The organism is Sphingobium sp. GW456-12-10-14-TSB1 (genome assembly GCF_059424385.1).
This window is the reverse complement of the sequence record NZ_JBWKZI010000001.1, coordinates 2769547-2880945: the sequence shown is the minus strand read 5'-3', so window position 1 is coordinate 2880945 and position 111399 is coordinate 2769547. Positions and strand designations below refer to the sequence as shown.

Annotated in this window: 112 protein-coding genes, 1 tRNA gene and 2 pseudogenes (2 of these 115 cut by a window edge); 54 read left to right on the top strand and 61 right to left on the bottom strand. The window is 65.4% G+C overall.

What is annotated here, in order from left to right:
- The 8 genes from AC07X9_RS14050 to AC07X9_RS14015 all read right to left on the bottom strand — a co-directional run.
- A protein-coding gene (locus AC07X9_RS14050) for a DUF7146 domain-containing protein (protein ID WP_086485838.1) crosses the window boundary here: on the bottom strand, nt 1-571 show its 5' portion. Its footprint begins 476 nt before the window's first position; only the first 571 of its 1047 coding nucleotides appear in the window; the start codon lies at nt 569-571; its stop codon lies beyond the left edge, outside the window.
- Nucleotides 572-582: 11 nt separating this feature from the next.
- Nucleotides 583-4932 (bottom strand): strawberry notch-like NTP hydrolase domain-containing protein, encoded by a 4350-nt coding sequence (locus AC07X9_RS14045; RefSeq protein WP_086485837.1) that lies wholly within the window; start codon nt 4930-4932, stop codon nt 583-585.
- 164 nt (nt 4933-5096) lie between these two features.
- A complete protein-coding gene (locus tag AC07X9_RS14040; protein WP_086485836.1) occupies nt 5097-5312 on the bottom strand; it encodes a DUF6117 family protein in 216 nt (71 codons plus the stop codon).
- Nucleotides 5299-5817, bottom strand: coding sequence for a hypothetical protein (locus AC07X9_RS14035; protein WP_086485835.1), 519 nt, complete (start codon nt 5815-5817; stop codon nt 5299-5301). Before AC07X9_RS14035 ends, AC07X9_RS14040 begins: the two co-directional genes overlap by 14 nt.
- An 82-nt stretch (nt 5818-5899) precedes the next feature.
- Complete coding sequence (locus AC07X9_RS14030) at nt 5900-6265, bottom strand: DUF6915 family protein (RefSeq protein WP_086485974.1); 366 nt, start codon at nt 6263-6265, stop codon at nt 5900-5902.
- Nucleotides 6266-6275: 10 nt separating this feature from the next.
- Nucleotides 6276-6743 carry a DUF6878 family protein gene (locus tag AC07X9_RS14025; protein ID WP_086485834.1) on the bottom strand — a complete coding sequence of 156 codons (468 nt, stop codon included), beginning with the start codon at nt 6741-6743 and terminating at the stop codon, nt 6276-6278.
- An 84-nt stretch (nt 6744-6827) separates the two neighbouring features.
- Nucleotides 6828-7025, bottom strand: a complete 198-nt coding sequence (locus tag AC07X9_RS14020; RefSeq protein ID WP_254908076.1) for a hypothetical protein — start codon at nt 7023-7025, stop codon at nt 6828-6830.
- A gap of 97 nt (nt 7026-7122) precedes the next feature.
- The gene (locus AC07X9_RS14015; protein ID WP_086485833.1) at nt 7123-9264 is read right to left on the bottom strand and encodes a ParB/RepB/Spo0J family partition protein; all 2142 of its coding nucleotides are present in this window, start codon (nt 9262-9264) and stop codon (nt 7123-7125) included.
- 151 nt (nt 9265-9415) lie between these two features.
- Here AC07X9_RS14015 and AC07X9_RS14010 point away from each other — a divergent pair, with 151 nt between their 5' ends.
- Entirely contained in the window at nt 9416-9610 is a 195-nt protein-coding gene (locus tag AC07X9_RS14010; RefSeq protein ID WP_086485832.1) for a hypothetical protein, read from the top strand.
- 5 nt (nt 9611-9615) lie between these two features.
- Here the strand turns inward: AC07X9_RS14010 and AC07X9_RS14005 are convergent, their stop codons facing one another.
- The 4 genes from AC07X9_RS14005 to AC07X9_RS13990 form a co-directional block, all read right to left on the bottom strand.
- Nucleotides 9616-10464, bottom strand: coding sequence for a hypothetical protein (locus AC07X9_RS14005; protein WP_140159594.1), 849 nt, complete (start codon nt 10462-10464; stop codon nt 9616-9618).
- Between the two features lie 112 nt (nt 10465-10576).
- Nucleotides 10577-10978, bottom strand: coding sequence for a DUF2958 domain-containing protein (locus tag AC07X9_RS14000; RefSeq protein WP_086485830.1), 402 nt, complete (start codon nt 10976-10978; stop codon nt 10577-10579).
- A complete protein-coding gene (locus AC07X9_RS13995; protein ID WP_086485829.1) occupies nt 10975-11877 on the bottom strand; it encodes an ArdC family protein in 903 nt (300 codons plus the stop codon). The genes AC07X9_RS14000 and AC07X9_RS13995 overlap by 4 nt, the downstream gene beginning before the upstream one ends.
- A gap of 391 nt (nt 11878-12268) precedes the next feature.
- A tRNA-Gly gene (locus AC07X9_RS13990) sits at nt 12269-12343 on the bottom strand.
- Between the two features lie 364 nt (nt 12344-12707).
- On the opposite strand from AC07X9_RS13990, the gene paoA reads away from it, so the two are divergent.
- From paoA to AC07X9_RS13970, 4 genes are all read left to right on the top strand, one after another.
- Nucleotides 12708-13343, top strand: coding sequence for an aldehyde dehydrogenase iron-sulfur subunit PaoA (paoA, locus tag AC07X9_RS13985; protein ID WP_026002497.1), 636 nt, complete (start codon nt 12708-12710; stop codon nt 13341-13343).
- Nucleotides 13340-14296 (top strand): FAD binding domain-containing protein, encoded by a 957-nt coding sequence (locus AC07X9_RS13980; protein WP_017183701.1) that lies wholly within the window; start codon nt 13340-13342, stop codon nt 14294-14296. Before paoA ends, AC07X9_RS13980 begins: the two co-directional genes overlap by 4 nt.
- The gene (gene paoC / locus AC07X9_RS13975; protein ID WP_017183702.1) at nt 14293-16500 is read left to right on the top strand and encodes an aldehyde oxidoreductase molybdenum-binding subunit PaoC; all 2208 of its coding nucleotides are present in this window, start codon (nt 14293-14295) and stop codon (nt 16498-16500) included. The genes AC07X9_RS13980 and paoC overlap by 4 nt, the downstream gene beginning before the upstream one ends.
- A gap of 80 nt (nt 16501-16580) precedes the next feature.
- Nucleotides 16581-18890: a TonB-dependent receptor gene (locus AC07X9_RS13970; protein ID WP_017183703.1), complete on the top strand. Its 2310-nt coding sequence runs from the start codon at nt 16581-16583 to the stop codon at nt 18888-18890.
- Here AC07X9_RS13970 and AC07X9_RS13965 read toward each other — a convergent pair.
- Together AC07X9_RS13965 and AC07X9_RS13960 are read right to left on the bottom strand one after the other, a co-directional pair.
- Nucleotides 18874-19824, bottom strand: a complete 951-nt coding sequence (locus tag AC07X9_RS13965) for a quinoprotein relay system zinc metallohydrolase 1 (protein WP_017183704.1) — start codon at nt 19822-19824, stop codon at nt 18874-18876. The two genes, AC07X9_RS13970 and AC07X9_RS13965, sit on opposite strands and share 17 nt — an antisense overlap.
- On the bottom strand, nt 19821-20618 hold the full coding sequence (locus AC07X9_RS13960) for a quinoprotein dehydrogenase-associated SoxYZ-like carrier (RefSeq protein WP_017183705.1): 798 nt from the start codon (nt 20616-20618) through the stop codon (nt 19821-19823). The genes AC07X9_RS13965 and AC07X9_RS13960 overlap by 4 nt, the downstream gene beginning before the upstream one ends.
- Before the next feature lie 82 nt (nt 20619-20700).
- Between AC07X9_RS13960 and AC07X9_RS13955 the strand changes: the two genes are divergently transcribed.
- The 6 genes from AC07X9_RS13955 (at nt 20701) to AC07X9_RS13930 (ending at nt 27305) form a co-directional block, all read left to right on the top strand.
- Nucleotides 20701-21243, top strand: a complete 543-nt coding sequence (locus AC07X9_RS13955) for a rhodanese-like domain-containing protein (protein ID WP_086485828.1) — start codon at nt 20701-20703, stop codon at nt 21241-21243.
- Nucleotides 21244-21333: 90 nt separating this feature from the next.
- Nucleotides 21334-21777, top strand: coding sequence for a pseudoazurin (locus tag AC07X9_RS13950; RefSeq protein ID WP_017183707.1), 444 nt, complete (start codon nt 21334-21336; stop codon nt 21775-21777).
- A gap of 75 nt (nt 21778-21852) precedes the next feature.
- On the top strand, nt 21853-23373 hold the full coding sequence (adh, locus tag AC07X9_RS13945; RefSeq protein WP_017183708.1) for an aldehyde dehydrogenase: 1521 nt from the start codon (nt 21853-21855) through the stop codon (nt 23371-23373).
- Between the two features lie 102 nt (nt 23374-23475).
- Nucleotides 23476-23880 carry a DUF779 domain-containing protein gene (locus tag AC07X9_RS13940; RefSeq protein WP_017183709.1) on the top strand — a complete coding sequence of 135 codons (405 nt, stop codon included), beginning with the start codon at nt 23476-23478 and terminating at the stop codon, nt 23878-23880.
- A 66-nt stretch (nt 23881-23946) separates the two neighbouring features.
- Complete coding sequence (locus tag AC07X9_RS13935) at nt 23947-25089, top strand: FIST N-terminal domain-containing protein (protein ID WP_017183710.1); 1143 nt, start codon at nt 23947-23949, stop codon at nt 25087-25089.
- Nucleotides 25086-27305 (top strand): hybrid sensor histidine kinase/response regulator, encoded by a 2220-nt coding sequence (locus tag AC07X9_RS13930; protein ID WP_086485827.1) that lies wholly within the window; start codon nt 25086-25088, stop codon nt 27303-27305. Before AC07X9_RS13935 ends, AC07X9_RS13930 begins: the two co-directional genes overlap by 4 nt.
- Before the next feature lie 18 nt (nt 27306-27323).
- Here the strand turns inward: AC07X9_RS13930 and AC07X9_RS13925 are convergent, their stop codons facing one another.
- The 4 genes from AC07X9_RS13925 to pedF all read right to left on the bottom strand — a co-directional run bounded on the left by AC07X9_RS13925 (nt 27324) and on the right by pedF (nt 31263).
- Nucleotides 27324-28106 carry a response regulator gene (locus tag AC07X9_RS13925; RefSeq protein ID WP_017183712.1) on the bottom strand — a complete coding sequence of 261 codons (783 nt, stop codon included), beginning with the start codon at nt 28104-28106 and terminating at the stop codon, nt 27324-27326.
- Nucleotides 28107-28119: 13 nt separating this feature from the next.
- Entirely contained in the window at nt 28120-29865 is a 1746-nt protein-coding gene (locus tag AC07X9_RS13920; RefSeq protein WP_026002499.1) for a methanol/ethanol family PQQ-dependent dehydrogenase, read from the bottom strand.
- Between the two features lie 113 nt (nt 29866-29978).
- A complete protein-coding gene (locus tag AC07X9_RS13915) occupies nt 29979-30833 on the bottom strand; it encodes a substrate-binding periplasmic protein (protein WP_017183714.1) in 855 nt (284 codons plus the stop codon).
- A gap of 4 nt (nt 30834-30837) precedes the next feature.
- Nucleotides 30838-31263: a cytochrome c-550 PedF gene (pedF, locus tag AC07X9_RS13910; protein WP_026002500.1), complete on the bottom strand. Its 426-nt coding sequence runs from the start codon at nt 31261-31263 to the stop codon at nt 30838-30840.
- A gap of 139 nt (nt 31264-31402) precedes the next feature.
- Here pedF and AC07X9_RS13905 point away from each other — a divergent pair, with 139 nt between their 5' ends.
- The 10 genes from AC07X9_RS13905 (at nt 31403) to AC07X9_RS13860 (ending at nt 38869) form a co-directional block, all read left to right on the top strand.
- Nucleotides 31403-32368, top strand: a complete 966-nt coding sequence (locus AC07X9_RS13905; RefSeq protein ID WP_017183716.1) for a PQQ-dependent catabolism-associated beta-propeller protein — start codon at nt 31403-31405, stop codon at nt 32366-32368.
- A gap of 51 nt (nt 32369-32419) precedes the next feature.
- A complete protein-coding gene (locus AC07X9_RS13900; protein ID WP_017183717.1) occupies nt 32420-33049 on the top strand; it encodes a nicotinate-nucleotide adenylyltransferase in 630 nt (209 codons plus the stop codon).
- Between the two features lie 12 nt (nt 33050-33061).
- Nucleotides 33062-33451, top strand: a complete 390-nt coding sequence (gene rsfS / locus AC07X9_RS13895) for a ribosome silencing factor (RefSeq protein WP_017183718.1) — start codon at nt 33062-33064, stop codon at nt 33449-33451.
- Nucleotides 33452-33568: 117 nt separating this feature from the next.
- Complete coding sequence (locus AC07X9_RS13890) at nt 33569-33991, top strand: 23S rRNA (pseudouridine(1915)-N(3))-methyltransferase RlmH (RefSeq protein WP_017183719.1); 423 nt, start codon at nt 33569-33571, stop codon at nt 33989-33991.
- 22 nt (nt 33992-34013) lie between these two features.
- Nucleotides 34014-35231 (top strand): murein hydrolase activator EnvC family protein, encoded by a 1218-nt coding sequence (locus AC07X9_RS13885; protein ID WP_086485826.1) that lies wholly within the window; start codon nt 34014-34016, stop codon nt 35229-35231.
- Nucleotides 35232-35352: 121 nt separating this feature from the next.
- Nucleotides 35353-36699 carry a S41 family peptidase gene (locus AC07X9_RS13880; protein ID WP_017183577.1) on the top strand — a complete coding sequence of 449 codons (1347 nt, stop codon included), beginning with the start codon at nt 35353-35355 and terminating at the stop codon, nt 36697-36699.
- Between the two features lie 96 nt (nt 36700-36795).
- Nucleotides 36796-37281, top strand: coding sequence for a disulfide bond formation protein B (locus tag AC07X9_RS13875; RefSeq protein WP_026002472.1), 486 nt, complete (start codon nt 36796-36798; stop codon nt 37279-37281).
- Complete coding sequence (locus AC07X9_RS13870) at nt 37278-37832, top strand: demethoxyubiquinone hydroxylase family protein (protein ID WP_017183579.1); 555 nt, start codon at nt 37278-37280, stop codon at nt 37830-37832. Before AC07X9_RS13875 ends, AC07X9_RS13870 begins: the two co-directional genes overlap by 4 nt.
- A gap of 13 nt (nt 37833-37845) precedes the next feature.
- Nucleotides 37846-38379: a hypothetical protein gene (locus AC07X9_RS13865; protein WP_026002473.1), complete on the top strand. Its 534-nt coding sequence runs from the start codon at nt 37846-37848 to the stop codon at nt 38377-38379.
- 73 nt (nt 38380-38452) lie between these two features.
- Nucleotides 38453-38869 (top strand): hypothetical protein, encoded by a 417-nt coding sequence (locus tag AC07X9_RS13860; RefSeq protein ID WP_017183581.1) that lies wholly within the window; start codon nt 38453-38455, stop codon nt 38867-38869.
- A gap of 4 nt (nt 38870-38873) precedes the next feature.
- Here the strand turns inward: AC07X9_RS13860 and AC07X9_RS13855 are convergent, their stop codons facing one another.
- From AC07X9_RS13855 to AC07X9_RS13800, 12 genes are all read right to left on the bottom strand, one after another.
- On the bottom strand, nt 38874-39029 hold the full coding sequence (locus AC07X9_RS13855) for a hypothetical protein (protein ID WP_017183582.1): 156 nt from the start codon (nt 39027-39029) through the stop codon (nt 38874-38876).
- A gap of 87 nt (nt 39030-39116) precedes the next feature.
- Nucleotides 39117-39923, bottom strand: coding sequence for a Rossmann-fold NAD(P)-binding domain-containing protein (locus AC07X9_RS13850; protein WP_026002475.1), 807 nt, complete (start codon nt 39921-39923; stop codon nt 39117-39119).
- A gap of 123 nt (nt 39924-40046) precedes the next feature.
- Nucleotides 40047-40406: a HesB/IscA family protein gene (locus tag AC07X9_RS13845; protein WP_017183584.1), complete on the bottom strand. Its 360-nt coding sequence runs from the start codon at nt 40404-40406 to the stop codon at nt 40047-40049.
- Complete coding sequence (locus tag AC07X9_RS13840; protein ID WP_017183585.1) at nt 40406-40858, bottom strand: SUF system Fe-S cluster assembly protein; 453 nt, start codon at nt 40856-40858, stop codon at nt 40406-40408. The genes AC07X9_RS13845 and AC07X9_RS13840 overlap by 1 nt, the downstream gene beginning before the upstream one ends.
- Nucleotides 40855-42063, bottom strand: a complete 1209-nt coding sequence (locus AC07X9_RS13835) for a cysteine desulfurase (RefSeq protein WP_017183586.1) — start codon at nt 42061-42063, stop codon at nt 40855-40857. Before AC07X9_RS13835 ends, AC07X9_RS13840 begins: the two co-directional genes overlap by 4 nt.
- Before the next feature lie 118 nt (nt 42064-42181).
- Nucleotides 42182-42934: a SufD family Fe-S cluster assembly protein gene (locus AC07X9_RS13830; protein ID WP_026002476.1), complete on the bottom strand. Its 753-nt coding sequence runs from the start codon at nt 42932-42934 to the stop codon at nt 42182-42184.
- A 128-nt stretch (nt 42935-43062) separates the two neighbouring features.
- A complete protein-coding gene (gene sufC / locus AC07X9_RS13825) occupies nt 43063-43821 on the bottom strand; it encodes a Fe-S cluster assembly ATPase SufC (RefSeq protein WP_026002477.1) in 759 nt (252 codons plus the stop codon).
- Nucleotides 43822-43824: 3 nt separating this feature from the next.
- Nucleotides 43825-44280 (bottom strand): hypothetical protein, encoded by a 456-nt coding sequence (locus AC07X9_RS13820; protein ID WP_017183589.1) that lies wholly within the window; start codon nt 44278-44280, stop codon nt 43825-43827.
- On the bottom strand, nt 44277-44678 hold the full coding sequence (locus tag AC07X9_RS13815) for an endonuclease domain-containing protein (protein ID WP_081490937.1): 402 nt from the start codon (nt 44676-44678) through the stop codon (nt 44277-44279). The genes AC07X9_RS13820 and AC07X9_RS13815 overlap by 4 nt, the downstream gene beginning before the upstream one ends.
- Nucleotides 44679-44782: 104 nt before the next feature.
- Entirely contained in the window at nt 44783-46270 is a 1488-nt protein-coding gene (gene sufB, locus AC07X9_RS13810; protein WP_017183591.1) for a Fe-S cluster assembly protein SufB, read from the bottom strand.
- Nucleotides 46267-46677 (bottom strand): RrF2 family transcriptional regulator, encoded by a 411-nt coding sequence (locus AC07X9_RS13805; protein WP_017183592.1) that lies wholly within the window; start codon nt 46675-46677, stop codon nt 46267-46269. The genes sufB and AC07X9_RS13805 overlap by 4 nt, the downstream gene beginning before the upstream one ends.
- A gap of 100 nt (nt 46678-46777) precedes the next feature.
- Nucleotides 46778-47722: a helix-turn-helix transcriptional regulator gene (locus AC07X9_RS13800; RefSeq protein WP_017183593.1), complete on the bottom strand. Its 945-nt coding sequence runs from the start codon at nt 47720-47722 to the stop codon at nt 46778-46780.
- Between the two features lie 350 nt (nt 47723-48072).
- Between AC07X9_RS13800 and AC07X9_RS13795 the strand changes: the two genes are divergently transcribed.
- Complete coding sequence (locus tag AC07X9_RS13795) at nt 48073-49116, top strand: quinone-dependent dihydroorotate dehydrogenase (RefSeq protein ID WP_026002478.1); 1044 nt, start codon at nt 48073-48075, stop codon at nt 49114-49116.
- Nucleotides 49117-49129: 13 nt separating this feature from the next.
- Here AC07X9_RS13795 and yczR read toward each other — a convergent pair whose 3' ends face one another.
- On the bottom strand, nt 49130-50593 hold the full coding sequence (gene yczR, locus AC07X9_RS13790) for a MocR-like transcription factor YczR (RefSeq protein WP_026002479.1): 1464 nt from the start codon (nt 50591-50593) through the stop codon (nt 49130-49132).
- Nucleotides 50594-50683: 90 nt separating this feature from the next.
- Between yczR and yczE the strand changes: the two genes are divergently transcribed.
- The 3 genes from yczE to AC07X9_RS13775 all read left to right on the top strand — a co-directional run bounded on the left by yczE (nt 50684) and on the right by AC07X9_RS13775 (nt 53060).
- Nucleotides 50684-51286, top strand: a complete 603-nt coding sequence (gene yczE / locus AC07X9_RS13785; RefSeq protein WP_017183596.1) for a membrane protein YczE — start codon at nt 50684-50686, stop codon at nt 51284-51286.
- A 68-nt stretch (nt 51287-51354) separates the two neighbouring features.
- Complete coding sequence (locus tag AC07X9_RS13780) at nt 51355-52539, top strand: NHL repeat-containing protein (RefSeq protein WP_017183597.1); 1185 nt, start codon at nt 51355-51357, stop codon at nt 52537-52539.
- Nucleotides 52540-52553: 14 nt separating this feature from the next.
- Nucleotides 52554-53060: a DUF1993 domain-containing protein gene (locus AC07X9_RS13775; RefSeq protein ID WP_017183598.1), complete on the top strand. Its 507-nt coding sequence runs from the start codon at nt 52554-52556 to the stop codon at nt 53058-53060.
- 14 nt (nt 53061-53074) lie between these two features.
- On the opposite strand, the gene AC07X9_RS13770 is transcribed toward AC07X9_RS13775, so the two are convergent.
- Nucleotides 53075-53557 carry a hypothetical protein gene (locus AC07X9_RS13770; RefSeq protein WP_017183599.1) on the bottom strand — a complete coding sequence of 161 codons (483 nt, stop codon included), beginning with the start codon at nt 53555-53557 and terminating at the stop codon, nt 53075-53077.
- A gap of 86 nt (nt 53558-53643) precedes the next feature.
- Here AC07X9_RS13770 and gyrB point away from each other — a divergent pair, with 86 nt between their 5' ends.
- Nucleotides 53644-56133, top strand: coding sequence for a DNA topoisomerase (ATP-hydrolyzing) subunit B (gyrB, locus tag AC07X9_RS13765; protein WP_026002480.1), 2490 nt, complete (start codon nt 53644-53646; stop codon nt 56131-56133).
- 306 nt (nt 56134-56439) lie between these two features.
- Here gyrB and AC07X9_RS13760 read toward each other — a convergent pair whose 3' ends face one another.
- The 8 genes from AC07X9_RS13760 to AC07X9_RS13725 form a co-directional block, all read right to left on the bottom strand.
- Entirely contained in the window at nt 56440-57048 is a 609-nt protein-coding gene (locus tag AC07X9_RS13760; protein WP_017183601.1) for a hypothetical protein, read from the bottom strand.
- A gap of 235 nt (nt 57049-57283) precedes the next feature.
- Nucleotides 57284-57643, bottom strand: a complete 360-nt coding sequence (locus tag AC07X9_RS13755) for a hypothetical protein (RefSeq protein ID WP_017183603.1) — start codon at nt 57641-57643, stop codon at nt 57284-57286.
- A 34-nt stretch (nt 57644-57677) separates the two neighbouring features.
- Nucleotides 57678-58130 carry a hypothetical protein gene (locus tag AC07X9_RS13750; RefSeq protein ID WP_026002481.1) on the bottom strand — a complete coding sequence of 151 codons (453 nt, stop codon included), beginning with the start codon at nt 58128-58130 and terminating at the stop codon, nt 57678-57680.
- Between the two features lie 7 nt (nt 58131-58137).
- Entirely contained in the window at nt 58138-58575 is a 438-nt protein-coding gene (locus AC07X9_RS13745; RefSeq protein ID WP_411778945.1) for a DUF411 domain-containing protein, read from the bottom strand.
- Nucleotides 58576-58605: 30 nt separating this feature from the next.
- Nucleotides 58606-59013 (bottom strand): DUF305 domain-containing protein, encoded by a 408-nt coding sequence (locus AC07X9_RS13740; protein ID WP_017183605.1) that lies wholly within the window; start codon nt 59011-59013, stop codon nt 58606-58608.
- Between the two features lie 101 nt (nt 59014-59114).
- A complete protein-coding gene (locus tag AC07X9_RS13735; RefSeq protein WP_017183606.1) occupies nt 59115-59585 on the bottom strand; it encodes a DUF305 domain-containing protein in 471 nt (156 codons plus the stop codon).
- Between the two features lie 32 nt (nt 59586-59617).
- On the bottom strand, nt 59618-60823 hold the full coding sequence (locus AC07X9_RS13730; RefSeq protein ID WP_086485824.1) for a copper resistance protein B: 1206 nt from the start codon (nt 60821-60823) through the stop codon (nt 59618-59620).
- Nucleotides 60820-62685, bottom strand: coding sequence for a copper resistance system multicopper oxidase (locus tag AC07X9_RS13725; RefSeq protein ID WP_017184146.1), 1866 nt, complete (start codon nt 62683-62685; stop codon nt 60820-60822). The genes AC07X9_RS13730 and AC07X9_RS13725 overlap by 4 nt, the downstream gene beginning before the upstream one ends.
- Before the next feature lie 241 nt (nt 62686-62926).
- Between AC07X9_RS13725 and AC07X9_RS13720 the strand changes: the two genes are divergently transcribed.
- The 4 genes from AC07X9_RS13720 (at nt 62927) to qatD (ending at nt 67499) form a co-directional block, all read left to right on the top strand.
- Entirely contained in the window at nt 62927-64690 is a 1764-nt protein-coding gene (locus AC07X9_RS13720) for a KAP family P-loop NTPase fold protein (RefSeq protein ID WP_176342123.1), read from the top strand.
- Nucleotides 64691-64891: 201 nt separating this feature from the next.
- A complete protein-coding gene (locus tag AC07X9_RS13715) occupies nt 64892-65461 on the top strand; it encodes a Qat anti-phage system associated protein QatB (RefSeq protein WP_086485897.1) in 570 nt (189 codons plus the stop codon).
- On the top strand, nt 65455-66714 hold the full coding sequence (gene qatC / locus AC07X9_RS13710) for a Qat anti-phage system QueC-like protein QatC (RefSeq protein ID WP_086485821.1): 1260 nt from the start codon (nt 65455-65457) through the stop codon (nt 66712-66714). The genes AC07X9_RS13715 and qatC overlap by 7 nt, the downstream gene beginning before the upstream one ends.
- Nucleotides 66705-67499, top strand: coding sequence for a Qat anti-phage system TatD family nuclease QatD (gene qatD / locus AC07X9_RS13705; RefSeq protein ID WP_217884250.1), 795 nt, complete (start codon nt 66705-66707; stop codon nt 67497-67499). The genes qatC and qatD overlap by 10 nt, the downstream gene beginning before the upstream one ends.
- Here qatD and AC07X9_RS13700 read toward each other — a convergent pair.
- From AC07X9_RS13700 to AC07X9_RS13690, 3 genes are read right to left on the bottom strand one after another with little or no spacing between them, the layout of a single operon-like run.
- On the bottom strand, nt 67468-68034 hold the full coding sequence (locus tag AC07X9_RS13700; protein WP_254908075.1) for an RNA polymerase sigma factor: 567 nt from the start codon (nt 68032-68034) through the stop codon (nt 67468-67470). The genes qatD and AC07X9_RS13700 overlap by 32 nt on opposite strands.
- Nucleotides 68031-68471, bottom strand: coding sequence for a periplasmic heavy metal sensor (locus tag AC07X9_RS13695; RefSeq protein WP_086485820.1), 441 nt, complete (start codon nt 68469-68471; stop codon nt 68031-68033). Before AC07X9_RS13695 ends, AC07X9_RS13700 begins: the two co-directional genes overlap by 4 nt.
- Nucleotides 68468-68746: a hypothetical protein gene (locus tag AC07X9_RS13690; protein WP_086485819.1), complete on the bottom strand. Its 279-nt coding sequence runs from the start codon at nt 68744-68746 to the stop codon at nt 68468-68470. The genes AC07X9_RS13695 and AC07X9_RS13690 overlap by 4 nt, the downstream gene beginning before the upstream one ends.
- 131 nt (nt 68747-68877) lie before the next feature.
- Between AC07X9_RS13690 and copC the strand changes: the two genes are divergently transcribed.
- The 5 genes and pseudogenes from copC to cueR all read left to right on the top strand — a co-directional run bounded on the left by copC (nt 68878) and on the right by cueR (nt 73223).
- Nucleotides 68878-69255: a copper homeostasis periplasmic binding protein CopC gene (copC, locus tag AC07X9_RS13685; protein ID WP_086485818.1), complete on the top strand. Its 378-nt coding sequence runs from the start codon at nt 68878-68880 to the stop codon at nt 69253-69255.
- Entirely contained in the window at nt 69255-70172 is a 918-nt protein-coding gene (gene copD, locus AC07X9_RS13680; RefSeq protein ID WP_086485817.1) for a copper homeostasis membrane protein CopD, read from the top strand. The genes copC and copD overlap by 1 nt, the downstream gene beginning before the upstream one ends.
- A 94-nt stretch (nt 70173-70266) precedes the next feature.
- Nucleotides 70267-70479: pseudogene (locus AC07X9_RS13675) on the top strand (YHS domain-containing protein); the annotation flags it as partial.
- Between the two features lie 21 nt (nt 70480-70500).
- On the top strand, nt 70501-72840 hold the full coding sequence (locus AC07X9_RS13670) for a heavy metal translocating P-type ATPase (RefSeq protein WP_254908103.1): 2340 nt from the start codon (nt 70501-70503) through the stop codon (nt 72838-72840).
- A complete protein-coding gene (gene cueR / locus AC07X9_RS13665) occupies nt 72837-73223 on the top strand; it encodes a Cu(I)-responsive transcriptional regulator (RefSeq protein ID WP_086485815.1) in 387 nt (128 codons plus the stop codon). Before AC07X9_RS13670 ends, cueR begins: the two co-directional genes overlap by 4 nt.
- Before the next feature lie 279 nt (nt 73224-73502).
- Here cueR and AC07X9_RS13660 read toward each other — a convergent pair whose 3' ends face one another.
- The 7 genes from AC07X9_RS13660 to AC07X9_RS13630 all read right to left on the bottom strand — a co-directional run bounded on the left by AC07X9_RS13660 (nt 73503) and on the right by AC07X9_RS13630 (nt 81466).
- Complete coding sequence (locus AC07X9_RS13660) at nt 73503-74054, bottom strand: manganese efflux pump MntP (RefSeq protein ID WP_086485814.1); 552 nt, start codon at nt 74052-74054, stop codon at nt 73503-73505.
- Nucleotides 74055-74114: 60 nt separating this feature from the next.
- Nucleotides 74115-74723: a cation efflux transmembrane domain-containing protein gene (locus AC07X9_RS13655; protein WP_086485813.1), complete on the bottom strand. Its 609-nt coding sequence runs from the start codon at nt 74721-74723 to the stop codon at nt 74115-74117.
- On the bottom strand, nt 74720-77935 hold the full coding sequence (locus AC07X9_RS13650) for an efflux RND transporter permease subunit (protein ID WP_086485812.1): 3216 nt from the start codon (nt 77933-77935) through the stop codon (nt 74720-74722). The genes AC07X9_RS13655 and AC07X9_RS13650 overlap by 4 nt, the downstream gene beginning before the upstream one ends.
- 3 nt (nt 77936-77938) lie before the next feature.
- Nucleotides 77939-79087, bottom strand: a complete 1149-nt coding sequence (locus tag AC07X9_RS13645) for an efflux RND transporter periplasmic adaptor subunit (protein ID WP_086485898.1) — start codon at nt 79085-79087, stop codon at nt 77939-77941.
- On the bottom strand, nt 79084-80241 hold the full coding sequence (locus tag AC07X9_RS13640; RefSeq protein ID WP_369596856.1) for a TolC family protein: 1158 nt from the start codon (nt 80239-80241) through the stop codon (nt 79084-79086). Before AC07X9_RS13640 ends, AC07X9_RS13645 begins: the two co-directional genes overlap by 4 nt.
- A 152-nt stretch (nt 80242-80393) precedes the next feature.
- Nucleotides 80394-80723, bottom strand: coding sequence for a hypothetical protein (locus AC07X9_RS13635; RefSeq protein WP_140159593.1), 330 nt, complete (start codon nt 80721-80723; stop codon nt 80394-80396).
- 92 nt (nt 80724-80815) lie between these two features.
- The gene (locus tag AC07X9_RS13630; protein ID WP_086485810.1) at nt 80816-81466 is read right to left on the bottom strand and encodes a cation efflux transmembrane domain-containing protein; all 651 of its coding nucleotides are present in this window, start codon (nt 81464-81466) and stop codon (nt 80816-80818) included.
- 73 nt (nt 81467-81539) lie between these two features.
- Here AC07X9_RS13630 and AC07X9_RS13625 point away from each other — a divergent pair, with 73 nt between their 5' ends.
- The 5 genes from AC07X9_RS13625 (at nt 81540) to AC07X9_RS13605 (ending at nt 84870) form a co-directional block, all read left to right on the top strand.
- Entirely contained in the window at nt 81540-81791 is a 252-nt protein-coding gene (locus tag AC07X9_RS13625; RefSeq protein WP_369596838.1) for a MerR family DNA-binding transcriptional regulator, read from the top strand.
- Nucleotides 81716-81970 carry a MerR family DNA-binding protein gene (locus tag AC07X9_RS13620; protein WP_369596837.1) on the top strand — a complete coding sequence of 85 codons (255 nt, stop codon included), beginning with the start codon at nt 81716-81718 and terminating at the stop codon, nt 81968-81970. The genes AC07X9_RS13625 and AC07X9_RS13620 overlap by 76 nt, the downstream gene beginning before the upstream one ends.
- A 6-nt stretch (nt 81971-81976) precedes the next feature.
- Nucleotides 81977-83290, top strand: coding sequence for a hypothetical protein (locus AC07X9_RS13615; RefSeq protein ID WP_086485809.1), 1314 nt, complete (start codon nt 81977-81979; stop codon nt 83288-83290).
- An 88-nt stretch (nt 83291-83378) separates the two neighbouring features.
- Nucleotides 83379-83936, top strand: a complete 558-nt coding sequence (locus tag AC07X9_RS13610; RefSeq protein ID WP_086485808.1) for a hypothetical protein — start codon at nt 83379-83381, stop codon at nt 83934-83936.
- 55 nt (nt 83937-83991) lie between these two features.
- On the top strand, nt 83992-84870 hold the full coding sequence (locus tag AC07X9_RS13605) for a DNA/RNA non-specific endonuclease (protein WP_086485807.1): 879 nt from the start codon (nt 83992-83994) through the stop codon (nt 84868-84870).
- Here the strand turns inward: AC07X9_RS13605 and AC07X9_RS13600 are convergent, their stop codons facing one another.
- The 6 genes from AC07X9_RS13600 to AC07X9_RS13575 form a co-directional block, all read right to left on the bottom strand.
- Nucleotides 84871-86238 (bottom strand): phospholipase effector Tle1 domain-containing protein, encoded by a 1368-nt coding sequence (locus tag AC07X9_RS13600; protein ID WP_086485806.1) that lies wholly within the window; start codon nt 86236-86238, stop codon nt 84871-84873.
- 73 nt (nt 86239-86311) lie between these two features.
- On the bottom strand, nt 86312-87061 hold the full coding sequence (gene arsH, locus AC07X9_RS13595) for an arsenical resistance protein ArsH (protein ID WP_086485805.1): 750 nt from the start codon (nt 87059-87061) through the stop codon (nt 86312-86314).
- Nucleotides 87058-87381, bottom strand: a complete 324-nt coding sequence (locus tag AC07X9_RS13590; RefSeq protein WP_086485804.1) for a YnfA family protein — start codon at nt 87379-87381, stop codon at nt 87058-87060. The genes arsH and AC07X9_RS13590 overlap by 4 nt, the downstream gene beginning before the upstream one ends.
- Entirely contained in the window at nt 87378-88457 is a 1080-nt protein-coding gene (gene arsB / locus AC07X9_RS13585) for an ACR3 family arsenite efflux transporter (protein WP_411778949.1), read from the bottom strand. The genes AC07X9_RS13590 and arsB overlap by 4 nt, the downstream gene beginning before the upstream one ends.
- Nucleotides 88441-88857, bottom strand: coding sequence for an arsenate reductase (glutaredoxin) (gene arsC, locus AC07X9_RS13580; protein WP_086485899.1), 417 nt, complete (start codon nt 88855-88857; stop codon nt 88441-88443). The genes arsB and arsC overlap by 17 nt, the downstream gene beginning before the upstream one ends.
- Nucleotides 88854-89204, bottom strand: coding sequence for an ArsR/SmtB family transcription factor (locus tag AC07X9_RS13575; RefSeq protein ID WP_086485802.1), 351 nt, complete (start codon nt 89202-89204; stop codon nt 88854-88856). The genes arsC and AC07X9_RS13575 overlap by 4 nt, the downstream gene beginning before the upstream one ends.
- A 118-nt stretch (nt 89205-89322) precedes the next feature.
- On the opposite strand from AC07X9_RS13575, the gene AC07X9_RS13570 reads away from it, so the two are divergent.
- The 3 genes from AC07X9_RS13570 to AC07X9_RS13560 all read left to right on the top strand — a co-directional run bounded on the left by AC07X9_RS13570 (nt 89323) and on the right by AC07X9_RS13560 (nt 92356).
- Entirely contained in the window at nt 89323-90624 is a 1302-nt protein-coding gene (locus AC07X9_RS13570) for a hypothetical protein (RefSeq protein WP_086485801.1), read from the top strand.
- 191 nt (nt 90625-90815) lie between these two features.
- On the top strand, nt 90816-91445 hold the full coding sequence (locus AC07X9_RS13565) for an antitoxin Xre/MbcA/ParS toxin-binding domain-containing protein (protein ID WP_176342121.1): 630 nt from the start codon (nt 90816-90818) through the stop codon (nt 91443-91445).
- Nucleotides 91445-92356, top strand: a complete 912-nt coding sequence (locus tag AC07X9_RS13560) for a 3'-5' exonuclease (RefSeq protein WP_086485799.1) — start codon at nt 91445-91447, stop codon at nt 92354-92356. Before AC07X9_RS13565 ends, AC07X9_RS13560 begins: the two co-directional genes overlap by 1 nt.
- Here the strand turns inward: AC07X9_RS13560 and AC07X9_RS13555 are convergent.
- The 3 genes from AC07X9_RS13555 to AC07X9_RS13545 form a co-directional block, all read right to left on the bottom strand.
- A complete protein-coding gene (locus AC07X9_RS13555; RefSeq protein ID WP_086485798.1) occupies nt 92353-93378 on the bottom strand; it encodes a hypothetical protein in 1026 nt (341 codons plus the stop codon). The two genes, AC07X9_RS13560 and AC07X9_RS13555, sit on opposite strands and share 4 nt — an antisense overlap.
- A 223-nt stretch (nt 93379-93601) precedes the next feature.
- Nucleotides 93602-94489, bottom strand: a complete 888-nt coding sequence (locus AC07X9_RS13550) for a hypothetical protein (protein WP_086485797.1) — start codon at nt 94487-94489, stop codon at nt 93602-93604.
- 21 nt (nt 94490-94510) lie between these two features.
- On the bottom strand, nt 94511-95014 hold the full coding sequence (locus tag AC07X9_RS13545; RefSeq protein WP_017183234.1) for a hypothetical protein: 504 nt from the start codon (nt 95012-95014) through the stop codon (nt 94511-94513).
- 134 nt (nt 95015-95148) lie between these two features.
- On the opposite strand from AC07X9_RS13545, the gene AC07X9_RS13540 reads away from it, so the two are divergent.
- The 7 genes and pseudogenes from AC07X9_RS13540 (at nt 95149) to AC07X9_RS13510 (ending at nt 103367) form a co-directional block, all read left to right on the top strand.
- The gene (locus tag AC07X9_RS13540; protein WP_017183233.1) at nt 95149-95868 is read left to right on the top strand and encodes a hypothetical protein; all 720 of its coding nucleotides are present in this window, start codon (nt 95149-95151) and stop codon (nt 95866-95868) included.
- Nucleotides 95865-98081 (top strand): TnsB C-terminal domain-containing protein, encoded by a 2217-nt coding sequence (locus AC07X9_RS13535; protein ID WP_017183232.1) that lies wholly within the window; start codon nt 95865-95867, stop codon nt 98079-98081. The genes AC07X9_RS13540 and AC07X9_RS13535 overlap by 4 nt, the downstream gene beginning before the upstream one ends.
- On the top strand, nt 98078-99169 hold the full coding sequence (locus AC07X9_RS13530) for an ATP-binding protein (protein ID WP_017183231.1): 1092 nt from the start codon (nt 98078-98080) through the stop codon (nt 99167-99169). The genes AC07X9_RS13535 and AC07X9_RS13530 overlap by 4 nt, the downstream gene beginning before the upstream one ends.
- Nucleotides 99170-99176: 7 nt before the next feature.
- Nucleotides 99177-99593, top strand: a pseudogene (locus tag AC07X9_RS13525) (TniQ family protein); the annotation flags it as partial.
- A 12-nt stretch (nt 99594-99605) separates the two neighbouring features.
- Nucleotides 99606-100925, top strand: coding sequence for a hypothetical protein (locus AC07X9_RS13520; RefSeq protein WP_241763645.1), 1320 nt, complete (start codon nt 99606-99608; stop codon nt 100923-100925).
- Nucleotides 100925-102727 carry a TniQ family protein gene (locus AC07X9_RS13515; RefSeq protein ID WP_017183229.1) on the top strand — a complete coding sequence of 601 codons (1803 nt, stop codon included), beginning with the start codon at nt 100925-100927 and terminating at the stop codon, nt 102725-102727. The genes AC07X9_RS13520 and AC07X9_RS13515 overlap by 1 nt, the downstream gene beginning before the upstream one ends.
- Before the next feature lie 103 nt (nt 102728-102830).
- Entirely contained in the window at nt 102831-103367 is a 537-nt protein-coding gene (locus AC07X9_RS13510) for a COG3650 family protein (RefSeq protein WP_017183228.1), read from the top strand.
- Here the strand turns inward: AC07X9_RS13510 and AC07X9_RS13505 are convergent.
- Nucleotides 103364-105772, bottom strand: a complete 2409-nt coding sequence (locus AC07X9_RS13505; protein ID WP_051034304.1) for a ligase-associated DNA damage response DEXH box helicase — start codon at nt 105770-105772, stop codon at nt 103364-103366. The genes AC07X9_RS13510 and AC07X9_RS13505 overlap by 4 nt on opposite strands.
- 185 nt (nt 105773-105957) lie before the next feature.
- On the opposite strand from AC07X9_RS13505, the gene AC07X9_RS13500 reads away from it, so the two are divergent.
- The 3 genes from AC07X9_RS13500 to AC07X9_RS13490 all read left to right on the top strand — a co-directional run bounded on the left by AC07X9_RS13500 (nt 105958) and on the right by AC07X9_RS13490 (nt 110139).
- A complete protein-coding gene (locus tag AC07X9_RS13500) occupies nt 105958-107277 on the top strand; it encodes a cystathionine gamma-synthase family protein (RefSeq protein ID WP_017183226.1) in 1320 nt (439 codons plus the stop codon).
- Nucleotide 107278: 1 nt separating this feature from the next.
- The gene (locus AC07X9_RS13495) at nt 107279-108220 is read left to right on the top strand and encodes a 2-hydroxyacid dehydrogenase (protein WP_017183225.1); all 942 of its coding nucleotides are present in this window, start codon (nt 107279-107281) and stop codon (nt 108218-108220) included.
- 71 nt (nt 108221-108291) lie between these two features.
- Nucleotides 108292-110139, top strand: a complete 1848-nt coding sequence (locus tag AC07X9_RS13490; RefSeq protein ID WP_017183224.1) for an AsmA family protein — start codon at nt 108292-108294, stop codon at nt 110137-110139.
- Nucleotides 110140-110175: 36 nt separating this feature from the next.
- Here AC07X9_RS13490 and AC07X9_RS13485 read toward each other — a convergent pair whose 3' ends face one another.
- A complete protein-coding gene (locus AC07X9_RS13485; RefSeq protein WP_026002403.1) occupies nt 110176-110850 on the bottom strand; it encodes an HAD family hydrolase in 675 nt (224 codons plus the stop codon).
- 98 nt (nt 110851-110948) lie between these two features.
- Here AC07X9_RS13485 and AC07X9_RS13480 point away from each other — a divergent pair, with 98 nt between their 5' ends.
- Nucleotides 110949-111399 carry the 5' portion of an MlaE family ABC transporter permease gene (locus AC07X9_RS13480; protein WP_017183222.1) on the top strand. Its footprint extends 659 nt past the window's final position, so only the first 451 of its 1110 coding nucleotides appear in the window; it begins with the start codon at nt 110949-110951; its stop codon lies off the right edge, out of view.

Genomic DNA, 111399 nt, shown 5'->3' with positions numbered 1-111399 from the left:
CGAGATCGGTGACTGCCGCGATTATTGCCGGCCATGCCGGACGCGTATCGGGCGCATTATCCTTTGACGCGCGATACCAGCAGTTGCCGTGAAACCGCAGCGCCTCGCAGCCGGTGAGATCAGTGATCTGCCGGGATGCGAGATAGGCCGCTGCAGTACTGTTCGCGACCGGCTTCGATGCCACCCAGAGCCGCCGCGCCGCTTCCGGCGTGCCGGTCGGCACCTTGCTGCGTCGGACGGGCCTGTCCTCAGACGGTGGCGGGATCGGCATGCTGAGGAAGTGCCGAGCTTCATCGAGCGTCTCGCGCATGCTCCGGCAATTCCGCGCGATGGCGATGATATCGAGCAGATCGCCATGGTCGCCGCTCTGCGCATCGGTCCATTTGCCGGCCTGGCCGCGCCCATCGGGGGACGCGGCCAAGCGCACATAGAGGCTTCGCCCCGGCGTGTTGTGAACGTCGCCGACCAGCCAGTAGCGGCCTTCCCGGTGCCCTTTGGACAGGTAGCGGCGACAGACGCCCTCCGCATTCTCGGCGAGACGTTCGGCAATGATCGTTGCAGGGCTTTGCATGGCGGGGCTCCTCAGGCGGCCTTGCGCGTGGAGAGCCTGTCGATCGGATATCGCTCGAGCAGCCGGTCCAGCACATCGGCGCCGACAGCCCCTGCCGGCACATAGAGCCTGAGTTTCCACGAGACGATCTCCGAGATCAAGCCCATGGCCTTGAGGCGTTCGACGCCCAGATCGTTGAAACCGGTCAGTTCGATGCGCCAGTCGTGCATGGCGCGGACACGCTGGAGCTTCTGGTCCTGCGCCAGATGCATCACGGCTTCGCCGGACATCAGCATCGACAAGGCTTCCTCGCCGGAAAGCCGCACCGGGCCATCGTCATTGGTGACGCTTGCCGCCCAGGCCGGAGACACGCGGCGGCCGATGACCCGCTCGCCGTCATCGCTCTGGAGCCGATAAACGCGTGTCGACTCGTCGGGCAGTCGCTTCCAGATCGGGAGCAGCAGGCCGGAGACCATGTGCAGGGTCGAAGTCTCATGCGTGGGTAGTCCTACAAGTTCCGCCTTCCACGCCGCGCTGAACCTGTCGTGGTCGGCTTCCTCCCATTGGCTTGCCAGCAGCGTTTCCGCTGGAACGACGCTGGCGGTCAGCGGCCAGATCAGGCGCACGCGCGGATGAACGGCGCCGTCGTCATCGGTCACGCTGCGCGCCCGGCGCTGGACGGCGCCGCGGCCCGTCTTGCTGTTGACCAGCAGCTTTGCGCCCTTGCTACCAACCATAGCCAGCGCGTCCTCCAGAGACAGCGGCGTCAGCCGGTCCTTGCGCTCGATGGTCAGAAGCTGCGTCTGCGCGCCCGTGCCCGGATGGGTATAGATCGGCGTGCGTCCGACGATGCGGAAGCTCTCGGCCTGCAAGGTCTCCAAACCGATTTCATAGCTGCCCGACGCCCGCGCCTGTTCGATCCGGGCGGTGAGCAGGCCTTCGAATGCCTCGAACAGCAGGTTCTGCATCGCGACGGCGAGCGCGAGCATGCGGTTGAGGAAGGTGTTGATGCCGGGCAGTTCGTCCTTGAGGCCGCCGTCGCCGTCGAGAAGCGAGAGTCCAGTCGCCGTTTCGAAGCGGGCGAGCGAGCAGCCTTCGACCTTGCCGCGCGCGAGAAGGACATAGAGCTGGCGCAGCGCATCGCGGGCATACCAGCTTTCGAGATTATCCTCGGGCCGGAACATATTCTGGCCGCCGGTCTGGCGCTGGCCGCGGGTGATCGCGCCCAAAGAATCCAGACGCCGGGCGATGGTCGAGATGAAGCGTTTCTGCGCCTTTACATCGGTCGAGACCGGCCGGAACAGCGGCGGCTGCTTCTGATTGGTCCGGTTGGTGCGGCCGAACCCCTGGATCGCCGCGTCGGCCTTCCAGCCTGCTTCGAGCAGATAATGGACGCGGCGGCGCTGGTTCGCGGCGCCAAGATCGGCATGATAGGATCGGCCGGTGCCGCCGGCTTCGGAGAAGACGAGGATGCGCTTGGCGTCATTCTGGAAGGCGTCGGTCTCGTGCAGAGCTGCCGAAGAGGGGCGGTTCTCAACCGCAAAGCGGATTGAGCCGTCATCGTTGCACCGGGGAACGATGCGGCGCGAACGCCCGGTTACCTCGGCGACCATGTCCGTCCCGAAATGCTGGACAATCTGGTCGAGCGCGCCGGGAACGGGCGGGAGTGCGGCGAGCCGTTCGATCATCGCATCTCGCCGACGCACGGCCTCGCGGTTGACGACCGGGTTGCCGTCGTCGTCATGGACCGGACGGGAGGAGAGATTGCCTTCCCCATCGGTGAACGGCTCGTAGAGCTGCACCGGAAAGCTGTGCTGGAGGTAGGACAGGACGCCGTCGCGCGGCGTGATGTCCACCGAGACGTCATTCCATTCGTCGGCGGGGATTTCGGCGAGGCGGCGCTCCTGCAAGGCCTCGCCGGTCGAGACGATCTGCACCACGGCCGCGTGCCCTGCTTCCAGATCGCGTTCGATGCTGGCGATGACGCTCGGCGTCTGCATGCTGGTGATGAGGTGATTGAAGAAGCGCTGGAGCATCCCCTGATAGGCGGATTTCGCGGCGGCTTTGGCCTGCCGGTTCAGAGTGCCATGGATGGCGCTGGTGACGCCGGCGGCTTCGAGCGCGGCATCAAGGTTGTTGTGGATCACCTCGAACGCAGAAGCGAAACTATCATAGATGCGGACCTGCTCAGACGTGAGCTTGTGCTCGAGCATCTCATATTCGACGCCATCGAAGGACAGCGAGCGGGCGGCATAGAGACCGAGGGCCTTCAAATCGCGGGCCAGAACTTCCATCGCAGCGACCCCGCCATTCTCGATCGCGCTGACGAATTCACCGCGCGTCGCGAACGGAAAATCTTCGCTGCCCCAAAGGCCCAGCCTTTGCGCATAAGCGAGGTTCTGGACGGTGGTCGCGCCGGTCGCCGAGACATAGACGATTCGGGCATCGGGCAGCGCATGCTGGAGACGTAGGCCGGCGCGGCCTTGCTGTGAGGGCGCGACATCCCCGCGCTCCCCCTTGCCGCCCGCCGCATTGGCCATGGCATGGGCTTCGTCGAACACAATCACGCCGTCGAAGTCCGGCCCTAGCCATTCGACGATCTGCTCGACCCGCGACTTCTTGCCACCGCGCTCCTGCGAGCGCAGCGTCGCATAGGTGGTGAACAGCACGCCCTCGTCGAGTCGGATACCGGCGCCTTGACGGAAGCGCGAGAGCGGCGTCACTAGGAGCCGCTCCTGGCCAAGCGCCGACCAGTCGCGTTGGGCGTCCTCAAGCAGCCGGTCCGATACGGAAATCCACACCGCGCGGCGGCGCCCCTTCAGCCAATTGTCGAGAATGATACCCGCGACCTGGCGGCCCTTGCCCGCGCCGGTGCCGTCGCCCAGAAACCATCCGCGCCGGAACGTCACGGCGTCTTCGGTATCCTCCGGCGCGGCGGAGACGACATCGAAGGTCGCATCGGCCTTCCATGCGCCCGACAGATGCCCCGAATGCGCTTCTCCTGCAAAGATGACGGATTCGAGCTGGGCGTCGGACAATATGCCAAGCGTCACGAGTTGCGGCGGCAGATGCGGGCGGTAGGAGGGCTTGGGCGGCGCGACCGAAGCCATCGCCGCAGACTGGACCATTGGTGTCGGATGCGTGGCTGAGCCGGAGATCGCGATCGACTGGAGCACATAGGGCTCATAAATGCTGTCCCCCAAGCGTTCCGCCGGCGGTGTCCAGTCCATAGTGTCATAGGCCAGCTCGACCGCCTCCGGTTCGGGCTCTGAAGGCGCCGAGACTGCCACCGCAGCCCACGCGTTCGTTCGGACAGGCGAAGCCGATGCCGTGACCGGCAGGACCGCGACTGGTGGCGGTGTGATAGGTGAGCGCGGCGGAACCTGTGCCTGAACCCAGGCGAGCAGGATCGCGGTATCCGGGGCGACGCCCGCGCTCGGCGGGAAGCTACAAGGATCTTCGGCCGGCAGCTTGTCGATGACGGTCAGGCGGGTGTCGATCGTCGTGCCATGCTTCGCATAGACTTTGCCGTCGATCGCGGCGGTGAATACGACGCGGCCCGTCTCCTGCAACCGCGCGAAGGTGTCGCGCCAGGCTGGCGCATCGGGCGCACAATTCGCACCCGTGATCGCGACCAGGCGGCCGCCGGGCTCCAGGCGCACCAGCGCTGAGGCGATATGGCGCAGAGCCGCGTCCTTCATGGTGCGGTCGACATGCGCGACCGCTGAGAACGGCGGATTCATCAGCACGATGCTCGGGCGGATGGCGGCAGGCAGCCGGTCGTCGATCGAAGCGGCATCATGACCCGAGACCGGCACGTCCGGGAACAGCAGCCTCAGCATCTCGGCGCGGGTCTCGCCCAGTTCGTTGAGCGTGAGCCCCGCCCGCGCCAGCGGGGCATGGACGGCGAGCATGCCGGTGCCGGCGGATGGCTCCAGCACATGATCGCCGGGATGGATCGACGCCGCCACGCTTGCGACGAAGGCAAGGCCGGGCGGCGTGCTGAACTGCTGGAGTGCCTGCGAGGTTTCCGAACGGCGGGTGTGCGTGGGCATCAAGGCGGCGATGCGCTCGATCAGCGCCAGTGCGTTCGGCGCCGCGCGGCCGACAATCGCCTGGCCATAACGCCGCAGGAACAGGATTTCGGCGGCCTCACAGGCGTCGTAGGCGCTTTTCCAATCCCAGGCGCCTTCGGAATCGCTCGCGCCGAAAGCATCTGTCATCGCCGAGTGGAGCAGGGTTGCGTCAATAGCGCGGCCTGCCTCGAGCGCTGGCAATAGGCTGCGCGCGGCTGCTAGCAGAGCTTGCGCCCGCGCCTCAAAGTCGAACGCAGCGGTAAGGGACGCGGCGCGAAGCGCCGCGTCGGACAGGATCTGGATCATTGGTGGAGGCCTCCGGGAGAGCGGGAACAGGTGAAGCCCGCCGGATGCTCTCCCTTTTGAGGCCCGGCCGGGTTCCCCCTCCCGGTCAGGACTCTTCCTCTCAACTGGAGTGGATGGCGCCAGCGTATCCGGATTACTACATGAGCGGCCGCACTGCGGCGCACTCAAGCAGGCGGAGTGTAGGCCTCGTAGGGATTGCCAGGAGCGAGATGGCCGAACGGCGTCATCACATAATCGCCTTCGTCGCGGTGGACGGCGCAGAGGACATAGCGGGTCTTACCACTCACGACTTCGGTGCATTCCATCAGCGCCAGATCGCCTGCCTTGGCGGCCTTCACCAGCGTCTCGAAATTGGCGCGGGCGTAATCAGGGATTGCCATGACCGATTTCCTCGTTGGCCTGAGCTTCCTTGTAGAAGCGGTCGAACAGCGTGTTGGTCGATTCCGAACGGATGGTCTCGGCGGTGATCAGCATGGCGAGCCCGCCAAAGCCGTCGGATCGCATCTTCGAGCAGGTGAAAGCCATAGTCACGGTCAGATGATCGAGGGCTGGCGAGCGGCGCACGATGTCCTGCAACACGTCGGTCCAGAGATCGCCGCACATATCGAGTTCGATGTCATCCTCGCCAAGGATCGCATCGGGCTGTTCATCAATCAGCTTCTGTGCAAGACGGCTGGTGCCGGGCTTGGCCGCGTCAAGGGCCGCCCGGACGTCGCCAGCGGGCATGAAGATAAGATCGTTGGCGCCCTCCTCGCTGTAGTAATAGGCAGCCTCGTCAGCGATTTCCTCTTCGAACACCTGTGCGAGGAACAGGCGTTCGATCGGCAGCATAGCGCTGAGCGGAATAAACGGTTCGACCACGGTCGGGGTGTAATAATCGGCCATCGTCTGGCTCCTTGATATGCTTTGGCCCCGGCGATCGGCGCCGAGGGCAGCGGCTTGATTGAAAATGCGTGAGTGCCGTTAGTCAGGCGGCAAGGGCTTCGAACGGATCGACATCGCGGTGAATCGGCTGTGCGCGACCCATCCAGGGCTCGGGCCGGATGCATCGCACCCAGTCTGCGAAGCTCGGGATAAACCCCAGATCCTCGCAAACGTGCTGCTCCCCGACAAGGCGAACGGGAACGACGCGCCCCGTCGAGACAGTGATCGTCGCGCCGAAGAAGCGCTCGAGCATGAAGATGCCCTCGGCATGATGACGCAAAGCGCGGTGCCGGAAATCCGCCGTGATCGCCTTGGATTCATCGAACCACTGGTGAAGTGGCAGATAGTCTTCCGGCTCGCCTCCCCATTTGCGGACCGAGGACAGCGCATGGTGATAACAATGTCCCATCATCGCCTCCTCACCATTCGTGCGCATAGTTTTCGGACGAGGTGAACCGCTCATTATAGTCGAGCGTGATCGTCCCGGCGGTCACGTCGAACGTGAATTCGCCATATGCGCCGTCATTATTCTCCCACCCGCAATGCGTCTGGCGGAGCAGGTCATAGGTAAGGTTCTCGATCGCTTCGCTTGCCGAGTGGCAATTGGCGACGGGCTGGTCGGCGCCATGGTGCAGCGTCTTCATTTCAACGGCGCCGCCGGGCAGATCGGCTGGCTGATCGCCGATGAAGGCCGTGATATCCTCGATTTGGCCGCTATCGCCATAGCCGTCGAAGGTGACGGTTACGAGCGTGATGCCCATCGAAGCGAGGCAGGTGAACAGCTTTGCCTTGTTTTCGGGAACGAGGTTCGCGGCATCGGCTTCCCATTGAGAAAAGCGCTGCATGATCGCCGCCATGTCGATGGCAGGCCGGTTTGCGTCCGTCATTGGAGGTCTCCTGAAAGGCAAAAGCCCGGCGTGGAGACCGGGCTTGCGAGAATGATTGGAAACAGGGTGGATGGCGCCGCCGGGTCATTCCCGAAGGCCGCCAGAGGCGATGTCCGCGATCCATTCGGCCGCTTCATCGAAATCGGCGTCATCATCCTCGACCCGCCGCGCGAGTGCGATGGCGCCGGGGCGGCCAAGCTGCCCGAGCCGCTGAAGGGCGAGCAGCAACACGGGCGCCAGTTCATCGGGTGTCGCGGTGTCGATCTGGGTGGTTCGCATCATATGTCTCCTGAAAATGCGAAAGCCCGACGCGGTTACGCCGGGCTCGAATGATGGACGGGGAGATAGGCGGGACGGTCGAAATCGCCCCGCTGGAAGGTCAGGCCGCTGCCGCGATGCCGTCACCATCGTCATCGACCGGCTGCGCCTCGTCGTCGAGAAAAGCCGGCAGATCGGTAGCTTCGGCATCCGCCGCCGGGCCGTTGGCAGGCACGTCGAGCAGTTCGGGCGTCCGCATCGGCTCGGGAAGCCATCCGGCGTCCTCAAGCAGCCGCTCGGCCTCGTTCGCCATGTCGCCCTTCTTCAGATGGTCGATCATTTCGGCGAACTTCGATCCCTTGGCCTCGGCGACGTCGGCAAGGATGCGTGGTTTGGTCACGCTGCGGAAATAGCCATCGACCGTCGGACGCCAGCCCGCGCCGACCAGATCGAGGCCAACGGTCCGCGCCAGGACATGGCTGTGCGCAATGCGCCGCTCGACGCTGTGCTTCGAGATGCGGCCATTGTCATACTTCGGCACCACCTCGGCTTGCGCGTTCAATGCCTGCGAAGCGCAATGCGCGAACAGCGCGGCCTGTTCGGCACCGTCGAACTGGAGCAGCGCGTCCCACAGATCCTTGTCGCTGTCCGGCAGCCGGTCGGCCCAGCGCTTGTGGCGCTCAGCAATCGCCTTGGCCGGCGTGCTGTCGCGCAAACCTGAAGGCGCGAACCCGAACGACACCTTGCAGAGCGACAGTTCCAGGCAGGATTCGCGGCTGTAGGTGTAGAAGGTGCTGAGCACGAAAGTGTGCAGCACCGCCGCGAAGGCCGTGGATGGGTTCTGCGCGAGGGCATCCTGCAGCGCGAGCGTGCGCCATGCTGTCAGTTCGGCGACCAGGCGGTCGGGAAGGGGCTTGAGAATTTCGCCACCTTCCTCATCGTCTGCGGCGGATACCGTGTCGATCGGCACGACATTGGTCCCGGCCGCACCGTTCGCCATCTCGCTGCCCTCATCGGCAGAATGCCTCTCGGCGCTGGAATCCGAATCCGCTTCGTCGTCTTCGTTCTCGGCGACTGGCTCATCCTCCGGGCGGATATAGCCGCGTTCGATGCAGAGCGATCCATCGCCCTCGATTGAAAGGAATACGCCAGACCGCGGCATCTCTTGCGCGTTGAAGGTCAGTGGACGCTCGACCAGAGCGCCGATCTCGGCATCGATGGCGGCGATGCGTTCATGCACCTCTTCCGGGACATTCGGGTCGTCGGACCACTCCGCCTCGATCTCTTCGGCCTCGGCCTCCAACTTCGCGAGCCGTGCATCCTCTTCGGCAGTCCGCAGGACCGGCACGCCGTCGATCTGGCGCAAGCCATTGGTCACGCCCCAGGGCAAATCGACGGCGGTCGCGACCCACTTCCAGCCTTCGGCGCCGATTTTCTCCCCTTCGGCTTCGAGCTTTGCAGCGACGAGCCGGTCGAGCAGCGCGGGATCGGTCAGCCAGCCGCCGTCGTCATCCTCGAAGAGGTCGCGCATTACGCCACCACCCGCTTCGAAATAGGCGTCAGTCCCGACGAACCGCACCCGCTTGTCCGAAACACGCACGCTGTTCTCGGTCAGCTTCTGCCGGATGTAGGCGCCCGACCGGTTGTAGCTATGGGCAAGCAGTTCCCAGACCTGCTCCTGACGTTCATGATCGTCGGAGACCGAGAAGGCGATGAGCTGCTCCAGCGTCATGCCGTCTTCGGCATAGACCTCGTGCAGCTTGGGTGAAACTCTCGCGAGCTTCAGCCGCTGGTTCACGACGGCCGGCGTCACGAGGAAGTGCGCGGCGATCGATTCGACATCTTGTCCCTTGTCGACCATCGCTTGCATGGCCCGGAACTGGTCAAGTGGGTGAAGCTGCTCGCGAAAGGTGTTTTCCGCGTAGCTGTCTTCTTCGGCGGAGATCACGTCGTCGGCCGCCTTGACGACACAGGGGACGGCTGCGTCCTTCGCGAGCCGCCTCTGCTTCACCAGTAGCTCCAGCGCGCGAAACCGCCGGCCACCGGCCGGCACCTCGAACTGGCCGGTCTCATGGCCCTCGCTATCCAGGATGGGCCGCACGTTGAGGCTCTGGAGCAGAGTGCGGCGGACGATGTCCTCTGCCAGCTCGCCGATCGATACGCCGGCCTTCACCCGGCGGACATTGGACTGGGATAGATGCAAGCGGTCGAACGGAATATCGCGCGAGCCGCTAAGGGTGATTTTCTGGGGCGCTTTGGCCATGGGACTTCTCCATGACGGGCCGCCGCGAGACTCTCTCCCGGCTCCCAGCCCGTCACAAAGGCCTCCGGCCTTCCTCTTCCTCTCCCGCCCGCCTCAGGCGGGCGGGCACCGGTCGTTGGTGCGCTAAGCCGCGCCGGGCTATTGATGCGCCATGGGCAATGATCTCGACGACATCAGGGCACAGGCCGATTGCCCGGTCTGCGGACGCGAATTCAGCGTCAGCTATCGGACGCTGCGACTCGATCGCACGGTCGAGTGCCCAGGCTGCGGCGAGACCATCCGGCCGATCGACGACACGTCGATCGGCATGGTCCAGCGCCTGATCGACGAGACTGATGGGAAATAGTTCAATCAGGGATCGGGCCAGTCCCGGCGCATTTCCAGCAGATTGAGGATCTTCTGATAGCTGTGGTCCGGCCGTATCTCGCCGGTATAGCCCGCGTCGCGTATCTCGGCCTCCCGCTCCTTCGTTTCGAAGGAAATGAGCCGGGGATCGAAGCTGATGCTGTGGAAGAGCGTGTTCGGCTCTACCCGGACATTGCGAACCTGAGGCACGGCCTGATCCTTCGGCCAGGAACGTGCGATCAGCATCAGTCGCACTTCCTGCTCATGTGCAAAATAATTCCGCTTCCAAAGGAGTGATTCGGCGCGTCCCTGCACGGTGCGGAAGAAGGCGGGGCCATACCCGTCGGTGTTGCACGCATTGACGATGCGCTGGCCGATTTCGTTGTCTTCGACATAATCGACGCAGCCGATCACGAAATGACTGTCGGCGCCGTCAGCATGCCAGCCTTCCGCCGCCGCCAGCAGGTGCCGGACGGTCGTTGTGACGGTAACGCCTTCCGCATCACGATCGCTGTTCCGCCGGCTTTGTGGATCGATCCGCACGCGCGAATAGGCGCGAAGCAAGGTGTCCGAACCAGGATTGAGCGACCAGCATTGCGCCCAGACCGGCGCCAGATAGGCAGAGAGTGGTTGTTGTCCTTTCGGCGGAGAGAGCTTGCTTCCCTCCAGCATGCACAAGGCTGCCGGATCCTCGCGCGGATCTTCCCAGAAATGAGGTGCGACCAGCCCCATATCTTTCGACCGAAGGATGTCGAGGAAACGGCCGAGCGGGAATATCCTTCGAACCGCTGCATCCAGATCGGGCAGCCGCGCAACATGACGGCATGGATCGGCACTGATTTGCATGAGGTCCACCCGTCACTCCTCCTCTGACAAACGCAGCTATGGTAACCGGGGTCAGTGAACAATTTGTCGAGAGATCCTGCCGTTGGACCAGGTCCAGCGATATTCGTCTGACGGATTCACCTCATTCCCCTCCGTCGCTATCCGTCGCCACCCGCCGAAGGATGCATTCACCCTCAACCAGCGATCCGGCGCGGGAAGCGGCCTCGGCATAAACCGAGAGCGGAAACTCGCCCTCGAAGAGGACATCGCGCTCGATGCCGAGACCGAAGGGAAGCTGGATAGATTCCAGTTCCTCCAGCGCAAAGCTCCCCAGTTCCGGACAGCCGAAGCCGAGATCGGCGAGGCCAAAGAGAATCCCGTCTTCATCCAACTCCGTGGCGAGCCAGGTGGCGGGGCCAAGGGGATTGAAGAAGCGAACCACTGGCATCGGGTCCGGCGCGGGTTCGCCGCGGCGAAGCGCCTCGCAGCGGGCGCGGTGATTGGCGCGCAGTTGGTCGCGCAATTCTGGTGTGACGAGGATCATGCCGCCAACTCCTTGGCTTGGGGCTGCTGTGCCCACATCCAGTCGGCCGCTTGCTGAGCCTTGCTGGCAGCAGTGAAAATCGCGCGCGGATCATCTTTCAGCGCTCGCAACCACGAGGCAACGTAAGCGGCATGATCGGGTCGCGGATGGTGCGCGATGCCGAGGTCAGCCAGTACGAACGACGCGGTGAGTTCGGCGCAGGCTTCTTCGATAGGCAGCCAATTGCGCTTGAACCGATCGCCGAAATTGCGATCGAGACGATGCTTTGCCCCTGTAGCGTGCGCGCACTCGTGGAGGATCGTCCCCATCTGGGCGACTGCATCGCGGAACGCCGAGAAAGGCGGCATGAAGATCTGATCGAGGTCGATCCGGTAATGGGCGTCATAGGCGCCTTCGGTGATCGGTATCTTTAATGCCGCGACGAATGTCTCGGCATGGGCGATGCGCTCACACTCGGGCAGCAAGGTCGCCGGTTCCGGTTCATATCCCTCGACCTGGGCAATGTTGAACACGGTGAACGCGCGGGCGAACATTCGGCCTGGGCGCGGATCGCCGTCATCGTGATCGTCATCGGCTCGGCAAGCCGCCTGCTTCCAGAGCACGACGGTGGTGCCGCGCTCACCCTTGCGAACCTGCGCGCCAACGGCCTGCCACTGGCGATAGGTTCCCCAGATGCCACTGGGATAGCCGGACGCCTGTGCGGCAATCCAAAGCGCCAGAACATTCACGCCGCGGTAGCGCCTTGATGAAGCGATGTTCTCGGGACGGGTGACGGCGGCGCCGTCGTGATGCCAGGGCATGCGCCAATCGCCGGCGCCGGCTTCGATCGCGGAAATAATCTCGGCGGTGATGCGCGAATAGACGTCGGCGCGCTCGGCCGATCCGTTGGTTCGGTTCATGGGAGGTCTCCATGACGGGCCGACGGCGAGCCTCTCTCGCCGTGCTAAACCCGTCACGGCCAACCGGCCGCACTCTCCCTCTGGCAGGGCGTTATGGGGCGGCAGCCCCGTTCGAAGGGGTCCGGGGAGACGAGGAACGCGGCTCACGGGGAGGGGAAGGCTTCCCCACCACCCGATCTCGTTGCGGACACGTCTCGATGAGAATCGGCAATGGCGAGGACATGATCGACGGATCGTCGTCGCGGCACCGCTCAAAAAACGAGCGGAGCGGAACGGATCAACGCGAGCTCATTACCGCAAAATCGGTGGACACCAAGTGGACACCAATGAAATTTGGCATCTACCCGCCAATGGCGGTGATCGCAGAACTAATTGATTTTCTTAGGAAAACTGGAGCGGGCGAAGGGATTCGAACCCTCGACCCCAACCTTGGCAAGGTTGTGCTCTACCCCTGAGCTACGCCCGCTCGACGCTTGATGGAGACGCTGTCCCCGTCGGGTGAGGCGGGCAACTAGCAGCGCTTTTCGGGATGGGCAAGGGGAGAATTGCCAAGATCGTGAAATTCCTGCTCCGACTGGCAAAGTGGGCGACTTTGCAGGGCTTTGCGCCCGTGTCACCCGAAGCGAAAGGCGTGCGCGGCAATGCCAGGGCCGCCGCTGCTGCCCATGATTGATTCGCTCTGTCCGAAAAATCAACGTGGGTGGCATTTCGCAACTTTGCCTGGGTGGTCATTCTGTTAATCTGGGGATCAAACTCCATATTTATGTCCAGCGGCGGATCATTTGTCGCGTCCCTTCGTATGACAGTCCAAGCAAGAGGAAGCACCCGCGATGCCATCCGATCATCTCACGCGCCGTTCCCTGTTGCAGGGAAGTGCGGCGGTTGCCGCAGCGGCCCCCACGCTGGCGTCTGCCGGTGCGGCCACTGCACGACCCACAGCCAAGGGAGAAACCGGGATGATTCCCGTGGAATTGACCGTGAACGGGCGCGAGGTGCATCTGCAAGTCGATCCGCGCACCACCCTGCTCGACGCGCTGCGTGAGCATCTGCATCTGACCGGGACGAAGAAGGGTTGCGATCAGGGGCAGTGCGGTGCGTGCACCGTCATCGTCGAAGGCAGGCGTATCAACAGCTGCCTGACGCTGGCGGTCATGCATGATGGCGACACGGTGACGACGATCGAGGGGTTGGGAACTCCCGACAAGCTCCATCCGATGCAGCGCGCCTTCATCACGCATGACGGTTATCAATGCGGCTATTGCACACCGGGACAGATATGCTCGGCTGTCGCGGTGCTGGAAGAAATTGCGGCGGGCGTCCCCAGCCATGTGACCGATGATCTGGACCGGGTTGCGCTATCCGACCGAGAATTGCGCGAAAGGATGAGCGGCAATATCTGCCGCTGCGCCGCCTATCCCAACATCATAGCCGCCATGAATGAAGTGGCCGGGGAGAAGAAGGCATGAAGCCTTTTACCTATAGCCGCGCGACCAGCGTTGCGGATGCCGCCAAGACCGCAGCCGCAATGCAGGGCGCGCGCTTCATTGCCGGCGGCACCAATCTGCTCGACCTGATGAAGCTCCAGATCGAAACGCCGACCCACCTGATCGACGTCAATCATCTGGGCCTCGACCGGATCGAACCGACGCCAGAGGGTGGATTGCGCATCGGCGCGCTGGTCCGCAATACCGACCTGGCGGCCGACAAGACGGTGCGCCGCGACTATGGCGTGCTGAGCCGCGCGCTGCTGGCGGGCGCTTCGGGACAATTGCGCAACAAGGCGACAACGGCAGGCAACCTGCTTCAGCGGACCCGATGCCCTTATTTTTACGACACCAACATGCCTTGCAACAAGCGCAAGCCCGGCAGCGGTTGCGGCGCGATCGGCGGGATCAGCCGTAGCCTTGTCATATTGGGAGTAAGCGACGCCTGTATCGCCCAGCATCCCAGCGACATGGCAGTGGCGATGCGATTGCTCGACGCGCAGGTCGAGACGGTCGGGGCGGACGGCGCGGCGCGCGCCATACCCATAGCCGATTTCCACACGCTGCCCGGTGACACGCCCCATATCGAATCCGCGCTCAAGAATGGCGAGATCATCACATCGGTGACCTTGCCCAAGCCAATCGGCGGCACCCATGTCTATCGCAAGGTGCGCGACCGGGCGTCCTACGCCTTTGCACTGGTGTCGGTCGCCGCTGTGTTCGGCAAGGACGGCGCAGGCCGCTTCGCCTTTGGCGGCATCGGCGCAAAACCATGGCGAACGCCAGCGGCAGACGCTGCCGCCTCAGCCGGGGCGAAGGCGGTGGCGGAAGCAGCACTGAGCGGCGCGCGCACGACCCATCACAATGCATTCAAGAAAACGCTGGTCGAACGGACGCTGGCGTCGCTCTATCGGCAGAAGGAGGCCCGGTCGTGAAATTCGATACGCCCGCCACCACCAACCCCATCGACAAGGGCCGCGTCGTCGGCGTCGCACAGGACCGTATCGACGGCCCTGCCAAGGTTACCGGCAGTGCGCCCTATGCCTATGAACGGCATGATGCTGCGCCCAACGCCGTCTATGGCTGGATCGTCGGGTCCGCGATCGCCAAGGGAAGGATCGCGGCCATGGACCTGCGCGCGGCTGAAGCAGCGCCCGGCGTGCTGGGGATAGTGACCCACGCCAATGCCGGTAAGCTGGGCAAGGGAAATTATAATACCGCTCCGCTGCTGGGCGGCCCGGCGATCATGCATTATGATCAGGCGGTGGCGCTGGTGATCGCCGACACATTTGAAAATGCGCGCGCAGCCGCCAAGCTGGTGCGGATCGATTATACGCCGCAGGATGGCAAGTTCGATCTGAACACCGAACTGGACAATGCCGTCAAACCGCCAGACAGCGGCTTTGGCGGGGCCGCCGATACCGCCGTTGGCGATTTTGAGGGAGCCTTTGCCAAGGCAGCGGTCAGGATCGACCAGCGCTACACCACCCCAGATCATAGCCATGCCATGATGGAACCCCATGCGACCACCGCCGCGTGGAACGGCGACAAGCTGACGCTGTGGACGGCAAATCAGATGATTGCCTGGAGCGTGGGGGAAGTCGCCAAGACGCTGGGCATTCCCAAAGACAATGTCCGTCTCGTTTCGCCCTATATTGGCGGAGGTTTTGGCGCCAAGCTGTTCCTGCGCGCCGACGCTTTGCTCGCGGCATTGGGGGCCAGGGAAGTCGGACGTCCGGTCAAGGTCATGATCGCCCGCAACCAGATACCCAACAATACCACCCATCGTCCCGCGACGGTCCAGCGCATCCGCATAGGCGCCGACAAGAATGGGGTGATCGATGCCATCGGCCATGAAGTATGGTCGGGTGACCTGCCCGGCGGCGGCCCGGAGACGGCGGCGATGCAGACGCGGCTGCTCTATGGTGGCGCGAACCGCCTGACCGCGCATCGCCTCGCCACGCTCGACCTGCCCGAAGGCAATGCGATGCGCGCGCCCGGCGAAGCCGTCGGTTTGCTGGCGCTGGAAATCGCGATGGACGAATTGGCGGAAGCATGTGGCGTCGATCCGGTCGAACTGCGCATCCGTAACGATGTGCAATATGATCCCGAAGCGGGGCCGCAACGCCCCTTTTCCAGCCGCAAGCTGGTCGAATGTTTGCGCGCCGGGGCTGACCGGTTTGGATGGAGCAAGCGCAATCCCACACCTGGCAAGGTGCGCGATGGCCGCTGGCTGGTCGGCATGGGGGTGGCCGCCGCATTCCGTAACAATATGGTCGGCAAATCGGGTGCGCGGATCGGCGTGGATGGCACCGGCAAGGTCATAGTCGAAACCGACATGACGGACATCGGCACCGGCAGCTATACCATTATCGGCCAGACCGCGGCGGAGATGCTGGGCGTATCGCTGGATGACGTCATTGTGCGGCTGGGCGACAGCCGCTTCCCCGCATCCGCCGGGTCTGGCGGTCAATGGGGGGCGAACAGTTCTACAGCCGGCGTCTATGCCGCCGCCATGGCGCTGCGGGCAAAGCTTGCGGAAAAGGCGGGCTATCCGGCCGACCAGGCGCAGTTTGAAGATGGTCTGGTGAAATTGGGCAATCAGTCGCAAACGCTGGCTGCGCTCGCCGGTCGCGAGGGTCTATGGGCGCAGGACAGTATCGAATTTGGCGATCTGGACAAACGCTATGCCCAGGCCACGTTCGGCGCGCATTTCTGCGAAGTCGGGGTGGACATCGACACCGCCGAAGTGCGCATCCGCCGCATGGGCGGGGCGTTTGCGGCCGGGCGCATTCTCAATCCCAAATCCGCGCGCAGCCAGGTGATCGGCGCGATGACCATGGGCGCCGGTGCGGCATTGATGGAGGCGTTGGAGGTCGACACCCGCTTTGGCCTGTTCATCAATCATGACATGGCCGAATATGCCGTGCCGGTCCATGCCGACATACCCGAACAAGATGTGCTGTTCATCGACGAACTGGACGACAAAAGTTCACCGATGAAAGCCAAGGGCGTGGGCGAGCTGGGCATTTGCGGCGCGGGCGCAGCGGTTGCCAATGCAGTCTACAACGCTACTGGCCTGCGGCTGCGCGACTATCCGCTTACCATCGACAAGCTGTTGAAAGCGCAGATGATCTGAGGATGGACCGACCCAAGGTCTAATGGAGCGCCGTCACCTGCCCCCCTAGCCTTCCTCCCATAGACATAATGGAGGATGGCATGAGGGGTGTGACGGCGCTGTTGGCAACAAGCGCGATGGTGCTGTGCGGCGGCATCGCGCGGGCGGATGAGGCAGATGCCGGTCGCCAGCCCATCATCGTGACGGCGCCGGGCGGCGGCATCGACAGCGACGACGGCCTGTCGCTGTCCGCGGCCGACATCGCCAAAGGCGGCAGTCCCGATCTGCTGGGCGCGCTGGTCCGTAACTTCGCCGGTGTCACCTTGCAGGACGCGCAAAACAACCCGTGGCAGCCCAATCTGGTCTATCGCGGCTTTGTCGCTTCGCCGCTTCAGGGACAGGCGCAGGGGATCGCCACCTATCTGGACGGCGCGCGCTTCAACCAGCCGTTCGGCGACACCATGCAGTTCGACCTGTTGCCCGAAGCCGCCATTGCGCGGATTAGCCTGCTCGACAAAAGCGCGGTTTATGGCCTCAACGCTCTGGGCGGGGCGTTGCTGATCGACACCAAGACCGGGCTGAGCGATCCCGGACTGGAGGCCAGCGTTTCACAGGGCCGGTTCGGCATGACCGAAGCGAGCATCGCGGCGGGCGGGGCACGGGGCGATTTCAGCGCCTTCGCGGCGTTTCAATACACACGGGACGATGGCTGGCGCGCCTTTTCGCCCTCGACATTATACAATGGCTATCTCGACCTTGGCTTCGACGCGCCTGGTGGTGGCCTGCACATCAAGCTGGTCGGGGCGGACACCGACCTGACCGGCAATGGCGTTTCGCCGGTCGAACTGCTCGCGGTCGATCGGCGTGCGGTATTCACCTGGCCCGACAATAGCGCCAGCCGCTATGGCCGGGTCAGCCTGCATCCCTGGGTCGCGCTATCGGATACGACCCGGATCGAAGGGACGCTCTACGCGCAAAAACTGACGCTGCGCAGCGTCAATGGCGACGCTGCCGATATCGAGGGTTGCGAGGAAGAGGATGAGGCTGGCCTGCTATGCCTGGAAACGGTGGGGGATACCGAAGATGAGGAGGAACAGGCGGTCCTGACGGACGCCAATGGCGATCCGATCGCCGATAGCCTGGGGGGTGAAGGCTATGGCGTCCTCAATCGCGGGCGCACCGCGACGCGGGCGATGGGGGCGCTGGTGCAACTGATCGACCAGCGGGCTTTGGGCGCGGGGGACAATCATCTGGCGCTGGGGCTGAGTTACGACACAAGCCGCACCCGGTTCGACACATCGACCGAACTCGGCGCGATGACCGAGGAGCGAAGCGTCGAAGGGCTGGGACCGATCATCATCCAGCCAGACGGCGCCATCGCGCCGGTGGGATTGGTCGCCCATACCGATTATTGGGGGGTATTCGCCCAGGATCGGTTGCCTATCACCCCGCGCCTGTCAGCCGAAATCGCACTGCGATATAATTGGGCGCGGGTGGTGTTGCAGGACCAGATCGGCACCGCGCTCAATGGTCGGCATCATTTTTCCCGGCTGAATCCCGGCATCGAGTTCGACTATGAGTTGTCCGACGCTTTGGCGCTGCGCGCGGGCTATGCGGAAAGCAACCGCGTGCCGACTCCGGCCGAACTGTCCTGCGCCGATGAAAATGCGCCATGCAGCCTGACCAATTTCTTCATCGCCGATCCGCCGTTGAAGCAGGTGGTCGCCAAAAGCTGGGAAGCGGGTGCGAAGGGCAAGGCGCAGCTTGGCGGCTTTGCGGTTGATTGGCTGTTGTCGGCCTGGCGGACAGACAATCGCAACGACATTCAATATGTCGCATCGGAAATTCGGGGCCGCGCCTATTTCCGCAATATCGGCAGCACCAGGCGGCAGGGCGTGGAAGCGACGATCCGCGCACAGCGGGGCGGGCTGCAAGCGGGCCTCAGCTATGCCTTTACCGACGCCACCTATCGCGCGCCGCTCAGCCTATCCAGCCCGGCCAATCCGACAGCGGACGAGGACGGCCTGATCGCCGTCGAGCGCGGGGATCGCCTGCCCGGTATAGCCCGGCATAGCGCGACGCTGAACCTGGACTATGCCGGTCAGGGCTGGAGCATTGGCGGCGATGTGATCGCGCGATCGGGCCAATATCTGGTCGGCGACGAAGGGAATGATACGCCCAGGCTGGGCGGCTACGCCATCGTCAATCTGCGCGCGAGCGTGGATGTGGTGCGCGGCGTCAGCCTGTTTGGCGAGGTGCGCAATGCGCTGGGCAGGCGCTACGCGACCTTTGGCACGTTCAGCGAGGTCGATGAGATCGAACTGGAGGAAGCGCCGGGCGCATCCAATCCCCGTGCCTATGGACCGGGCGCGCCGCGCCGCTGGCAGGTGGGGATCAGGGCGCGCTTTTGACGTCGATACGCGGCAGCAATGCCGCTTCGATGCCAGGATAGAGATGCGACACGCTGCGCTGCACTTCGTAGCGGGCGGCGGCCATCCGGGCAAAGCGGGCGGGGATAGGCAGGTCGCCCGCCTCCACCATGTCGAGACCATCGCGCACCGCCTGCGTCAGTGCGCCTTCCAGCCAGTCGATCCAGTCGCGCGTCTGGGCAATGGCCGCCGTTCCTGTCGGGTCGAGCGGCCCATGGCCAGGCAGGACGCCGCCATGGGGCAAGGCCTTCAGCTGCTCCAGACTGGCGCGCCAGGCCGCAAGATCGGCGGTCGGGGTGCTGGGCGCGCGATCATGAAAAACCAGATCACCCGCCAACAGCAGGCCGCTTCTTTCGTCCAGCAGCGCCAGATCCGCACTGCTATGGCCGGAAAGCGCAAGCAGGCGCAGCACCCGCCCGCCAAAATCCTCCTGCGCCGCCATGATGGTCCGGCCCGGCAGGATCAGGTCCGTGCCGCGCATCCAGTCGCCCAGCAGCCTGTACATGCCATCGGCATAGCCCTGCCCCTGCGCCGTCAACGCCGCGATCGTGCCCGGCAGCGCGGCGACGATGGCAGGATCGAAGGCGGCCAGCCCCAGGCCATGATCGGGATGGAGATGGCTGACATAGACCCGTATTATGCGCTGGCCCGTCAATTGCTCGGCCACCTGGCGCAGGGCGCGGCCATAGCGAAGCGAAGGGCCGCATTCCCATAGCACCGTCCCGGCGGGCGTCGCGATGATGGCGATATTGGCGATGGCCCCGCCATTATGCTCTTCGATCGGCTCGTCCGCGCCGCGCACCATCCAGATGCCATCGCCGACCGGCACCGCCGTGATGCTATAGTCGGCCGCACGAGCCGGCATCGTCGCCAGGCCCGCTATCCCGCCCAGCATGGCGCGTCGCGACAGCTTCATCGTCCGCCCGGCATCGGCGACTGACGCGCCAAAATGAGGTTGGCCCGATAGTCGCGCCCGTTGGTATCACGCGCCGCGACCCGCAGCGCCGCATCCGGGCTGCCGTCCACCATCAGCGTGATCGCCGGGTCTTCCGCCACCGATGCCCAGATATCCATGTCACCCAGCACACGCCCCTCCCCGTCGGTCACCGCCAGCGCCTCCAGATGATAAGTGGCGATATTTTCGACAAGGCCGGTGTCCATCGGATGCCGGAAGCTCAGCCGCACTCGATTATAGCCCTGCGCCATCGGCCAGACTTCGCCACGTATCTCGCCCAGATGGTCAGCCCAGTCGCCCTTGACCCGGCTGACGGGTGGCGCGGAACAGCCGCCGCCCGCGGCATCGATCCAGCCGCCCGACACCAGCCATTGCCCGCTGTCCAGTTGCACCGCGCCGCGTATCGGAGTGCGCTGATCCAGTTTGATCCGAGTCGCGACATAGGGCGCGGCATGCAGGGGGCGATAGTCGATCGCGACCGGAATGGGATTAAGGTCCGCGAGCAGGATCATGCGCCTGACCCCCGCTATTCCGCGCGCATCGATAACCACCGGAAAGGCGCGCTGGTTTTCCGCAATCATCGGGAAGGACACATGGACTCGGGGGTCGAACCGCACCGGATCATCACCGAACAATGTGCGCGCATGGGCTATCCACATCGGTGAGCCGAGCGGATCGGCAGGCGGAGCGGCCCCGGCACCGGCCGGCGCCAGCGTCAGCATGATCGCGACCCATAGGCTCTTTGCCCTGCGCATATCCTTCTCCCTTATGACAGGGTCTAATAGAGGGCGCGACGCGCTACCATTGGCCCTTGGGTCATAAGCCGGGGAGAGGATCATGCGGCGCTTCATCATGACGGCGATGCTGGTTGCGTCGTCCGCGCTGGCGCAGGAGCCATTGTTCGACGCCGATGGCTATCGCGTCGCGCATTATCGCGCGCCAGTGCGCCAGCCGCCCGCCGGCGTCGGCCGAATCGCCTTGGCAGCAGCGGCGCAGCTTGTGCCGGACAGGGATGCCATCTTCATCGATGTCCTGCCGGCCGAAGGTGGTCATCGTGAACCGGACGGGCGCTGGCGGCTGGCGTCATCGCATGACTCCATCCCTGGCGCGCACTGGTTTCCCGATGCCGGGCGTGGCCAGCCCGATCCCGCCATTGCCGGGGATTTTGCCACGGGCGTTGTCCGGTTGACGGGGCGCGCGCGCGGCAGGATGCTGATCCTGTTCTGCCGCTCCGACTGCTGGATGGGCTGGAACGCTGCCAAAAGGTTGCGATCGATGGGCTTTGCCAATGTCTGGTGGCTGGCGGAGGGGACGGATGGCTGGCGCGACCTTGGCCTGCCACTCGCGCCGGTCCAACCCGAAGGCGGCACGGCCACATAGGACCAAAGACCCATTGTGCGCAGGCGCGCTCCGGTCGCACTCTTGGCGCAATCTGGCGGCCATTAGCCGCGTGCATCTTTGGAGAGTGATGTGATCCATCTGCGCCTGTCAGCTGGCCTTGCCGCTGCCCTGCTCCTTTCGCCGCTGCCCGCTGCGGCAAAGGACATTGTGGTCCATATGAAAAATCAGGGCGCGGACGGGGCGATGGTGTTTGAACCATCCTTCGTGAAGGTTGCGCCGGGCGATACCATCCATTTCAAGCCGACCGACGCCAGCCACAATGCCGAAACGATGGCGAACATGCTGCCCGCGGGCGCAACGCCGGTGAAGGGCGCGATGAACAAGGAGATGGTGCTGACCGTCGCCAAGCCTGGCCTCTACGGCATAAAATGCATGCCCCATTATTCGATGGGCATGGTCGCGCTGGTCCAGGTGGGCAAGGTGTCCGCCGCCGACCTGGCAGCGGCCAAGGCGGTCAAGCTGCCCCCCTTTGCCGCCAAGCGCATGACGGCGGCGCTCGCAAAAGTGAAATAGACCCAAGGTGCAATGGCCCGGCACAGGTCGCCGCGCCATGTTTTCAGCCAATTTCGACAGGACAGGAGTAGGACGATGCTGCAGCAGGCGATGGAGCGGTTCACCGGCAAGACGCTGATCCGCAACCAGTATGACAATTATATCGACGGCCAGTGGGTCGCCCCGGTCAAGGGCGGCTATTTCGAAAATATTTCCCCCGTGACGGGCCAGGTCGTCGGGACCATAGCACGCGGAACGGCCGAGGATATCGAGCTGGCGCTCGACGCGGCGCACAAGGCGAAGGATGCCTGGGGCAAGACCTCCACGACGGAACGCTCGAACATCCTGCTCAAGATTGCCGACCGGATGGAAGCCAATCTGGACCTGATCGCGATGGCCGAGACGATCGACAATGGCAAGCCGATCCGCGAAACGACCCATGCCGACATTCCGCTGGCCATCGACCATTTCCGCTACTTTGCAGGCTGCGTTCGCGCCCAGGAAGGGTCGATCAGCGAGATCGATCATGACACTATCGCCTACCATTTCCACGAACCGCTGGGCGTGGTCGGCCAGATCATTCCCTGGAACTTCCCGATCCTGATGGCGGTGTGGAAGCTGGCCCCGGCACTGGCGGCTGGCAATTGCATCGTGCTGAAGCCCGCCGAACAGACGCCCATGTCGGTTCTGGTGCTGCTGGACATTATCGGCGACCTGCTGCCGCCCGGCGTGCTGAACGTCGTCAACGGCTTTGGCGTCGAAGCGGGCAAGCCGCTGGCCAGCAACAAGCGGATCAGCAAGATCGCCTTCACCGGCGAAACGACGACCGGCCGCCTGATCATGCAATATGCGTCGGAAAATCTGATTCCCGTCACGCTGGAACTGGGCGGCAAGTCGCCCAACATCTTCTTTGCTGACGTGATGGATGCAGACGACGATTATTTCGACAAGTGCCTGGAAGGCTTTGCGATGTTCGCCCTCAATCAGGGCGAAGTGTGCACCTGCCCCAGCCGGGCGCTGATCCAGGAATCGATCTACGAAAAGTTCATCGAACGCGCGATTGCGCGCGTGAAGGCGATCAAGCAGGGTAGCCCGCTCGACCCGGCGACCATGATCGGCGCGCAGGCGTCGAATGACCAGCTGGAAAAGATCCTCTCCTATATCGAGATTGGTCTGGCCGAAGGCGCGGAACTGCTGACCGGCGGCGCGCGCGCGCAGCTGGATGGCGAACTGAGCGAAGGCTATTATGTCACCCCGACGGTGTTGAAGGGGCATAACAGGATGCGGATATTCCAGGAGGAGATTTTCGGTCCGGTTCTGGCCGTCACCACCTTCAAGGATGAGGCCGAAGCGCTCGCCATCGCCAACGACACGCTCTATGGTCTGGGCGCAGGCGTGTGGACGCGCGATGGAAGCCGCGCCTATCGCATGGGCCGTGGCATCCAGGCCGGTCGGGTGTGGACCAACTGCTATCATGCCTATCCGGCCCATGCCGCCTTTGGTGGTTTCAAACAGTCGGGCATCGGCCGCGAAAACCACAAGATGATGCTGGACCATTATCAGCAGACGAAGAATTTGCTGGTCAGCTACAGCCCCAAGGCGCTGGGCTTCTTCTAAAGGGTCGCAACGAAGGCGCTTGCCTTTCCCCTGTAAGCGCCTTCGTCCCAGGCGGGCGTCCCTAACGGACGTCCGCCCCTTTTTGTAAAGGAAAGCCTGGCTGTGACGAACCCGCTTCCGCCCCGCATATTGGCGACAGATGCAGCGCTGGCGCTGATCGCGCAGCTGACCGACAGGCATGGGCCGCTGATGTTTCACCAGTCGGGCGGCTGTTGCGACGGGTCCGCGCCAATGTGCTTTCCGCGCGGCGAATTCAAGGTGGGCGCGCAGGACGTGCTGCTGGGCCATGTCGGGGGCGAAGTGCCGGTATGGATCGGCGCGGCCCAGTTCGAATATTGGCGCCATACCCAGGTGACGATCGATATTGTGCCAGGGCGCGGCGCGGGCATGTCGCTGGAAAGCCCGGAAGGGATGCGCTTCATCGTCCGGTCGCGCATTTTTACCGACGACGAAAACGCCCTGCTGGAAGCGGCCGGCGATCCACCAAGAGGCAACGCCATCGCCTGACGTGACAAATGCGCAGCACAGTGCATAACCCCTAAGAAAAAGGGGAATGCGATGGGAGAGAGCGAAATGAGTGTGGAGGCGGCGGATATTGTCTTTGCGTCGAGCCACATGCCCGATCCGGCCGATGCGATGGCGCAAGTCGCCCATGCCATGGGTGATTCACCATTGGCCGGCATGCTGCTATTTTGTTCGCATCGTTTCGATCGCGATGCGCTGGCCCGTGCGGTGAACCGCCATGGCGAACATCGGGTCGCGATCGGCTGTACCAGTTCGGGCGAACTGACCGAGCAGGGCTATGACGAGGATAGTCTGAGCGTCATCGGCTTTCCGGCCGCCAGCTTTCATATGGTGTCCCATTGTTTCGACGATATTGATGCGTTCGATCCGGTCGCAGCGCGGGAAGCCATCCGATCGCTCGCAGCGGTGGCGGAGCGCGACAGCCGCCATCTGGGTGACCGGGTCAATCATGTCGCGCTGTTTCTGGTCGATGGCTTGTCCCATCGCGAGGAACTGCTGACGATGACGATCCAGGATGCGCTGGGCGATGTACCGCTGATCGGCGGATCGTCAGGCGACGGGCTCGATTTCCGCGAAACAGCGATCTTCCACGGCGGCCGTTTCCACCATCGCGCCGCCGTGATCGCCATCCTGTCCACCCCCCGGCCGATCCATGTGTTCAAAGGGCAGCATTATCGCCCTGGCGCGGCCAAGATGGTGGTGACGGGCGCTGTCCCGCAGGACCGGATCGTCACCGAAATCAATGCCGAGCCTGCTGCGCAGGAATATCTGCGGCTGGCGGGCCATGCCGGGGAAGCGCTGGGCCTGGCCTTCTACGCCGCCCATCCGCCGATGGTGCGGGCGGGCGGGGACTATCATGTCCGCTCGATCCAGAGCGCCAACCCGGACGGCAGCCTGACCTTCTACTGCGCGATCGACGAAGGCATCGTGCTGACCGTGGGTGAGCCGGTGGACCGGATCGCGGGGATGGAGGCGATGTTCACCGACATTGCCGCCCATGTCGGCACGGTCGACCGGATCATAGCGTTCGATTGCGTGCTGAACCGGATCGACGCCGAACAGCGGCAGATCAGCCGGGCCGTATCCGAACTCTATGGCCGTCATCGCGTCATCGGCTTCAATACCTATGGCGAACAATATCATGCGCTGCACGTCAACCAGACCTTTAGCGGACTTGCGATCGGGAAATGAGCAAGCGGGCGGAAACCGACACTGAGCTGGACAGGTTGCGGGAAGACAATCGCAAGCTGCGCAAGATCAATGCCGCGCTGATCGACCGGGTCGAACGGTCGAGCGATATGGTCGGCAATGCCTTTTCGATGTTCGAGACCGCGATCACGCTGGAAGCCATGGTGCGAGAGCGGACGGGCGAACTGGAGGATGCGCTGGGCCGTCTGGCCACCGCCAATGCGGAGCTGGCCCAGGCCCATGCGACCGCCGAGGAAGCCCAGACCCGGCTGCGCGACGCGATCGATTCGATCAATGAGGGCTTTGTCCTGTTCGATGCAGAGGACAGGCTGGTCCTGTTCAACGAGGCCTATCTGAGTTTCTGGCCCGAAATTGCCGACCAGATTCGCCAAGGTCAGTCTTTCGACGAGATTGTCCGGCTCGCCGCCGCGCATCATCACGCGCTCGGATCGCTGGTCGCGCCCGACCGCTGGGTATCGGACCGGCTGGCGCGCCACAGCATTGCGGACGGCGGGCATGTGCAGGCGCTGTCGGATGGCCGCTGGGTCCAGATCAACGAGTTGCGCACGAGCGAAGGCGGTATTGTCGGCATTTATACCGACATTACCGAGGTGAAGGCGCAGGACGCCCGCAACCGGGCGCTGGAACTGGCCGAGCGTAACCTGATCCTGCAATCCACGCTCGACAATCTGTCCGAAGGCGTCTGCCTGTTCGACGCGCAGGGGCGCGTGGCGGCGTGGAACGACGCGCTCCAGCATCTGCTCGACCTGCCCGGCGGCTGGGCGCAGGAGAGCGGCAGCCATGGCGCGCTGGTCGCCTGGTGCCGCGAGCATCTGGGCATGGCGGATGAAGGGTGCCTGGACTGGCGGGGCGACCAGCCCGGCGGCGATCCGCGCCACGCGCTGGTCCATGCAGGGACGCGCAGCTTCGAGCTTCGCAGCACTGCGCTGGAACGGGGTGGGCAGGTAATCGGCTTTACCGACGTCACCGCGATGTTGCGGGCGCAGGCGGGCTTGCAGGAAACGGCCGAGACGCTGGAACGCCGGGTGGCCGAGCGGACCGCCGAACTGGAGACAGAGATCGCCGAACGCCGCGCGATCGAGGCACAGTTGCGCGACGCCAAGACAGCGGCGGAAAAGGCCAACCTGTCCAAGACCAGCTTTCTGGCCGCCGCCAGCCACGACCTGCTCCAGCCATTGAACGCCGCGCGGCTGTTTGTCGCCGCGCTGGGCGACCGGCGACTGGCGCTGCCGACCCGCGCGCTGGTCAACCAGACGTCGACGGCGCTGGATTCGGTCGAGGATCTGCTGGAGGCTCTGTTGGAAATCAGCCGTCTGGACGCAGGCGCAATCCAGCCTGAGGTTGGCGATTTCCGGCTAGACCGACTGCTCGACACGCTGCGCGTCGAATTTGCCCCGATGGCCCGCGCTGGCGGGCTGGAACTGGTGATCGCCAGCGAACCGGCATGGGTGCAATCCGACATCCGGCTGTTGCGACGCATCCTGCAGAATTTCCTGTCCAACGCGCTGCGCTATACCCAGCAGGGATCGGTTCGGGTGGATTGCAAAAGCGGGCCGGACGGCGTGCGCATCAGTGTGACCGACAGCGGCCCCGGCATTCCGCTCGACAAGCAGGCATTGGTGTTCGAGGAGTTTCGTCGGCTGGACACCCGCACCAGCGGCAAGGGGCTGGGCCTGGCTATCGTCAAGCGGGCGAGCGACATGCTGGGCCATCCGATCACGCTCGAATCGACGCCCGGTCGTGGATCGACCTTTGCGATTTGCCTGCCGGCGGGTGAGCCGGTGACCGATCCCGACAGCGAGCCGAACATATCCGGACGCGATCGCACGATGCGGGGTCTCAACGTGCTGGTGATCGACAATGAGCGGGCAATCCAGACCGGCATGTCGACCCTGCTCGGCGGCTGGGGATGCAGTGTGCGGACGGCGGGCGGCTTTGCCGATGCGACCGCCCTGTTCACAGATGACGCCAAGCCTGACATCATCCTGATCGACTATCATCTGAATGACGGGGAGACGGGCGACCATGTGATCGACCGGCTGCGCGCCCATTTCGGCGGGCCGGTGCCTGCGGTGATGATTTCGGCCGATCGCGGCAAGGATCTGAAGGTCCGCCTGGATGCCTGCGGCATCCCGCTGCTGAGCAAGCCGGTCAAGCCTGCACAGTTGCGCGCGCTGTTGCGGACGATGCTGAAATAGATGGAAGGTCGTGCCGGGTCAGTCGGCGCGGAAATGTACCCGGTTCGCCTTGATCACTGCCTGGGTGCGGCTGAGCACCCCCAGCTTTTGCAGGATCGCCGATACATGCGCCTTGATCGTCGTCATCGACACATTGAGGTCGTGGGCGATCTGCTTGTTGAGGCGACCGTTGACCAGATGGCCAAGGACCGTCTTCTGCTGCGGCGTCAGGCTGTCGATGCGACGGGTGATGTCATCTTCGTCAGCGGACGGCGCTGCCCCTTCCCCCATGGTTTCGGGCAGATAGATTTCGCCCGACACGACCCGGTGCAAGGCGTCGACGATGGCGCTGCGCTTGAGCGATTTGGGGATGAACCCGGCCGCGCCGGCGGCCAGCGCCTCCTGCACGATCGCGCGGTCGAACGCCCCCGACACCATCACCACCGGCAGGATCGGGAAGCGATCGCGCAGCAGTTTGAGGCCATCCAGCCGCCGTACGTCGGGAATGTGGAGATCGAGCAGGATGAGATCGAAATTATCCTGCTTTTCCAGCGTGGCGATCGCCTCGTCCAGGGTCGCAGCTTCGAAAATCTCGATATTGTCGAAGCTGATCGCGATGACGCTGCGCAAACCGTCGCGCACCAGCGGATGGTCATCGACGATCAGCACGCGTTCCATGATCGCTTCGCCGCCCATATATTGGCCCATATCCTGCCCCTGGCCCGAATGATCGACCAAGTCATGGGATGTGGCAAGCCGCAAAGCGCAAGGCGGCAGTACCGGAGCCTGCATTGCATAGCTGCCACGTCCCATGACGATCATGACATTCTCTTCCTTATGACTTTGGCAGTTTGAACACCCAGAGCGCGCCGCCCTGATTGATGTCCTTGAACGATTTGGCGACTTCGCCGCCCCACAGAGGCACAGCGCCGCCCCAGCCGGACATGACGGCGACATATTGTTCGCCATCCTGTTCCCAGGTGACAGGCGAACCGACCACGCCGGACCCGGTCTGGAATTTCCACAATTCCTGGCCAGTCTTGGCATCGAAGGCCTTTAGATAGCCTTCGGGCGTGCCGGTAAACACCAGATTGCCCCCGGTCGTCAGCACCCCGCCCCACAACGGCGCCTTGTTCTTATATTCCCACACGATCTTGCCGGTCTTGGGGTCCATGGCCCGCAGCACGCCGATATGATCTTCGGCAATCGGCTTGATGGTGAAGCCCGCGCCCAGATAGGCAGCGCCCTTCTTGTAGGCGATAGGCTCGTTCCAGATGTCCATGCCCCAGTCGTTGGACGGGATATAGAAAAGCCCGGTGTCATGGCTGTAGGCCATCGGCATCCAGTTCTTGCCGCCCAGGAAAGACGGCGAGGCGAAGACCGGCTTGCCCTTTGCATCGCCCGGTGCCGGCGGACGGCCTTCCACGATGTAATTCGGCTTGCCATTCTTGTTGAAGCCATCGGCCCAGGTCGTCTGCATCACGAACTTGCTGGCGCTGACAAACTTGCCGTTGGTCCGGTCGAGCACGAAGAAATAGCCGTTGCGGTCCGCCTTCGCGCCAAGCTTCATCGGCTTGCCGTTGATGGTGGCGTCGAAGGGAATGAATTCGTTGACGCCGTCGAAATCCCAGCCGTCGTGCGGCGTGGTCTGGAAATGCCATTTGATGACGCCGGTGGCCGGGTCGATCGCGATGGTGGATGCGGAGTAGAGATTGTCGCCGGGACGCAGATGGCTGTTCCACGGCGCAGGGTTGCCGGTGCCGAAGAAGAGCAGATTGGTTTCAGGATCATAGGTGCCACCCAGCCAGGTCGCGCCGCCACCGGTTTTCCACTGGTCGCCCTGCCAGCTGGCGTTCAGCTTGCCGGTGATGCCATTATCCTTGCCATTGAGCGTGCCCATATGGCCTTCAATCACCGGGCGGTGCCAGATCAGCTCGCCGGTGTTGACGTCGCGCGCATCGACCGCGCCGACTACGCCGAATTCGCCACCCGAATTGCCGGTGATGACCATGCCGTTGACGATCAGCGGCGCGGCGGTGGCGCTATAGCCTTCCTTATAGTCGGCGATCTGCTTGTTCCAGATCACCTTGCCGGTCAGGCGGTTGAGCGCCACGAGGCGCGCGTCGAGCGTGGCGAAGATGATCTTGTCGCCATAGATCGCCGCGCCCCGGTTCACCACGTCGCAGCAGGGCATGATGCCGTCGGGCAGGCGGGCGTCATATTGCCATTTTTCCTCGCCAGTGCGCGCGTCGAAGGCGAACAGGCGCGAATAGCTGCCGGTCACATAGATGGTGCCGTCGTAGACGATCGGCTGCGCTTCCTGGCCGCGCTGCTTTTCACCACCCAGCGAGGCGGAGAAGACAGGCACCATTTTCGACACATTGCCGCTGTTGATCGCATTGAGCGCACTGAAGCGATGCGCCTGCGGTCCCATGCCATATGTCAGCACGTCGCCCGTCGATTTGGCGTCGTTCATCAGATCGGCATCGGTCGGCCCGCTTTGCGCCACCAGCGGCGCGGCCCCCATCGCCATTGCCATCGCAGCGACGCCCGACAGCGCCCGCATGATCGGTCCTTTCATAACCATCCTCCCTGTGTAATCGGGCGCATTGGGCGCCCACGATTTCTGTGCAGACTATGCCGCTCCCGATCAGCGACAATTAGACCTTGGGTCGGGATACTGGCGGTCCGCGCTCAGCCTGCGGCGTTGGCCGCGGTCCAGTTGACCCCGTAGCGCGCGAACAACGCCTTCATCTCGCCGCTTGCCGCCATGGCGGTAACGATCTCCTCCACCGCGTCGCCCAGCGTGCGGCTATTTTCCTTGACCGCCATGCCGATATCCCAACCGGGCGAGGTGAAAGCGGGCAGCGGCCCCTTGCGCAGCGTGACGCGGCCAGCGCCCGCACCGTGCAGTCCGTGTTCGATCTGCGCCCGGCTCGCCAGCACGGCGTCCGCCTGCCCGGCCAATACTGCCGCCACCGCCGCCGATCCGGTCGGATAATGGACGACATCCTTGGCCAACACGCCGCCAAAAGAGCCTGTCAGATAGAAGTCGGGGATGGAGTCGAGTTCAGCGGCCAGCTTGCGGCCGCGCCACTCGGTCGGCATCCCTTCCAGCGCGACCGCGCCACCGGAACCGGCCAGCGCAAAACTCTCGCGATAATAGGGCGCGATGATCGCAACCTGATCATTGCGCGCCGCGAAGGTCCGGTCGAAGGGGACATGCAGCATCAGGTCGCCGGGCATGAAGCCCAGCAAACCGCCCTTCCACACGCCGTTGCGCAGATCGTCATCGGCGCTTTCGTCCGCGACCAGTTGGGCCACGTCGGCGCGCACGCCCAGCCTGCCCGCGATCGCCTGCGCCAGGTCAGCGTCCAGACCGACGATCTTGCCGCCCTCCTCCCACGACCAGGGCCGGTTGTCCTGATAGACGATCACGCGCAACGTACCGAGCGCCTTGACCTTGGCCAACGGGGCCGCGCTGCCGCGGCCCGCGGCCAGCGCGAGCGCCACACCCGCCCCGCCAATCAAGGCGCGACGGGTGAGCATCGCCCTATCCCTCATGTTTGGTTTCAAGCCAGGCGCGGATGGCCCAGCCGGCCTTTTGCCCCAATACGTCGCCAAAGGGCGGCATATAGACCTTGCCGTCATGGCTGGAGCCGTGGCGGAAGCGTTCGGCGAACCATTGATCGCCGGATTCGCCTTCCTCCAGATAACGCAGGTCCGGCGCGATGCCGCCGGATTCCGCATCCAGCCCATGGCAGCGCGCGCAATTTTGACCATAAGCCGACTGGCCGATCTCGATCGCCTTGGCGTTGCCGCTATAGGGGTTTTTTTCGAGCCAGGCTTCGCCAATCTCCGGCAGCGCGCTCGTGTCGACTGCTTGCGGCGTGACATCGCCATGCGCCAGCAGCGCGCTCGCCCCGGTCATGCCCAGCGTGGCAATGGCGCCCAGCAGCGCGATCCGTCCCAGTTTCATATGCGTCATCCTCTCACGCGGATTCTCGTTGACCGGAATATCGGCTAAGGCAGGCGCGCGGCCCATTGGCCATTGGTACAATCCCGTCGATCGTTACCAGCCGATAGGATGGCGGCCAAAGCGGTGAGAGGATCAGGATATGAAGCGCATCGGCATTGCCGTCGGGGCCGTCTGGCTGGCGCTGCCCACCGCCGCGCAGGGGGAAACCCTCTATGTCTCCAACGAGCGCGGGGACAGCGTGTCTGTGGTCGATACCGCGTCGGGGCAGGTGACGGCGACCTGGGCCGTGGGCGGCCGCCCGCGTGGCATCACCCTGTCGAAGGATGGCCGCTACCTCTATCTGTGCGCCAGCACCGACCATGCGGTCCAGGTGATCGACCGCGCAACCGGCAAACTGGTCGCGGAATTGCCATCTGGGCAAGACCCGGAGCAATTTGCCCTCTCCCGCGACGGCAAGACGCTCTTCGTCGCCAATGAGGATAATGCCGCGCTGACGGCGATAGACCTGGCCAGCCGCACCGTCGCCTTTCAGGTCGATGTCGGCGGCGAGCCGGAAGGGGTGGCGCAAAGCCCGGACGGCCAGTGGGTGGCAGTGACGTCCGAAGAGGATAATGTCGTCAACTGGATCGACCTTGGCACGCGCCAGATGGTCGCCGAAACCCCGACCGACCAGCGCCCGCGCCATGTCGAATTCACCGCCGACGGCGCGCAATTATGGGTCGCGGCAGAAATTGGCGGCACTGTCCAGATCATCGACACGACAAGCCGTGCGGTGCGCGAGACGCTGCGGTTCGAGATACCGGGCGTCCCGGCGCATCGCATCCTGCCGTGCGGCATCCGTTTCACCCCCGATGGCAGGACCGCCATCGTTGCGCTGGGCCGGGCCGATCATGTCGCGCTGGTCGATGTCGCGACCCGCAAAGTCCGCGCCTATGTGCCCGTGGGCAGGCGGGTCTGGCATGTCGCGGTCAGCGCCGATGGCACCCAAGCCTATACAGCCAATGGCCTGTCCGATTCGGTATCGGTGATCGATCTGGCCAAGGCGCAGGTGAGCGCGACGATCGCCGTCGGGAGCGCGCCCTGGGGGATCGTCGCCGCACCCTGACCGGGCAGCAGCGCGATTGCAGCGACCCGCGCCAGATGGCATGGCGGGGCTATGACACGCATCGGCCTGCTCGGCGGCTCCTTCAACCCGGCCCATGGCGGGCATCGCGCGATTTCGCTGTTCGCGGCAAAGGCGCTGGGGCTAGACGAGATTTGGTGGCTGGTGTCGCCGGGCAACCCGCTGAAGCCCCGCGCAGGCATGACGCCCCTGCCCGCCCGGCTGGCCCATGCGCGCAAGGTCGCGCGGCGCGCCCCGATTCGCGCCACCGCGATCGAGACGCAACTGGGCACGCGCTACACGGCAGACACGCTGCGCGCGCTGACCCGCCGCTACCCGCGCAACCGCTTCATCTGGCTGATGGGGGCCGATAATCTGGCGCAGTTCAGCCAGTGGAGGGACTGGCGCGGCATAGCGCGTCAAATGCCCATTGCCGTGATCGCCCGTCCGGGCTATGATGGTGCTGCTCGTGGCTCTGTGGCCATGAACTGGCTGCGGCGCTTCGTCCTGCCCGCTTGCCAGAAAGCAGGCTGGACGAATTGGAGACCGCCGGCGCTCGTGCTATTGCGCTTTCGCCCTGATCCAAGATCGGCGACCCTGTTTCGGCAGGTGAACCCCCTCTGGCATCGCGAATATGAACATGCACGTGTGCGGGACCCGCTCACGCGTCGGCTGATCGTCTAGAATGGAGCTTTTTTGACCAGACCCCTTATTGCCAACGATACGGCCGCAGCGGCCGATAGCGTGGCCGCCCTGCACGCCCTCGTCATGCAGTCGCTCGACGACGACCAGGCCCAGGAAACCATTTCCATCCCCCTCGAAGGCAAGAGCAGCATCGCCGATTATATGGTGATTGCGAGCGGTCGTTCGTCGCGCCAGGTCGCGGCGATCGCCGAGCATCTGGCCGAGCGGGTCAAGAAAGGCACGGGCCGTTCGTGCCGCATCGAAGGGCTGCCGGTCGCCGACTGGGTGCTGATCGACGCGGGCGACGTGATCGTCCACCTGTTCCGGCCCGAAGTGCGCAGCTTCTACAATCTGGAACGGATGTGGGGCTTCGTCGACGCGCCAGTGGCGGGGACAGCGTAACCCAACGCCGTTCGGGCTGAGCGAAGTCGAAGCCTTCCACTGAGCGTAGCGAAGTGGCTTCGCCTGCGGCTCAGCCGAACCCTTCGACTTCGCTCAGGGTGAACGGATTAAGGCTGAATGCTCCTCCATATCATCGCGCGCGGGAAGATCGGGCGGTCGCCCGAAGCCGAACTGGTCGACCGCTATGTCAAGCGGCTGACCATGCCGCACAAGATCACCGAAATGCCTGATCGGGGCGGCAAGCTGCCCCCGCAGGCGCCCGGCACCGTCACGGTGATGCTGGACGAAAAGGGCAAGCAGCTATCCTCCATGGACTTTGCCCGGCGGATCGAAGGCTGGCGCGACGCGGGAACGCGCGAATGCCGCTTCCTGATCGGCGCGGCGGACGGGTTTGACGACGCCGAACGGGCGAATGCGGACCTGCTGATCGCCTTTGGCAATATGACCTGGCCGCACATGATGGCCCGCGCGATGCTGGCCGAACAATTGTGGCGGGCCTGCTCCATCCTTGCCAACCACCCCTATCATCGCGAAGGATAGGCGGGTGACACGGGGCGGGATCATGATCGCGATGATGGCGGGCCTTGGCGTCCTGGCCGCGTCGCGCCTGCCCGCCGCCGATGACGACGCTATCATCCTGCCCGGCACCGCCGGCACCACATTGCAACAGGAACAGGCCGCGCTGAAGGCCGCGCGCCGCCAGTCGGACGAGGCGCGCGATCGGTCCGCCCGGCTCGACCAGCAGGCGAGCGCAGCGCGCGACGAGGCCGAGCAGGCGCGCCGCCGCGCCGCCGCGATCGCCGCGCGCATCCAGCAGGCCGAAGCCGACATAGCGGGCGCGCAGGCGCGCATCGCCATCGTCGCGCGGATGCAGCGCGCGCAGGCGGCCCGGCTGGCGGCCAAGCAGGAACCGGTCGTGCGCCTGACCGCCGCGCTCCAGATGATGGCGCGCCGCCCGCTGGCGCTGGCGCTGGTCCAGCCCGGCTCGATCACCGATGCCGTGCATATGCGCGCGGTGCTGGGGCAGATACTCCCGGTGATCCGCCAGCGTACCGCGGGGCTGCGCGCCGAGCTGGAACGCAGCCGGGCGCTGCGCGCGACGGCGCAGCAGGCGGCCGATGCGCTGGCCAGCAGCCAGCAACAGCGCAAGGAAAGACAGGCCCAACTCGCCGCGCTGGAGGCGCAGAAGTGGGTGGCCGCGCGCGACTATCGCACCAATGCGGGGATGGAGAGCGAGCGGGCGCTGGCGCTGGGCGAGCGGGCGCGCGACATTGTCGACCTGATGGACCGGCTGGAGGAAGCGGGCGACCTGCGCGACAAGCTGGCTGCGCTGCCTGGTCCGCTGCTGCGCCCGGCTCGCCCCGACGAGACCGACGCCCCTGCCCCTGACCGGGCCGTGGCGATGCGCGGCCCGCCGCCCTATCGCCTGCCGGTCGTGGGCCAGCTGGTCACGGGCATGGGCGAGGTGAATGATGGCGGCGTCCGCTCACGCGGGCTGACGCTGGTGACGCAGCCGGGGGCGCAGGCGGTCGCGCCGACCGCCGGACGCATCGCCTTTGCCGGGCCCTATCGCGGCTATGGCCAGATATTGATCATCGACCATGGCCAGGGCTGGACCACGCTGATCACCGGCCTGCATCGCATTACCGCGCAAGTGGGCGACAGCGTGCGGCAGGGCGAGCCGGTCGCCATCACCGGCCCTGGCCGTCCCACCATCACCATAGAACTGCGCCGCAACGGCCGTCCGGTCGACATCGTGCCGCTGGTGGGGCTGGGATGAGGATCGCGCGCTCATTAACCTGACGCTCATCGACCCTACGCAACATTCGTCGAAGCGCGCTTTTGCGTCGGGACGCGAATCGGCTTATGATGGAACGCAGATGCCGGAATCAAGGACAACCATGAAATCCACCTTCCTCCAGGGCACACTTGCGCTCGGGGCGCTTGCGCTCATTCCCGCCACCACCGCGGCGCTCGCCGATGGGGAGGCGTCGAGCTACAAGGCGCTCGACGAATTCATGGACGTGTTCCAGAAGGTCCGCAGCGATTATGTCGAGAAAGTCGACGATGAAAAGCTGATCAAGGGCGCGATCGACGGGATGCTGGCCAGCCTGGACCCGCACAGCAGCTTCCTGGACGCGCGCGATTTCCAGAATCTGCGGACCCAGACCGAGGGCAGCTATGGCGGCCTGGGCCTGTCGGTCACGCAGGAGGATGGCGCGGTCAAGGTGATCGCGCCGACGCAGGATACCCCGGCCTGGCGCGCGGGGATCAAGGCGGGCGACTATATCACCCATATCGACGGGCAGCTGATCTATGGCGGCACGCTGGACGAAGCGGTCGACAAGATGCGCGGCGCACCGGGCACCAGCCTGAAGCTGACGATCGTGCGGGCCGGACGCGACAAGCCGATCGACCTGACACTGACGCGCGAGATCATTCAGTTGAAGCCAGTGAAATGGGAAGTGAAGAACGGCATCGGCGTCATCAACATCGTCAGCTTTTCTGCCAATACCGGTGCCGATGTACGGCAGGCGATCCGCAGCATCGACAAGTCGCTGGGCCACAAGCCGACCGGCTATGTGCTGGACCTGCGGTCCAATCCCGGCGGTCTGCTGGATGAAGCCGTATCGGTCAGCGACGCTTTCCTAGAACGCGGCGAGATCGTGTCGCAGCGCGGCCGGGCCAAGGGCGATGTCGAACGCTATTATGCCAAGCCTGGTGACGATGCGAAGGGTCTGCCGGTGATCGTGCTGGTCGATGCAGGATCGGCGTCCGCATCCGAAATCGTCGCCGGTGCGTTGCAGGACCAGCATCGCGCGCTGGTGATGGGCGAACGCAGCTTTGGCAAGGGCAGCGTGCAGACGATGTTGCCGCTGTCGAACACCACCGCGCTCAAGCTGACCACGGCGCGTTACTATACGCCTTCGGGCCGCAGCGTGCAGGAAGGGGGCATCCAGCCCGACATCCGCGTCCCGCAGCTGTCCGACCCCGATTACAAGAACCGCCCCAAATATCGCGAAAGCGACTTGCGCCGCCATTTGATCAACGAGATCAAGACCGACGACAAGACGCTGGAGGAAGATGCCAAGGACGATCCGCGCTTTGCCATGTCGGCCGAGGAATTGAAGAAGAAGGGCGTCGAGGATTTCCAGCTCGACTATGCGCTCAAGACGATTGGTCGCCTGGCCAGCACGCCGGGCGCAACCATCGCGCAGGCTGCGGCCAGGAAGCCGGGGGCGAAGTAAGGGGGTCCCTATCATTCCCGTTCGCCCTGAGCGGATGGTGTGGGAATCCCGCAAGTTCAGCATGACGAAAGGTGCCTGGGGGTTTAAGCGGGGATGATGAGCAAACTTCCCCTCGCTCGCGCCCTGGCGCTGCTGATCCCCGTGGCGCTGCTGGGCGGTGCCTATGCGTCGCAATATGTGGGCGGATTGCATCCGTGCGAAATGTGCTGGTGGCAGCGTTATCCGCATATGGCCGCGATCGCGCTGGCGCTGCTGGCCTTTGCGGCAAAGGGCAATCCGAGGACCAGCGCGATGTTCACGACGCTGGCCGCCATCGCCATCGCCATAAGCGGCGCCATCGGCCTGTTCCATGCCGGGGTCGAATATGGCTGGTGGGAAGGGCTGACCGCCTGCTCCACATCGCCGACCGGCGGCAATGCGGCCGATATATTGACCCAGATCATGGCGACGCCCATCACCCGCTGCGATGTTGCGCCATGGAGCCTGCTGGGCATATCGCTGGCGGGCTATAACGGCCTCTTGTCGGTCGGTGGCGCACTCGCCATCTTGGCGTTGTTGGGACGCAAAGGACGCAATGCATGAGCGCGAAGCAGGATTTTCCCCGACCCGGTCGCCGTCCCAAGCCCGCCGATCGCGCGTCGATGCTGCGGGTCGATCAGGCCGGTGAGTTCGGCGCGACGCGCATCTATGCAGGGCAGCTTGCCGTGATGGGCGATCGGCATCCCGATGCCCGCATCATTGCGGGCATGGCCGCGCAGGAAGAGCGCCACCGCCAGACGTTCGACGCCATGATCGCCCGGCGCGGCGTGCGACCGACCGCGCTGGCACCGATCTGGAACGTGGCGGGCTTTGCGCTGGGTGCGGTGACGGCGGCGATCGGTCCCAAGGCCGCCATGGCCTGTACCGCCGCGATCGAGACGGAGATCGACCGCCATTATGGCGAACAATTAGTGCAATTAGGCAGCGACGATCCGGAACTCTCCACCGCCATCGCGGATTTTCAGGCAGAGGAAGTCGAGCATCGCGATGCCGCGCTGGCGCATGGAGCGCAGCAGGCCCCTGCCTACCCCCTCTTGTCGGGCGCCATTCGTTTGGGATGCCGGGCCGCCATCGCGCTATCAAAGCGCATCTGAAAAGGACCGACGGATGACCAGGATACCGATGATCGCCGCGCTGTTGCTGATGAGCGCTGCCGGCCCCGCACTGGCCCAGCCGTCAAGCGCGCCCACCGCGGCGGCCGCGCCGACGACGGAGAAGGTCAACCTTGTCATCGTTTATGGCGACGATGCCTGTCCGCAAAGCCAGGGCGACGACATTGTCGTGTGCGCGCGCAAGGGGGAGGAAGAGCGCTATCGCATCCCCGAACCGCTGCGCGGCGATCCCAATGAACCCAGCAAACAGGCCTGGGGCGAGCGGGTGCGGTCGATGGAATATGTCGGGCGGTCCGGCACCGAAAGCTGCTCGCCGGTCGGCGGTGGCGGCGCAACCGGCTGCTTCGCGCAGCTGGCGCGGCTGGCCAAGGCGGAACGGCAGGCGCTCGACAATGCCAGCTGGAAGGATCTGGTAGAAGCCGAGCGCGCCAAGCGCCTGTCCACCATCGACGCCGACAGCGAAGCGATCGAAGCGCGGGTCGTGGCGGAGGAAAAGGCCAAGGATACGGCGCCCGCATCGCAACCCTGACGGGTCCGGGCGCCGAACGGCGTCTGGACAAGGAGTCTCCGCTTTCGGGCAAGGCGGGCAATGACAGGGGCGAATGAAGGATTTTCCGATGATGCGTCTGTCTATGTCCCTGGCCCTGATAGGGGCGGCTTTGATCCCGGCGACGCCCGTGCTGGCGCAGCCTGAACCGCCGCCCGACCGCATATTCAACCTGATCGTCTATGGCGATGATCCCTGCCCCAAGGGCAAGGATGACAGCGAAATCGTGGTGTGCGCGCGCAGGCCCGAAGCCGAGCGCTACCGCATCCCCAAGAAGTTGCGCGAAAAACCGGCGGTGGCGGGTGGCCCCGGCTGGGGCAGCCAGGTGGCGACGATGGAACAGGTCCAGCGCCAGACCCTGCCGGGCAGTTGTTCGGTGATCGGCAGCAACGGCTTCACCGGCTGTGCGGCCCAGAGGCTGCAACAATGGTTCGCCGAGCGACGGATGCTGGAATCGAAGGGCGAACCCTGAGCTTTTAACGACCCATGCCGGGCTGATAGCGCTGCTTGGCCGCGTTGACCTTGTCGATCAGGCTGGAAAGCGGTTCGGATGCTGGCATCGCACGGCAGGGTTGCTTCATGCTGCTCATCCGCTGGCTGAGCGTGCCGAAAATATGGTCGATGCGATCCATCAGTCTGTCCCGACAAGTGATAACCCGCTATCGCGCCGCTGTGGTTAACAAGTGGTAATCGGCGGCCAGTCTTTGCGCCGAACCGAATCACGCACCCGTCGAGTCGCAGGCAGCAAGCCCCTGCACATAGGTCGGGTAACGTGGCGACCAGCCAAGCAGGCGTTTTGCGCGTCCATTGGCGACGCGGCGGTTCTCTGCATAAAAGGCCAGCGCCATGGGCGACAGCGCGGCCTGTTCCAGCGTCAGCAGGGGCGGATGGGCCATCCCCAGCATGTCGCAGGCGGCCTCTATCACCCGGTTTTGCGCGCAGGGCAGGTCGTCGGCCAGATTATAGATGCCCGGCGGCCCATCGAACGAAGCCATGATCCCTGCGACAATGTCATCGACATGGACGCGGCTGAAAATCTGGTCGGGCAGGTCGATGCGATGCGCTTTCCCCGCCCGCACCCGGTCCAGCGCCGAACGGCCCGGACCGTAGATGCCCGGCAGGCGGAAACGGCGCATATCAGGCCGCAACGCGCCCCAGGACTGGTCGGCCTCCGCCCTGGCGGTACGGCGGCCGGTGCCGACCGGGCTGGCTTCATCGACCCACGCTCCGCGCGTATCGCCATAGACGCCGGTGGAGGAGAGATAACCGATCCAGCGCGCCGGTGCGGCGGCTATCGCGGTACCGTAGCGGGCCAGCACCGGGTCGACATCACCTGCGGGCGGGACGGAGGAGAGGATATGGGTGGCGCTGGCGATGGCCGCGCGGACAGAGGGATCGTCATCGAAGGCCAGCGTGTCTGCGTCGGCATGACGGCGGGTGGCGGTGATGCGCCAGCCATCCGATCGCAGGCGGTCGGCCAGCCGTGACGCGGTATAGCCAAGGCCAAAGATCAATAGATGAGGCAATATACTCCTCCGTCCGTTTCGAGCCCTTCGACTGCTTGCCAAGGCAGGCGCTCAGGACAGGCAAGGTCGAGAAACCTGTGCGTACCGTTTCTCGGCTTCGCTCGAAACGAACGGAGACAGAGACTAGACCGTGAAGCTCTCGCCGCAGCCACAGGCGCCCTTGGCATTGGGATTGGCGAAGGTGAAGCCGGCGGTGAAGTCATCCTCCACCCAGTCCATCGTCGATCCGACCAGATAAAGCACCGACGCGCCGTCAATGTAGAAGGTGCCGCCGGGCGTCACGATCTTCTCATCGAATTTGGCTTCCTCGCTCACATAATCGACCGAATAGGCCAGGCCCGAACAGCCGCGCCGGGGCGTGGAAAGCTTGACGCCGATCGTCCCCTCCGGCGCGTTGGCCATCAGGTCGGCGATGCGCTGTTCGGCGCTGGGCGTCAGCGTGACGGCGGCGGGGCGGGCGCGGGTCTTGGTCTCGGTCGTCATCACAGCATCCCCAGTTCCAGCTTGGCCTCATCGCTCATCTTGGCCGGATCCCATGGCGGATCCCAGACCAGATTGACCTGTGCATCGCCGACGCCGGGGACGGCGCCGACACGCAGTTCGACTTCGCCGGGCATGGATTCGGCCACGGGGCAATGCGGCGTGGTCAGCGTCATGGTGACGACGACATGATTGTCGGGCGACACATCGACGCCATAGATCAGCCCCAGATCATAGATGTTGACCGGGATTTCCGGGTCGAAAATATCCTTGAGCGCGTCGATGACGCCATCATAGACATCGCCGCCCGGTTCACCCGCCGGGGCTTCAGCAGGCTTGGCGGCGAGGAAGCCGTCGAGATAGTCGCGCTGGCGCGGCGCTTCTTCCACCCGTGCCTTGGGCGGGGCGTCAACGGCCTCTACCTCTTCCACCACGATCTTGTTCGCCTCGGTCATCCGAAGATCTTCCTTACCCGTTCCAAACCCGCGACCAGCGCATCGACGTCGCCCTGATCGCTATAAATGCCAAAGCTGGCCCGTGCGGTCGCTTCCACGCCCAGATGGCGCATCAACGGCTGGGCGCAATGATGCCCGGCGCGGATCGCGACGCCCGCTTCGTCCAATATGGTGCCGACATCGTGCGGATGCACCCCCTCGACTTCAAACGAGAGGATGCCCGCACTGTCGTCCGGCCCGAAAAGCCGCACGCTGTTGAGATTGTCGAGCGCCGCGCGTGCCTGCGCCACCAGTGCACATTCATGCGCGTGGATCGCGTCCAGCCCGATCGCCTGCACATAGTCGATCGCCGCCGACAGGCCGATTACGCCGCTGATATGCGGCGTTCCCGCTTCGAACCGGGTCGGCGCGGGGGCGTAGGTCGTTTTTTCAAACGTCACCTTGTCGATCATCGATCCGCCGCCCTGATAGGGAGGCATGGCGTCGAGCAGTTCCTGCCGCGCCCACAGCACGCCGATGCCGGTCGGGCCGTAGAGTTTATGCGCGGAAAAGACGTAGAAATCGCAATCGAGCGCCTGCACGTCGACGGCGAGGCGCGGCACGGCCTGACAACCGTCGATCAATATCCGCGCGCCGACCATATGCGCGATGTCGGCGGCGCGGCGGCAATCCAGCACGCTGCCCAGCACGTTGGACACATGGGCGAGCGCGACCATGCGATGCCGGGGCGTGATCATGGCGCGCATCGCGTCAAGATCGATCCGGCCATCATCGGTCAGCGGCACGACGTCGATATGGGCGCCGACCTTTTCCGCCACCATCTGCCACGGCACGATATTGCTGTGATGTTCCAGCGTGGACAGGAGGATGCGGTCGCCCGCCTTCAGCTGTTCGCCCGCCCAGCATTGCGCGACCAGGTTGATCCCTTCGGTCGCGCCGCGGACATAGACGATTTCGCTGTCCGACTTCGCGCCGATGAAACCGGCCACCTTGCGCCGGGCCGATTCATAGGCGAGCGTCATGTTGGCGGACCGCGCATAAACGCCGCGATGAACGGTGGCATAGTCGGGGCCATAGGCGCGGGCGATGGCGTCGATCACCGCCTGCGGCTTTTGTGCGGTGGCGGCACTGTCGAGATAATGCCAGTCGAGCACGCCGGGGAAATCGGCGCGGAGCGACAGGCGTTCGGGGGCGATGACGCTCACAGGATTTTACCTTCCTCGTCATGCCGGACGTGATCCGGCATCCAGAGTCTCCCGCACCACGCGTGCCGCCCTGGATCCCGGATCAAGTCCGGGATGACGGAGTGGGATGGAACAGCGTTCATACCATTGCCTCCAGCTTGGCGATCGCCGCCGCTTCGAGCCTGTCCTTCACCGCCTCATCCGCCACGCTGTCGAACACGCCCGCCACGAAGGAGCGCAGCAGCAGCGTCTTGGCGGTCGCCGGGTCCATCCCGCGCGAGGCCATGTAGAAAAGCGCTGCCTTGTCCAGTTCGCCCACGGTCGCGCCATGGGCGCATTTCACGTCGTCGGCATAGATTTCCAGTTCCGGCTTGGCATTGGCGGTCGCGGTACGATCCAGCAACATGGCCTTGACCGACTGGAAGGCGTCAGTGCGCTGCGCGTCGCGGGCGACCGCGATCCTGCCGAGATAGCTGCCGGTGGCGCGCTCGCTCAGGATCGAGCGGATCGTCTGGCCGCTGGTCGCGTCGGGCTGCGCATGGGTGACGCTGGTGACGATTTCCAACGTCTGATCACCGCTGCCCAGAATGGCGCCGCCCAGCTCGAAATGGCTGCCCCGGCCCAGCGTCACGTCGATTGTCACTCGCCCCAGCTGGCCGCCAATGTTGAGGACATGAAAATCGCAGCGCGCGCCATCGGCCACGGTCACGACATAATCATGCACCGCCGTCGCGCCATCGGCTGCGTCCTGCAACAGATGGTGATGCGCCGCTTCGCCCGCCGCAACGTCGATTCGCACCGGCGCGGGCAGCGGCCAGACGCTCTGGAGCGCCGAAAGGTCGCTATAACGCCAGCTTTCGTCGCGGCGGGTGGGAAGGTCCAACATGTTCATCGCTTTGTTTTCAATGCCTTGCGGTTCAAACTCGTCCAACTTCGTCCATATGCACGGTGTTTTCGGTATAAGCCTTTGTAATTTAAGTATATTATCCCGCATTTCACCGCGATAGGACAGATATTCGGTTATCCGACCACCTCGGCCCCAACCACATCAGAATAGCCTTCACGTTCCAGTTCGAGCGCCAGTTCCGGGCCGCCCGACTTCACGATCCGCCCGCCAGCCAGCACATGGACATAGTCCGGCTTCACATAGTCGAGCAGGCGCTGATAATGGGTGATGAGCAGCACTGCCTTTTCTGGCTTGCGCATGATCGCGTTGATGCCAGCGCCCACAATCTTGAGCGCGTCGATGTCCAGCCCGGAGTCTGTTTCGTCGAGGATCGCCAGCTTGGGATCGAGGATGCCCATCTGCACCATTTCGGCGCGCTTCTTTTCGCCGCCCGAAAAGCCGACATTCACCGGGCGCTTGAGCATATCCATGTCGAGGCCGAGCAAAGCGGCCTTTTCCTTGGCGAGGCGGATGAATTCGCCGCCATTCAGTTCCTTTTCCCCGCGCGCGCGCTTCTGACTGTTGAGGCTTTCGCGCAGGAACTGGAGGTTGGAGACGCCGGGGATTTCGACCGGATATTGAAAGCCCAGGAACAGGCCGGCAGCGGCGCGTTCATGCGGGTCGAGATCGAACAGGTCGGCACCATCGAACGTCGCGGTGCCGCCGGTCACTTCATAACCCGGCCGCCCGCCCAGCGTGTAGGCCAGCGTCGATTTGCCCGCGCCGTTCGGCCCCATGATCGCGTGGATTTCCCCCGCGTTGATCTGGAGCGACAGGCCTTTCAGGATCGCCTTGCCGTCAATTTCGTTGGTCAGTTGGTCGATCGTCAGCATCATTTATCCTTCGTGCGCGCGCTGGAGCGTGCGGGCGGTCCAGAAGGCCATGTCCCGCACGTCACCGGGCGCCGGAAACAGCGTGTCGATATGCCGCTTGATCGGCATATAGGGCCACCAGTCGACATTCTCTTCCGGCGGCCCTTTTTCGAGCAGCGCCACGACGAATTCGCTGACCGGACCCATGCGGGCCAGGTTGGGGGCCTTCGCCTTGTGGAACGCCTTGTCCTTGCGCAGCTTCTCGGTCATCGCGGCGTCCGCCTTGTCCAGCGCGGCGCGGCTGTCGGCCTCGAATGTGTCGAGATCGCCGAAATCGGCGCGGGCGCGCTGTTCCAGCTCGCCGTCCTCCAGCTCATAATCCTCGGTCAGGATGCGGATCGCGGCGGTCCATGACTGGCCATTGCCAACATCCTCCGCAAAATCCGCGAGGGCATCCTGAATATCGTCTTCGTCGCTCAAAATTCTGTTCCTTGAGAGGGAGAAAGCCCCTCCCCTTCAGGGGAGGGGTTGGGGTGGGGCGTTCGCCGATCGGGGAGGCTTTCGAGACAATCGAGCAGCGCTCGTCCCACGCCTTCCAGATTGCACATCACGTCATCATTCGTGATCCGAAAGACATGATAGCCAAGCCTTTCCAACTGGTCAGTGCGCCGCGCATCAGCGCTATGATCGACATGCGTGTGCCCATCTATTTCCACGACTAGCGCTTTGCGCGGGCACAAGAAATCAGCGATGGCGTTGCCGATCACGGCTTGGCGACGGAATTTATAGCCTCCAAGCTGCGAATGAGCGAGAATGCTCCATAGCCGCACTTCCGGCTCGGTCGGATTGCGACGATTGGTGCGGGCGTAAGTTGCCATCGAATCGAGCTGCCCGGCCGAGACGCCCCACCCCCGGCCCCTCCCCTGAAGGGGAGGGGAGTCTATCTGGATTGCCCAGTCGTTCAGGTCAGTCTGCTTGCCCACTAGCCGACCGACCCTTCCAGCGAGATCCCCAGCAATTTCTGCGCCTCGACCGCGAACTCCATCGGTAGTTGTTGCAGCACTTCGCGGGCGAAGCCGTTGACGATCAGGCCGACGGCGCTTTCCTGGTCCAGGCCGCGCTGCATGGCGTAGAAGAGCTGATCATCGCTGATCTTGCTGGTGGTCGCTTCATGTTCGATCTGGGCGCTAGGGTTCCGCACCTCGATATAGGGGACGGTGTGCGCGCCGCACTGGTCGCCGAGCAGCAGGCTGTCGCACTGGGTGAAGTTGCGCACGCCTTCTGCGCCGGGCGCGACGCGGACGAGGCCGCGATAGGTGTTGTTGCTGCGTCCCGCGCTGATCCCCTTCGACACGATGGTCGATCGGGTGTTTTTCCCGTTGTGGATCATCTTGGTGCCGGTGTCGGCCTGCTGCCTGTTGTTGGTGAGCGCGACCGAGTAGAATTCGCCTACGCTGTTTTCGCCGTTCAGCACGCAACTGGGATATTTCCAGGTGATGGCGCTGCCGGTTTCCACCTGCGTCCAGCTGACCTTGGAATTGCGCCCCTGGCAGAGCGCACGCTTGGTCACGAAATTATAGATGCCGCCCTTGCCGTCCGCGTCGCCGGGATACCAGTTCTGGACGGTCGAATATTTGATCTCCGCATCGTCGAGCGCCACCAGTTCGACGACGGCGGCATGAAGCTGGTTCTCGTCGCGCATCGGTGCGGTGCAGCCTTCGAGATAGGAGACATAGCTGCCTTCGTCGGCGACGATCAGGGTGCGTTCGAACTGGCCGGTATTTTCCGCATTGATGCGGAAATAGGTGCTGAGTTCCATCGGGCAGCGGACGCCCTTGGGGATGTAGACGAAGGTGCCGTCAGAAAAGACCGCGCAGTTCAACGTCGCGAAATAATTGTCGTGCATCGGCACGACCTTGCCCATCCACTTCTTCACCAGATCGGGATATTCGCGCACCGCTTCGCTGATCGAGCGGAAGATGACGCCCGCTTCCTCCAGTTCCTTGCGGAACGTGGTGGCGACCGACACCGAGTCGAACACGGCGTCGACCGCGACGCGGCGGCTGCCCTTTACCCCGGCGAGCATTTCCTGCTCGGCAATCGGGATACCCAGTTTCTGGTAGGTGGCGAGGATTTCGGGATCGACCTGGTCCAGCGAATCCAGTTCCACCTTCTTCTTGGGCTCGGCGTAATAATAGGCGTCCTGATAGTCGATCGGCGGGACGTTGAGCTTTGCCCAGTCGGGTGGCGTCATCGTCTGCCACATCGCAAAAGCCTTCAGCCGCCAGTCGAGCAGCCATTGCGGCTCATTTTTCTTGGCGGAGATGAAGCGGACCGTGTCTTCGTTCAGCCCCTTTGGCGCGAAGTCCTGTTCGATGTTCGACGCCCAGCCATGTTCGTAGGTGGACGCACGATCGGCGGCCTCCTGCGCCTGGGCATTGCGCGCTTCTCTGGTCGTCACTTCGGTCATGCCAATTCTCTCGTCAAACTCGCGATCGTAACCCCGGCCAGCGCCGAACGGATCGCCATGTTCGCCACATTCATATGCGGGCGGATGCGGCAGTCCTGCTCCAGCGTGCAGTCATGCGCGCCGGTGTCGGCACAGGCGGTCATGGCGATCGGTCCTTCGACCGCCTCCACCACGTCGGCCAGCGTGATCGTGGCGGGGGGACGCGACAGGCGCACGCCGCCCCCGGTGCCACGACTTGATTCGAGCAGGCCCGCAGCGGACAGGCGGCTCACCAGCTTCTGCGCGGTAGGCAGCGGAATGCCGGTTTCCGCGCTCAGCGTCGTCGCGTTCATCTTGGCCGCGCCGCAATGGCGCGCGGCGGCCGACATCAGGACCACGGCATAGTCAGCGAAGCTGGACAATTTCATGCGCGTTGCGAACCATTCTCAAATCAGACTAAATTCGTCTGATTGGGCATTTGGTCCCGCCCGCATCAATTATCAAGGCTTTTTTGGCTTTGCCCTTGCTTCAGCTCAGCCGGTTGAGCGTCGCCACATCCCCACCCAGCGACCGGCGCAGCAGGGTCAGTTGCGCGACGGCGGACGGTTCGGTCTGCAACTGGTGCGGGGTCAGGCCGATGAAATGCTTGATTTCCCGGATGAAGTGGGACTGGTCGTAAAAGCCCGCTTCCTCGCACATGAGTTGCCAGCTTTCCCGATCGAGCGCGATCTTGGCCGAACAGCGCAAAGCGCGATATTTGCGGGCCAGCAATTTGGGCGGCGCGCCATAATATTTGTTGGTCAACCGGGCGAGCTGGCGCGGGGACAGGCCAGTGGTTTCGGCCAATATCTCGATCCGCGGCGACCCTTCGTCCATCAGCCAGGCGTCGACCGCATGGAGCAGCGTCCAGATGGCCCGGCGCGGCGGTTTGATCTTTGCGCCCAGTCGCGCCCAGCACAGCGCCGCCATAACGTCCGCCTGATCATCGTCCAGCGCGCGCAGATCATCGAGCAGGCGTGTATAGGCATCGCCCTTTTCCGCCGCCATGTCGCACAAGCGGTCCGCCAGCAGGCTGGCATCCTTGCCATATAGAGCCAGCCAGCCGGCGGGCAGCAGCGAAATGCCCACGACGCGTGCGGGCCGGTCCAGTTCGAACCGGGTCGCGCCCATGGTGGGGCCAAGCAGGCAGACGTCGGGCGTCGCCATCGCTACGCCGTCCTGAAAATGATAATGGCCCCCGCCGCTCAGCATGAAGCGCAATTGTGGCACATCGGCACGGGTTGCGTCGGCATATTGCTCCGCCGACACAGTGAACAGATAGAGCGAGCCGAAATAGGCGCGTAAATGTTCCGGTGGGGCAAAGTAACGCAACCGCACCGGCCCCTGCGCAGCCGCCACGGTATAGGATAGTGGCCCCCGGTCGTCCGGCAGAGCGACACCGCCCCCGGTCCTGTCGATGTTATGCGACCCCATATTCTTACCCCAGTTGGGATTTACTATGCGCCAACATCGCCGCCGCGCAAGCAGGATGGATAATGAATCGTAACTTTTGTTGTTTTCTGTTGCGCCGCACAAAAAAATGACCCGGCAATTTGCATTGCCGGGTCAGGAAAAGGTCTCATCGGCTGGAAGCCTAAGAGCCTTCGGGTCGCAGGGACGCTTTACCCCCGAATCGCGGCAATATTATTGGACGGATCAGACATTTTTTCGCCGAAAACGATCCCAAACATGACGTTTCCTGTTATGAAATGACGTGGGGCGAGTCTGTTGCCATGCTGCAACAGCGACTCGACGGGCCGCCCCGCCGCTGGCATAGCGCGGCCATGCCCTACCGTCTGATCCGCCCGCTTTTGTTCGCTCTGGATGCCGAGCGCGCCCATAATCTGTCGATCGCCGCGCTGCGCCTGATGCCGACTCCGGCCCCGCTGGCGCCCGATCCGGCGCTCGCCAGCACGGTCGCGGGACTCCATTTCCCCAACCCGGTCGGCCTGGCGGCTGGTTATGACAAGGAAGGGCGAGTCGCGCACAAGATGCACGGGCTGGGCTTTGGCTTTGCCGAACTGGGGACGCTGACCCCCCTGGCCCAGCCGGGCAATCCCCGCCCGCGGCTGTTCCGGCTGGTCGAGGACAGGGCGGTGATCAACCGTTTCGGCTTCAACAATGGCGGACAGGGCGCGGCGGCGGACCGGATCGCGCGCTATCGCCGTCCGGTGGGGGAAGGGCCGGTGATCGGCATCAACATCGGCGCGAACAAGGATGCGACCGACCGGATCGCCGACTATGTCACCGGGGTTCAGGTCATGGCCCCGCTGGCGGACTATCTGACGGTCAACATCTCCTCCCCCAACACGCCGGGCCTGCGCGCCTTGCAGGATCGCGCTGCGCTCGACGAGTTGCTGGGCGCGGTGATGGCGGCGCGGGGTAGCCGCGCGACGCCGATTTTCCTGAAGGTCGCACCCGATCTGGAACCGGCGGATGTGGAAGATATTGCCGCCGCCTGCCTCGACCACCGGGTCGACGCGCTGATCGTGTCCAACACCACGATCACGCGCCCGGCGCTGCGGTCGGCCCATGCAGGGGAAACAGGCGGGCTGTCGGGCGCGCCGCTGACTGACCTGTCGTTACAAAAATTACGCGATTTCCGTCGCTTGCTGGGCGATCGACTGCCGCTGATCGGCGTTGGCGGGATTGGCAATGCGGAGCAGGCCTATGCCCGCATCCGCGCAGGCGCGTCGCTGGTCCAGCTCTACAGCGCGCTGGTCTATGAAGGGCCGTATCTGGCGAAGCGGATCAATCAGGGTCTCAAGACGCTGATGGCGCGCGACGGCTTTGCCACCATCGACCAGATTGTCGGCATCGACGCCTGACGGGCGCCACCTGTCAGATTAATCGGTCCGCCTCCAGCGCGAGCGCCAGCGAATCGCGACCCCTGGGGGTCCGTGCGTGAAGATGGGCGTCCGCCTGGACCAGCCGTTCCACGCCGATCGCAAGCTGGGCTTCGGGCAGGGTGAAGGGCAGGCGCAGGAAGCGTTCGAACGCGCCGCTGACGCCGAATCGCGGCCCGGCGGCGACCCGCACGCCCAGGCTTTCGGCCAGCGCGGCGAGCGCGGTCGCCTCCGCACGGGGCAGTTCGGCCCAGAGCGACAGGCCGCCCGCCGGCGATTCGACCCGCCAATGGGGCAGATGCTGTTCGAGCAGCGCCAGCAGATGGTCGCGCCGCCCGCGCAGCATGTCGGCGCGCGCACCCAGCCCTTCGTCGGCGTCGATCAGGTGCGCCACGGCAAGCTGTTCGACCACGGGACTGGCCATATCCGTCGTCGTGCGCAGGCGGCCAAGGGCCGCGACCGTCTGCGGATCGGCGCGAATCCAGCCGACCCGAAGCCCGCCCCAGAAAATCTTGCTGGCCGACCCCATGGTGATGACCTGCCGCCCGGACGGATCATGGATCGCGACCGGCGGGGGCGGGGCGAAGTCCAGCCCCATCGCCACCATCGTTTCGTCGATCACCAGCGGCGTGTGGCTGCGCGTGGCGGCGGCGACCAGCGCGCGACGAGTCGCCGGGTCCATGCTGCGCCCGGTGGGATTGTGGAAATCGGCGATCAGATAGGCAAAGCGCGGCGCGGTCTGGCGAAAAGCCGCGTCCATGGCGTCAATATCCCAGCCATGAGCCGGCAGGCCGACCGGCACCGGCACGACATGCGCGCGCTGCAACGCCTGGATCGCGTTGTGATAGGTCGGGTGGTCGATCACGACGCGATCGCCCGGCCCGGCAAGCCAGTGGAGCAGCAGCGAAAAGCCCTGCTGCGCGCCATTGGTGATGATGATCTGATCCGCATCCGTCGGGCAACCGCGCCGATCGAAATGGGCGGCGACCGCGCGCCGCAAGACGGGCAGGCCGAGCGGATCATAGCCCAGATCCCCCAGATAGGCGGGCAGCGCCTCGACCGCCGCCTGCATCGCGCGACCGACGCCCGGCGCAGCGGGCAGCGCGGCATGGGTCCAGTTGAGCAGATTGCCGCCGGTGATCATGTCAATGTCCGCCTGGGGTGGTTCGACCCGGCCCGGCGGCAGGCGGGTGACGCTGCCCGATCCCTGCCGACTTTCCAGATAGCCTTCGTCCCGCAGCCGGTCGAACGCCGCCGCGATCGTGGTGCGCGACAGGCCAAGCGCAGCGGCCAGTTCCCGCTCGCCCGGCAGGCGGACGTTCAGCCCCACGCGCCCGTCGAGCACCAGCATCCGCAACGCCTGCGCCAGTTGGCGATAGGCGGGCTGGGCGCTGTCCTGCGCGCGCCATGCACCCAGCAGGCGGAGCAGGGAAGGCGGGCGAAGGAAAGAAGTGGACATGATGATCTGATCCAATTGGCGGATGGTCAGGGCCATTTATGTCGAAATGGTCCTTTTGGAAAAGGCCAATTGTGAAGAAGAAGCCTGCCCATGATGATGCACCGCCGCCTTTTCCAGCTATTCTGGGGCCTTGGCCTTTATGGTTTTTCGATGGCGCTGATGCTGCGCGCCAATCTGGGCCTCGATCCCTGGGACGTGCTGCATCAGGGGATTGCGCCCCGGCTTGGCTTAAGTTTCGGCATGACGGTCAATCTGGTCGGCGCCATCGTGCTGTTGCTGTGGTGGCCGCTGCGCCAGCGGCCGGGCATCGGCACGGTGACCAATATCATCCTGATCGGCATGGCGGTGGACCTGTCGCTGATGCTGCTGCCGGTGCCGGAAGGCTATATGATGCGCGCGACCTGGCTGGCTGCGGGCATCGTGCTGAACGGCATTGCCGGGGGCGCCTATATCGGCGCGGGGTTGGGGCCGGGGCCACGCGACGGGTTGATGACCGGATTTTGCCGCCGCAGCGGGTGGCCGGTCAAATGGGTCCGTACCGGCATAGAGATCAGCGTGCTGGCGATCGGCTGGTTGTTGGGCGGGACCGTGGGCGTCGGGACCATCCTCTATGCCATGAGCATCGGCTGGATCGTCCATCACGCCCTGCCCTGGTTCCGCATAGACGCGTCGGCGCGTGCAGCGATCGCCTGAACAGTGATTGACCGGGGCGGCTATCCGGGCATGATCCGCCTGCCCCATCCTGATAGCGGAGCCGACCGATGCGCCCCCTCCTCGCCGCCGCCCTGTTACTGACCCTGACCGCAGCAACGCCCGATGAGCGCGCGCTCGCCCCGCTGGCCTTTGAACAGGTCGCGCCGGCGGGCACCAAAATGCCGCGGTTCAAGGTCGATGCGGCATGGCCGACCATGCCCGCCGACCTGCTGCTGGGCCAGGTGAGCGGTGTGGCGGTCGCGCCCGACGATTCGGTCTGGGTCGTTCATCGCCCGCACAGCCTGACCGCGACCGACACGGGCCTGGCGCAAAGCCCGCCGATCGCGGTCTGTTGCAAGCCAGCCCCGCCCGTGGTCCATTTTGCCAGCGACGGGCGCTATCTGGGCGGTTGGGGCGGGCCGGACAGCGCGCCAAGCGTTGGCGGCGTCAACCAGTGGCCAGCCAGCCTGCATGGCATCTTCGTCGATGCAGCGGGAACAGTCTGGTTCGGCGGCAATGGCAAGGACGATCATGTCGTGCTGAATTACCGTGCCGACGGCACCTTCATCCGCGCGTTCGGCCAGCGCGGCAAAACCGGCGGCAATGATGCGACGGACCAGTTGGGCAACCCGTCCGATGTCAATCATTCCGACGGCATGGTGCTGATTTCCGACGGCTATGTGAACCGGCGGGTGATCGGATATGACGCGCGCACCAATGGCTATAAGGGACGTTGGGGCGCCTATGCCAGGCCGCCGATCGCGCCGACGCGACAGGGCGCGTTCGACCAGAGCCATGCGGTCGACCCGAGCAAGATCGCCGATCCCAAGGCGCAGACCTTCGCCGACATCGTCCATTGCGTCGTGCCGACCAGGGACGGGCATGTCTATGTCTGCGATCGCAACAATAATCGCGCGCAGCTCTTCAAGCGGGGCAAGGATGGCGACCTGACGTTCGTGCGCGACCTGGTGATCGCGGGCGAGACGGGCGGCACCCATACAGTCACCGACATCGCCTTTTCGCCCGATCCCGACCAGACCTATCTTTATGTCGCGGACATGATGAACGGGCGCATCTGGATATTGGAGCGCAAGACGCATGCCGTGCTGGGCGCGATCGGCCGGGTCGGACGGCAGGCGGGACAATTTACCTGGCTGCACAGCATTGATACCGACAGCGAGGGCAATATCTATGCGACCGAGGTCAATACCGGCCGGCGCGTGCAGAAGCTGGTATTCACCGGCATCCAGTGAGAGGGGGACGCTTCATGGCGACCGCATTATATGATCTGACCGTGCCCGTCTTCATCCGCGGGCTGAACGCGCTGTCGGGGCTGCTCGACAAAGGCTCTGCCTTTGCCGCCGAAAAGGGGATCGACCCGGCGACGCTGACCGGCGCGCAATTGATCGCCGACATGAAGCCGCTGACCGCGCAGGTGCAGTTCGCCTGCGATACCGCCAAGGGTACGGTGACGCGACTGGGCGAGCTGGAGCCGGTGGCGATGGCCGACACCGAACAGACATTTGCCGAGTTGCAGGCGCGGATCGCCAAGACGATCGCACTGCTGGAAGCGGTGCCGCGCGACCGGATCGACGGGCGCGAGGATGCCGATGTGGTGTTGAAGGTGCCGGGCGCCGACATTCCCTTCACTGGCCGGTCCCATGTGCTGACCTTTTCCCTGCCCAATTTCTATTTCCACCTGACCATGGCCTATGCGCTGCTGCGTCAGGCGGGTGTGCCGATCGGGAAAATGGACTTTCTGGGCGGGGTCTAGTGGTCCACTAGCGCTTAACCGGCGATCAGCCGGACATAGGCGCTGGCGACCCAGCCGCTGACGCAGGGGCCGTCATAGGGCTGTTTGCGATCGACGGGGGAGGAGACGCCGCAATCGGGGGCTTGCGCGCCATTGTCGGCGGCAGGCGGCGGTGCCAGCACGACGCCCAGCCATTTCTGGTCGAGGCTGCGGGTGCAGATATAGGCGCGATCGCCTTCGTTGAGGGTCGCCAGCACCTTCGCATCGCCAAAGGGGGCGGCGCGCAGCGGCTGCCCCCCTGCCCCGGTGCGCAGCACCTGTCCCATGCCGCCGCAGGCGTCGAGGCGCGGGCCATCCTCCCCAATCGTCACGGCGCGCGCGACCGGCGCGTCCATGCGGCTTTCCGACACGTCGGCGCGCGGTGCGCCCGCCAGCGAACTGTTGGGCAATTCATCCAGCACCTCGCGGCTGTCGGAACAGGCGGCGAGCAGAAAAATCAGGGCGATGGCGCGCGTCATGGCACAGGGGATAGACTGGTCTGGCGTGCGGGGAAAGGCACCATGTTTCGCTTTAGTTTCAGCAAGGCTTTCCCTATATGCTCGGCATGAGCGACGAACCCCAGAATAGCCCGAACAGCAACGCATATGGCGCCGACAGCATCAAGGTGCTGAAAGGGCTGGACGCCGTGCGCAAGCGGCCCGGCATGTATATTGGCGACACGGACGACGGATCGGGCCTGCACCATATGGTGTTCGAGGTCAGCGACAATGCGATCGACGAGGCGCTGGCCGGCCATTGCGACCGGATCGACATCACCCTGAACCCCGATGGATCGGTCAGCGTCATGGACAATGGCCGGGGCATCCCGACCGGCATCCACAGCGAAGAAGGCGTGTCGGCGGCGGAGGTCATCATGACCCAGCTGCACGCGGGCGGTAAGTTCGAGAATACGTCGGACGACAATGCCTACAAGGTGTCGGGCGGCCTGCATGGCGTGGGCGTGTCCGTGGTGAACGCCCTGTCCGACTGGCTGGAACTGAACATCTGGCGCGACGGGCAGGAACATTGGATGCGGTTCCGCAACGGCGACGCCGAAGCGCCGCTCAAGGTTCTGGGTCCGGCGGCGCCGGGGCAGAAGGGCACCAAGGTCACCTTCCTGTTTTCCGCCGAGACGTTCAAGAATGTCACCGAATATGATTTCGACAAGCTGGAGCATCGCTATCGCGAACTGGCGTTCCTCAACAGCGGCGTGCGCCTGTTCCTGACCGATGCGCGGCATGAGGAAAGCAAGACGGTCGAGCTTTATTATGAAGGCGGCATCGCGGCCTTCGTCAAATATCTCGATCGCAACAAGGTCGCTATGATGCCGGAGCCGATCGCCATTTCCGGCACCCGCGACGATGTGACCATCGACGTCGCGCTGGAATGGAATGACAGCTATTATGAAAATGTGCTGTGTTTCACGAACAACATCCCGCAGCGCGACGGCGGCACCCATCTGGCCGCATTCCGCGCGGCGCTGACCCGCACCCTCAACAATTATGCCGATAAGTCGGGCATGTTGAAGAAGGAGAAGGTGTCGCTGACCGGCGAGGATATGCGCGAAGGGTTGACCGCGATCGTGTCGGTCAAGCTGCCCGATCCCAAATTTTCGTCGCAGACCAAGGACAAGCTGGTCAGTTCCGAAGTGCGCCAGCCGCTGGAAAGCCTGATGGCCGACAAGATGGCCGAATGGCTGGAAGAAAATCCCACCCATGGCAAGATGATCGTCCAGAAGGTGATCGACGCCGCCGCCGCACGCGAAGCGGCCAAGAAGGCGCGCGAACTGACCCGGCGCAAGGGGGTGCTGGACATTGCCAGCCTGCCCGGCAAGCTGGCCGACTGTCAGGAACGCGATCCGGCCAAGTCCGAACTGTTCCTGGTCGAAGGCGATTCGGCAGGCGGGTCGGCCAAGCAGGGCCGCAACCGGCACAATCAGGCGATCCTGCCGCTCAAGGGCAAGATATTGAATGTCGAGCGCGCGCGGTTCGACCGGATGATTTCGTCCAAGGAAGTCGGCACGCTGATTCAGGCGATGGGCACCGGCATTCGCGACGATTTCAACATCGAAAAGCTGCGTTACCACAAGATCGTCATCATGACCGACGCCGATGTCGATGGCGCGCATATCCGTACGCTGCTGTTGACCTTCTTCTACCGCCAGATGCCGCAGATCATCGAGGCCGGGCATCTCTTCATCGCCCAGCCGCCGCTGTACAAGGCGACGCGGGGGCGCAGCGAACTATATCTGAAGGACGACGCCGCGCTGGAGCAATATCTGGTCGACAATGGCGTCGAATCGATGGTGCTGGACGGACCGGGCGGCAGCCGGACCGGCCATGACCTTAAAAATCTGGTCGATCATGCGCGACGGATGCGGTCGGTGATGCGCTATGTCCCGCGCCGCTATGATCCCGCGATCATCGAGGCGCTGAGCCTGACCGGCGCGCTGGACCCGGAATTGTCGCAAGATGCGCAGGCAGAGCGACTGGCGGCTGCGGTTGCATGGATGGGCGCGCAGGATGCGGAGGGCAAATGGACCGGCCGGATCGCGGAGGAAGGCGGCTTCCATTTCGAGCGGCTGTGGCGCGGCGTGACCGACCATCATGTCATCGAGCATGGCTTTGTCGGTTCGGCCGAAGCGCGCAAGCTGCACACGCTGGCGAGCGAGGAATCGCAAAGCTATGTGACGCCATCGCGGCTGGTGAGTGCGAAGGCCGCGCAGGCGGCCGAGGATGCGGGCGAGGATGATCTGCCAGCGGTCGCGGCGAAGGGTTCGACATTGGTGACCCGGCCAAGCGAATTGCTGGCCGCGATCCTGGCCGCCGGGCGCAAGGGTCTGGCGATCCAGCGTTACAAGGGGCTGGGCGAGATGAATGCGGAACAGCTGTGGGAAACCACGCTGGACCCCGACAATCGATCGATGCTGCGGGTGGAGGTCGAGCAGGCGGATGTCGCCGACGAGATTTTCAGCCGCCTGATGGGCGAAGTGGTCGAACCGCGCCGCGAGTTCATTCAGGACAATGCGCTGAACGTCGCCAATCTGGACGTCTAGACATGTCTTAACGGACGCAATTAGGCTGAATTTGGACGCAATTAGGCAGTAGTTGGACTCAATTAGGCTTAAACGCGCGATTGAGGTCCATCATCCGCTCCTCCGCACTCGTGGCTCGGGCCGCCATATTTTGGGCGATGCTCCGGCTCGACCAGCAGGAAGTCGTGCTGGGAATTCGTGAGGCGGCTGTGATGAGGTCACGGCTGCCCCCCCCTTTGGGATATGAGACCGGCGGCGACCTGAAGGTATCCGCTCATTCGCCTGGAGGGCAACTGCCGCTGCGTCATGCAGCGGCAGTCGAAGAGACTATGCAGCCTTCCGATTTTTCGGCGCTGCTCTTCGCCCCGTCTTGCGATTCGCCTTCAAGGGTTTCGGCCCATTGGCGATCTGATCGAGCATCTCCCCCAACACGGTGGTTCCATGAGAGTAGGCCACCTGGATCAATGTCGCCGCATGGTTGCAGTTGTCGCCGGTGTAGAACCAATCGAGGAACTGCTTGCGCTTGGCGGCCGTGTCGAAGCGGTGGACGTAGAGTTCTTCCGTCACCAACCCGGTAGCGCCGTTCAGCATCTCGCCGACCATTAGCGCGCGGGGATCGTCGAGCGGCTGCATGACGCTGGCGACGCACTCGCCGATCGGCTCCAATGCCATGCGTTCAGCCATGTGGTGGTAGAACCGGTCGCGGCCAAGGGCTTCTGCCAGCCGGCCCCACTCTTGCCAGCGGCTGCGCCGCACGCCGATCCAGCGCACGAGCGCCTTGAATGAACGCTCATCGCCCGCCTCGCGGTGCCATAGGGGCTGGACGGGCGTGTTCGCCGCAAGCAGCGCTTGCGACGCGAGCACGATGCAGAGCGGGTTGCGGTGATCGATGACGAACTTGTAGTTCTCGTTCTCTTCGATTTGAGCAGGAAGCATTTCGGTATCCTCGACGGTTGTGTTCAGCCGTCGGCAGGAAAACCATTTTTCCCTTCAAGTGCCTTCGGCACCCACCATCCAATCAGAGGAAATCCGCCGATCGGCGGATCAATCGTCATCTCTTGTAGCTCATCCGGGGACCCGGCGAGCATCGAGCTCGCACGGTCGGACAGATCTTCCACAACCTGGCGAACCGAAGAAGAGCGGGAGGCGCCGCTGGGCGCCTCCCGTCCATTCAATGGCCGGCGTGGTCCGACGGAGTGGCGGCAGCAGCACCGCCCGGCTCCTTGCAGCAATCCATCTTCCGTCCTGCTGCACGCGCCTTTTCGCAGCACGCCATCTTGCCGTTCGCGTCCTTCTCGCAGCAGCCGTCGCCGTGCTGGTGCTCGGCCGGCTGCCCAGCCGGAGCGGCCGGGGTGCTCTGTTTCGGCGTGCAGTGTCCCATCGCCGCATGCTCGGGGGAGCAGGCGGTGCCAGCCGCGGGCGCAGCCTGTTCGGCGTGCTGCGCGTGTCCGGCGTGGGCGCCCGCAGGCGCGTTCTGGGCGAGAGTGGGTGTGGCGATCGCGAGCGCGATCACCGAGAGAAGTAGTTTCATTGATGTGACTCCAGAATTTCGATCGAAGATGATGTCAGGTTTCTGGATTCAGTCGCGGCGGAGGTGTTTCCACCCTCGGCGCGATCCCGGTTAGCGGAAGTGTCGCCGCCGCGACGAGGATCGTCCTCGGCGTTGCGGGCAGCGCGCGCAGGTCGGCAGGTAGCGCGGGGATGGCTGCGCAGAGGGCTGCGCAACTTGGCGATCCGCTCGTCTTGCTCTTCTCGTCAGGTGCCGGGTGCGGCATGTCCGCGCAGCCATGTTCGCCTGCACCTATGGTCTGCGCGGCGGCCATGGCCGGACCCATGTCCATGGTGATCGGTCCTAGGAAAAGGCCAAGGGCGATCAGGAGTGTCGAGACCAACCGGAACATGGCGGGCTTGTAGGAGCGCGCCCGCCATGCGGCAAGCGGGCCGTGCGGGCGCGCTCCCTCGGGATCGCTCGATGGCATCCTCGGGGAGGGGCCAATCGTTTTGGTGTGGCGAGTCATGCCGTGGTCAGTGCCGCGCGAAGACGCGCTCGCCGGCTGGCCCGAACGACATCACGACATAGGGCTGCCGGTGCTGGCCCGGAACCTCCATGCCGGGAGAGCCCAGCGGCATCCCCGCGACAGCCAGTCCGGCGACGCCCCTCGGGCGCTGAGCCAGAAGCCGCTTGATGTCAGCCACCGGCACGTGGCCTTCGAAGACGAGCCCGTCGATGACGGCGGTGTGGCACGACGAGAGCCGCTGCGGGACCCCCCGCGCGCGCTGGAAGGCGGCGCGCGACGGGTCGTCCACGACGGTGACGCGCCGCTTGAACTCGGCGCGCACCTGCTCGGCCCACTTGGCGCAGCAGCCGCAACCCGCGTCGCGGTGCATCAGGATCGGCGTCGCGGCGTTCGCCGCCGTCGCGACGAACACGGCGGCCAGTGCCGCCACCCAGTGTTTCTTCAACTGTTTTTCCCTTCAGGTCATCCAAGCGGATCACTGCGCCCGCTTGCCGTGCTGCCTCAGCCAGGCCTCCAGTTCGCCCACCTCACGCTGCTGCTGCGCCGAACTCTTGGTCGCCATCTGGCGCACGCGCGGATCGCGCGTCTGCCTCAGCACGATCTGCGACATCGCGATGGCGCCGCGGTGGTGCTCGATCATCTTGCGGACCCAGGTTTCGGTCGCGTCGCCTCCGACCGCAGCCGTCATCTTGCGGTGCATCTCCATCTCGGCCGGCGGATACGGGTTAGCCGGCGTGGGCTGCATCATGCCGCCCATGGCGGAATGGTCCATCTGGCCGTGGTTCATTCTGCTGTGGTCGTCCGCCTGGCCGCGACTCTGGGCGGCTGCGGGGTTGGCCATGGCGATCGCGATTGCAGCCAGGGCGAGGGGCGTCTTCCTCATCAGGTTCTCCTTCGTCTCTCCCGCCACTGCCGATACGCAGATGGAGCAGCCAGCCCTCGCCAAAATCGCGCGCACTTCCGCAGGGGCGGCGCGCGATGTCGTCAGAGGCGTTCGAGCATCCCCTTCATCTGGTCGATCTCCCGCTTCTGGGATTCGATGATCTGGCTGCACAGCTGCTTGATCTCGGGATCCTGCAGGTCGGCTTCGCGGCACATGAGCACCGCGCCCGAGTGGTGCGGGATCATGGAGCGGAGGAATGCCCGATCCCCGATGGTCGTCTGGGTCCGGATCAGGGCGAAGGCGCCGAGGAAAGCGATGGCCGCGGCGCCGATGATCAGACCGTTGGCCGCTCTGGAGGGGAACATGTGCCGCATGGCCACGATCATGAGCACCACCATGGGCGCGACCATCATGACCGTCATGTAGAGCATGTTCAGGTTGTTGTAGAAGCTGTCGAGCCCGTCGATCATGACGAACATGACCAGATACATGATCACTCCGCTGATCAGGGTCTGCACGGCGAGACTCAAGTAGCCGTTTGCCATCCCGCCCTTATGTTCGCCATGTTCCATTGCCTGTCTCCTTTCCGAGTTGCCCGTCCGCCCTAGAACCAGGTTCGCACGCCTGCGACGAAGCTGAACCCGCCCGTGCCGTCGCCGCGCGCCCGGCTGAAGCGCGCGGTGTCGCCGAACTGCCGTTCCCAGGACACGCCGACGTAGGGCGCGAACTCGCGGATTCGCTCGTAGCGCAGCCGCAGCCCCACCTCGAGGTCGGTGAGCCCGGACTCAGTGCCGAGTTCGGGCACGTCCTGCACCGAGAAGTTCGCCTCGACGCGCGGCTGCAGGACGAAGTCCTCCGTGATCCGCTGATCGTAGTAGGCCTCGGCGCGTGCCGAGACCTCGCCCTTGTTCGACACGAAGAGCGCGCCCTCGACCTCGAACCAGTATGGCGCGAGACCCTCTATGCCGATCGTCGCGTAGGTCCGCGATGGGTTCGGCGTGATGTCGTGGCGGATGCCGACCTGCAGGTTCCAATAGGGATCGAACGCGCGGCTGTAGAGCGCCTGCACCTCGGCCTGTTCGAGCGGCTCGCCGAACGTGCCTTCGCCCTCGCTCTTCAGCACGAAGCGGTCGATGTCCCCGCCGAATGACGCCTCGCCGTCCCACCGGTAGCCGTCGCGGCCTTCCCTCGCCTGGTATTCGGCGATGTTGAGCATGACCGTCGGATAGGTCATGCCGCCGTGCTCGCGCCGCAGGTGGCGGTCCGCCTCGGCCATCGCCTCGGCGCCCCAATAGCGCGCCGCGGCAAGGCCGGGCTGAGGTGCTGGAGCCGGAGCGTCGCCCGCTGGAAGGTCGGTGCCGACCTTCGGCTGGCCGGCCATCGGCATTGCTGGCATCTCGTGGCCCGCATGCGGATCGGCAGCCGCCGGCATCTGTGACATGTCGTGCCCGGCCTGCGGATCTGCTTGCGGCGCCATCTGAGACATGTCGTGCCCGGCATGCAGGTCGGCCGTCGGAGCCGTCTGGCCCATCTCGTGGTCGGCATGCGGGTCCGGCGGAGCTTTGGGTGGTGCGGCCGTATGCCCCGCGTGTGGGTCGGCGGGCCCGCTGACGACGGGCACCGGCGCGGGTGGACGAGGCGCCGCCTTCCCGGCCGCGGGCGGGCGCTTCGCCGCCGGCCTGGCCCGCTGCGGTGAAGGTGCCGACGCGGCAGGCGCGGCCGCACCGTGCCCGGCATGGCCGGCGTGCTGCGCGGCGACGGGGGTGGTCAGGGCGAGCGACGCGAGACCGGCGAGGAGGAGCGCCTTCATGCCGCGTCTCCCTTGCCGGAGCGGACCTGGACGGTTTGCATCATTCCCGAATGCATGTGGTAGAGGAGGTGGCAGTGGAAGGCCCAGTCCCCCTCGTTGGCGGTCACGTCCCAGCTCACCTTTCCGCCGGGCTGCACCAGCACCGTGTGCTTGCGCGGGCTAAATGCGCCGTGCCCCGTCACGAGCTCGAAGAAGTGGCCGTGCAGGTGGATCGGATGCGCCATCATCGTGTCGTTCACAAGGGTCACCCGCACCCGCTCGCCGGTGGTGAAGGGGATCGGATCCTTGATCTCGGAGAGCTTCTCGCCATCGAAGCCCCACATGTATCTCTCCATGTTGCCGGTGAGGTGGATCTCCAGCTCGCGCGATGGCGCGCGCAGGTCAGGGTTCTGCTCCAGCGCGATGAGATCGCGGTAGGTCAGCACCTTGTGGCCGACATCCTCGAGACCCTGTCCCGGCTCGCCGGTCCGATCGATCGGCATCGGCGAGATCGTCTGCACGCCGGGGCCCTTCCTCACGCCGGGCGCGTTCGAGAAGTCGCGCATGCTGTGGTCCATGCCGGCGCCGCCGTGCGACATTCCCGCCATTGCGCCGGCTGCGGCGGGCGCGGCGTCACCCATCTGCGAGTGGTCCATGCCGGGCATCGCGTTCGCGGGCCCGCGGCCCATCGCCGAGTGGTCCATGGCACCCGCCGCGGCGCCGGCGGTCGCGCCGTGGTCCATGCCCGGCATCGAGCCGTGGTCCATGGCGCCCATGCCCATGTCCTTCATGGTGGCGAGCGGCCGCTTGCGCAGCGGCGGAACTTCGGCGGCCATCCCCTCGCGCGGCGCTAGGGTCATGCGGGCCATTCCGGACCGGTCCACGCTCTCGCCGACCAGTGTGTAGGCGCGCTCGTCGGTAGGGGTGACGATGGCATCGTAGGTCTCGGCCACGCCGATCTGGAACTCGTCGACCCGAACGGGGCGCACGTTGAGCCCGTCTGCCTGGACGATGGTCATGGGCAGGCCCGGTATCCGAACGTTGAAGGTCGTCATGGCCGAGGCGTTGATGATGCGCAGGCGCACCCGTTCGCCGGGGCGGAACAGCGCGGTCCAGTTGTCACGGGGGCCATGGCCGTTGACGAGGTAGGTGTAGGTTGAGCCGGTGACGTCCGACACGTCGGTCGGGTCCATCCGCATCTTGCCCCACATCAGCCGCTCGTTCAGCGGCTGGTCCTCGCCCTTGAGCAGGCCGGCGAGCGTCTGGCGCTGGCGGTTGAAGTAGCCGGCCTGCTTCTTGAGCTTCAGGAAGATCTCGTGCGGGTGGAGCTGGCTGTGGTCGGAGAGGACGACCACGTGCTCGCGGTCGTATGCGACCGGATCCGCCCCGGCTGGATCGATGACGATTGGCCCGTAGTGGCCCATCTGCTCCTGAAGGCCCGAGTGGCTGTGATACCAGTAGGTGCCGGACTGCACGATCGGGAACTCGTAGGTGAAGGTGCTGCGCGCCTTGATCCCGGGGAACGAGATGCCGGGCACGCCGTCCATCTGGAACGGCAGGATGAGCCCGTGCCAGTGGATCGAGGTCTCCTCGTCGAGCTCGTTGACGACGGTCAGTCGCGCGTTCTGCCCCTCGCGCAGGCGGATGAGCGGTGCGGGCACGGTGCCATTGATGCCGATGGCGTGCGAGGTGCGGCCATCGATAGTCATGGTCTGGTGCGCGACGCGCAGCTGGATGTCCTCGCCCGAGACCGTGGGCAGCGCCCTGGCGATGCCAGCGGACACTGGCTGGGCCCAGGCCGGCATCCATGCGGAGAGCGCGAGGCCCCCTCCCGCGAGGCTGGCGCCGCGAAGTAGCTGGCGTCGGTCGATCTGATGGCTCATTCGAATACGGTCTTCCATTTGCGAGGACTTCGTCCCCGGTGATTACGCGCCAGGGGGCCACACCCCTCGGCCAATTAACGATGTGGGGTTTGACATAGTGTCAGGGTCAAGCTTCTATCTTCGGGCACGACCGATGGACCACGCCTGGTAGCGAATGCTCCATTTCGGCTTCGATGGAACTGGACGTGGACGGGGGAGCCCCCAAGGTGCGTGTTGGGTCGGAATGGGGGAATGCAGGCGCATGTGGAGCGACAGGGACAGCAAGACCGACTTCCTCAACTTCACCGAGGTCGCGGAACAGATCTCGGCGCTTGCGCGCAGTCCTGAGATGCTGCCGGTGTCCGTCGGGGTGTTCGGCACATGGGGCACCGGCAAGTCCACCGTCCTGAATCTGGTGAAGCAGGACCTGGAGCGACACGATCCGAAACCGGTCGTGATCGAGTTCGACGCGTGGCTGTTCCAGGGTTTCGACGACTCCAAGGCTGCCCTGATGGAGGTCGTGGCGGACACGTTGATCAAGGCCGCCAAGGACGATGAGGGCATATTGGGCAAGGCCAAGGCGCTGGCGGCGCGCGTGAACTACTTCCGCGCTCTGGGCGTGGCTGCGGATTTTGGCATCGGCATGGCTCTGGGCGTGCCGCCGGGGCTGCTGACGAAGGCGGGTGACGCGATCTCGTCGCTCGTGTCCGGCAACGTCAAGTCGGACGACGTCGACGCCGCCAAGGAGGTGGGGAAGGCGGCCAGCGAGGGATGGGGCAAGCTCATCAAGCCGGAGAAGGCGAGGACGCCGCCGAAGGAGATCAGCGCGTTCCGCCAGGAGTTCAGCGACATCCTGGAGGAGCTGGGCCGTCCTCTCGTAGTGTTCATCGACAATCTCGACAGGTGCCTGCCGGATGTCGCGATCGGGACCCTGGAGGCGATCCGGCTTTTCCTGTTCATGCCCGGCACGTCGTTCGTGATCGCCGCCGACGAGGACATGGTCCGGCATTCGGTCGCCCGCCACTTCCGCGATCCTGACAGCTCCCACGTCAAGGACTACCTCGACAAGGTCATCCAGGTCCCGTTCCGCGTTCCGCGCATCGGTGCCGAGGACGTGCGGGCCTACCTCTACTCGCTCTTCACCCAGCTGATCGCCCCTGCCCGGCTCTCCGACGTGCAGGCCGAGCTCCTCAAGGCGCTGCAGAATTCCTGGCAGGGGACCACCTTCGACGCCACCGGCATCGACCAGACGGCCGGGCGGGCGGATGGCCTTCTGGACATGCTGGGGACGGCGGATCGGGTTGCACCGATACTCGCCATCGCGCCGAACATCGGCGGCAACCCGCGCATCGTCAAACGCCTGCTGAATGCGGTTCTGCTCCGACGCGACCTGGCGCAGTCGAGGAAGATGAATGTCGATCTGGCGACCCTGCTGAAGCTCGCCATCTTCGAGCGTGTCACCGACGCGGCCGCGACGGAGGCGCTCTACTCGATGGTGATGGCGGGTGGCGACGCGGCCCGGCTCATGATCTTGCCCGCCTCGAGCATGAAGGACGGCGAGGAACGGCCGGCCATGCCGCCGGCGTGGACGGGACTCGAATCCTTCATTGACCAGTGGCGGGATCTCGAGCCGCACTTCACGGACCCCGATGCGCTGCGCCCCGCGCTCTTCCTCAGCCGCGATGTGATGGCGCCCGCGACCAGAGGCGGCCCGGCCGACCTTGTGGTGCGCACGGTCGAGACGCTGATGACTGTGGCCAGCGCGAACTCGCCCGCTGCGACCGCCGCCATCGGTGCGCTGGCGGATGAGGAGCGGGTCACGGCGATGGGTCTCATCGTCGGCAGGCTGCGCGAGATGGACTGGTCGAGCAAGGTCGAGGGCATCCACGGCGCCGTCATCCTCGGCGAGGCTTCGGCGGCGGCCAAGCGGCAGCTAGGCGCGCTGGTCGACACGATGCCGGCGAAGGCCATGCATTCGGGCACGAAGTTCCTGCTGAAGCGGATGGGTTACATAAAGGGGGATTGAGTGGGCACGTCGCAATCGAAGCCGTCGCCGCCGGGCGGGTCGCCGTTGGTTCCGCCATGGGCCGACCAGGACCCGCCGCCGCCGGACCAACCCCAGCCGCCACCCGGGGCCGACGTGCTACCCGCCTCGCCCCTTGCGGGCACTCGGCGGGCTCTGCGCGACTACATGGGCACGGGTGACGTCGCCAGGGGCAGGACAGCCTTGGGTCGCTACGCGCGCGCCATGGGCGGAGGTGGCGCATCGGCCCGGCACGCCAGGGCCGCGCGCACCGGCGGGGCGGCCATCGGCTGCTTCGCGGCTGCGGCGCGCGGGCAGCCCGGCGCCGACGGGTTCGACCTGGGTCAGCTCGCCGGACTGCCGATGGAGGCCGCGATCGACGCCATCGTCGATCGCTTCTGCCCGCCCGGAATTCTCGACGAGGAGCTTGTCCGCGCTGCGATAACCGAGGCGCTGGTCGAGAGCTTGGACGGTGCCGACGTATTCGATCCGGCTGCGATCGACGACCGCACGGTCGTGATCGCGACGGTCTGCTTCGTGGCCGAGCTGGTCTTCGCTTCCGTCATGGCGGAGCAGGGCCACTCGGCCGATCAGGTCGACCCGGCGACGGCCGTCCGGCGCGAGAACGCGCTGCGCGACCTCGTGCGCGAGGTCGCGGACCACGTCGCCACGCCGATCGTCCAGCGCAACGGAGGTGCGCTTGCGCCCGCGCAGATCGAGAACATCGTCGTGGAGATCACGTCCACGGTCTACGGGGAGCTCGCCGAATGGTAGGCACTATGGTCGTCGCGACGCCGGTCGCGGCGGACGCCGCCGCTGCGCATGCGCGGCCGGGCACGATCGGCGTCTGGCTGTTCGGTCGTGGCAGCGCTGAGCTCCCGGGCCTGGGGGCGGCGTTGCTGGAAAGCGTGCGAACCTTGCCCGGACCGATCTCGACGACGGCTTGGGACTTTCTGGCCGTAGCCTCGGCAGTCTTCGCGGCCGACCGCTTCGTCCTGCGCGCGGGCTCGCCCGACGGGTGGACCCGCTCGATCGGTCTGCGCGTCTCGGTCCTCGATCCGGCACCTTGGCTGTCGCAGGTGGACGCGCTGACGCGCGCGCTGCGTTTCCTGACGGGGGACGTCTGGCATCTCGAGATAACGGGTGGAGGCTCGCCCCCGCCGGACGTGCGGCTTAGGCCGCACTCATACGACGCCGTCTGCCTTTTCTCCGGTGGCCTCGACAGCTTCCTGGGAGCGCTCCATCTGCGGGAGTCGGGCGGACGGCCGCTTCTGGTCAGTCAGGGCTCGGCCAAGGAGATCTCGCCGCAGCGTATCCTCGAGGCTGGCCTCGGTCTGGCCGGTGACCGCTTCGAGGGGCGCATCCGCGAAAGGTGGCGGCAGCCCTATGAACCGTCGACCCGGTCGCGCTCGCTCCTATTCTACGGCTATGGGGTCGTAGCGGCGGCCGCTTGCGGGCTGAACCGCCTGATCGTGCCTGAGAACGCGCTCATCGCGATCAATCCGCCGCTGACCCGGCGCAGGATCGGTTCGCTCAGCACCCGGACCGTCCACCCCTACCTGCTATCGACGCTCAACGAAGTGCTGGCAGGCGTTGGCCTCGACGTGCGGATCGACAACCCGTTCTTCGCCACCACGAAGGGCGAGATGCTCGGGCAGGCGCGCCATCCGCAGCTGGCGCGCCTGGCATCGCAGTCCTACTCGTGCGGCAAGGGCAAGCGCGGCAACGGACAGTGCGGCCGATGCGTGCCGTGCCTGATCCGGCGGGCGGCGTTCGACGCGGCAGGGGTGCGCGACGGCACGCCATATCTGAACGAGCTCCGCGACAGTGCCCGTAACGACGATGTCCTAGCGGCAAGGCAGGGGGCGGCGCGGTCCGTGGGCATGGACTCCAGGCAGCTTGAGCGCTGGGTGCTGCGATCAGGCCCTCTGCCGTCCGATCACGTAGCTCGCGTCGCCACGGTCGATGCTGTCGGTCGGGGTTTGGCAGAACTCGGCGGTCTGTTTAGACGGGTGCGATGGCGCTGATCGATTTCCACTGTCACCTCGACCTGTTCTCCGATCCCCAGGCGGTGGCGAACGCGGCGGCGAGCCGCGGCATGTACGTGCTCTCTGTCACGACCACTCCTAGCGCCTTCGAGGGCACTCGCCGTCTGGCGCCGGAGGGCAGCCGCATCCGCACCGCCCTTGGCCTTCACCCCGAACTCGCCGCCGCTCGGCGGCATGAGCTGCCGCTGTTCCGCTCGCTCATCAACGAGACCGACTACGTCGGCGAGGTGGGCCTCGACGGATCGGCACCGCACCGGGCCACGCTCGATGTCCAAGGCGAAGTCCTGTCCGAGATACTGTCGATCTGCTCGGCCGCAGGCGGGAAGATCATCTCGCTGCATGGCCGGGGCGCCGCGGCTATGCTCCTGGAGCTGATAGAGACCGAGCCGACGGCGGGCGAGTGCGTGTTGCATTGGTTCTCCGCGAAGCCATCAGTGGTCGAGCGGGCGGCCGGGCTCGGCTGCTGGTTCTCGGTCGGGGCGAATATGCTCGCCAGTGCGGCGGGGCGGGCGGCCGTGAAGGCGATGCCGCGCGATCGCCTGCTCACCGAGACGGACGGTCCGTTCGGTTGCACCGAGGGGAGGCCATCGACGCCGCTCGACGTCGGTGCTGCCTACGACATGCTGGCATCGACGCTGGAGATGACCCGCGCGGAAGTGGACCATCTGGTCCATCGCAACCTTCGCGCGCTACTCTCGTCCGATCGCCGCCGCTCCCCCGCGCAGCACGCCATCACCGGTCCTCTAGGCGGTCCGCGAGCTTGACCCTCGCCCGGCGCAGCCTCGTCTCCACCGCCTTCTCGCTGATCCGAAGCAACTCGGCGGTCTCCGCCTGGCTGAGCCCCTCGACGGTGCGCAGCAGGAGCGTATCCTTGAGGTTCGCGGGCAGGTCTGCAATCGCAGACATCACCGAGGCGAGTTCCCGACGATCGGCGAGGCCGTCCTCGGCGGACGCCGACGCATCGGCGACGTGCTGGGCCTCGTCCATCGGACGGGCGAACGTGAGGAACCTGCGCACGGCGCGGCGGCGTGCCCAGTCGTGCGCCTTGTTGATCGCCATCCGCGCTACCCAGGCGCGGAACGGCCTTGCCTGGTCATATCGTGCAAGCGCGCCGAACGCGGCGATGAAGGTCTGCTGCGTGAGGTCGAGGGCGGCATCGTCGTCGTTGGTGTAGCCGCGCAGGAGACGGAACACCTGGTCCCGGTGGCGACGCATCAGCTCGCTGTAGGCGGGCTGCCGCCCGCCGAGCGCCAGCGCGGCGAGTTCGCCGTCCGGGCACGCGGCGAGTTGCGCGTTCACCGTTCGGGGGCCGTCAGCGCCTTCACGACCGCCGCGTCGAACTTGGCGGCCTGATCGGGTCTGAGCACCGACCGCATCGCGAAGATGTGCTCGAGCGTCTCCTTTTGCAGCTGTCCCATGGCGGAATGCGAATGGTCGACGGCGGCACTGACGGCCGGGCCGTAGCCGTGTTCCGCCTCGATGGCCTCGGCGAGCCTCACGTTGTCTGCGCGTAGCTCCCTTTCGAGGGCGGCCTTGCGCGTCGCGAAGTTCCGCTCGATCGCTTCCATCTTCGCTTCCTGGGCCTTGTCGAGGCCGAGGTCGTGGTGGAGCAGCGCATGCAGCTCGCTCTCCACAGCCACCTGCGGTGTGATGAAGGCGCGGCCCAGGAAAGCGCCCGCGATGGCCGCGAGGAAGGCGATCAGGGCTATGACGAGCAGTCGGCGGCGATCGGTCATTCGCCTGTTCCGAGCAGGGTGGAAGGCGCGAGCGCGGGTGGCGCGCCGAATGGCGCGATCGGCGAGGCGCGGTTCTCCCAGCTCGGCAGGGCCGTCCCCAGCAGCCCTATGGTGAGCGCCAGCCCCGCCGCCAACCCGAAGACCGAGCCTGATAGGGGCGGGCCATGGCGCCGCTGGAAATCGACCTCCGCGAGAACGGCCTGGCCGATGTCCGCCAGGCGGGGATCGACCGGATGGTCCCTCAGGCGCGAGAGCGCCGCGTCTACTTGGTTCATCGTCTAACTCCCGCCCCTGCGTCCAGGCATTACGCATTGTAGCGTGAGAACCCTCGGCTCCAAAGCGTAGCCGGACCGAGGGGGGCGGGCCCAAGCTGCGTATCTCAGTCAAATCCAGACGGAGATACGCGATGAAGAAGTTCCTCCTGCCCGCCGCCCTGCTTCTGCTCGGCCAAGCAGTCCCCGCCATTGCCCATCCCAAGCTCGTCAGCTCCGCCCCGGCGGCGCGCGCCGTGGTGCGGAGCACCGACGTGGCCACGCTGGCATTCAGCGAGCGGCTGATGCCTAGACTCTCAGGCGCCGAGGTGACCATGACGGGCATGTCTGGCATGGCGAACCACGGCCCGATGAAGGTTTCGGGTGTCCGGACTACGGTCGGTCCCGACGGCAGGACCCTCGTCGCGCGCCTGCCCCGGCCGTTATCCGCCGGGACCTACAGGGTCGACTGGCATGCGGTGTCCGCGGACACGCACCGCATCACCGGTAGCCTGAGCTTCACGGTCCGTTGATGCTGGAGGAGCAGCTCATCGTCGCCCGCTGGTTTCTATACCTGAACCTCGGGCTGCTCTTCGGTCTTCCGCTCTTCTCGCTCTATACGCCGCAAGGGAGCCAGGTGCCCGGGCCGTTCCGGCTCCGGGCGCCGTTGTCGCTCCTCGCGATTGCCGGCCTGCTGCTCAGCGTCTGCGGCTACCTCGTCACGACGGCCGGGATGATGGGTGTGCCGCTGCTCTCGCTCGATCGCGCGACGCTCGGGTCAGTGACGCTGGAGACCGCCGTCGGCTGGGCGTTCGTCGTGCGCGTGATCGCCCTGCTGGTAGTCCTCGCGCTAGCCTGCGCCTGGCGGGCAGGCGGCCGGGTCACCGTCCCGGCGATAACGGCGATGGCGGCCCTCGCGACCGCAACGCTCGCGTGGAGTGGCCACGGCGTGGCGAGCGAAGGTATGGCAGGGTGGATTCACCTCACCAGCGACGTGATTCACCTGCTCGCGGCGTCGGCCTGGCTCGGAGCCCTTGCGGCGCTTCTATGGGCGGCCGCGACCACCCGCGGCGGATCTGCAGGATCGCTGCACCGTCTGCACCGGGCCCTTGACGGGTTCGCCGTCAGCGGAAGCGTCATCGTCGGCCTAATCGTTCTAACTGGTCTCGTGAACGGCGCGCTGTTGGTCGGAGTGGAGGGGGGCTGGAAGCTGGGTGCTAGCACCTACGGCCAATTGTTGATCCTCAAGCTCGCGCTGTTCGCCGCAATGCTCGCTTTGGCCGCTTCGAACCGGTTTCGTTTGACCCCGGCGATCGCGGCCGGGATCGATGGTGGGTCTGCGGCCGTGGCCCGGCTTCGGCTCAGCGTCGGCCTCGAGGCGGCGACGGGGGTCGCGATACTCGGCCTGGTCGCGTGGCTTGGGACGCTCGAGCCTCCGGCTTCGGGCTGAGCGTTGAAAAGGGTTCGGCCGCGGTCTGAAATTGGCTCTTGACCCTGACACGGTGTCAAGCCCTACATCCTCATGCGTCGAACAGGAGAAGGCTATGACCGACCCGAAATCTACGGCGCATGCAGGCCACGGTTGCTGCGGAGGAGCCGGCAAGAACGTCCGCGATCAAGTGGACGGTCAGGTGAAGGACCCCGTCTGCGGCATGACCGTGGACCCGGCGGCCACGCCCCACCATGCCCATTACGGGGATCAGGACCATCATTTCTGCAGCGCCGGCTGCCGGGCGAAGTTCGCCGCTGATCCGGCGCGCTATCTGGAACCGGTGCCCGTGGCGGCGGCTCCGGCAGCCGCGCACGCGTGCTGCGGCGGGGGTCAATCCAAGGGGACCGAGAAGGATCCGGTCTGTGGAATGGATGTCGATCCGCTGACTACGATGCATCATGCTGAGCACGCCGGCCATGACTACCACTTCTGCAGCGCTGGATGCCGCGCGAAGTTCGTCGCAAATCCGGCGACCTACCTGAGCAACGCGCCCCGCCCGGAAGTGCAGGCCACTCCAGGCGCAATGTGGACCTGCCCCATGCATCCCGAGATCCGGCAGGAGGGACCGGGCACCTGCCCGATCTGCGGCATGGCTCTCGAACCCGAGGAGCCATTTCTGGATGACGCCCCAAACCCGGAGCTCGTGGACTTCACGCGTAGGACCTGGGTCGCGGGCGCGCTCGCCGTTCCGCTCCTGCTGGTCTCGATGGTCGCCGAGATGCTCGGGGTCCACTTCGTGCCGGCCGCCTGGAACCCGTGGGTGCAGCTGGCGCTGGCGGCGCCGATCGTGCTATGGGCCGGCTGGCCCTTCTTCGAGCGCGGCTGGTCATCCATCCGCACGCGAAACCTCAACATGTTCACTCTGGTCGCGATCGGCGTGGGGGCGGCGTTCCTATACAGCCTGGTCGCGACGGTAGCCCCACAGCTCTTCCCGCCGACCTTCCGCATGCACGGGATGGTGCCCGTCTACTACGAGGCGGCCGGCGTCGTGGTCACGCTCGTCCTGCTCGGGCAGGTGCTCGAGCTGCGCGCCCGCGCAGCTACGGGCCGGGCGATTCGAGCCCTGATGAACCTGGCGCCAAAGACGGCCCGCCGCATCGGCGTGGATGGATCCGAGGTTGAGGTCGACCTGTCCGAGGTTATGATCGGCGACCGGCTACGGGTCCGTCCCGGCGAGGCCATCCCGGTGGACGGCGCCGTTGTCGAGGGGCGCTCCGCCGTCGACGAATCCATGCTGACCGGCGAGCCGGCCCCCGTTGCGAAGGAGCCTGGCGCGAAGCTGACGGGCGGCACCGTCAACACGACCGGCAGCCTGGTCATGGAGGCGCAGGCGATCGGATCCGACACGGTGCTCGCCCGGATCGTCAGGATGGTCGCAGAGGCGCAGCGCAGCCGCGCGCCGATCCAGGCCGTTGCCGATCGCATCTCGGCGTGGTTCGTGCCCCTCGTCATGGCGGTGGCGGTCGCGACCTTCGTCGTCTGGAACCTGGTCGGGCCCGAGCCGCGCTTCGGCCACGCGCTGCTCAACGCCATCGCCGTGCTCATCATCGCCTGCCCGTGCGCGCTCGGGCTGGCGACGCCGATGTCGATCATGGTCGGCACCGGGCGCGGCGCGCACGCCGGCGTCCTAGTCAAGAACGCCGAGGCGCTGCAGGCGCTGGAAAAGGTCGATACCCTGGTGATCGACAAGACCGGCACACTCACTGAGGGCAGGCCCAAGCTGATCGCCGTCGAGACGGTGGGCGGCATCGGCGAGGACGAGCTTCTGGCGCTTTCCGCCGCGGTCGAACGCCGGTCCGAGCACCCGCTTGCCCATGCGGTCGTGGTCGCCGCCGAGGAGCGGGGGCTCGACGTCCCTGCGGCTGAGGATTTCGCCTCGACGACCGGCGCGGGTGTGGCCGCCACGGTTTCGGGGCGGGCCGTGGCGATCGGAAACGCGGCGATGATGCAAGCCGCTGGTGCTGATCCCGCGGGGCTTCGGGCGCAGGCCGAGGCGCGCCGGGCGGAAGGCGCTGGCGTCATGCTCGTCGCGGTGGACGGCCAGCTGGCCGGGATGCTCGCCGTGGCCGATCCGGTGAAGGCGTCGGCCCGCGGCGCAATTGCTGAATTGCATGTCGAGGGCCTGCGGATCGTGATGCTGACCGGCGACGGACGCGGCACTGCCGATGCTGTCGCGCGGATGATCGGCGGCATCGACGAGGTGCACGCCGATCTGCGGCCAGAGGACAAAGCGAGGATCGTCGGCGAGTTGAAGGCCAATGGGGCCGTGGTCGCCATGGCCGGAGATGGGATCAACGACGCGCCCGCGCTCGCCGCGGCTGACGTGGGCGTGGCTATGGGCACCGGCACGGATGTCGCGATCGAAAGCGCGGGCATGACGCTGACGAAGGGCGACCTGGCCGCGATGGTGCGGGCGCGCAGGCTGGCGGATGCCACCATGCGCAACATCCGCCAGAACCTGTGGTTCTCCTTCGTCTTCAACGGTGTCGGCGTGCCCATCGCGGCCGGCGTGCTCTATCCTGTGGCGGGCATCCTCTTATCGCCGATGCTCGCCGGCGCGGCGATGGCGCTGTCGTCCTTTGCGGTGGTGACGAATGCGCTGAGGTTGAATACGGTGCGGCTGTGAACATCGGCCAGGCCTCGAATGCGAGCGGCGTCTCGCAGCGGATGATCCGCCACTACGAGAAGATCGGGCTGATCCCGTCGCCGCCGCGCCGGGACAGCGGCTATCGCGACTATTCGGACGCTGATGTCGCTCGGCTTCGGTTCGTGGCCCATGCACGCGACCTCGGCTTCCCGATCGAAGAAATCCGTGCGCTGCTCGGGCTCTGGCAGGACCGGTCGAGGTCGAGCGCTGACGTGAAGGCGCTGGCGACCGCGCGGGCCGAGGAACTCGGGCGCAAGGCACAGGCGCTCGAGCAGATGCGTGCCACGCTGCTCGACCTCGCGTCGAAGTGTCACGGCGACGACAGGCCCGAGTGCCCCATCATCGACACGCTTGCCGAATAAGACGCCAGAGTGCGGTCATAGCCGTCCGGCGCCAGCCTTTCGCATTGCCAATCTTCTCTTCGGCATCCGGGGCCCGGCATCCGTCGAATCTTGAACCAGCCGTGGGTAGTGCCGCCGATGGCCTGCCGAGCTGAGCGATTCTGCTTCCCGGGGCGTCGTCTCCACAGCGGGGAGTTCCGCGGCCCGAACGCTTGTTAACGAAGCTGTGCTGGCACCGCACCGATGCTTTTCCCGTTGCCGCCATCACGGCTACATCTATGCTACCGCGAAGGTAGGGCCTCACGCGCTGAGGTGTTCTATCAGTATCTTTATTCCAAGACTGATCAACGCGATACCGCCTGCCAGTTCAGCTTTCTTCCCGAGCTTCGTCCCGATCCGAGCGCCAGCTACGTATCCGCTCGCGCATAGCACGCCGGTCACCCCGCCTATCACAAGGCACGCGACCGGTATCGGCACACCGAGTAGCGGGAGGGCGACTCCCGCAGCGGCGGCATCAATGCTCGTAGCGAATGCGGCGACCAGTAGGCCCAAGGGTGAGAGTGGCCCTCTTGCGACCGTCTCGGTCTCTTTTGAGCGAGCCTCCCTGATCATTCGCAGGCCAAGGACCGTCAGCAGCGCGAACGCGATCCAGTGGTCAATTGACCTGAAGGTCTCTGCGAAAGCGACGCCTAGCAGCCAGCCGACCAACGGCATGAGGCCTTGTGCTAAACCGAATGCGCTCCCGAGGATCAGAGCATCAATCTTGCGACCTTTGCCTGCGGCACCCCGCACGAGCGACACGGCGAAGGCGTCCATTGCCAGTGCGAGGGAGAGAAGAAGAAGTGCAAACATGGTGTTCCGTTATCAGACCGCGCAGCAACTATCAGCCGGACTTTCCTGAAAAATCGCCCGTCAGTCTTGAAGCTTGTCGCGCCGCACTTCTGCGCTTGCGTCGCGCAGGATCTCGACGCCTCCCTTGATCGCGATCGCGGCTACCGCCACGCCGACGAGCAGGTCCGGCCAGTTGCGGCCGGTCCAGAGAACCAGGGCCCCTGCCACCACGATCCCGCCGTTCGAGATGAAGTCGTTCAAGCTGAAGGTGGTCGCCGCGCGCATGTTCACGTCCGGCTCCTCCACCCGCTTGAGCAGCCAAAGGCAGATCCCGTTCACCACGGCGCCTGCCAGGGCCATGGCGATCATCGTCGGCCCGAGCGGTTCGCTGCCGGTAAGGTAACGCCGCGCCGCATCGAACAGCACGCCAGCGGCGAACAGGAGAAGCAGCACGCCGGAGGCTCGCGCCGCGCCTCGCTTCCAGGCCGCCGAGCGGGTGAGCGCCAGCAGGCTGATAATATAGACAAGCGCATCTGACGCGTTGTCGAGGCCGTTGGCGATGAGCGAGCTGGAATCCGCCGTCGCGCCGGTGATGCCAAAGGCCGCGGCCAGCGCGACGTTCAGCAGCAGGACGATCCAGAGGGTCCGCCGCTGCTCGGCGGTGTCCAGCGAGATGTGCTCTTCGCTCATGTCGTCGCCTCGTCAACCTCGGACCCGACGCCGGCTGCCGGATCCCGGCGTTCGCCGTAGCGAGCGTAGAGCGTCGGCAGGACGAAGAGCGTCAGCAGCGTCGCCGAGATCAGCCCGCCGATGACCACGGTCGCCAGCGGCTTCTGCACCTCGGCGCCGGCCCCGTGTCCGAACGCCATCGGCACAAATCCAAGCGAAGCGACGAGCGCCGTCATCGCGACCGGCCGGAGTCGAACAAGCGCACCCTCCCGCGCGGCGGCGGCTCGCTCCAGGCCTCGGCGCAGCAGGTCTTGAATCGAGGTGACCATCACCAGGCCGTTGAGGACGGCCACGCCCGAGAGCGCGATGAAGCCGACTGCAGCGGAGATCGAGAACGGCATGCCCCGCAGGGCCAGCGCCAAGGCGCCGCCCACGAGCGCAAGCGGAACACCGGTGAAGACGATGAGCGCGTCGCGGATCGATCCAAGCGCTCCGTAGAGGAGCAGCATGATGACGGCGAAGCAGACCGGCACCACGATCATCAGGCGGTCCCTCGCGGATGCGAGGTTCTCGAACTGGCCGCCCCATTCGAGGTATGTGCCGGCGGGCAGCTTCACCCGTGCATCGATCGCCGCCCTTGCGTCGTCGACCACGCTCGACACGTCCCGGCCTCGCACGTTCGCCTGGACGACGACGCGCCGTTTGCCGTTCTCGCGGCTGATCTGGTTGGGCCCGTCCACGATCGCGATGTCGGCGACGGTGGAGAGCGGCACGAACGCGCCGTCAGGCGTCGGCACCGGCACCTTCGCGATCGCGGTCAGATCGGAACGGGCGGCCTCGGGCAGCCTGATGACGACCGGGAAGCGGCGGTCGCCCTCGAAGATCATGCCTGCTTGGCGGCCGCCGATCGTCGCGGAGACCGTGTCCTGGACATCGGCCGCCGTCACGCCGACCCGCGACATCGCCGTCCTATTGGGGCGGATGTCGAGCATCGGCAGGCCCTCCGTCTGCTCGACGCGCACGTCTGTGGCACCTTCCGTCCGCCGCAGCACGTCGGCGATGGCTTCGGCGGTCGCGTTCATCTGTGCGAAGTCGTCGCCGAACACCTTCACGGCCACGTCGCCGCGCACGCCCGCGATGAGCTCGTTGAAGCGCATCTGGATCGGCTGGGTGATCTCGTAGGCGTTGCCGGGGATTGATGAGAGGCGCTTTTCCAGGCGCTCGACCAACTCGGCCTTTGCGAGGTCCGGATCGGGCCAGTCGTCGCGGGGCTTCAGGATCACGAAGGTGTCGCTGATGTTGGGCGGCATGGGATCGGAGGCGATCTCCGAGGTGCCGGTGCGCGAGAACGCGAAGGCGACCTCGGGCTGCTTGGCGATCGCCCGCTCGACCTGCGACTGCATCGCCTGGCTCTGGTCGACCGAAGTGCCGGGAATGCGGATCGCCTGGACGAGGAGATTGCCCTCGTCGAGCTGCGGCAGGAACTCCTGGCCGAGGGTTGCGAACGTGACGCCGCCGAGGGCGAGCGCGCCCAGCGCTATGCCGAGGGTCGCGCTGGGGCGGCGCATCGCCTTGTCGAGGCCCGGTTCGTAGCGCTCGCGCAGCCAGCCGAGCGCCCGGCTTTCCTTCTCCTCCACCCGCTTCGACAGCCAGATGGCGATCGCCGCCGGGACGAACGTGAGAGACAGGACGAATGCGAAGGCCAGGGCGATGATCACCGTGAGCGCCATTGGCTCGAAGGTCTTGCCCTCGACCCCCGTGAAAGTGAGCAGCGGCGCGAACACGAGGATAATGATCGCCTGTCCGTATACAGAAGGCCGGATCATCTCCCGCGCCGAGGCCGCGACGATGTCGAGGCGTTCGCGCAATGACAGCACATCGCCGCGGTCGTGCTGCGCGTGCGCGAGCCGGCGCAGCGAGTTCTCGACGATGATGACGGCGCCATCGACGATCAGGCCGAAGTCGAGCGCGCCAAGGCTCATGAGGTTCGCCGAGACCCCGGCACGGAGCATGCCGATGCTGGTGAGCAGCATCGTAATCGGAATGACGAGGGCTGCTATCAGTGCCGCGCGGAAATTTCCCAGCAGAGCGAAGAGCACGACGATGACGAGCAGTGCGCCTTCGCCGAGATTGCGCGCGACTGTCGCGATGGTCGAGTTGACCAAGTCGGTCCGATTGAGCACGGGCTTGACGATGACGTCCACCGGGAGGGACCGGCCGAGGCCCTGCAGGCGTTCGGCGACGGCGGTGGACACGGTCCGGCTGTTCTCGCCGATACGCATCACGGCAGTGCCCACGACGACCTCGCGCCCATTCTCGGAAGCCGAACCCATGCGAAGGCCTTGGCCGATCTGAACGGCCGCAACCTGGCTGAGGACGATCGGGACGCCCTCGCGGGTGGCGATCACGGTGGCGGCCAGTTCGTCGGCGTTGCGGACACGGCCATCGGCTCGAACGGACAGACCTTCGCCGTTGCGGTTGACGATGCCAGCGCCCACGCTGGTGTTGTTGCGCTCGAGCGCCTTGGCGAGGTCCTCAAGCGTGATCTTCATCGAGGCCATGCGCTGGACGTCCGGAACGACCAGGTATTCCTTGTTATAGCCGCCGAGCGAGTCGATGCCAGCGAGGCCGGCGGTGCCCTTAAGCTGGGGCGTCACGATCCAGTCCTGCACGGTGCGCAAATAGGTCGCCTTGTCGGCCTCGCTGACGAGGTGGTCGCCCTCCGGCGTGATGTAGCTGCCGTCCTTCTGCAGCCCGGGCTCGCCGTTCTTGTGGTTGACGCTGTCGAGCTCGCGGAACTCGACGGTCCACATGAAGATGTCGCCGAGGCCCGTGGCGATCGGCCCCATCTCCGGGTTCACGCCGTCCGGCAGGTCCTCCTCCGCCGTGCGGAGCCGTTCTGCCACCTGCGCCCGCGCGAAGTAGATGTCGGTGCCCTCGTCAAAGACGGCGGTGACCTGCGCGAAGCCGTTGCGGCTGAGCGAGCGCGTGTATTCGAGCCCGGGAATGCCGGCGAGCGCCGTCTCCACGGTGAACGCGACCTGCTTCTCGACCTGGTCCGGCGAGAGCGCGGGCGCGACCACGTTGATCTGCACCTGGTTGTTGGTGATGTCGGGGACGGCGTCGATAGGCAGGCGCTGGAGCGCGAACATGCCGAGGATGGATGCGGCGGCTGTGAGCAGCAGGACGAGCCAGCGCCGCTCGACTGAGAAAGTGACGATGCGTGCGATCATGGCTCAGTGCTCGTCGTGGCCGGCTTCGCCCTTGCCGAGCTCCGCCTTGAGGGTGAAGCTGTTGGCCGAGGCGATCTGCTCGCTTCCGGTAAGCCCGGACAGGACAGTCACCTGGCCGCCGTTGGTCCGGCCTAGCGTGACGGGCACCGCCTTGAACCCGGTCGGAGTGCGCACGAACACGTGCGGCCGGTCCTCGATCATCTGGACCGAAGTCGAGGGCACCGCGACGGTGCGGTCGCCACTTGCCGGAACGATGATCGAGGCGTTGACCGTCTCTCCCACGCGCCAGATTCCGCCATTGTTGGCGAGCCTCGCGATCACCGGCACGAGCCGGGTCGTCTCGTCGAGCACGGGCGAGACGAACGTGACCCGCGCCTCCTGGCGCCGCCCGGCCGCGGTGACCGTGACCCCTGCGCCCGGCCTCACCCGCCCCGCGTCGGCCGGCAGGAGCGACATCGCGATCGACACCTGCGAGAGGTTGGCGACGCGGAACAACTCGGCGTCGGCAGCCACGGTCTGGCCGAGCGTGGCCGAGCGGGCGATGACTTGGCCTGAGATCGGCGCGCGGACCGCGATGCGGTTGAGCGCTCCGCCGCCGCCGCCGGTCGCGGCCAGCTGCTGCTGGGCGAGCCGCAGGGCGACGTTGGCCTCGGTCGCGGCCGTGCGGGCGGCAACGAGGTCCTGCTCGGGGGAGACGCGCTCGGCGAACAGTCGCTGCTCGCGGCGCAGGTTGGTCTGCGCGAGCGCGGCCCTGGCACGCGCGGCTTCGACCTCGGCCTTCAGTGAAGCGGCCTCGCGGCTCTCGAGGATGGCCATTGCGTCGCCGCGGCTGACGGGCTGTCCGAGGTTGCGCGTCAGGGAGACGACACGGCCACCGATGGCGGCCGAGACGACCTGCACCCCCTGCGGATCGCCCTCGACGGTGCCGCTGATCTCGATCGCGCCGGCCTCCCCGCCGATGGTGGGTCGGACTATGGCGATGCCGGCCTCGGCGATCTGCTGCGGCGAGAGGCTCACCGCGCCCTCGTCGGCATGGGACTCCTTCTCGCCGCGCTCCCCGCCGGCCTTCTCCTCGGGCTGGCTTCCCCCGCAGCCGGCCAGGGCCAGCGCCAGGGTGACGGGCGCAAGCGCCCGCAGGTATTTGCTCGTCATGGCTGGTCCTCGGTGATGGGCGTGCGGGCGGTAAGCCGCGTCAGTCGCGCCTCGGCGTCGTGGTATGCGGCAAGCGCGTCGATCGCGGCCGCCCTGGTTTCTGCGAGCGTGCGCTCGGCCTCGAGCAGGTCGAGCTGGCCGAACTTGCCCTCGCGATAGCCGATCCGGGCGATGCGCGCCGCCTCCTGCGCGGCCGCCAAGGCCGGTCCCGCCGCGTTGCGGGCGTTGGCCTCGGCGTCGGCGAGATCGTTCTCCGCCGCCGCGATCGCCTGTTCCGCCTCGATCCTTGCGGCGCGTGCGAGCGCCGCAGCCTGGTCCCGCTGGGCCTGGGCGGCATCGACCGCCGCCCTGCCGTTGTTGAACAGCGGGAGGGGAATGCTCACCCCGACGACCGCCGCTACGTCGTTGGTGGCCTCGAGGCGGCGTGCGCCGGCGCTGACGGTCAGGTCGCCGATCCTCTGGCTCCGCGCGAGGCGGAGCTGCGCGTCCGCGATGTCGGTGTCCGCTCGCGCGGTGGCGAGCGCCAGGCTTCCCTGGCTTGAGGCTGCCGGCCGTGGACCAAGAGCCACGTGGTCGAACCAAGCGGTGTCGATCTCCCCGGGGTCACGCCCGATGAGCCGCGAAAGGTTGGCACGGGCGAGCCGGGCCGCACGGTCGGCGCGATCGGCGGCGGTCTCGGCGTTCACCCGCGCCACTTCGGCTCGCTCCGCCTCGAGCGGCGAGGCGCGCCCGGCCCGGACGCGCACCTGCGCCACGCGTAGACCCTCGCGGGCGAAACCCGCCTGCTCGCGCATGATCGAGGTCCGCAGTTCGGCGGCCGCGAGCGTGCTGAACGCCTGCGTCACCCGCAGCGCGAGGTCGGCCTCGGCCACCGAGGCTGCGAGGCCTGCGCGGCGCGTCTCCGCGTCGGCCACGCCGATGCGCGCGGACCGCTTGCCGCCGAGTTCGATGGGCAGCGACAGGCTGGCCGTGGCCTCGACGGACTGGATGCCGGCGTAGGGACCACTGCCGGCCACGTTCTCGGCTTCGAGGCTGGCCGTGGGATTTGGCCGCAGGCCAGCGACCCGACGCTGGGCCCGGGCCGCGCGGAGGCCTGCGCTGGCGGCTTCCACGGCCGGAGCGCCGGCGCCGGCGAGTTCGAGTGCCTGCGGCAGGGTGAGGCGCTCCCCGCCGGGCGGGGCGCTCTACGCCTGCGCGGCCTGTGCGCAGAGCGCTGCGGCGAGGACGGCCGCGATGACACGATGCATGTTGATTGCTCCTGACGATGTGGGCTGCGGCGCGCGTTCACGCGCACGCGGTCACGGCGTCAGGCTATCGGCGGTCTCAGTTCGGCCAGCGGAACGACGGGCGTGCCGAGGGTGACGGGGGCTATGTTTGGCGAGACACCGCCAACGAGCGCCGGTCTCAGGACTTGGCCATCCGAGGGTGCAGCGAGGTGGTGCCCGCTGCAGGTGCCATGGTGATGAGCCTGGCCCTTTTCACCGTCCCGCTTCTGGTCGCGATCCCCGTCGCTGTGGCCTTCGGCGATCGCTTCTGTGCCAGGCAGGCAGATCCGCTCGGCCGCGTGCGCGACCCCGCCCGTCGCCAGCGACAGGGCGAGCGCGATGCCGATCAGGATGCCGACCATGCGAGCCATGCGGCGCCCGATAGCATTTCGAGGACCGCGCGTCACCCGATGGCACGCAAGCTCCTCCATCAGGAACCCGCGCCGAAGCGTGCTACCCCGGTTCACACCGCCCTCCGTTCGCGGCTTCCGGTGGCTTCAGGCGTCGACGCAAGTTCGCCACCGGCCTGCCGCATGATCTGGATGCCTCCGGAGATGCCGAGCCCAGCCATGATCGCCGCCACGAACAGGTCAGGCCATGCCGTGCCGGTGCCGAACACGCCCGCTGCTGCGAGCACTACGGCGACGTTGCCGATGGCGTCGTTCCTCGAGCATATCCAGACCGAGCGCATGTTCGCGTCACCGCTGCGGAAGCGGTAGAGCATGAGCGCCACCGCGCCGTTCGCGACGAGCGCCGCGATGCCCACGATCCCCATCAGTTCGGCCTCGGGCGTCCGGCCGTGCCAGACCGCCCAGACCGTGGATGCCAGCACGTAGAGGCCGAGGACCGCCAGCGTGGCGCCCTTGAGCATCGCGGCTCGGGCGCGCCAGGCGAGCGCCATGCCGGCGACGCCGAGACCGATGGCGTAGTTCGCCGCGTCGCCGAGGAAGTCTAGCGCGTCGGCCTGGAGCGCCTTCGACCCGCCCGCGACGCCGGCGGCCATCTCGGCCGCGAACATCGCGCCGTTGACGCCGAGCGCGATCCAAAGCGCCCGGCGCCAGGCGGGATCGTTGCTCGGGCTTACCTTGTCCGATGGGCAGCTGGTGCAGGCCATTTCCACCCCGAAAGAATCGTAGTGGAAGCCTATATGCACCCTGTAGTAGCTACAGGCTCAAGAGGTTTTTTTCATGACGGCGATCACCATAGGGCGGCTGTCCACGGCGACGGGCGTGAAGATCGAGACGATCCGCTACTACGAGCGCGCGGGACTGATCGATCCGCCGGCGCGCACCGAGGGGAACTACCGTTCCTACGGCGCCGACGACGTGTGGCCCGGCTTGGATTCATCCGTCGGACCCGGGACTTGGGCTTCAGCCTGGAGGAGATCCGGGCGCTGCTGGACCTCGCTGGGCAGCGGGATCGGGACTGCGGCGAGGTAGATGCGCTGGCAAGCCAGCATCTCGTCGAGGTTGACCGCAAGATCGCCGACCTGCAGTCGCTTCGCCGGCAGCTTTCGGCGGCCATCTCCACCTGCGCGGGCGGCACGGTCGCGGAATGCCGCATTCTCGAGGCGTTTTCGAGCGATATGGCGAATGTGCAGAACGGAGCTCAGGGGTAGGCGAGAATGGCAACGATGAACATCAGGGTGGACGACCTGGCCGGGTTGAAGGCGTGCTTGGCCGAGTTCGGCGAGGATGTTCTGTTCCGCGGACAGACGCAGCACTACGGCCCGGCGAACCGGCCCTCCGCCACCACGTCGTTCGATCGGCACGGCTGCATTCCGACCGAGATGCTTCGATGGGGCCGCTACGCTGACGAGGTGCTGGGCGCGTTCACCGGCCAGCACTCCGATCTGGCGCTGAACCAGGCGATTCTGCAACACTACGGGTGGCGGTCGTTCTATCTCGATTGTTCGGGCGAGGCGTCCGTCTCGGCGTGGTTCGCTGGGAACCGGTATTCCGACAAACTCACCGCAGAACTCTGTGAGGACTGCGACGAGCGCCCGTTGTTCCTTCGCAAGAAGATGGCGAGCTACGAGGCCGCCGATGGTGTCGGTCATCTCTACGTGCTTGATCGGGCGGCTTGCCAGGCGGTCGGCCTGACAGATCTGACGGCCATCGCCCTAGAAGGCGCCCGGACCCGTGCCAGCGTCCAGCGGGCCTACCTCCTCGGACCGTTACGCAACGCGCCGCTGCCGGCCAAGTGCTTTGTCGCGCACATAGAGGCGGATTGCGCCACCTTTCGCGAGTTCGCCGCAGAAGCCGGTCTCGTCTCTACAGGTGACGTTTTCCCCCCGTCCACCGAGGATCCTATCCTCGATGCGCTGCTTAGTCTGCCCTGGATCCCGATACCGGGCGTAGAGAACCCGCTGGGTGATATTCCGGCATTCCGCCGCGGGATCGAGCTGCCGGAATACGACGACAGCTTCGTGAAGATCGCCTCGCCTGTGGTTGCATTCTATCGTGGCGGGAAGATCGAGGACTTCTTCGATCAGGTTGATGGTTTTTCTGGCGGGATCGGCGTCCAGGTTCCCGAAATCACCCTTTTCGGTTCGCCCGATCGAGGCTTCCCGCGCGTCTACCCAAAGGTCATGCAGATGCTGCGGGAGCACGGGGGCATCGTGTTCGAGGCGCCAACGCTGGTTAAGTTTCCCCAGCACGCCGGCGGCCTGTTCTATCAGAAGGGGCTAGCGCTCGATCTCGTCGAGCCCGACCTCGTTCACCTCGGCGCGCTGATGGTGCGGCATCCCGGCCAGGAGATTGATGCAGTAGGTGTTGATCGCGGCTGGTATCACCGCGTTGGCGAGGATGGCGTGTGGCGGCGCGAACCGCGGGATGACGATTGCCCCTGCGGAACGGACTGGCCCCACGAGCGGCATCTGGCGTCGCTCTGCATCGTCGAGCACTTCCTCGCCGAGCCGGCCGAGTTCGACGACTGAGGCGGGTATTTAACCCCATTGACCGTTCAGTTGTGCGAGCAACGCTTGTCGTTGCCGGCCTTGCTGGCCACGCTTAGGTCAGAAACGCATGGATGGTCACGAGCCCGGGTCGATATGGCCAACCGGTTCCTTCGAGGAGGAGCAGATCCGCGAGGTGTACTCGCGCTATGGCTTGGCGATGTATATGGCTCAGGTGCTCGAGCATGGCATGGTCAACGCTGACATCGTCATGCGCACGCTGGGCACCAAGGCGTCGCACGACAATGAAGCAAGCTGGCATGTCGCGTTCGACGCGGCCTACGAGGTTGGCCTCGCCAGGACCTATGGCAACATGCTGAAGCAGATCGAAGGATTGGAGGGCTTCCCGCCGGACCTCCTGGCACGGCTCAGGCAGGCGAAGGAAGATCGCGACGTGCTGGCCCATCGCTTCTTCTGGCAGAACGACATAGCTTTCATGAGCCCGCAGGGGAGGACGGCGATGATCGCCTGGTGTGAGGCGCGGGTCGAGCTCTTCAAGGAACTGTCTGACGAGGTTGACGCCTTCATCCGGCCGATCAGCGAGCGCCACGGCATCTCCGACGAATGGATCGAGCAGGCAATGGAGCTGTCGCTGAAGCAAGCCGAGGGCTGGCAAGTAGGTGATTAACCAGCATACCACGCCGATCGGCATGGTATTAGCCTAGGACGCGTCATAACGGGAGATGATGATGCCAAGTTGGACACTGCTTCCGGACGCGATGATCGCTCGATTTCTGGGCCGCTCGGCGGTCCTGGTCGCAACACTAGCGGCGATATCGGCCACCCCCGCGCCTGCGTTCGCCGACGACGCGCGGCTGCACACCTTCCACTGCGTCGAAGCCTGCCCGCTCGGCGCACCGGAGAACGCGGACACGATCGTGCGCGAGATCTACACGCTGTCGGCCGATCCGCTGACTAAGATGGCGGTCTGGGTCGCCTACCGGATCACCCCGGAGACCGTCGGCAAGTCGCAGTCGCGGGGGTGGAGCGTGGATCCCTGGCTGGCGCCGGAAGAGACGCTGGAGGAGCAGGACTACGACGGTGCCAACGAAGCCCTCGGCGTGGATCGTGGGCACCAGGCCCCGCTCGCGGCGTTTTCCGGCACGCCGTTCTGGCCCGACACCAACAGGCTGTCCAACATCACGCCGCAGTCATCAGCGCTGAACCAGGCGAGCTGGCAGCGGCTCGAGGCCCGCGAGACGCGGCTTGCGCAGAAGGAGAAGGTTGCCGTTCACGTGCTGACCGGCCCATTGTTCGAGCGCCTCATGCGTCCGATGCCCGGCGCCGATGAGCGGCACCGCGTGCCCTCGGGCTATTGGAAGGTGGTCGTCACTCTCGATGGCCGTATGACCGCGTTCATCTTCGACCAGGATACACCGCGCGCAGCTAACTACTGCGGGATGCGCCGCTCGCTCGACGAGGTGGAGCTTCGCGCACGGCTTCGGCTCTTCCCCATGCGCACCGCACCATTCACACCGCTCGATCAGGAATTGGGCTGCGCCGAGCCAGCGCCAAGTGGCGGCGCGGGCGAGACGCCGGCGTCGGAGCCCGTTCGACCCTGATCAGGTCGTCGGCGGAGGCGCAGTCGCGGCTGGCAACCGTGGAATCCTGATCTCCTGGCCCGGGAATATCTCGTCCGGATCGTCGAGCACGTCCTGGTTCGCTTCGAGGATGTGCGGCCAGAGGTCTGCCTTGCCGTAGTGCCGATGCGCATAGGTGCTCAGCAGGTCGCCAACCTTGACTTTCTCGGTCGCCAGCAGGTCGGCGGGCGGGATGAAGTCCCACGGTCCCATGGCGTCGAGCTGATGGGCCACCTTGGCGAGTGAATCTGGCCGGTAGGGTTTGCCACCCAGCCGTTCCGCCGGGGTGCGCCAGCGGCGGATGGCGCTCGCGGAAAGCTGCCAGAGATGCTTTGGGCCATCGCGGTCGTCCTTGGCGAGCTGCGTCATGCTCCATTCGGGGTCGGCCTCGTTCACCAGCGGCGCGAGCGGATCGGGGCGGAAGCCGTGGATGCGCGTGCCCACGGTAGTATCCAGCTTCAGCCCGGCCCGCTTGGCGCCAGCGAGGACCCAGGCGAGCGCGTCGTCGGACAGGCCGCGGATATCGCCGCCGCCGCCGACCGACCCGTGCACGCCGGGAAACCAGCGCTCCTGATAGGGCGCCTTGGGATCTTCGTTCTCGAAGCCCGCGGCGGTATTCAGCGTGACGAGGTCACCGAACAGCACGGGCGGAAACAACTCGCGCCGCTCGTCGATGGCGACTGCGTGCCGCGCGCTTTCGACGAAGGAGTCCAGGCTGGGATCATGGAAGTCGTATTCGCTATTGAGCCAGCCGCTGAAGGGCAGGATCTCGGGGACGCCGAGGGCGCCCACCGTATCCCAAACGCCCAGGAACTTGACCCTGAGCTGCGGAGCGCTGCCCGCCACGTAGCCGGGCTGATTCGCGCAGCGCCAGTCGTCGTCGGCCGTGCCGATGCAGACCTTGTTAGAGAACTCGGCGCGGAATCGGCGCATCGCCTCGCCGGCACCGTCCTTGCCCTCCTTGCGCTCCTGGTAAAGCTTCACCGCCTCGTCGATCCGGCCGACGTGGAGCCGGTGGAGCGGGCCGACGTGGCGGATGAAGCCGACGAAGGTCCGAGCGCTGTATGCGCCGCGCGAGAAGCCGAAGACGTAGATCTCGTCGCCCGGGTCGTAGTTGAAGACGAGGAAGCGGTAGGCCTCGCGCACGTTATCGATGAGGCCGGTGCCGAACATTCCGCCGCGCAGCGAGTCGAGGGCACCGGTGCCGACGCCCTCGTCGTAGTGGATGATCTGCGCGACGCCCTTCTTGTCTATGCGGTCGATGCTTGCGGCCGTGAGCACCACGTTGGTGGCGAGATCGGGAACGAGCTTGTTCCACGTCCCGTCGAAGCAGAACACCAAGCGCTTCATGCAACTTCCTCCACCGCCATTTGACCGCGCGGCCCATATAGGGTGCATCGGCGCTGGTGGAAACTACGCAGGGTCAGCGTGCATCTCCAATGGCGACGGCCGAATGGTCCGTCTGCGGATTCCCGGACGATCCCGCTGCCTTGCGCTCCGAATAACGGTCGACCAGCTGCGCTGCGTGAGGCCGCATAAGCACGGTGATGCGCACCAGTTCCTCCATCACGTCTACGATCCGGTCGTAGTAGGCAGAAGCCTTCATACGCCCGTCCTCGTCGAACTCCTTGTAGGCCATGGCGACCGAGGACTGGTTGGGGATGGTGAACATGCGCATCCAGCGCCCGAGCAGGCGCAGCGTGTTGACCGCATTGAACGACTGCGATCCGCCCGAGACCTGCATGACGGCGAGCGTCCGACCCTGGGTTGGCCGCATGCCCTTCATCTCGAGCGGCAGGTGGTCGATCTGCGCCTTCATGATGCCGGTGATTTGCCCGTGCCGCTCGGGGCTGCACCAGACGTGCCCTTCGGACCACATCGAGAGCTCGCGGAGCTCATGGACGGCGGGGTGGTCGTCGCCGTGTACCTGATCGGGAAGCGGCAGGTCCGAGGGGTCGAAGATGCGCGTTTCGGCGCCGAACAGCTGCAGCAACCGTGCGGCTTCCTCAACCGCGAAGCGCGAGAATGAACGCTCGCGCAGCGAACCGTAGAGCAGCAGGATCCTGGGGCGCGGCTCGACATCTCCCAGGCCAATTGCTGGCCGCGCGATGAGGTATCGATCATCTAGCGCCGGGAAGGCGTCCGGCGCAGGGAGATTCCGGACGCGCATCATGCGGTCCTCGGCGCGAGAAGGATCACCGCCGCGCCCACGAGGCAAAGCGATGCGCCGATCAGGTCCCAGCGATCCGGGCGCAGTCCTTCGATGGCCCAGAGCCAGGCTAGCGATGCGCAGATGTAGACCCCGCCGTATGCGGCGTAGGCCCGTCCTGCCGCGTCGCTATCGACGAGGGTGAGTAGCCAGGCGAACAGCGCCAGCGACACCATTCCGGGAAGCAGCCAGAGTGGCGACCTGTCCAACCGAAGCCATGCCCAGAACGCGAAGCAGCCGCCGATCTCTGCGAGGGCCGCGCCGATGTAGATGGGGATGGTCATGCCGAGCGCTCATACCAGAGGCGGCTGCGCTTCACGATCGAGACGACCGAGAGCATCACCGGGACCTCGACCAGCACGCCCACCACCGTGGCAAGGGCCGCGCCCGAGTTCAGGCCGAAGATCGAGATCGCGGCCGCGACCGCGAGCTCGAAGAAGTTCGACGCCCCGATCAGCGCGGCCGGAGCGGCGACGCACCACGCGACGCCGAGGCGCTTCGACAGCCAGTAGGCGAGACCCGCGTTGAAGTAGACCTGAATGAGGATCGGCACGGCGAGGAGCGCGATGACGAGCGGCTGCGCGAGGATCTGCTCGCCCTGAAAGCCGAAGAGCAGCACGAGCGTCGTCAGCAGCGACACCAGCGAGACGGGGCCGAGCGCTGCGAGCAGCCGATTGAGCGCCGCATTGCTGCCGTTCGCCAGAACCGCAATTCGGATCAGCTGAGCGACGATCACCGGCGCCACGATGTAGAGCGCGACCGAGAGCAGCAAGGTGTCCCAAGGCACTGTTATGGAGGCCACGCCAAGGAGAAGACCCACCAGCGGGGCGAATGCGAACACCATGATCAGATCGTTGAGCGCGACTTGGCTGAGCGTGTAGTTGGGCTCGCCATCGCACAGGTTTGACCAGACGAATACCATGGCCGTGCATGGCGCTGCGGCCAGCAGGATCAGCCCGGCGATGTAGCTCTCGATCTGCGCCTCCGGCAGCAGCGGTCTGAACAGCCAGCCGATGAACACGGTGCCGAGCAGTGCCATGGAGAACGGTTTGACCGCCCAGTTGATGAACAGCGTGACGCCGACGCCCCGGGCGTGCTCGCGCACCCGTCCCATCGCGGCGAAGTCGATCTTCAGCAGCATCGGGATGATCATCAGCCAGATGAGCAAAGCCACGGGCAGGTTCACGCGGGCGACCTCCGCCGCGGCGATCGCGCCGAAGAGACCCGGCAGCGCTGCACCCAGGCCGATGCCGACGATGATGCAGAGCGCCACCCAAACGGAGAGGTAGCGCTCGAACGTCGAGATCGCGGGCTTGGCGGTTGTGGTGGGCGAGGTGGACATTTCAATCAGCCCGGGCATCGGCCTTCACCACCTCGCCGTCCTCCTTGATGAAGTCGGTGGCGAGGGGCGTCGCGAGGACTTCGAGCACTGCTTCGGACGGACGGCAAAGCCGCACACCCCGTGGTGTCTCGACGAGGGGGCGATTGATCAGCAGGGGGTGTTCGACCATCGCGTCGATTAGCTGGTCATCGCTGAGCGTCGGGTCGGCGAGGCCGAGATCCGCATATGGCGTGCCCTTCTGGCGGAGCAGGTCTCGGGGCGATAGGCCCGCGTCGCGCATGAGCTGGACCAGCCGCTCCCGCGAGGGCGGATCCTGAAGATACTCGACGATGGCCGGTTCGGTGCCGCTGGCGCGGATGATCGCCAGGGTGTTGCGCGAGGTCCCGCAGGCCGGGTTGTGGTAGATGGTCGTGGTCATTCGCAATTCCCATTGGGTGAGCAGGAGAGCGGGTCGCTGATGCGGGGCCCGCAGAGTTCTGGGCGGCCTTGGCAGCAGTCCTCGGTCAGGAATCCAAGGAGTTCGCGCGTGCCCTCGTAGTCGGCCACGTAGATTACGGTGCGCCCTTCACGGTGCGATCGCACAAGGCGCGCCCGCTCCAGCAGCCCGAGATGATGCGACATGGTGGACGGCTGGGCTGACAGGGTGCTTGCGATGCTGCCTGCGGTCATCCCGCTGGGACCCGCCCGGATCAGCATCCGGAACACGTTCAGCCGCGTGTCTTGGGCAAGCGCGGCGAGCGCTTCAACAGCTCTATCTTGCTCCACTCTAAACCCTCGGTTTGACGATCATCGAACTATTCGATGATCGTCAAAGAGTCAACGTCGAGGAAGCTTTCAACGTGGGATTGTGGTCGCCGGTCGGATGCTGAGGTATACGTCTGGCATGGCAGGAAACCGGTCGGACCTCGAACGCGCACTCTTCGGCATCTCGCGTATTGACGAGCTGATGGGACGCAGCGCGCTGGACGTGATCAGGCGCGACCTGGGGATGTCCATCGGCAAAGCGGAAGTGGGCTCCGCTTTGGACGTGGCGCGCGCGTCGGTTCTGAACATCGAACGGCTCGGTTTGGGCGCAACGATGGACAGGTTTCAGGGGCTGGCCCGGAACGATCTCGGTGTCGGCAAGATCATCCGCGATCTGGCCGAACAGCAGCGGCGGATGAGTGGGATCATCGATCGGGTTGGCGGCATCGGCGAGCTTGATCGACTTCGCATCGGCAATTGGGCCGCCGCGCTGCAGGGGCCGAAGGTGGCCGACATGTCGATCATCGGCTCCGGCTTCGCCGAGATCGCCGCCGACCTTGCTCGCGCTAGGGGCCGGCTGGGGGATTTTGGCGCCGCTGTGGGAACCTCGCAGCTGGGCAAGACGCTGGCCTCGATCGGCCTTCCCGATGACGTTCGATCTGCGATCGCGGGCACGAGCCTCAAGATGTCGGTCATCGCGGGCGTGGGGGACATGCGGGGCATCGATGGCTCGTCCTACGACGAGGCGGTGCGGAGCCTGATGGGCGGATGGCGGACGCGCCCCGACCTGCCGCCAAGCTTCTGGCGGGACCGCCGGGTTCGAGAGCGCCACTACCGGCGTGCGGAGGTCGACTCCGGATTGGTCGCCGCACCTCCTTTGGTGGCGGTGGAGGTCATGATCGAAAGCGGACTCGCCGCCGGCGGACGCGATGAGGACGGCGCCGTCGCGCTGTTCTCGTTCGGAGGGGTTTCGGTGTCGATCCGCGCGACGGACGCACAGATCGACGCCTACCGCGGTGTCCTGGCCTTCGAGCGGCGATTGCGGGAATTCCTCGCAGAGAAGCTCCTCGCACACGCGGGTCCGAAGTGGTTCAAGCAGCGTGTCGACCAGGGGGTGTTCGCCAAGGCCAAAGGCGTCCGGGAGTCGGCGCTGAAGTCGGGTGAGCAGTCGTCGGCCCTGATCAACTACACGGAGCTCGGCGAGCTGAAGGACGTGATCCTCCGCAAGGACAACTGGGAGCAGGTGTTCGAGGTGATCTTCGTCAACCGCCAGCGCTTCGATCACGACATGCTGACGCTGATGGCCGTCCGCCGGCCGGCAGCCCACGCCCGCATGGTTGACAGCACCCAGATGCTCGAGGCGCTGCTGGTGATGAAGCGTCTCGACGACCGGATGAGCGACGATGGCGGGTGGAGTCTCGCGGCAGCCTCGGACGAGTAGCGAGCCCGGCTTTAGTTCGCGCGGCCAACGCCTGGCGAGCCGGCGCGCACCCGATCATGCCGGTCGCCCTGACCCGTCGGCCATTACGCAATCCGATTTGTTCTCACAATGTTCTTGACGGCAACCCTGACATCATGTAAGGGTTTACACTCTTTCGCATGTTGGCCAATTTTCTCGAAGGGGGAACCGCCATGAGTGATGCTGAAACAAACGCCGTCGGAAAGCGCGATCTTTCCGGCCTCTTGGATATTCTCACAAGCGCCGTGACGACCCTGGATGCCTATGGTGTCGACGGATACAGCGACCTCTACCTCTACGTGTCGGGGCATCGAGGCGACGAGGTCGTAACCGAACTCGCCGTGGAGAAGAACAGGTTCTGGATGTCGGAAGCCGGGCTCGGCGGAACGGTGCCCCGCTACATTCGCGCGGACGAGGAGGGCAACCGGCGTTCGCTGCTCGTTGCCGAACTCTGCTATGCCATGTTCCACTGGCACCTCGGCTCCGACGACATCGCCGGCTATCTGGGCTGCGGCACCTACCTGCTCGATCGCTGGATCGCCGATGCCCGCTCGGGCAATGGATCGGCGGTGCTCTCGGTCGCCATCGCCAACGACATCCGCCGCCTCGTGATCGTGGAGTCCGAGCGCATCATACTGGGCATTCCCGACGGCATGGCTGCGGATTGGGTCCGTCAGCCCCGCAGCGCCTTCGGTGGCCGGTCGATCGCGGACCTTCTCCTCAACGACGGGGAGATCGGCTTCCGTCGCATCCAGATGTTCCTGCTCAACGGTATCGCAGCTGCCTACCCGACGGTGCATTGATGTTGCGCGAGTCTGACCCCGCGCTTGCCAGCGCGGCCGCTCTGCTCTCATCGAGCCTGAACTACCGCGTCCTGCGCCGCCTGGACCTGGGCGATGGTTCCCTCGAGCTGCACGCATACGATGCAGCCCGGCCGCTCTCCGTCGCTGCCGCTCTCGACGTCGAGACGACCGGCCTGGATGTCGCCTGCGACAAGATCATCGAGCTGGCGATCCGCCGCTTCGCCTATGACGAGGAAGGGCGGATCGTTCGGATCGGGCGAGCGCGTTCGTGGCGGGAGGATCCCGGTGTTCCTCTCCATGCTGAGATCACGCGGGTGACGGGTCTGACGGACCCCGACCTCGCCGGGCAGAGCATCGACGCCGCCGAGGCCGCAGCAGTTCTGACGTCGTGCGGGGCGGTATTCAGCCACAACGCCGCCTTTGACCGGCCCTTCGTCGAGCGCCGTCTGCCCCGAGCAGCCGGGCTCGATTGGGGATGCAGTCTGGCGGACGTCGACTGGGACGAGTTCGGATTCGAGGGCCGGGCACTGGGCTGGCTGGCGGCGCAGTCAGGCTGGTTCTTCGACGCCCACCGCGCCGCTGCCGACGTCGATGCGCTGATCGCCCTTCTGGCCCATGCGGGCCCCGATCGGCGCACGGTGCTGGCGTCGGCGCTGGAGGGGATGAACAGGGCCGGGTGGAAGGTGAGCGCCGAGGGCGCCGGCTTCGAGGCGCGGCACGTGCTGAAGGCACGGGGCTACCGCTGGGACGGGCGCCTCAAGGAATGGTGGCGCGAGGTCCGCGATGGCGACGTCGACTGCGAGCGTCGCTGGCTGGAGGACCACGTCTACGCGCCGGGCATGGGCGCGCGCCGCCCTGGTCCGCGGGTGCAGGTCATCCACAGCGGCAACCGCTACTCGCTGCCGAGCTAGCTTGGGTTGGAGCGGTCTGCGAGCGAGACGCGGCCGTTCGTCAGCCGTTCGACCTCGAGGTCCAGCTGTGCCGGCCATGTCCCCGGCATCAGTCTCCCGTTCCTCCGCGCGATCGCGGCGTCGATAACGAGGCGGGCATCCTCGATCGAGAGGACGGCGTGCCTCGAAGGCACCGACTGCGCGGTCCGGAAGTCGTGGCGCGGTTGCCTCGTGAGAAGCTTCACCTCGTCGATCCTGGTTCCCACGAGACGGCGCGAGACATGTCCGCGGTGCAGCTTTGGCGACCGGCGCACGACAACGTCCGCGCCGGCTTGCTTCAGCATTTTCTCGAGTTCGCGCCATTGAGTGGACCAGTCCGCCGGCAGCAGGATTGTGGGCGTTATGCGGTTGCCCGCGGGGGCGAGGCTTCCCGTGCGATTCACCGCATCGACGATTGCCTGCCTGACCTCGTCTGCGGTAGGATCGCCGCGGTAGACCCGGCTGCCGAGTACGGTCGTCGAGAAGAGGTCGATCACCAGACAGAGCGATGGCCTGAATTCAGCGTCGTCCGCCGCCACGAAGAGGTCCGGCCGGGGGTGATCGATGACCAGCACTTCGCCGAAGGAGTGGGCCACGTGGCCTGTCGGACTTTTGGCGTTGAGGCTGAACGGCGGCACGGTTGCGTCGCGTTTCAACGCCGCGCCTTCGATAACGCGCGCCACGATCTCGTCACCCGCCCGGCCCGCCTCGTCTGCGATGCCTTCTTCCACGCGGCTTCGGCCCCTGGCATGTGGCGCCAGGTCGATCAGGCTCCTGCGTCGCGTCCACTTGCGCAGCAGTGAATAGAACCTGGTGCGGCCGAGGTTAAGTGCGGCCATTGCCTCGGCCAGGTCGCCCTGGGTGGGCACCGCAAGCGCGGTGTATTCGTCGAACACCAGCGCGCGGCTCCGCGCGACCGCCTTCTTCGTCTCCGGCAGCGCGAGCCATGCGGGATCCTTCTCGTCCTGCGCGGGCGCGGATTGTGGCGGTGCCTTGTCAGTCATGTCTTTCCTTCGGGACGATCGCACGCGAACTTTCTCCACTCAAACGAAAAAGTGACACTCATCTTGATTTTCCGTTTGGCCGAGGTTAGATCGATGTCACTTTATAGCTCATGTAGGGGAATTGCATGGAAGGGGCAGCCAAGGTCTCGTCACATGATCGTGATCACGCGAAGCCGGCGCTGGACATCGTGCTGGACGGTTTTTGGGAAGCGAGGGCAGGTGGTCAGCGGTTTTTGCGAAGCAGCCCGAGCGCGCGCTGCAGGAGCGACGGATCGCGCCCCCAGCGCGGAGGTCCGAAATGATCGCGGGCGTCCTCGGGCAGAGTGTCGAGCACCTCGGCGGGCGTCTGCGCAAGCTGGACCGGCCGCGACGCCAGGACGAAGCGCGTGCCGCTGGCGGAATTGCGGCTGGCCGTGATCGTCAGACGGTCGAACTGGGGCAACTTCGTCTCCACCACCGCGGACAGCAGGCGCCCTACGCATGCCGAACAGATGCTGGCGGGAAAGACCTCGCTGGTGATCAGCTCAGACCGTTGCGCGACACGGATGACGAGGCCTTGCCCGATAGGCAGCGTAGCCGTGATCAGCGGGAAGACTCCCGTCAGGATCATCGTTCGCGGTCCCGCCGGATCTCCGGTTTCGATGGTGACGCGCCCGCCATCCCGTCTGGCGGCGATCTCAAGCACCTCGACGGCCGACAGCCCGCAAGCGGCGAGCACGTCGCGAACAGCGGCGTCGATGGTCCAGGACCATGCGGGCATAGGCGCCCGGAACTGCAGGAGGCCACCGGGAGCCGCCACGTCGATATCGCGAATGGAGGGCGCGGCCGCGTGCAGGAGAGCGGCGTCGCAAGCGGCGGCGTCGGCCAGGCGCGTCACTTTCCGGGCATCCCGCCGCAGGTCGTTGGAGCCGTGCCGCACGACCGTCGTCCGCTCCCCGAGGCGAAGCTCTCCGGTGTTCCAGTTGTAGGTCGGGGTCGGAAGTCGGGTGATCTGCAGCTCGGCGAGCGGTGGCGTGCTCGCTTCGCCGATCCTGGGTGGCAGGATCTCGATCAAACTTCGGACGCAGCTGGAGATGGACATCGCGCCTTGATAGTCGGTGACGCTTTCCATCCTGTTACGGCATCGGCGGCGTCAGGCAGGATCCTGGTGGGGCTTGATGCGCGCCAGGCCGGTGCCGCGCCATATGAACGGCAGGCCGCCCCCTGTTACTACCACGTGAGCGCAGGCGAATGTCTCGGCGGGGCCGGCGGCGGCTTGGAACCGTTCAATCTGATGATGGAAGCTGGCGCGCGCGTCCCCGAGCCACTCCTCGATGTCGGACACTCCGAGCAGTGGTGTAGCGCTTCCCGCTGGCCATTCCGACATCAGGAAGGCGTGGGTGCCCGCGTCGACGGCGACCACACCGAGGCCGCGATCCTGGGCGAAGGCATGGATCGCCGGAACGGCCTCTCGTTCCTCGATCGGCTGGCATATGGGATCGCCCTCCTTGCCGAAGTAGTAAGCCGCGCAGTGGATGCCTCGTTCCTCGTCATGGATTGCATGGACGAGGTCCTGCGGCCGGCCCGTCTCGTCGAAATTGATCCAAACGTAGGTCAATTCGGATGGCCTGCTGATACGCGTGCTTCTGGCGGTCATTTCTATCTCCTTTGGGGGGCTTTCTTTCGGCACGGAGGAGCCGTCCCGTTCGTGCGATGCGCGATCGCGCCACTGCGCCGCGCACCAAACAGGTGCGCTGATCACGTCGGTGCTTTGGCTAAGCGGGGTGCTCGATGATGAGCGGAGTGGCCATCGAGAGGACCGTGCCTCCGGTGCCGCCGTCGGGCCGCAGGCTCGACGCAGGCGCCTTCCTCTTTTCGGACCTCGCCGCTGACCTTGTCCGTGACCCTTCTCGCCGGACGAGCTCACAGTCCTGCACCGGTGAGTTCATGTCGCTCACGACCTCAAGGCGACTTGTGTTCGAAAGCGCGGGCGAGCGCGACCTGCTCATGATCCTCGACGTCGACTACAGGACGGTCGAGCTGACGACCCAGCCCGAGCGCTTCCGTGTTCACAACGGGCGCCGCTGGACCACCTACGTGCCCGACGTGTTCGCCGCGTCCCTTCATGGCGAACGCTGTTTCTTCCAGGTCAAGCCGGGCGCGCGGTTCGCTGCCGATCCGACGCTTAAGGGCCGTATCGACGCGATTGAGGAAGAGTCGGCGCTCCGCGGGGCCGTCCACCGGCTCTGTCCTCGCGAAGGCCTCAGGGTCGGCCACCGTCTTCGTAATGCGCGCTGGATACACGCTGCGGCGACCGCGATCGATCCGATTGAGGCGCGCCTGGTCCACTCCATTCTGCGCGGCTTCAATTCTCCCTGCCGTCTGGGCGAACTCCGGCAGGGCGGCCTGGATACGCGTCTCCGCAACTGCCTGCTCGGCCTGGTCGGGCATCGCGAGGCTGCAATCGCGCTAGCGGCACCCATAGACGACGAATTGGAGGTGTTCTGGTGAGTACGGCGGTGAACCGGCTCGCCCTGAACGTCGGCGACACCGTCCTGATCGGCGGTCCGGCGGACGACCTGCTGAAGGTCGTCAAGCGCATCCGGCGGGGTTGGCTGGTCCAGCGCCACGGCTCCGAAACGACCGAGACCGTCACTGATCTGGAATTGGTCCACGCCTATCATGAGCAGCGCCTGACGAGGTGGGCGATCAATCTCGAGGGCATGGACGACGTCCGGGCCGCGAAGCTCAAGTCAGCGTTCGACGCCTGGCCTCCGCACTGCCAGCGCGAGTGCTTGCGCCGGCTCGCCTTCGTCACGGCTGTCGACGAGATCCGCGACGCGCATCGAACGGCGTTGTCCGCATGCAAGGCGGCAGTGACGGTTGTTTGGGACGAAATGTCAGCTGATTGGCAGCAGGAGGAGCGCGATGCCGCGGTCAGCGGGGCGTCGGGCAAGCGCCGTCGCAATGGGGTGGAGCAGGGCGGCGACGCGGTGACAGTCAAGACCCTGAAGTCGCCGAAACCGTCCACCGTCCGCACGTGGTATGCCGACTGGGTGGGGTCCGGTCGCAACGAGATGGCGCTCATGCCCGCCTTCGAGAAGCGGGGTCATCGCACACCGCGGTATGCAGTGGCCGCCAACGACGACGAGAAGGACACCTATCAGTTGATGGAGGAGGCGGCGAAGGGGGCCTACCTCGATCTGTTAAAGCGCTCCAAGCAGATCGCGTTCGAGTTCTACCAGTCACTGTGCGCCAAACTCGAAATCCCGAGCGTGTCGGGCAGGACTTTTCGGCGTTTTCTCTCGCGCCATTACGACGACTACGACCGCTGTGCCGCCCGGGAGGGAAAGAAGGCGGCTTGGCTGAAGTTCGGTATCTTCGTGCTGCGCGATCTTCCGGATCGTCCGCTCGAGGAAGTCGAGGTCGACCATTGTCTGGTCGACCTGGTCGTCGTGGACGAGAACGGAAAGGCGATCGGCCGTCCCTGGATAACCGTGCTGCTTGACCGCGCGACGAAGTGCATCGTCGGCATCCACGTCAGTTTCATGCCTCCGAGCTACCTTACCGTGCAGCGGGCATTGGCACATGCGCTGTATGAGAAGGACCTTTCGGCCTTTCCGGGATTGAAGAACGGCTGGCCCTGCTTTGGGTTGGTTGAATGGCTGATCAGCGACCGGGGCAAGGAGTTCCTGAGCCGCAGCTTTCGGACGGCGTGCCTGCTGCTGCACGTTTACCCAATCGCCCTTCCGGGGCGGAAGCCGTGGCTGAAGGGGGCGGTGGAGCGCATCTTCAGGACGCTTCACGCCCGTGTGTTCGACTTGCAGGAGGGTTCCACGAAGGCTTGGAACGCCGACACCTACAATTCAGCCAAGCGCGCGCGGGTCACACGACCTGAGCTCGACCGGATGATCGTCGAGTGGATAGTGGACGACTACCATCAGCGCCCTCACCCTGCCCTGAAACGCAAGCATGGTAGGGAAATGACGCCGGACGAGGCTTGGGCCATGTTGGTCGAGCGTTTCGGGGTGCGCTTTGCACCCGACCCCCATCATGCGTTCCGTCTCACCGGCGAAATCTTCGAACGCAAGATACTCGGCACTGGGATCCGTATCAAAGGGCATATCTACGTAAACGAGCCGCTGCTCTCGCGGCTCCTCCGGCGGACTGGGGCGAAGGAGCGGTATTGGACGTTCCGCCGCGACCGGGCCGACCTTGGGCGCATCTGGATCCTCGTGGAGGGTGAGGGCTGGCACGAGATCCGCAACCTCGATTACGATCTGACCGACGGCGTGTCCGAGCAGCAGTTCGCGATCTGGAAGGGAGATGCTCTCGATCACGCCGCATCTGACGAGGAACCCTGCGTCGCCGATCTGTATGAGGCGCGCGCTCGCGTGGAGGCTACACGCGATGCGGCCCTGTCAGGCGCGAACACGCTGGCGTCGGCGCTGCGGTGGGCCCGCTACGGCGACATGGGTGAGACGTTTACCCCTATCCCGGGGTTTGGTCCGTCGCGTGAACAGGCGAGCTCGCCTGTTCCTTCGCTGCTCCCGCCACCGTCGCCTGCGGAGCTGGCGATCACCGATGAGACCAGCTCAGACCGGTCGGTAGAGAGTGACCCTGAGGGCGATGACCCCCCTGAGGGCGCCGGGCAAGGCACCGACGCTCTCGCCGCGATCATCGATGAGGAAGCGCTGAAGCTGCTTGAGGAGATGGGCGGATGATGTTCCCGGACGGCTATGACGAGGGCGAGGTCGAAGCCGCGACGGTGGCGGCAAAGTTGGAGAATGGCATCATTCCCCATCCTGCGCTGAAGAACGCGCAGAAGGCGCTGCGCCTGCATCAGCTCCGGAGCCTTCCATTGGACGGTCGGGCCCCCCAGGCGGGACACCTTCTACTGGTTACCGGCGAGCCTGGTGCCGGCAAGAGCACTCTTCTCGCGCTGCACAAGGAACGGTTCAAGGACGTGCGGGACGAGGACGGCCTGAGGATCACGGCCGTGCTCGCCGAAATGCCCACGCCCTGCACCAAAAAGGGCGTGGTGGAGGCGATTTTCCGCAGCATGCATCATGACGTTCCCAAGGATTGGAATGCCGCCCACATCATCGAGGAGATCGCCAGGCTGGTGCGCGAGCACCACGTCTTGATGATCATGCTCGACGAAGCCGATCGCATCTTCGGAGTTGATACCGAGGGGGTCGCCAAGTTTCTCGTGTCGCTGCTCAACACCGTCAAGGCGCAGTTCGTTCTGGCGGGGGCGCCCACGCTGCTGAAGCTCAATTCGACCTACGGACTCGAGCGGCGGACGGAAGAGGACATCGTCTTGGCGCCCTACCGGTGGGACACCGGCGACGGGCAGAAGAACTTCAGGACCCTGCTCCAGGTGTTTGACCATAGGTTGGGACTCGGCAAGCTCGCGGGGCTTCATGAGTTTGACCTCGCGAGACGTATATACGTGGCCACGGGCGGGCATGTCGGCATAGTCTCCAAGCTGCTCGTCGCCGCTGCCCGGAGGGCCGCCGAGGGTGGCCGGACACTGGATCGTAAACTCCTCGGCGACACCTGGGCTGATCTGCGAAGGAAGGATCAGGAGCCGGAGGACATCGACTTCGACCGGGACGTGATGAAGGATCCGGTGAAACCGAAGCCACCGGTTCTTCGCGAGGACAATCCACTTCTGTGCCGGGCGGATAGGGTCAAGGCCATCTGGGCGGCACAGCGCGCGGCGGCGGCCGAGGCCGAGGCCGCGCAGGAGGTGGCGAAGCGCGGCCGCCGGACGATCCCCGGGCGCCGACGGTCAGCGCGGACCTAGTTGGCCCGTGAGCTCCCTCCTTCCCCTTACCTTACGCTCGCGGGAGCATGAACCGGCTCACGCCGCGATGGTTCGGCTCGCGCGCCGTTGGGGTGCTGGAGACGCTGTGCGCTTCGCAAGGTCTTTCGGTGCCTCGTTGCGTGACCTGACATCGGGTCGCCGGGTAGCCCTGTTTGCGGACCGCGCCGGATTGGATGCTGCGGAAGTTGTTCGAGCGTCGCCCCTGATCCGGGCCCGAAGTCGGACGGTGGAACTGCACGGAGAGGTTCTGCAGCTTGGCGACTGGTCTCTCCGTTCACGCCGCCGTTGCCCCATCTGCGTCCAGACGGATGCCGACGACGCCGGGCAGATCGGGATACCTGCGGAATGGTGGGCGACTAGCCGGAGCTGGTGGGACATCCGTTCAATCGACGTCTGCCCGGAACATCATGTTCGCATGATTGACCGGTGTGCCTCCTGCGGATCACTTCATGACTGGAAGTCCGGCCTTCTGGTTTGCCGGTGCGGAGCGACGAACGGCCCTCGCGTCTGCATCGAGGGTGACCCGGCGTTCTCCCGATACGTGCTCGGGCGGCTCTCACTTTGCCATCCGACGTTGGTTCCCGTCCTCGACGGCATGGCGCTGGACGAGGCAGTGAGAACGGCTGAACTCCTCGGCGCTTCGCGCCTCCCCTGGAGCCCGGTGAAGCCGAAGCGCACCTATGCCGACGAAGTGACGGATCGTCTGCAGGGGCTTCGGCTCGCCCTCGACTGGCCGGCCGGTTTGCTCAAGTCTTTGGATGAACTCGTCGCTGGCTACGATCTGCGGCCGGCCCAGGGCCTGATCGCCGCATACGGCTGGGTCTACTCTGAGATGTGCATGGGCGACGTTTCGCAGGCCACGTCGGGCCTGGTGGCTGGCGTTGTGCGAGAGCACGCGGTTCGGAGCGGCATCATTGCGAGAGACGAGGACCGGCTTGGCGGGGATGTTCCCGAGACGATGACCGCCAAGACGGCTGCCAAGTGCCTCGGTTATGGCTACGAAAGGACCCGGCGCACCCTGGAGCAGGCAGGGGCGATACCGACTGGTTCTCGGCGGGGGGTGGCCTTCGCCCTCGACCCCTCCGCCGTGGGGCGGCTGAGCCGCAGGGAGCAGAGCGTGCCGCCATCGGCTCTGCTTTCGATTGGCCGCACTCAGGCGCGGAAACTCCTCCGCGATGAGGGTCTGCGCGCCGCAATCCGTCCGGATGCCGGGGACCAGGCATCTGCGCTGGTAGGCATCATCAGCTCGCTCGCGATGCCGGGAGACCGGCAAGCAAACGTGCCTTTGTCCGCGGCCTGCCGGAATATGTCGGTTCCGCTGGCTGCGGCTTGCCGGGGCATTATCGAGGGCAACGTGCGTGTCCGCCTGAAAGGCTCTGAGGCCGGGCTCCGCGCCGTCCTTGTTCGGCAGGCAGACCTCGCCCCACTCCGGAAGCCCAGAGACAGAATGACCGTCGAGGCGATCGCACGTCAATCTGGCCTGCACCACGACGCAGTGAGAAGCCTCGTCCGGTGCGGCGCGTTCGGGGAGGCCGAACGCGGGCAGGTGGCCGCCACCGCGGTGCGCCGATTTCTAGACGAGCATGTGACGGCCGCAGAGCTGTCCCGCGATCGGAACACGTCTTCCACCGCCATTCGGCGGACATTGGAAAAGATGGGAGTGGTCCCGGCGTTCGGGCCGCCGGAGTGCCGCCAACTGATATACCGTCGCTGCGACTTGCCGACGATACACTGATGGCCGCACTCGCGATCGATCTTGACCGCGTCACTTTGGCGCCGCTCACCGTCCGTTTTCGTGAAGGTGAGGCGGCGAGCTCCCTGCTGCGCCGTCTAGCCGTGCGACGGGGCTGCGAGACCGTCCAAAGTTTCCTAAAGACGATCCCTCACTGCCCCGCCGTGCTCGCTAAGAGCGTCCCTACGGGTCAGCATCTCGATGTCGTCGCACGCCTTTCTGGAATCGGCTTGGAAGCTATCGCAGCATCCACTCCGGTGCGCACCACCCGCGGTTACATGTTGGGCGAGGTCCTGCTCGAGCGTGGCGGCAAGCTTGGAGTGGGGCCCGGATCAACCGGCAAGGTCTGCCCGGCTTGTCTCCTCGAGGATCGGGAATCATTGGATGGACCGCTGGAATGCCGACCCTATCGTCGCTTCTGGTGGGATCTTGACGGGATCGATGGCTGTCCGACGCACAACATCCCTCTGCTAAGGCAATGCCCTGACTGCGGCGTGTCGTCCCACGTTATCAACATAAGGCCGGATCGCTGCAGGTGCGCCCTCGATCTCGCAGGGCCAGCGGAAGAACCGGCGACGGGCTATGATGCGGACGTGCTTCGCATGGTCAGAGGTGGGCCGCGCCCGTGGTGGGCGCACGGCCTTTCGATTCGGTCCGTCACCAGTCTCGCGCTCAGGGTTGGGCTTCTGGAGGCGAAGGGTTCCCGAGTGGCTGAGGTGCGCCGCCTGGAGTCGCGTGAACGGATGGGGATGACGTCACTCGGGGCGACTCTGCTGGACTCAGGGTGGAGCGAGATTGATGCTCTATTTGACAGGCGAGCCGCGGCTGGTCGCCGCAGAAATGCGGGCGAGATATATGGCGATCTGCTTAAATGGCTGGAGAGGCGGGACGAGGAAGGCCTCACACCTTTCAAAGAGCGAATGGCCGAACATGCGGCGGGTGCCCTTCGGGAAGTGCACGGCAGCTCCATGTTCGGACTGAACCTCGATGAGGTCGGGCGCTCTCGGCATTCGCTCCGGAGCCCTGAACCTGCTGGCTCGGCCTTTCGTGATGCCCTGAACCGGGCAAGGCAACATGTAGAACATGGCCGTAGCGAAGACCTTGCCGCTGTTCTCGGCCTCACCCGCGGACAGCTCCAGAGCATGATGCACAAGGATCCCGTAGACAGGCTCGATGGTGCGGTGCGAAATCGCCACAACACATATCGCTACGACACTATCGGCGCGCTCGGATTCATGGACCTGGCAGCGGGTGCCCCGGTTTTCGTGGATGTCCCCGAGACCTTTGTGCCACTACTTGAGGTGCGTCGGCTTCGGCGCACGTGGGTCGCGGTCTACAGGGCCCTCCGGGAGAAGCGGATGAGCGTTGCTGGACTGCGCGATGGTCAGTCCGGCCTGGCCGCCATTCTCGTCCACCGGGATGAGGTTCGCGCCGCTTGCCCTGTTGAGCGGCCGGGATGGGACGAAAGCTCGCTTTCCAATCCGGAAGCGCGGAAACGGCTCGGCGTGACCTCAGGGACGCTGCAAGCGCTGCGGCGACGTGGGATCGTGCGCTTCGTTCGGCGCCGGTCAGCGGACGACAAATCGAGCAACGCGCCCTCCCTCGAATCGGTGGAGGCTTTCGAGAGGGATTACGTGACGTTGAAGGGGCTAGGTTGCGAGTTCGGGGCCCCGAGTTTGGAACTGGCGCAATCACTGGAGGACGCTGGGATCCGCACCATACTGGAGGATGGGCACCAAGACTTGATCTTCCTCAGGGGAGAGGCGATGTTCGCGTTGGCTTCCGGCAAAATCGCGTCAGTCTAATTGAGTCCAAACCATCCCGCGTTTAAGCCTAATTGAGTCCGAGATGATCTTTTATGTGGCCATATGACCGATAATTCGCACCTTAATTGGTTCCGCTAAGAACATGATCGGGCTGCGGCTGGCTGGCCTCGTGGCGATGGGCGCGGGGCTGGCTGGCTGCGACAGTAAGCCGAACAATGATGCAGCGTCGGTCATGCAGACGGTGCCGGTGGTGGTGAACAGCGCGCCGCCAGAGAATGTCGCTGCGCCTGTTTCGCAGCCCAAGAATCTGAAAAATAATCGCTTTCCTGTTTCACGTGAAACGCTGGCACCCCCGAAAGCACCCCCGGTGAAAGCGCAGCCGCAGCCCGATTATCGCGCCATCGGCACCGAGCCGTTCTGGGCCGTGACGGTGCGCGGAACGGTCGCGACGCTTGAACGACCCGACCAAGGCCCCATGCAATTTGCGGTGGCGCGCGCGAGCGAGAAACGCACGATCCGCTACATCGGCGACGGCTTCGCCATGACGATCAGCCAGGGGCCGTGCAGCGACGGCATGAGCGACGCGCTATGGTCAGACCGGGTGGCGGTGGCCTTTGCCGATGGTGTGCTGAAGGGCTGCGGGGGTGAGCGGGACACAGGCGACAGCCCGCCTGTCTAATCCGCGCGCATGGCTGTATTGACCAGCGCCTCCGCCTCCATCAGCAGCGCGTCCTCCGCCGCGCTTTGCGCGACCTGCTCGCGACCGATGAGGATCAGCACCGGGACGGCGAGCGGACTGACCCGGTCAAGGCTGACATGCAACATGGTCGTGGCCGCACGATCGATCAGGTCGCCCAGCCGCCCCACATCGGTCATGCGCGCACGCGCATCGGCCCAAGCGGCCTTCAGCAGCAGGTGGTCGGGCTGATATTTGCGCAGCACGTCGTAGATGAGATCGGTCGAAAAGGTGACTTGCCGCCCGGTCTTGCGCTTGCCCGGATGCTGCCGCTCGATCAGGCCGGATATGACGGCGACGTCGCGGAAAGCGCGCTTGAGCAGGCTCGACTGTTCGACCCAGTCGATAAATTCATGGTCGAGAATGTCGGCGGAAAACAGGCTTTTGGGATCAGTGACAGGCTTCAGGCCATAGATGGCCAGCGCATAGTCATTGGAAACGAAGCCCAGCGGCATCAACCCCTGGGCATCCATCCGCCGGGTCAGCAACATGCCCAGCGACTGATGGGCATTCCAGCCTTCGAAACTATAGCAGAGCAGATAATGACGCCCTTCGTGCGGGAAGGTTTCGATGAGCAGCTGACCCGGTTGCGGCAGGACGGAGCGCAGTTTCTGCATGTCGAGCCATTCGCGCACGTCCGGCGGGACGCGGTGCCATTGATCGGGCTGTGCCAGAAACGTGCGGACCCTTTCGGCAAGGCGCGTGGACATGGCCATGCGGGTGCCGCCCCAGCTGGGGATGCGGGCCTGTTTGGAGGTCGCCCGCACGATCAGGTCGCTGGTGTCCATCCTGACGACTTCCAGCGCCATGCCGGAAAAGAAGAAGCTGTCGCCGGGGGTAAGCTGGGCGGCGAACCCCTCCTCCACCGTGCCGAGCTTGCGGCCATTGGCGAAGCGGACGGCGAGCGCTGGCTGATCGACGATGATGCCCGCATTCAGGCGATGCTGCTGAATGAAACGCGGGTGGGACACGCGCCAGTTGCCATCAGGATCGTGCGTCAGCCGCTTGAACCGGTCATAGGCGCGCAGGGCGTAGCCGCCGCCTTCGATGAAATGGAGGACGGAGGCGAAGGCGTCGGGCGTCAATGCGCTATAGGGCGTTGCGGACTGGATTTCGGCCAGCATGTCCTCTTCACGGAACGGCCCGGCGCAGGCGAGGCCCATGACATGCTGGGCCAGCACGTCGAGGCTGCCCGCGCGAAAATCATCGGCGTCGCGTTCGCCCGCTTCAACAGCGTCGAGCGCCGCGCGGGCTTCGAGATATTCAAAGCGGTTGCCGGGGATCAGGATGGCCTCGCTCGCCTGATCGAGCCGGTGGTTGGCGCGGCCTATGCGTTGCAGCAGGCGGGACGATCCCTTGGGCGCGCCCATCTGGATCACGCAATCGACATTGCCCCAGTCGACGCCAAGGTCGAGCGAGGCGGTGGCGACAAGCGCGCGCAGCTTGCCGTCGGCCATGGCGCTTTCCACCTTGCGCCGCGCCTCGATCGACAGGCTGCCATGGTGGATGGCGATGGGCAGATTGGCGTCGTTCGCCGACCATAATTCCTGAAAGATGAGTTCGGCCAAGCCGCGCGTGTTGCAGAATACCAAGGTCGTCTGGTGCGCGGCGATTTCCGCCATGACCTGATTGGCCGCATATTTGCCCGAATGGCCCGACCAGGGGACGCGCCCTTGCGGGATGAGGATGGTGACGTTCGGCTCCGCGCCGGCTTCGCCCAGCACCGTGGCAACCGTGTCGATATCGCCATCGGGCGCGAGCCAGGCCCGGTAGGCGTCGACATCCGCGACGGTCGCGGACAGGGCGACGCGGCGCAGGCCGGGATTGATCCTCTGGAGCCGCGCCATCGACAGGCTGAGCAGGTCGCCGCGCTTTTGCGTGGCAAAGGCATGGACTTCGTCGACGATGACCGTTTGCAGATCCGCGAACATCAGCGCCGCATCGGGATAGCTGAGCAGCAGCGAGAGCGATTCGGGCGTGGTCAGCAATATGTGCGGCGGCTTGATCCGCTGGCGCGCCTTGCGGTCCGATGGCGTGTCGCCGGTGCGGGTTTCGACGCGGATCGGCAGCGCCATCTCCTCGATCGGGGTCAGGAGATTGCGGCGGACATCGACCGCCAGCGCCTTGAGCGGGGAGACATAGAGGGTGTGCAGCCGATCGGTCGGCTGTTCGATGAGGTCAGTGAGCGTCGGCAGAAACCCGGCCAGCGTCTTGCCCGCGCCGGTGGGGGCGACCAGCAGCGCATGATCGCCCCGGCGCGCGGCGGCGAGCATGGCGCGCTGATGGACGCGCGGCGTCCAGTCGCGCGCGGCAAACCATTGCTCCAGCACCGGGGGGAGGATGTCCATGACAGCGATGTAGGGAGGCGCTGGCCCGGTGTCACCGCCTTCGTCCAAGTCGCGCAACCCTGGTAACTAAAATACCATCGGGCGAAATATTCTTACGCACACCTCTGGCCCTCCGCCCCATCCCTGCGTTATCATCATGCCATCAGGAACGGCGCAACAGACGCCGTATCGAGCAGGAGATATATATGCCGGGCGAAACCGAAGCCGACCTTAGCGGGGTCGAACCCAACCGCCGCCGTCCCAAGCCGCCGATCATGGAGATTGACGGGCGTCCGCTGAAACCCGCGACGCTGATGATGGGCCATGGTTATGACCCCACTTTGTCGGAAGGGTCGCTCAAGCCACCGATTTTCCTTACTTCCACTTTCGCGTTCGAGAGCGCGGCGGCGGGCAAGCGGCATTTCGAGGGCGTGACGGGCATCCGGCCGGGCGGATCGGACGGCCTTGTCTATTCGCGCTTCAATGGCCCCAATCAGGAAATCGCCGAAGACCGCCTGTCGGTGTGGGAGGAAGCGGAGGACGCCCTGCTCTTTTCCAGCGGCATGTCGGCCATCGCCACCACCCTGCTGGCGATGGTGCAACCCGGCGACGTGATCGTCCATTCAGCGCCGCTCTATGCCGCGACCGAATCGCTGATCGGGCGGATATTGGGCAAGTTTGGCGTACAGTGGCTCGATTTTCCCGCTGGCGCGACCGAGGAAGAGATTGGCGCAGTGATCGAAAAGGCCAAGGGGCTTGGCCGCGTCGCGCTTATCTATCTGGAAAGCCCGGCGAATCCGACCAACGTACTGGTCGACATCGAAGCGGTTGTCGCGCGGCGCAACTTCCTGTTCGACGGCGAAGCGCATGTGCCGCCGATCGCGATCGACAATACGTTTCTGGGGCCGCTATGGCTGAAACCGCTGGCCCATGGCGCGGATCTGGTGATTTACAGCCTGACCAAATATGCCGGCGGGCATAGTGACCTGGTCGCAGGCGGGGTGCTGGGGTCCAATGCGCTGATCACCACCATCCGGCTGATGCGCAATACGATCGGCACCATATTGGACCCGCATAGCGCCTGGATGCTGTTGCGGTCGCTGGAGACGCTGGAATTGCGGATGAGCAGGGCGGGCGAAAATGCCGCCAAGGTGTGCGCCTGGCTGAAGGACCAGCCGCAGGTGGAGAAGATCGTCTATCTGGGCTTTCCCGAAAGCGAACGGCAGCGCGATATTTATGCGCGCCATTGCAGCGGGGCGGGATCGACCTTTTCGCTCTACCTGAAAGGTGGCGAAGCGGAGGCGTTCGCCTTTCTCGACGCGCTCAAGATTGCCAAGCTGGCCGTGAGCCTGGGCGGGACCGAGACGCTGGCGAGCCATCCCGCCGCGATGACCCATTTGTCGGTGCCGGCCGCGCGCAAGGCGGCTTTGGAGATTGGCGACAATATGGTCCGTATCTCGATCGGCTGCGAGGATGCCGATGATCTGATCGCCGATTTTGCCCAGGCGTTGCGGGCGATCGGCTGAGATGGGCGACAAGGTGGATCGACCGCTTCTGTTGGTGGGCCAGCCCTTGCTGGCCCCCTTGCTGCCGCTGCTGGCAAGCGATCATGACGTCATCGCCCTTTGGGAAAAGCCCGACGCCGCGCAACTGGCGCGCGTCGATGCGGTGATATGGGCAGGCGAATTCGCGCTGGACCGATCGCTGATCGACGCAATGCCGCGCCTGTCGCTGATCGCCTGCTTCACCGTGGGCTATGACGGGGTGGACCTGGCGCTGGCCAAGGCGCGCGGCATTGCGGTCACCCACGCGGGCGATGCCAATGCGCAGGATGTGGCGGACCATGCGATCGGGCTGATGATCGCCCATCGCCGCTGGATCGTGGGTGGCGACCGGCATTTGCGGGCGGGATTGTGGACGATCGAGGCCAAGACGCGCACCCGGTCGATGGGCGGGGCGCGGCTGGGGATTATCGGCATGGGGTCGATCGGCATTGCAGTGGCGGAGCGGGCGCAGGCGATGCGGATGCAGGTGAACTGGTGGGGGCCGCGCGACAAGCCTGCCCTCCCTTGGCCCCGCACCGACAGTCTGGAGGCGCTGGCGCGGCAGAGCGACATATTGCTGGTCGCGGCGCGCGCGGACGAAAGCAATCGGGGCATGATTTCCAGGGCGATCATGGATGCGCTGGGGCCGGACGGGCTGCTGGTCAATGTCGCGCGCGGGCAGTTGGTGGATGAAACAGCGCTGATCGCTGCGCTGAAATCCGGGGATCTGGGGGGAGCCGCGATCGACGTGTTCGACCCCGAACCGACCGACCCCGCGCGCTGGGTGGATGTGCCCAATGTGGTGCTGACCCCGCACACCGGCGGGGCGACGCACGAGGCGGTAGGGCGAATGGCGCAGATGCTGATCGCCAATCTGTTCGCCCATTTCGCAGGCGAGCCGCTCCCCTCCCCCGTTCGCCTCTGAACCCTGCGGCGAGTCGTGCGTTGAGCGCGGCACGGCGATGAGGCCGTTGCAGGAGGGGGTGCGCCGTGGGGATGACAGCAGGATCGCGATGGGCTGTCCGCATTGGCGTCGGGCTGCTTGTCCTGATCGGGCTGCTGATCCTGCTGCTGGCGGCATTTCCATGGGGCATGTTCAAGGGCCGGATCGAGGATCGCCTGTCGGACCGGATCGGCAAGCGGGTCACGATCGGCTCCATGGTGCGCGAGGATAGCCTGTCCTTTCACCCGGTCGTGCGCCTGACCGACATAAAGGTGCCGCAGCCCGACTGGGCGCCGGGCAACGCCGATCTGGCGCGGGTTGGCGAGGCGCGGGTCGGCTTTTCCGCGCTGGCGCTGCTGACCGGCGGGCCGGTGCTGGAACGGCTGGACCTGGCGCATGCGCGCCTGTCCTTCTATCGCGCCGCCGACGGACGCGAAAGCTGGAGCGGCGAGCGCAGCCGCGCGAGTGACGACAAGGGGCAGCGCCCGGCCCTGCGCAGCCTGACGGTCAGCGACAGCCGGATCGCCTATCGCGACGACAAGCGCGGTCGATCGGTCGACGCGGCGCTGACGGTCGACGCCAGGGGATTACGCCTGTCGGGCACGGGCGATGTCCGCGGCCATCCGGTTCGGGTGACCGCCAGCGGCGCGCCGATCGTGGGGCACAAGACGGGTGCGCGCTGGCCGTTCAAGGCGGAGATTGCCGGCGAGGCCGTGGGCATGACCATCGACGGCACGATGGATGGGCCGCTCGACATCGGCCATTTGCGCGGCAAGGTGACTGGCCATGCGATCGACCTGCGCGTGCTGGATGCGATCATAGAGGCGGGCCTGCCCGGCACCCAGCCCGTGCGACTGGCGGCGCAGGTCGTGCGCAACCGGCCCGACTGGACCATCGAGAATCTGAAAGGCACGATCGGCCGGTCCGACATTGCAGGGCACGCCACCATCCGCAAACGCGATGGCCGCACGCGCATCGACGGCGCGATCGCGTCGGCACGGTTCGATTTCGACGATCTGTCGTCCAACGAGGGCAAGCGCAGGGCGGCGGCCAAGCGCGCGAAGCTGGGCGAACGGCTGATTCCCGATACGGCGATCGACCTGACGCACATGGCGCGGACCGATGGACGCCTGGAGGTGCGGGCCGACAGGCTGTTATGGCCCGGTTCCAGCCCGTTCCGTTCCTTGCGCGGCACATTGAGTCTGGAACGCAGCCGACTGGTGGTCGAACCGCTGCGGCTCGGCCTGACGCGCGGGATATTGACGGGCCGCCTGGCGGTCGATCAGCGGCAGGGTGGGCCACGTTTGGAACTGGCGCTCAATCTGCGGTCGGCGCGGTTGCTGGATTTCTTCCCCGAAGCGCGGATCGATGGCGGGCTGGCCGGGCGGGTTGTCCTGAATGGACCGGGCCGCACGATCCGGCAGGCGGTGGGGCGATCGTCCGGCACCATCGCGCTGGTCGGGCGCGACGGATCGATCCCGGCGCGCACGGCGGCGCTGATGGGACAGGATGTCGGCAAGGGGCTGACTGTGGACAAGGACAAGATGGCGGTGCTGCGCTGCGTGGTGGCGCGCTTCGACGTCAGCAACGGCGTGGCGCGCGCGAACCCGGTGCTGATCGACACGTCACGCGCCCAGACGCGCATTGCCGGGACGATCCGCCTGACGGACGAGGTGATGGCGCTGAAAGCGAGCGGTCAGCCCAAGCAGGGCAGCCTGTTGCGGCTGAACGGCACGGTGCCGATTGGCGGGACGATCAAGCAGCCCGATATTCGCGTGCCGACCGAGGCGCGATCGGCCAAGGGCATATTGAAGATGATCGGCAAGGCGATTGCCGGCGACAAGGTGCCGCGGGCGCGCGACGCGGACTGCGAGGGGCTGGCCAAAACGGCTATGCGCTAGACACATTTCCGTTCGTTTCGAACGGATGTGGGGATATTAAACCCAGTCCACCCGCGTCCAGCCGCGGGCGGCCGCCAGTTTCGCCAGCTTCCTGTGCGGGTTTGATGCGAAGGGGATGTCGGCGAATTCCAGCATCGGCGCGTCCGAGACATGGTCGGAATAGGCGCGGATATGCGCCTGGCCACGATCGATCGCCTCGGCCGCCATCCACGCCTTGATCATCCGCAGCTTGCCCGTGTCATAGCAATTTTCACCGGCAATCTTGGCACGGACATAGCGCAAGTCCTGCGAAAGATGATCGGTGGCGATCACGGCGTCGAAACCCAGTCGCCGGGCGATCGGCTCGACATACAGGCGGTAGGATGCGGTGGCGAGGACGAGGCGATAGCCATCGGCGCGGTCCTGCGCGATCTGGGCCACCGCGCCCTGCCGCAAATTGGTCGCCACCACCTTGTCGGCATAGGTTTCGACATGCGGCATGAGCCGCGCACGCTCGACATTGAAGCCGATCATCAGCGCCTGATTAAGCTCCTTCAGCCGCTGGCGCGTGATCAGCTTGACCACATAAGCGAGCATCAGCAATCCGACGCAGGGGAGCAGCGCCAGCCGCCACGGGGCCATGGCGCGCGCCATGTGAATGAGGAAGCCGGTATAGGTGCCGCTGAACGTCACCGTGCGGTCCATGTCGTAAATTGCCAGACGGTGCGTCATGCCGTGTCCGAAACTTTTGCCCTTGTCCTTCGTTCTGACTTGCAGTTGGGCCGTTTCGGCTTGCCGCGCAACCGATATTGGACCAGTAATCCCATCGCATGAACAAAGCCGCCGATCTTGCCGAAGAAATGCGTGACGACGGCACAGTGATCCGACTTTCCGGATCGCTGGCCGTTGCCTGCCTGCATGACCTGCCCGGTCGGCTGGATGCGGTGCAGGGCCCTGTCAGCGCGATCGACCTGTCGGAGGTCGACCATATCGACACGATCGGCGCATGGACCGTGCATCGCACGGCCAGGCGGCTGAGCGCCCCGATCACCGGCGGGCAGGGCGATACGATGCGGCTGATCGACGCGGTCGGGGCGCTGGACGAACCCGTGTCGATCCGGCCCGATCATGTCCCGGCGATCCGCCGCGTCGTCGGCCAGATCGGCGAGGCGGTCAGCATGGCGGGATCGACCATGCTGGGCCTGCTGGGCTTTTTCGGCGGCACGCTGGTCGCGACGTGGAACATCATCCGCCACCCCAGCCGGTTCCGCGTCAATGCCG

Excerpts from the sequence above, each read along its gene's own strand:
- AC07X9_RS14045 (WP_086485837.1), bottom strand. The coding sequence starts at position 4,932 with ATGATCCAGATCCTGTCCGACGCGGCGCTTCGCGCCGCGTCCCTTACC.
- AC07X9_RS14040 (WP_086485836.1), bottom strand. The coding sequence starts at position 5,312 with ATGGCAATCCCTGATTACGCCCGCGCCAATTTCGAGACGCTGGTGAAG.
- AC07X9_RS14035 (WP_086485835.1), bottom strand. The coding sequence starts at position 5,817 with ATGGCCGATTATTACACCCCGACCGTGGTCGAACCGTTTATTCCGCTC.
- AC07X9_RS14030 (WP_086485974.1), bottom strand. The coding sequence starts at position 6,265 with ATGGGACATTGTTATCACCATGCGCTGTCCTCGGTCCGCAAATGGGGA.
- AC07X9_RS14025 (WP_086485834.1), bottom strand. The coding sequence starts at position 6,743 with ATGACGGACGCAAACCGGCCTGCCATCGACATGGCGGCGATCATGCAG.
- AC07X9_RS14020 (WP_254908076.1), bottom strand. The coding sequence starts at position 7,025 with ATGATGCGAACCACCCAGATCGACACCGCGACACCCGATGAACTGGCG.
- AC07X9_RS14015 (WP_086485833.1), bottom strand. The coding sequence starts at position 9,264 with ATGGCCAAAGCGCCCCAGAAAATCACCCTTAGCGGCTCGCGCGATATT.
- AC07X9_RS14010 (WP_086485832.1), top strand. The coding sequence starts at position 9,416 with ATGGGCAATGATCTCGACGACATCAGGGCACAGGCCGATTGCCCGGTC.
- AC07X9_RS14000 (WP_086485830.1), bottom strand. The coding sequence starts at position 10,978 with ATGATCCTCGTCACACCAGAATTGCGCGACCAACTGCGCGCCAATCAC.
- AC07X9_RS13995 (WP_086485829.1), bottom strand. The coding sequence starts at position 11,877 with ATGAACCGAACCAACGGATCGGCCGAGCGCGCCGACGTCTATTCGCGC.
- paoA (WP_026002497.1), top strand. The coding sequence starts at position 12,708 with ATGCCATCCGATCATCTCACGCGCCGTTCCCTGTTGCAGGGAAGTGCG.
- AC07X9_RS13980 (WP_017183701.1), top strand. The coding sequence starts at position 13,340 with ATGAAGCCTTTTACCTATAGCCGCGCGACCAGCGTTGCGGATGCCGCC.
- AC07X9_RS13970 (WP_017183703.1), top strand. The coding sequence starts at position 16,581 with ATGAGGGGTGTGACGGCGCTGTTGGCAACAAGCGCGATGGTGCTGTGC.
- AC07X9_RS13965 (WP_017183704.1), bottom strand. The coding sequence starts at position 19,824 with ATGAAGCTGTCGCGACGCGCCATGCTGGGCGGGATAGCGGGCCTGGCG.
- AC07X9_RS13960 (WP_017183705.1), bottom strand. The coding sequence starts at position 20,618 with ATGCGCAGGGCAAAGAGCCTATGGGTCGCGATCATGCTGACGCTGGCG.
- AC07X9_RS13955 (WP_086485828.1), top strand. The coding sequence starts at position 20,701 with ATGCGGCGCTTCATCATGACGGCGATGCTGGTTGCGTCGTCCGCGCTG.
- adh (WP_017183708.1), top strand. The coding sequence starts at position 21,853 with ATGCTGCAGCAGGCGATGGAGCGGTTCACCGGCAAGACGCTGATCCGC.
- AC07X9_RS13935 (WP_017183710.1), top strand. The coding sequence starts at position 23,947 with ATGAGTGTGGAGGCGGCGGATATTGTCTTTGCGTCGAGCCACATGCCC.
- AC07X9_RS13930 (WP_086485827.1), top strand. The coding sequence starts at position 25,086 with ATGAGCAAGCGGGCGGAAACCGACACTGAGCTGGACAGGTTGCGGGAA.
- AC07X9_RS13925 (WP_017183712.1), bottom strand. The coding sequence starts at position 28,106 with ATGATCGTCATGGGACGTGGCAGCTATGCAATGCAGGCTCCGGTACTG.
- AC07X9_RS13920 (WP_026002499.1), bottom strand. The coding sequence starts at position 29,865 with ATGAAAGGACCGATCATGCGGGCGCTGTCGGGCGTCGCTGCGATGGCA.
- AC07X9_RS13915 (WP_017183714.1), bottom strand. The coding sequence starts at position 30,833 with ATGCTCACCCGTCGCGCCTTGATTGGCGGGGCGGGTGTGGCGCTCGCG.
- pedF (WP_026002500.1), bottom strand. The coding sequence starts at position 31,263 with ATGAAACTGGGACGGATCGCGCTGCTGGGCGCCATTGCCACGCTGGGC.
- AC07X9_RS13905 (WP_017183716.1), top strand. The coding sequence starts at position 31,403 with ATGAAGCGCATCGGCATTGCCGTCGGGGCCGTCTGGCTGGCGCTGCCC.
- AC07X9_RS13900 (WP_017183717.1), top strand. The coding sequence starts at position 32,420 with ATGACACGCATCGGCCTGCTCGGCGGCTCCTTCAACCCGGCCCATGGC.
- AC07X9_RS13890 (WP_017183719.1), top strand. The coding sequence starts at position 33,569 with ATGCTCCTCCATATCATCGCGCGCGGGAAGATCGGGCGGTCGCCCGAA.
- AC07X9_RS13885 (WP_086485826.1), top strand. The coding sequence starts at position 34,014 with ATGATCGCGATGATGGCGGGCCTTGGCGTCCTGGCCGCGTCGCGCCTG.
- AC07X9_RS13880 (WP_017183577.1), top strand. The coding sequence starts at position 35,353 with ATGAAATCCACCTTCCTCCAGGGCACACTTGCGCTCGGGGCGCTTGCG.
- AC07X9_RS13875 (WP_026002472.1), top strand. The coding sequence starts at position 36,796 with ATGAGCAAACTTCCCCTCGCTCGCGCCCTGGCGCTGCTGATCCCCGTG.
- AC07X9_RS13870 (WP_017183579.1), top strand. The coding sequence starts at position 37,278 with ATGAGCGCGAAGCAGGATTTTCCCCGACCCGGTCGCCGTCCCAAGCCC.
- AC07X9_RS13865 (WP_026002473.1), top strand. The coding sequence starts at position 37,846 with ATGACCAGGATACCGATGATCGCCGCGCTGTTGCTGATGAGCGCTGCC.
- AC07X9_RS13860 (WP_017183581.1), top strand. The coding sequence starts at position 38,453 with ATGAAGGATTTTCCGATGATGCGTCTGTCTATGTCCCTGGCCCTGATA.
- AC07X9_RS13855 (WP_017183582.1), bottom strand. The coding sequence starts at position 39,029 with ATGGATCGCATCGACCATATTTTCGGCACGCTCAGCCAGCGGATGAGC.
- AC07X9_RS13845 (WP_017183584.1), bottom strand. The coding sequence starts at position 40,406 with ATGACGACCGAGACCAAGACCCGCGCCCGCCCCGCCGCCGTCACGCTG.
- AC07X9_RS13840 (WP_017183585.1), bottom strand. The coding sequence starts at position 40,858 with ATGACCGAGGCGAACAAGATCGTGGTGGAAGAGGTAGAGGCCGTTGAC.
- AC07X9_RS13830 (WP_026002476.1), bottom strand. The coding sequence starts at position 42,934 with ATGAACATGTTGGACCTTCCCACCCGCCGCGACGAAAGCTGGCGTTAT.
- sufC (WP_026002477.1), bottom strand. The coding sequence starts at position 43,821 with ATGCTGACGATCGACCAACTGACCAACGAAATTGACGGCAAGGCGATC.
- AC07X9_RS13815 (WP_081490937.1), bottom strand. The coding sequence starts at position 44,678 with ATGGCAACTTACGCCCGCACCAATCGTCGCAATCCGACCGAGCCGGAA.
- sufB (WP_017183591.1), bottom strand. The coding sequence starts at position 46,270 with ATGACCGAAGTGACGACCAGAGAAGCGCGCAATGCCCAGGCGCAGGAG.
- AC07X9_RS13805 (WP_017183592.1), bottom strand. The coding sequence starts at position 46,677 with ATGAAATTGTCCAGCTTCGCTGACTATGCCGTGGTCCTGATGTCGGCC.
- AC07X9_RS13800 (WP_017183593.1), bottom strand. The coding sequence starts at position 47,722 with ATGGGGTCGCATAACATCGACAGGACCGGGGGCGGTGTCGCTCTGCCG.
- AC07X9_RS13795 (WP_026002478.1), top strand. The coding sequence starts at position 48,073 with ATGCCCTACCGTCTGATCCGCCCGCTTTTGTTCGCTCTGGATGCCGAG.
- yczR (WP_026002479.1), bottom strand. The coding sequence starts at position 50,593 with ATGTCCACTTCTTTCCTTCGCCCGCCTTCCCTGCTCCGCCTGCTGGGT.
- yczE (WP_017183596.1), top strand. The coding sequence starts at position 50,684 with ATGATGATGCACCGCCGCCTTTTCCAGCTATTCTGGGGCCTTGGCCTT.
- AC07X9_RS13780 (WP_017183597.1), top strand. The coding sequence starts at position 51,355 with ATGCGCCCCCTCCTCGCCGCCGCCCTGTTACTGACCCTGACCGCAGCA.
- AC07X9_RS13775 (WP_017183598.1), top strand. The coding sequence starts at position 52,554 with ATGGCGACCGCATTATATGATCTGACCGTGCCCGTCTTCATCCGCGGG.
- AC07X9_RS13770 (WP_017183599.1), bottom strand. The coding sequence starts at position 53,557 with ATGACGCGCGCCATCGCCCTGATTTTTCTGCTCGCCGCCTGTTCCGAC.
- gyrB (WP_026002480.1), top strand. The coding sequence starts at position 53,644 with ATGAGCGACGAACCCCAGAATAGCCCGAACAGCAACGCATATGGCGCC.
- AC07X9_RS13760 (WP_017183601.1), bottom strand. The coding sequence starts at position 57,048 with ATGCTTCCTGCTCAAATCGAAGAGAACGAGAACTACAAGTTCGTCATC.
- AC07X9_RS13755 (WP_017183603.1), bottom strand. The coding sequence starts at position 57,643 with ATGAAACTACTTCTCTCGGTGATCGCGCTCGCGATCGCCACACCCACT.
- AC07X9_RS13750 (WP_026002481.1), bottom strand. The coding sequence starts at position 58,130 with ATGACTCGCCACACCAAAACGATTGGCCCCTCCCCGAGGATGCCATCG.
- AC07X9_RS13740 (WP_017183605.1), bottom strand. The coding sequence starts at position 59,013 with ATGAGGAAGACGCCCCTCGCCCTGGCTGCAATCGCGATCGCCATGGCC.
- AC07X9_RS13735 (WP_017183606.1), bottom strand. The coding sequence starts at position 59,585 with ATGGAACATGGCGAACATAAGGGCGGGATGGCAAACGGCTACTTGAGT.
- AC07X9_RS13730 (WP_086485824.1), bottom strand. The coding sequence starts at position 60,823 with ATGAAGGCGCTCCTCCTCGCCGGTCTCGCGTCGCTCGCCCTGACCACC.
- AC07X9_RS13725 (WP_017184146.1), bottom strand. The coding sequence starts at position 62,685 with ATGAGCCATCAGATCGACCGACGCCAGCTACTTCGCGGCGCCAGCCTC.
- AC07X9_RS13720 (WP_176342123.1), top strand. The coding sequence starts at position 62,927 with ATGTGGAGCGACAGGGACAGCAAGACCGACTTCCTCAACTTCACCGAG.
- qatC (WP_086485821.1), top strand. The coding sequence starts at position 65,455 with ATGGTAGGCACTATGGTCGTCGCGACGCCGGTCGCGGCGGACGCCGCC.
- qatD (WP_217884250.1), top strand. The coding sequence starts at position 66,705 with ATGGCGCTGATCGATTTCCACTGTCACCTCGACCTGTTCTCCGATCCC.
- AC07X9_RS13695 (WP_086485820.1), bottom strand. The coding sequence starts at position 68,471 with ATGACCGATCGCCGCCGACTGCTCGTCATAGCCCTGATCGCCTTCCTC.
- AC07X9_RS13690 (WP_086485819.1), bottom strand. The coding sequence starts at position 68,746 with ATGAACCAAGTAGACGCGGCGCTCTCGCGCCTGAGGGACCATCCGGTC.
- copC (WP_086485818.1), top strand. The coding sequence starts at position 68,878 with ATGAAGAAGTTCCTCCTGCCCGCCGCCCTGCTTCTGCTCGGCCAAGCA.
- copD (WP_086485817.1), top strand. The coding sequence starts at position 69,255 with ATGCTGGAGGAGCAGCTCATCGTCGCCCGCTGGTTTCTATACCTGAAC.
- AC07X9_RS13660 (WP_086485814.1), bottom strand. The coding sequence starts at position 74,054 with ATGTTTGCACTTCTTCTTCTCTCCCTCGCACTGGCAATGGACGCCTTC.
- AC07X9_RS13655 (WP_086485813.1), bottom strand. The coding sequence starts at position 74,723 with ATGAGCGAAGAGCACATCTCGCTGGACACCGCCGAGCAGCGGCGGACC.
- AC07X9_RS13650 (WP_086485812.1), bottom strand. The coding sequence starts at position 77,935 with ATGATCGCACGCATCGTCACTTTCTCAGTCGAGCGGCGCTGGCTCGTC.
- AC07X9_RS13645 (WP_086485898.1), bottom strand. The coding sequence starts at position 79,087 with ATGACGAGCAAATACCTGCGGGCGCTTGCGCCCGTCACCCTGGCGCTG.
- AC07X9_RS13635 (WP_140159593.1), bottom strand. The coding sequence starts at position 80,723 with ATGGCTCGCATGGTCGGCATCCTGATCGGCATCGCGCTCGCCCTGTCG.
- AC07X9_RS13630 (WP_086485810.1), bottom strand. The coding sequence starts at position 81,466 with ATGGCCTGCACCAGCTGCCCATCGGACAAGGTAAGCCCGAGCAACGAT.
- AC07X9_RS13625 (WP_369596838.1), top strand. The coding sequence starts at position 81,540 with ATGACGGCGATCACCATAGGGCGGCTGTCCACGGCGACGGGCGTGAAG.
- AC07X9_RS13615 (WP_086485809.1), top strand. The coding sequence starts at position 81,977 with ATGGCAACGATGAACATCAGGGTGGACGACCTGGCCGGGTTGAAGGCG.
- AC07X9_RS13610 (WP_086485808.1), top strand. The coding sequence starts at position 83,379 with ATGGATGGTCACGAGCCCGGGTCGATATGGCCAACCGGTTCCTTCGAG.
- AC07X9_RS13605 (WP_086485807.1), top strand. The coding sequence starts at position 83,992 with ATGATGATGCCAAGTTGGACACTGCTTCCGGACGCGATGATCGCTCGA.
- AC07X9_RS13600 (WP_086485806.1), bottom strand. The coding sequence starts at position 86,238 with ATGAAGCGCTTGGTGTTCTGCTTCGACGGGACGTGGAACAAGCTCGTT.
- arsH (WP_086485805.1), bottom strand. The coding sequence starts at position 87,061 with ATGATGCGCGTCCGGAATCTCCCTGCGCCGGACGCCTTCCCGGCGCTA.
- AC07X9_RS13590 (WP_086485804.1), bottom strand. The coding sequence starts at position 87,381 with ATGACCATCCCCATCTACATCGGCGCGGCCCTCGCAGAGATCGGCGGC.
- arsB (WP_411778949.1), bottom strand. The coding sequence starts at position 88,457 with ATGCCCGGGCTGATTGAAATGTCCACCTCGCCCACCACAACCGCCAAG.
- arsC (WP_086485899.1), bottom strand. The coding sequence starts at position 88,857 with ATGACCACGACCATCTACCACAACCCGGCCTGCGGGACCTCGCGCAAC.
- AC07X9_RS13570 (WP_086485801.1), top strand. The coding sequence starts at position 89,323 with ATGGCAGGAAACCGGTCGGACCTCGAACGCGCACTCTTCGGCATCTCG.
- AC07X9_RS13565 (WP_176342121.1), top strand. The coding sequence starts at position 90,816 with ATGAGTGATGCTGAAACAAACGCCGTCGGAAAGCGCGATCTTTCCGGC.
- AC07X9_RS13560 (WP_086485799.1), top strand. The coding sequence starts at position 91,445 with ATGTTGCGCGAGTCTGACCCCGCGCTTGCCAGCGCGGCCGCTCTGCTC.
- AC07X9_RS13555 (WP_086485798.1), bottom strand. The coding sequence starts at position 93,378 with ATGACTGACAAGGCACCGCCACAATCCGCGCCCGCGCAGGACGAGAAG.
- AC07X9_RS13550 (WP_086485797.1), bottom strand. The coding sequence starts at position 94,489 with ATGGAAAGCGTCACCGACTATCAAGGCGCGATGTCCATCTCCAGCTGC.
- AC07X9_RS13545 (WP_017183234.1), bottom strand. The coding sequence starts at position 95,014 with ATGACCGCCAGAAGCACGCGTATCAGCAGGCCATCCGAATTGACCTAC.
- AC07X9_RS13540 (WP_017183233.1), top strand. The coding sequence starts at position 95,149 with ATGATGAGCGGAGTGGCCATCGAGAGGACCGTGCCTCCGGTGCCGCCG.
- AC07X9_RS13530 (WP_017183231.1), top strand. The coding sequence starts at position 98,078 with ATGATGTTCCCGGACGGCTATGACGAGGGCGAGGTCGAAGCCGCGACG.
- AC07X9_RS13520 (WP_241763645.1), top strand. The coding sequence starts at position 99,606 with ATGATTGACCGGTGTGCCTCCTGCGGATCACTTCATGACTGGAAGTCC.
- AC07X9_RS13515 (WP_017183229.1), top strand. The coding sequence starts at position 100,925 with ATGGCCGCACTCGCGATCGATCTTGACCGCGTCACTTTGGCGCCGCTC.
- AC07X9_RS13510 (WP_017183228.1), top strand. The coding sequence starts at position 102,831 with ATGATCGGGCTGCGGCTGGCTGGCCTCGTGGCGATGGGCGCGGGGCTG.
- AC07X9_RS13505 (WP_051034304.1), bottom strand. The coding sequence starts at position 105,772 with ATGGACATCCTCCCCCCGGTGCTGGAGCAATGGTTTGCCGCGCGCGAC.
- AC07X9_RS13500 (WP_017183226.1), top strand. The coding sequence starts at position 105,958 with ATGCCGGGCGAAACCGAAGCCGACCTTAGCGGGGTCGAACCCAACCGC.
- AC07X9_RS13495 (WP_017183225.1), top strand. The coding sequence starts at position 107,279 with ATGGGCGACAAGGTGGATCGACCGCTTCTGTTGGTGGGCCAGCCCTTG.
- AC07X9_RS13490 (WP_017183224.1), top strand. The coding sequence starts at position 108,292 with ATGACAGCAGGATCGCGATGGGCTGTCCGCATTGGCGTCGGGCTGCTT.
- AC07X9_RS13485 (WP_026002403.1), bottom strand. The coding sequence starts at position 110,850 with ATGACGCACCGTCTGGCAATTTACGACATGGACCGCACGGTGACGTTC.